Here is a 112,573-nt window from a genome sequence, read left to right as displayed (position 1 = left end):
ATGAGTTCACTTTGGCCCAGACTCGATTCGCCTGTCAATACCCTTTTATCTCGTTTGGATAACGACGCCGAAACGAGGCTGGTTAGCGCAGGGAAGTCCGACTGGCCGCTACCACGCGGGCGGGGCCGTAGACGACCGCACCACGAGCTCGGGGATGAGCGGGCTCGACGAAGCTTCGTTCGCGCCACCGGTGATGTTGGCCAGGAGCAGGGCGATGCAGCGACGTCCGAGCTCGGCGAAGTCCTGGCGCACGGTGGTCAGTGGCGGCCAGAAGTGTGCAGCCTCAGGAATGTCGTCGAATCCAACGATGCTGACGTCGCGCGGAATATCGAGCCCGGCGTCGCGGATGGCGTGCATGAGCCCGAGCGCCATCTGGTCGTTGGACGAGAAAATTGCAGTGAAATCGCGCACCCGGAGCAGCTCGCGCCCGGCATGGTATCCGAAGCCGGCGGTCCAGTCGCCCAGGATTGGCGCGGTAGTTGGGACGTCATTCGCCCCCATTTCCTCGAGGAATCCGCGCATGCGCGCCTCAGCCTCGATCCAGTCCTGCGGTCCAGCGAGGTGATAGATGTTGCGGTGTCCGAGGTCGATGAGATGTCGAGTGGCGAGGCGGGCGCCAGCTATCTGGTCAACAGAGAGGGCGTGCTTGTCTGCAACACCGGTGGACTGCAGCGTCACATACGGCACGGCGATGGACAGCTTTTCGATGGCTTCAATGACCCGTACCTGGGGTGCGATGACGACGATGCCCTCCACCGACTGGTCCATCAGGTGGTCAACGGCAGCCTGGATCGACGAGGGTTCCCCTCGAGAGATATTGGCTGTGTTCACGAAATATCCAGCTTCCCTGGCAGCATCCTGGATCGCCGCAATACTGCTCGCCGGACCGTATTCCGCGCTCATTGCCGACAGCACGCCGATCGTGCGGGACTGCCCCTTGACCAGAGCCCGTGCGGCGCTGTTCGGTCGGTATTGCAGGTCGTCGATGACCTGCTGAACGCGCAGTTTGGTCGATTCCCGGATGCTGGGGTGGGCGTTGAGTACGCGCGACACAGTCTGGTGCGAGACCCCGGCTAGGCGTGCCACGTCGCGAATGCTCGGGGCGCGTCCCGTGGGCGGGTTCTCGGACACCATCACCCCCGTTGGAATGTGCACGGTCACAATTGCGACCCACCCTATTATGCCCCGGCGCACGACAGATGTGACAGTCACATGCTGGCCAGCTGGCGGCCGACGTCTCTATCCGGAAGGTGGCTCGATCCGCCAGCTACTCCACTTTGTGCGCTCCATCCGCTGCCCGAACCACGAACATGACCGGGGCGACGTAGCCCCACGCGGTGAACGCGGCGCCGACCGCGGCTTCGATGACGGGGCGCAGTCCGCTGGGAATGAGCGCGATCGCGGCCCCGCCAAACCCGCCGCCGGTCATTCGGGCGCCGATCGCACCGGCCGCGCGCGCGGTCTCCACGGCGAGGTCGAGTTCGGGAACCGAGATTTCAAAGTCGTCCCGCATCGACAAGTGCGAGGCATCCAGCAACGCACCGATCGCGGTCGGCCCCTGCTCACGGAGCGTCTGCACTGTTTCCAGAACGCGCTGATTCTCGGTCACGATGTGACGCACCCGGCGAAAGGTCTCGTCATCGAGCAACTCGGCCGCCCTGGCGAGGTCACTGACCCCCAAATCACGAAGGGCCGGCACGCCCATCAGTCGCGCGCCCAGCTCGCAGGATGCTCGGCGTGAGGCATAGCCGCCGGTTGAGTGGGCGTGGCTCACCTGGCTGTCGATGATCAGCAGGTCGAGACCGGCCGGGTCACAACCCAACGGAATGACCTCGGCGTGCAGACTCCGACAGTCCAAAAACACGACGGCGTCGACGCGGCCGAGCAGCGACGCAGACTGGTCCATGATGCCCGTGGGTGCGCCAACTACCTGGTTTTCGGCGAGCTGCCCGGCCAGTGCGAGGGTGCGCAGCTCGAGACCGAGCTGCCAGAGGTCATTCAGGGCAACCGCCACGGCACACTCGATCGCGGCGGACGATGACAGGCCGGCACCGACCGGTACGTCGGAGACGATGTACGCGTCGAAGCCGGTCACCGCGCCGAGATCGGCGCCGAATTGCCCGAGCGCCCAGGCGATGCCGAGCGGGTACGCCGACCAGTCGGCCAGATTCTCCGGGATGAGGTCGTCTAGTCCAAGCTCGACGGTCCGTTCAGCGAAGGAACTTGCGACTCGCATCAGCCGGTCGTCGCGCGGAGCGAGAGCAACAATCGTGCGCCGGTCGATCGCAAGAGGCAGCACGAATCCCTCGTTGTAGTCGGTGTGCTCGCCGATCAGGTTGACCCGACCGGGGGCCGACCAGAGTCCATCAGGCGCACGCCCGAACCGGGCTGCAAATCCTGCTCTCGCACTGCTGCACAGGTTAGTCATGGTGGGGCTTCTCCGGGGTCGCTGTGCGGGCGGGCGGAGTAGCGGCAGCGGATGCCGCGGCATCCGCTGCGTCGGCCCGCTCGATCGCCTCGCGAATCGTGGTCGCGGCCTGTTCGGGGGTGACGTCGCCGATCCAGGCCCCCATCGCGGCTTCCGACCCGGCGAGGTACTTGAGCTTGTCCTCGGCTCGACGCGGGCTCGTCACCTGCAGCATCAGTCGAATCTCCGAGCGTCGGACGTGCACGGGTGCCTGGTGCCAGGCCCCGATGTACGGGGTCGGCGTCGAGTAGATGGCGTCGATTCCACGCAGGAGGCGCCGGTAGAGCACCGCCAGTTCGTCGCGCTCTGCGAGGGTGGTGGCGGCGAAGTCAGGCACGTGCCGGTTCGGGAGCATATGCACTTCGATCGGCCAACGAGCCGCGAAGGGAACAAAAGCAGTCCAATACGCCCCCTGCAGAACGACACGGTCACCGGCCTGCTCAAGAGTCAGGATATCCGCGAACAACGTCGGCCCATAGACGTCGAGCGACTCGATCAGCTGCCGCGTGCGCGGGGTCACGTAGGGATATGCATAGATCTGGCCGTGCGGATGCCGTAGCGTCACGCCGATCGCCTCGCCGCGATTCTCGAACGGAAAGACCTGCTCGATGCCGGGCAGGCTCGACAGTGCATACGTGCGCTCAGCCCACGCCTCAATCACCGTGCGAGCACGAGTGGCCGAGAGGCTCGCGAACGATCCCTCGTTTTCCGGGCTGAAGCAGACGACCTCACAGCGTCCAACGGACGTGCGGGTGCGCCCCAGACCGATCGTGGCGAGATCCGCGAGACCGGCCGGGGCGTCGGCATCCGTTAGTAGCGGGCCGAAAGACGGGGTCTTGTTCTCGAAGACTGCCACGTCATAGTTGCTCGGCACCTCGGACGGATTGTCCGGGGTTGACGGTGCCAGCGGATCAAGGTGCGCCGGCGGCAGGAACACCCGGTTTTGCCGGGCGGCAGCGATCGACACCCATTCCGCGCTCAGTGGGTCCTGCCGCATGCTGGCAGTGGCGGGGCGCTGATCAAGTTCGCGCACATCGGCGGCCCGATCCGGCGACAGCGTGGTGTCAGGATCGTCGAAGTAGAAGAGGTCTCGACCGTCGGCCAGGGTGTGCTGCTGTCGAGCGATGCCGGCGTCGGCGATGAAGTCTGCGTGTCTCATAGCAGTTTCTACAGTATCTGATTTTACTTTCCGAAACCAGAGACTTTCGAATTGAAAGAAATGACGAAGTAAGTAAAGATGGAGGCATGGCTTCCCTCGACCCCTTGCAGAGCCCGACGACCGCACTGTCGACGTCACCCGACCGCGACGGGCTACCGGGGCCCGTCAGGCGCGAGCAGATCCACAGGCTCATCGACGAACGCGGTTTCGTGCAGGTTCGCGAATTGCGGGAGACCTTTGGCGTGTCCGGTGTCACGGCCAGAGCGGATCTCGATGCGCTCGAAACTGCAGGAGCGGTCCAACGCGTACACGGCGGGGCAGTGCTCGCCCGAGGCTCTTCCGGGCAGCCAATGATCGAGTCCTCCTTCGAACAGGCGCTCGCTTCGTCCGTCATACCCAAACAACAAATTGGCTCGCTCGCGGCCGGCCTCGTCTCAACCGGGCAGAGCGTCATCCTCGACGTTGGCTCGACCACCCTCGCGATCGCCCGTGCCCTCGTGGCCCGCCAAGAATTGACCGACGTAGTGATTATCACGAACGGGCTGAGCATCGCACTCGAGCTGGAGCCAGCCATCCCCCGCTTCACCGTGATCGTGACCGGCGGTTCCTTGCGCCCGCGTCAGCACTCGCTCGTGGAACCACTCGCCTCCTCCGTGCTCAGCCAGGTACACGCCGACCTAGCCTTCATCGGCTGCAACGGTGTAGATGCCGAGCACGGCGTCACGAACATCAACCTGCCCGAGGCGGGCACCAAGAAGCTCATGCTCGCGGCGACGACCCGCTCCATCATCGTGGCCGACGCGTCCAAGCTCGGCCAGGTACACCTCGGCCAGGTCGGGCCACTTCGTTCCTTTGACACCCTGATCACGGATACCGCGGCGGACAGCGCTGCGCTCGCGCCTTTTCGTGAGGCCGGCCTCGCCGTGTTGCAACCGCAACACACACTTTCCTGACGTGGTTGCGCCCAGCGGGGAGTTTTCTCACGGGGCCGGCTTCTGCTGACGCCCGCCCTTTAAGTAGCCCCTGAAACCTGACTGCCAGGCCGTTGGATTGTTGCGACCGGGCAAGGACACCGATCCGGCGCGGTCCGCAAACAGGTCACACTGGAGTCATGCCAATTCTGAACAAGGACATGACCCTGTGCATCTCGCTGTCGGCCCGGCCGAGCAACCTGGGCACCCGGTTTCACAACTACCTCTATGAGGAGCTGGGCCTGAACTTCATCTACAAGGCCTTCGCTCCGACCAACCTGGCCGATGCCATCGCTGGTGTGCGCGGCCTGGGCATCCGCGGCTGTGCGGTGTCGATGCCCTACAAGGAACAGGTTATTGCGCTGATCGACGACATGGATGCCTCAGCGTTGGCCATCGACTCGGTCAACACGATCGTGAACGACGGCGGCCGCCTGACCGCCTACAACACGGACTATTCCGCGGTGCAGCGGCTGTTGGCGGAGCATGAGGTGCCGAGCACCCTGTCGGTGATCGTGCGCGGTAGCGGCGGCATGGCGAAGGCCGTCGCGGCAGCCTTGCACGATGCCGGCTCCGACCGGGGAACGATTGTGGCGCGCAACGAGGTCACCGGCCGCGCCCTGGCCGCACTGTACAACTATGAGTGGGCACCCGAGGTGGGCACGCTGACCGCCGACCTGATCGTCAATGTCACACCGGTAGGTATGGCCGGCGGCGAGGCATCCGCTGACAGCTCATTTTCGGCGAAAGCAATTGCAGCGGCACGGGTGGTCTTCGACGTCGTGGCGTCGCCGTCCGAGACTCCGCTCATTCTGGCGGCGCGAGCGCTCGGCACGCCGGTCATCACCGGCGCAGAGGTCGTGGCCCTGCAGGCCGAGGAACAGTTCTACCTGTACACCGGTATCCGTCCCACCCCCGACCAGGTGCGCCGCGCCTCCGCCTTCTCCCGCCTCCCCTGACCCTCGTGGACGGGGCCCGGGCCCGGACCACGGGCCCAGTTTATAAACTGGGCCTACGGACGGGGCCCGGGCCCCGTCCCAAGAGCAGGCAGGGTCAGGCGCGGGGCAGGGCGGCCTCGAGGTCGGCTATGAGGTCGGCGACGTCCTCGATGCCGACGGAGAGGCGCACGATGTTGTCGGGCACCTCCAGCTCGGTGCCGCGCACCGAGGCGTGCGTCATTTCCGAGGGATAGTTCACGAGCGACTCGACGCCGCCGAGCGATTCGGCCAGCTGGAACAGGTGCATCGACTCGGCGAACAGGCGCGCGGCGGCCGCGCCACCGACGAATGCGACGGAGATCATGCCGCCGAAGCCGGACATCTGCTTCTTGGCGAGGTCGTGGCCGGGGTGGCCGGGCAGTCCCGGGTAATAGACGGCAGCGATCGCGGGGTGGCCGTCGAGGTATTCGGCGATGGCCTGGGCGTTCTTACAGTGCCGTTCCATGCGCACCGAGAGCGTCTTGATGCCGCGCACGGTGAGCCAGGAGTCGAGCGGTGCTGAGACGGGGCCGGCCGCGAACTGCAGAAACTGGGCTTTCGCGTAGAGCTCGTCGTCGTTGATGATGAGGGCGCCGCCGAGCACGTCGGAGTGACCGCCGAGATATTTCGTGGTCGAGTGCACCACCACGTCAGCGCCGAATTCAAGCGGATGCTGCAGCGCCGGTGACGCAAAGGTGTTATCGACGATCGCGACCACGCCGTGCCGGTGCGCGATCTCGGCGAGCGCCGCAATGTCGCTGATCTTCATGAGCGGGTTGCTCGGCGTCTCCACCCAGAGGATCTTCGTTTCGGGGCGGATGGCCGCCTCGACCGCCGCGAGGTCGCTCATCTCGACCGTGGTGTTGAGCACCCCCCAGGCACCGTGCACCTTGCTGATGAGGCGGTGGGTTCCGCCGTAAACGTCATTGCCGAGCACGACGTGGTCGCCAGGTGCCAGGATGGCGCGCAGGATGGTGTCTTCGGCGGCGAGTCCGCTGGCAAAGGACAGTCCGTGCTTGCCGCCTTCCAGCGCTGCGAGGAGCGATTCGAGCACGGTGCGCGTGGGGTTGCCGCCGCGGCTGTACTCGTAGCCGCCGCGCAGGTTGCCGATGCCGTCCTGCACGTAGGTGGAGGTCTGGTAGATCGGCGGAATGACGGCGCCGGTGGTCGGGTCGAATTCCTGACCGGCGTGGATGGCGATCGTGTCGAAGTTCATGATTGCTCCCTCTGTAGAAATTAGACGCTCAGATAGCTGAGCAGGTCGTGCCGGGTGATGACGCCGAGCGGCTTGCCGCCGTCGGTGACGAGCAGCGCATCGTGCTCGGCGAAGGCAGCGCGCGCGGCGGCGACCGGCTCGTTGACGCCGATCAGCGGCAGCGCGTCGCCGACAATGGAGCCAACCCGATCTGTGAGTTTCGCGTCGCCGGAGAAGACCAGGCCCATCAGGGCGCGTTCGTCGACCGCTCCAAGTACCTCGCCCATCACGACGGGCGGCTTGGCGCTCAGGACGAGCAGCTGCGACACACCCTGGCTGGTCATGGTTTCGATCGCATCGTGCACGGTGTCGCTCGGGTGCACATAGACCAGGTCCGGCAGGCTCCCGGTCTTCGATTCGAGCAAATTGGCGACGGTGTGACCGGCGGGGGCGTTGCTGAAACCGTAGCTGCGCATCCACCCGTCGTTGAAGATTTTGCCGAGGTAGCCGCGACCGCCGTCGGGCAGCAGCACCACGATCGTGTCGCCTTGGCCGAGCTTCTCGGCGGCGCGTAGGGCGGCCACGACGGCCATGCCGCTGGAGCCGCCGACGAGGATTCCCTCTTCGAGGGCGAGCCTGCGGGTCATGGCGAAGGAGTCGGCGTCGGAGACGGCGATCACCTCATGCACGACCGTGGGGTCGTAGGCGCCCGGCCAGAAGTCTTCACCGACACCCTCGACCAGGTAGGGGCGGCCGGTGCCGCCGGAGTAGACCGAGCCCTCAGGGTCGGCGCCGATGATGCGTACGGCGTCATTCGACACCTCACGCAGGTAGCGACCGGTTCCGGTGATGGTGCCGCCGGTGCCGACGCCGGCGACGAAGTGGGTGACCGTGCCGTCGGTGTCACGCCAGATCTCAGGGCCGGTCGTCTCGTAGTGACTGAGCGGGCCGTTCGGGTTGAAGTACTGATTGGGCTTGAACGCGCCCGGAATATCCCGGGCCAGCCGGTCGGAAACGCTGTAGTACGACTCGGGGTCTTCAGGGGCAACGGATGTCGGCGTCACAACGATCTCGGCGCCGTACGCCGTGAGCACGTTGCGTTTGTCCTCGCCGACCTTGTCGGGCAGCACGAACACGCACTTGTAGCCGCGCTGCTGGGCGACCAGGGCCAGGCCCACTCCGGTGTTGCCCGAGGTGGGTTCGACGATCGTGCCGCCGGGTTTCAGAAGGCCCTCGCGCTCGGCGGCGTCGATGATGCGCACGGCGATGCGGTCCTTTGCTGAGCCGCCCGGGTTCAGGTATTCGAGCTTCACGAGCACCGTCGCGGTGAGTCCGTCGGTGACCTTGTGGAGTTTAACCAACGGGGTGTCACCGATGAGGTCAAGGACGGTGTCTGCGATTTTCATGGGGAATTCCTTTGGTCAAGCAGCAGGGTCGAGCCGCGCGCGTTCAAACAGGCGCGGCATCGGGGTTGCACACCGAACGGCGGCCGAACGGGTTCGTGGAGGGTCGGCTAGCGACATCAACAACACGGCGAATGAACGGACACCCACCCAGTCTATCGGGCGCCGAGAGCCGCCGACCAGCCTGAGAAAGAACTGTGAGAGCGGCATCGGGGGAAGCCACAGGGGCGACTGTTACGTTCGAATGGAAGTAGATCCAACAGAGAGGCCCTCGTGACCCCCCAGCCCGGTTCCCCCGTCAACCAAGCGTCGCTCAAGCAGGAACGCGCCGCAAAGCGCACGAAAAAGCTGGAGGAGTATCACCGCCAGCAAAAGCGCGGCAAGCGTAACCGTCTGATTGGCATCGTCGGCGGCGCGGTGGCCGTGGTCGCGATCATCGCACTCATCGTCACTGCCTTCGTGCTCACCCCGAAGGCCGCCAACTATGCGGGCGGCGGCGCGGGGGACGCGTCGACGATCGACGGCGTCGAGACGTTCAGCAACACGGCCAGCCACGTCGAGACCGCCGTCACCTACGAGCAGACGCCGCCGGCCGGCGGCGAGCACAACCGGGCCTGGCTCAACTGCGGTGTCTACGACCAGGCCGTTCCCAACGAGAACGCCGTGCACTCGCTCGAGCACGGCGCCATTTGGGTCACCTACGACCCGTCGATCTCCGATGCCGAGCTCGCCACGCTGAAGGCCGAACTGCCCTCGACCTACGTCGTGCTCTCTCCCTTCGAAGGAATTCCGGCACCGATCGTGCTCAGCGGCTGGAACGCACAGCTTCAGGTGGACAGCGCCGGCGACCCCCGCATCGGCGAGTTCTTCACCGAATTCTGGAAGAGCGTCAACGTGCCCGAAAACACCGCACCGTGCACGGGCGCGATCGACGCCCCCGGCAAAGTCTCCTAGAACGCACGACCCCGTGACCGCTGACAATCCGCCGTCCGCCAGCACAGCGGATGTTCATCCCTCACGCCGGCGTCGCACACTTTTCATGGTCGTCACGGTGGTCGTCACAGCGCTCGTCGTGGGCGCCGCAGCCTTCTCGGCGGGGCGGCTCAGCACAATCGCGGACGCCACGCCGGACACGACGAGCGCCGAGGCGGGCTTCGCCCGGGACATGCAGGTGCATCACGACCAGGGCGTCGAACTCGCCCTGATCATTCGCGATCGCACCGAGGATGCACCGGTGCGGCTGCTGGCCTACGACATCGCCACGACGCAGGCCAAGCAGAGTGGGCAGATGGCCGGGTGGCTCGCTGTCTGGGGCCTGCCGCAGTTCTCCCCCGAACCCTCGATGACCTGGATGACACGGCCGACCCTGGCTGGGGAGTCGCACGACGGATCCCATACTGCTGGATCCGACGCCGCGCACGTGGCGGGAGAACCGATGCCGGGGCTGGCGACGCCGGCGCAGATTGCGGCGCTCACCGCGGCATCCGGTGTGGAAGCGGAGCGACAGTTTCTGGTCATCATGATCGCCCACCACCGTGGTGCCATCGAGATGGCCGACGCGGTGCTCGACCGAAACACCAACGCGACGGTGCGGGCGTTTGCGACCGCCGTGGTCCTGAGCCAGCAGTCCGAGATCGACCTGATGACCGGCATGCTCGCCGACCGTTCGTAGCCTGTCCGCTGGGCATTTTCGCGCCGGGCCCACCTTATGGCCACGGGCCCAGTTTATAAACTGGGCCCGTGGACGGGGCCCGGGCCCCGTCCGGTTAGAGGACGGGGCTCGACGTGATTTGGCGGGCGTAGAGGGAGGCGTAGACCGCGCCTTGGGCCAGGAGTTCGGCGTGGGTGCCGCGCTCCACGATTCGGCCGGCATCGACGACGAAGATCACGTCGGCATCGACGATGGTCGACAGGCGGTGGGCGATCGCGATGGTCGTGCGGCCGTGGCTGGCCGTGTCGAGGGCAGCCTGCACCACGCTCTCGGAGATGGAGTCGAGCGCGCTCGTGGCCTCGTCGAGGATGAGCACGGGCGGGTCCTTCAGCAGCACCCGGGCAATAGCGATGCGCTGTTTCTCACCGCCGGAGAGTCGATAGCCGCGCTCCCCCACCATGGTGTCGTACTTCTCGGGGAACGAGTCGATCGTGTCGTGGATGTTCGCGGCACGCGCGGCCGCGACCAGCTCGGCATCCGTCGCCTCCGGCTTGGCGTAGCGCAGGTTCTCGGCGATCGTCGCGTGGAACAGGTAGGTCTCCTGGCTCACGATGCCGATGTGCGAGACGAGCGATTGCTGCTGCAGGTCGCGCACGTCGAGGCCGGAGAACAGCACCCGGCCGGCCGACACCTCATAGAAGCGCGGAATCAGGTAGGACACCGTGGTCTTGCCGGCGCCGGACGGTCCGACGAAGGCGGCGAACTGCCCCGGCTCGATCGTGAGGGACACGTCGTCGAGGGTCGGGCGGGCGTCACGACCGGCATCCGGATAGTTGAAGCGCACCCGGTCGAACTCGACCCGCCCGCGCTCAGAACCGACAGACGGCACCAGCGCTGCATCCGGCTTGTCGCTGATCGCCGGCTTCAGGTCGAGGTATTCAAAGATGCGCGCGAACAGCGCCGACGAGGTCTGCAGGTCGAGCGCAACGCGCATCAGGCCGAGTAGCGGAAAAATGAGCCGAGCCTGCACTGTGGTGAACGCCACGATCGTGCCCGGTGTGACGTCCGTCGTGCCGTTGAACATGAGGGCACCGGCCACAAGGTACACGATCGCCGGAATCGCCGACAGGAACACGCTCACCGTGGCGAAGAACCACTGGCCGCTCATCTGCTGGCTCACCTGCAGCCGCACCTGGTTGCGGTTCTCTTCGGCATACCGATCGATCTCGTTCTGCTGCCGGGTGAAACTTTTCGACAGTAGAATGCCCGACACGCTCAGGGTCTCCTGCGTGATGGCGGTCATGTCCGACAGCGATTCCTGCGTCTTGCCGGCGATGCGCGCGCGCACCTGGCCGACGCGGCGCTGGGCGAATACCAGAATCGGCATGAGCACGACGGCCACGATGGTCAGCTGCCAGTTGAGCAGCAGCATCGCCACGAAGGCCGCGATAACCGTGACCGTGTTACCCAGGATGCTGGAAATTGTGTTGGTCAGTACCGTCGCGACACCGCCGACGTCGTTCTGCAGCCGAGACTGAATCACGCCGGTCTTGGTCTTCGTGAAGAAGCTCAGCTCCATCGCCTGCAGGTGCGTGAACAGCCGCACGCGCAGGGCGCCCATGACCTTGTTGCCGACGCTCGCGGTGAGCCAGGTCTGCCAGACGCCAAGCAGCGCATTGACCAGAAAAACACCGAGCATGAGGGCCACGAGAACCCCGAGCACCGACAGGTTGGGGGGGCCGGCGGGCGGAAACAGCCCGTCGTCGAAGGCGCGCTGCGTGAGCAACGGCGGCACGACCGACAGCGCGGCACTGACCAGAACCAGCACGACGGTGACGATGAGCGTGCTGCGGTGCGGGGCGAACAGTGCGCCGATTCGAGCGAGCAGGTGCGGGATGCGCGGGGCGAGCGCGTTCTCGGCTCGCTGCGCCGCAGCATCCGCTCCGCTGACCCGTTTGCGCGGGCGTTCGACGCCCGCCTGCTGCCGCGGGCCGTGGCCAGGGGCGCCGTGCATTCCACTCATGCATTCACTCTAAACGTCGCCGCTGACCCGGCAGAACGGATGCTCGTGGCAGGGCCGGCCACGAGCATCCGTTCTCTCGAAAATCCGCCTGCTAACCCTTCGTAGAACCGGCGAGCAGGCCGCGCACGAAGAAGCGTTGCAGCGAGAAGAACACGATCAGCGGCACCAGAATCGACAGGAACGCGCCGGCCGTCAGCAGATGCCAGTCCTGCCCGCGAGCACCGGAGAGCTCGGCCAGCAACTTGGTCATCGGAGCGACCGCGCCGTCGGCGAAGATCAGCGCCACCAGGAGGTCGTTCCAGACCCAGAGAAACTGGAAGATGGCGATCGACGCGATGGCCGGCATGGTCAGCGGCAGCACGATGCGAAAGAAGATCTGCCCGTGGCCGGCGCCGTCCACGCGGGCGGCCTCGATGACCTCGCTCGGAATCTCCGAGACGAAGTTGTGCAGCAGGTAGATGGCCAGGGGAAGAGCGAACATGGTGTGCGCGATCCATACCTGCGAATAGCCACTGCCGGGGTTGAGTGCCGCGACGACCGGGAAGCCAAAAACAGTGCCGCCGGAGAAGAACTGCAGCAGCGGAACCAGCGCCATCTGAATCGGCACGATCTGCAACGCGAACACACCGATGAACATGATGTTCTTGCCGCGGAAGTCGATCCAGGCAAAGGCGTAGGCGGCGAGGCTGGCAATCATCAGCGGAATCAGCGTGGCCGGCAGGGTGATCGCGATCGAGTTGATGAACGCCCCGGCCAGGTTCAGCTGGCTGTTGCCGGCGGCCAGAGCCGTGGTGTAGTTGTCGAAGGTGACCCCGGTGTTGGTGAAAATGGTCCACCAACCGGTGGTGCGCACCTCCTGGGCCGGGCGGAAGGACGACACCAGCAGGCCCAGGGTGGGGATCGACCACAGCACCGCGATGATGAGCGCCCCAATGGTCGCTCCGCGGCTGGTCAGCCGTTTCTTGGTGTTGCGGGCGATGGGCGACTCCATCCGGCGAACGCCGCGTCGGAGTCGCCGTGTGGTCTGGGCGTCCATGGGAAGTCTTACGGGCATGACGGAGCTCATCGGATTTCCCTCTGCTTCTTGATCTGGCGGGCGTTGTACACAACGATCGGGAGGACCAACAGGAACAGCACCAGGGCGAAGGCGGCTGAGCGGCCCTGCTCGAAATTCTTGAACTGGGTGTACATTTCGTTGGCGACGACGCTGGTCTCGTTCGAGCCGGCCGTCGTCGTGCGCACAATATCGAAGACCTTGAGCGACACGATAGAAATCGTGGTCAAGACGACGACCAGAGCGCTGCGGATGCCGGGAACGGTCACGTTCACAAATTGCTGCCAGGCGTTGGTGCCGTCGAGCTCTGCGGCCTCCATCTGCTCGGTCGGCACACCCTTGATGGCGGCTGAGAGCACGACCATGGCGAATCCGGTCTGCACCCAGATGAGGATCACGATCAAAAACAGGGTATTGAACGGGGAGACGGAGAGAAAGTCCACCGGCTGGCCGCCGAACAGAACGACGATCTGGTTGAGCAGGCCGATCTGGTCCTGGTCGGCTGGCCGAGCGGTGTAAACGAACCGCCAGATAATGGATGCTCCCACCAGCGAAATAGCCATCGGCATGAAGACCAGAATCTTGAAGTATTTCTCACCGCGACTCTTGTCGATGAACACCGCGTAGGCCAGGCCGGCGATGGTGGAGATGGTCGGAACGATGAGCACCCAGACGATGGTGTTGAGCACGATGCGTACGTTCTCGGGCTGGGTGAAGATCCAGGCGAAGTTCTCGAAGCCCACGAACCGGTCTCCCCGAGCGCTCATGAAGGCCTGCACCGTGGTTTGAATGGTGGGGATGACCAGGCCGATCGCGAGCAGGAGCACGGCCGGAGCGAGAAAGCCGACCAGCTGGAACAGATAACCAGCGCCCTTGCGGGAGCGGTAATCGAGGTAGAAGAAGCCGAGGCCGAGCACACCGGCGCCGATGATCGCCCAGGTATATGAGTTGGCGATGAGCAGGATCAGCAATGGTGCGAGCACGCAGACGGCGAGACGGATGATCGTGTACAGGCGGCCGGAGCGTGGGGCGATCTCGACGAAGAAGAGGATGGCGCCGACCACGACGCCGAAAGCCAGGATGACGATGGGGACTTGCGCCAGTGCGGGTAACTGCGCCAACCAGGAGAAGAAAGCGGACATCTGAAACCTTTCGAGTACGACAGTGGACCCTGGTGTTCGCCCGAGAGGCGGTGAAAACGTATCGATAACGTACACCGGTAGCGCACGGTGTGCCGCCCGTTTCGTGAATCGGGCGGCACACCGTGGTTATGCCTGGGTACAGACGACTTTCACTAGTTGCTCGGCCAGCCCGCTTCGATGCTCGTGAGCACTTCGTCGGTCGGCGTGCCGTTGATCCAGCTGACCATGCCTTTCCAGAAGGTTCCCGATCCCACGGCACCCGGCATCAGGTCGGAGGCGTCGAAGCGGAAGGTGGTCTTCGGGTCTTGCAGGGTCTTGATGGCTTGCTGCAGGATGGGGCTCGATGCACTTGCGGGGTCGAGGCCCTTGTTGGCGCTGATCACACCACCGAGTTTGACCCGGCTGTTGGCCCAGTCAGCGCTAGAGAGGTATTCGAGCACTTTCTGGGTGTCGGCGTCGTCGGAGAAGGCTCCGACGATTTCGCCACCACCGGTGACCGCCTGGCCGCCGGCCTTGGCGGACGGGGTGATGAAGGCCCACACGTCGGCGTCTGGGCCGACCGTTCCGCCGGCATCCGTAATGAAACCGTCGAAGAAGGAGGCCTGGTGGGTCAGGGCGCAGGTGCCGTCGGAGATCGGCGTGGCGACGTCACCGAACGGGGTGCTGTTGATCGACTTGACGTCACCGAAACCGGCATTCACATAGGCCGGGTTGAGCAGGATCTGTCCGAGGGAGTCGAAAGCGCTCTTGATGGCCGGGTCGGTGAACGGAATCTTGTTGGCCACCCACTTGTCGTAGGTGTCAGCTCCGGCCTGGCGCAGCACGAGGTCTTCGACCCAGTCGGTGCCCGGCCAGCCGGTGGCGTCACCGGAGCCGAAGCCCGCGCACCAGGGCGCCTTGCCGGTCTTCTCCTGGATGGTCTTGGTGACGGCGAGCAGTTCGTCCCAGGTGGTGGGAACGTCAACGCCCCACTCCTTGAACTTGGCCGGCGAATACCAGACGAAGCCCTTGACGCTGGCCATCAGCGGCGCGCCGTACAGGGTGCCGTCCGACGTGCCGTAGGCCTTCCAGTCGGCCGACCAGTTCTTGTCGACGTTGGCGGCGACGGCAGCGGGTGCCGCCTTGAGGAAGTTGCGAGAGGCGAGGTCCTTCATAAGCCCGGGCTGCGGGAAGATCGCAATGTCGGGAGCGTTACCGCCCTGCGCGCGAATGGAGATCTGCGATTCGAATTCCTTCGACGATTCGTACTGAATGTCGATCTTGTTGTCTTTCTCCCACCCGGCCCAGGACTCTTCGAGCAGCTGGGCTTCTTTGTCGGCGATCGTGCCGTAGACGGTGACGACGCCGTCGCCCTTAGCTCCCGACGTGGAGGCTGTAGTACCGGGACCGCCGGAACAACCGGCCAGGGCTAGACCAGCAATCGCCGCCATGGCGATCGGTGCTGTAAATCGACGGTGCAGGGAAGGCCGCATTTTGTTTCTCCTCATTGAGTGGTGCCGGGTCGTGTGGTGCCGGGTCGTGTGGTGCTAAACGGTGGTGAACTCGGTGGATCAGCTACCCGTAACGTTCCCGTAGCCACAGATCGGGAACCGGTTCCAGACCATAAAGTACGTTACCCGTTTGGGGATAGCAAGCCCGCAAATGTAACGGAATGGCAAAGATATCGAAGCCTCCGTCACCGGGTACGAGATTCTAATGACGAATTGACCACAAAATCAAGAGGCTTCATGGAACCGGTTCCATGTTGGTCCAGAGCAGGCTAGTCTGAACACATAGTCCCCAAGGATGGAGGCCCCATGAGTGCAATCGGCGATGTCGCGCGCCTCGCCGGCGTGGCCAAAGCCACGGCCAGCCGAGCGCTCAGCGGCCGGGGTTACGTGTCGACCGAGACCCGCGCCAAGGTCGTTGCGGCCGCGCAGGAGATTGGTTACGTCGCTTCACCCAACGCGGCCAGCCTGGTAACCGGCCGCACTCAAAGCGTCGGCGTGATCATCCCCTTCATCAGCCGGTGGTTCTTCGGCGAGGTGCTCGAAAGCGTGGAGCAGGCTCTGCTCGACCAGGGCTACGACATGACGCTGTACAACCTGCCGCCCGAGTCCCTCGAGCGCGACCGAGTATTCGACTTCTTTCTGGCCCGCAAGCGCTTCGATGGCATCATCTCGGTCGGCGTCGCCCTCAGCGAGCGCGAGGTTGAGCACCTGCACCGGCTCGGCCGGCCGCTGGTCGGCATCGGCGGGCCGATCCGCGGCACCACCACGATCGAGATCGACGACGTTGCGGCTGCCCGTCTGGCCACCGAACACCTGCTCAGCCTGGGCCACCGTGACATCGTGCACGTGGGCGGCAGCCAGGTCGATGAGATGGACTTTCACGTGCACAGCAATCGCCTGCGCGGATTCCAGGCGGCGATGATGGCCGCCGGGCTATCGGTGAGCGGATGCTTCTACTCGGCCGAGTTCACCATGCCGGGGGGCTACGAGCGCGGTCTGGCCATTCTCGGCGATCCGCGCCGTCGCCCCACCGCGATTTTCGCGGCGAGTGACGAGATTGCCTTCGGACTCATTCTGGCGGCCCGCGAGCTGGGCATCCGCGTACCGACCGAGCTCAGCGTCATCGGGATCGACGGCCACCCGTATGCCGAGATGTTCCGCCTGACCACCCTCGCGCAGCATCCGCGCGCCCAGGGTGGACTCGCCGTGCGCACCCTGCTCGCCGAACTCGCCACCAAGGACGGCACGAAACTCCATACCCGCCGAGAGAGCACAGCCCCCGACCAGACTGACACCGACGGTACGAGCGACTCCATCGTTCTGGCGACCAACCTGGTCATTCGGTCCAGCACGAGCGCGCCGCGGGCCAGGGTGACGCACGGGTCCTAGGCCGGGCGGCGGCATCCGCCCGGCGGTGGAGTATTACTTTTGCGAGCCGGCCAGAAGGGCCTGCACGAAGAAGCGCTGGAACGCGAAGAACACGAAGAGCGGCACGATCATCGATAGAAAGGCTCCGGCCGACAGCACGTCGATGTTCGATCCGAACTGGCGCAATTGACTCTGAATCGCCACGGTCAGGGGTTGCGATCCGGAGTCAGTGAAAATGAGGGCTACGAGCATGTCGTTCCAGGTCCAGAGAAACTGGAAGATGGCCAGCGAGGCGATAGCCGGGCCGCCGAGCGGCAGAATGACCTGCACGAAGATTCGCCAGTCACTCGCACCGTCGATGCGAGCGGCTTCGAGCAGTTCGGCCGGAATCTGGGTGAAGAAGTTGCGCAACAGAAAAATGGCGAACGGCAGCCCGAAGGCCACGTGGAACAGGATCACGCCAAAGATAGAACCGAAAATTCCCAGGGTTCCGAACATGCGGGCCAACGGAATCAGCGCGACCTGCAGGGGCACGGCGAGCAGCACGATCACCACGATGAGCAGCCAGTCCCGGCCCGGAAACGTGAGCCAGGCGAAAGCGTAGCCGGCCAGGGCACCGAAGATGACCACGAAGACCGTCGTGGGAACGGCGATCAAAATGGTGTTCCAGAACGACCCGGTGATGGTCGGGTTGGCGAGCAGGTTCGCGTAGTTCTCAATGGTCAGCTGCGCCGGGGTGGTGAATATTGTCCACCAGCCGCTCGACGCGCTGTCGCCGACCGTGCGCAGGCTCGACAGGAACAGGCCGAGGGTCGGCACCAGCCAGAAAATCGCGACGATCACGAGAACAGCGTTGACCACGCCCTTGTCGACGAAGCCGAGGATGGTGCGGGCGAGGGTTTTCTTGCCGCGCACGTGCGTTGCGGCACCGCTCACGATTTTCTCTCCTGACGGAACTTGCGCACGTTGATGATCATCGAGGGCAGCACGAGGATCAGCAGCAGAATGGCCAGAGCGCTGCCGAGGCCTTGATTGCTGCCGCCACCAAACGACACGGTCCACATCTCCACCGCGATCACGTTCGCCGCGGGTTTCGAGGCGCCGGGCGGAATCACGTAGACCAGGTCGAAGATCTTGAGCACGTTGATGATGAGGGTGACGAACACGACGATCAGCACCGGAGACAACAGGGGTGCCGTGATGCGGGAGAACACCTTCCACTCGTTGGCGCCGTCCATCCGGGCGGCTTCCTGCAGGGAGCGGTCGATCGCGCTCAGACCGGAGGCGATCATGACCATGGCGAAGCCGGCCCAGATCCAGATATAGGAGAGGATGATCACGGCGGTGATCAGGCCCGAGCTCAGCCACGACACCCCTTGGTAGCCCTCGTCGAAGTTCGACGCCGGCAGGGCGATGCGGTAGGTCTCGGTGCCGAGGCCGGAGAGAACGTAGCGGCCGGCGGCATCCGTTTCGGTCGTGGCGGCGATCGTGCCGGAGGCGTCGACCGCGTCGACACGGATGCCGGGGAGCCCCGTCTTGCCGTCGTCTATCTGCCCGTTCGTACCACCGCCGCCGATGACCACGTCGAGCCAGACCGTGCCGGTGATCTGGTCGGCAGACGCGGTATCGGCGCTCTCGGCCTGCGCGGCACTGGCCGGAACGTTGTCGGCGCGCACGCCGACGAGGGGGAAGTTCGCCTCGGTACCGGCCGCAACGGCGGCTTCGCTCGCGATGACACCGCCGTCGTTGATCAGACCGACGTCGGTGCGCGGATTCGCTCCCGGGTAGGCCGCGTCACCGCCGCCGAACGCGCTGTTCACAGCCACAACGGCCGCGTTCACAACCCCGAGGTTCGGGCTCTCCTGGAACATGCCGCGAAAGATGACGCCCGCGGCGAGCATCGAGATGGCCATGGGCATGAAGATGATGAGCTTGAACGCCGTTGACCACTTGATTTTTTCGAGCAGCACCGCGAACAACAGGCCGAGCACGGTGCAGGCGACCGGGGCCACGAGTACCCAGATGACGTTGTTGCGAATCGCCGTGAAGGTTGAGTCGTTCGTGAACATGGTGACGTAGTTGTCCCAGCCCACGAACGCCCCGCCGTCGGCGCTGAAGAACGAGCGCACCACCGTGTACAGAATGGGGTAGAGCACCAGCCCGGCCAGCAGCACGAGCGCCGGCGCGAGAAAACCGAGGGCGATCAGGAACATGCGTCGGCGGCTCGCACCCATCCGGGGACGGCGACTCCCGGATGGTGCGTTACGGCGTGCGGGTACGGCCTTGGAACTCATGGTGCTGGTCACGGTGACGGTGGTGATTCGACTTATTGGGGTTAGTCAACGTAGGCCGCGGCGGCGGCGTCCTCGAGGGCCTGCTGGGTACCGGCGACGTCGCTCGGGTCCTGCAGGAATTGGATCATGATCTGCCAGAAGCCCTGGCCGGGAGTGCCGCCGAATGCACTCGGGGTGAGGTCGGACATGTCGAAGCGGAACGTTTCAGCACCGGTGAGGGCTTCGGCGATCTGACGGCTGGTCTCGTCGGGATAGAGCGCGGTGTCGACGTTGTTGTTCGGCGATGTGAGGCCGCCCTCTGGCACCCAAACCTCGGCCGCTTCGGGCGAGGCGAGGAACTGCATGAGAGCGTCGGTGGCGGCGTCATCGGTGAAGGAGACGGCCACGTCGCCGCCGCCGACGACGGCGGGTGCCGAGCCGTTCACGGAGGGGAAGTCGAAGAACAGGGCGTTCTCGCCGACGACCGAGTTGCCGTCATCGGTGATGTTGCCGGCCACGAAGTCACCCTCGTAGATGGTGGCGGCCTGCGGGGCGGCACCGAAGACCTCGGTGACCGACTCCGGGAAGGTGCGCTGCGCGGCTCCGGACTGCACGAGTGCGTCGTTGCCCCACAGGGTCGCGAGGGCGTCCAGCGCCACTGTGACGGAGGGGTCGGTCCAGGGAATTTCGTGGTTGGTGAGCTGGTCGTACATCTCGCCGCCGGCGGTCTGCAGGTAGACGTTCTCGAACCAGTCGGTCAACGGCCAGCCGACATCCGCTCCGATGGAGATTCCGGCATAGCCGGAGTCGGCCACGAGCTGCAGTTGCACCAGAAAGTCGTCCCAGTCTGCGGGAGCGGCCGCTCCGGCGGAGTCATAGAGATCGGCGTTGTACCACATGGTCGATTTGTTCGAGGCCTTGAACCAGACGCCGTACTGGGTGCCGTCGCTCGTGCCGAGGTCGACCCAGCTCTGGGAGTAGTTCTCGGCGACGGCGGCACTGGCCGCCTCGGACAGCGGCTGCAGGTTGCCATCGGCGGCGAGCTGGTCCATCAGGGCGGGCTGCGCGAGCATCGCGACGTTGGGCGGGCTGCCACCCTCGATCTGGGTGCCGAGCGTGGTCGCGGCATTGTCGCCGAAGCTGGTGTAGTTCACCGTGGCACCGGACTGCTCCTCGAAGGCGGCCAGGACGGCCTCGAAGTTGGCCTGCTCGGCGCCGGACCAGGCAGCGGAGACCTCGAGGGTGTCGCCGGTGAATTCGCCGGAACCGGCGGCATCCGTTGTGCCTGACGAGCACCCGGCGAGGGTCAGAGCCAGGATTCCGGCGCCGGCCAGCGGGGTGAACAGTCTGTGGTGTGTGGTGGAGCGCAAGAGAGCCTCTTCGTCGAGTCAGGGGTCGCGCTCCCGAAAAATCGGCCGGTTAAGTGGTCTGGGTCAGCACTTCCTCTTTCAAACCTAGAGTCGCTCTTCGTTCACACCAAATTCACGACAAAGCTTCAGCTTTGCGAAGGCCGCAGTGCTGGGGTTGTACAGGTGCGGGCACGACAGTAGGGGCGCCGTCTCCTTACGGAAACGACGCCCCTTGCGCAGGATGAGTTTGAAAACCGCATCGGCTACGCCTCAATCAGATCCCCTTGCGGGGAGAGATTACTTGAGGGTAACGGTTGCGCCGGCCTCTTCGAGGGAAGCCTTGGCCTTCTCGGCAGCGTCCTTGGCAACGCCCTCGAGGACGGCCTTCGGCGCGCCATCGACAACGGCCTTGGCCTCGCCGAGGCCCAGGCTGGTGAGCTCGCGCACAACCTTGATGACCTGGATCTTCTTGTCGCCGACGGCGTCAAGGATGACGTCGAACGCGGTCTGCTCTTCGACCTCTTCAGCAGCAGCGGCGGGGCCAGCGGCTCCGGCAGCGGCGACGGGAGCGGCTGCGGTGACCTCGAAGGTCTCCTCGAACGCCTTGACGAACTCGGAGAGCTCGATGAGGGTCAGGCCCTTGAACTGCTCAAGCAGGTCTTCAGTGGAAAGCTTTGCCATGATGTACTCCTATAGTTTCTAAAAAATCGTGAACCGTGAATCAGGCAGGTGCCTAGTTCGCGGACTCCTGCTTCTCACGCAGCGCGTCGATGGTGCGAACAGCCTTCGACAGCGGTGCCTGGAAGAGATAAGCGGCTCCGAACAGCGATGCCTTGAAGGCGCCGGCCAGCTTGGCCAGCAGCACCTCGCGGGACTCGAGGTCGGCAAGCTTGCCAACCTCCGCTGCGGTGAGCGGGTTACCGTCAAAGTAACCGCCCTTTACCACCAGGAGAGGGTTTGCCTTGGTAAAGGCACGCAGGGTCTTCGCGACGGCGACGGGGTCTCCGTGCACGAAGGCGATAGCGGACGGACCGACAAGTTCCTCGTCGAACGAGGTGATGCCGGCCTTGTTGGCCGCAATCTTGGTGAGCGTGTTCTTTACCACGGCGTACGTGGCGTCCTCACTGATGGACTTACGCAGGCTCTTGAGCTGCGCAACAGTGAGACCGCGGTACTCGGTGAGCAGAACGGCGGTCGAGCTTTCGAATTTCTCCGTAAGCTCGGCGACCGTTGCTTCCTTGTTCGCCATGGTGCTCCTCATTAATAATCATGTGCCGGGTAGCCCGGGGCGCAGACATGAAAAAAGCTCCAGCGCAGGGCGCCGGAGCTTGGGGAACAATCCAAAAGACTGTAACAAAACTTCGAACACCTGCGCGGGCCGTTCACGTGAATGAACCTTCGTCTGCACTTGTGTCTTTCGACATAGCGCAGCAACCGGCGGTCTGTGGCTGAGATTTACTGTACGGCACGATTCGGGCGCGTGCAAATCGGCGGCGGAGCAACATCCGCTGATCGAAATGGTTGACATCCGTCAACTACTCACCTATCGTTGATAGCTGTCAATCACTTAGGGAGTCGCATGGGCCGCGCCAGCCGCACCGTTTCCGAACCGGTCACCGAGGGTTCAATGAGCCACCGCCAGGTACTCGAAGCGCTGTCGGGACTACTGCTGGGCATGTTCGTGTCGATCCTGGCCAACACCGTGGTGAGCACGTCGCTGCCACTCATTCTCAGCGACCTCAAGGGCTCGCAATCGGCCTACACCTGGGTGGTCACGGCCACACTGCTGGCGACCACGGTGAGTACGCCGATCTGGGGCAAATTCGCCGACCTGTTCAACCGCAAACTGCTCATTCAGCTCGCCCTCGCCGTGTTCGTGATCGGCAGCGCGCTCGCCGGGTTCTCGCAGGACGCGGGAACGCTCATCGCTTTCCGGGTGCTGCAGGGCCTCGGCGCCGGCGGCCTGGTCGCCCTCAGCCAGATCATCATGGCCGACATCATCAGCCCGCGTGAGCGCGGCCGCTACGCCGGCCTGTTCGGCGCGGTCATGGCCCTCGGCACGATCGGCGGCCCGCTGCTCGGCGGTGTCGTGACGGATGCCTTCGGCTGGCGCTGGAATTTCTTCATCGCCCTTCCGGTGGCAATCGTGGCCATCGTGCTGCTGCAGCGCACCCTGCACCTGCCGGCACGGGTGAAGCGGGTCGTGCGCATCGACTACCTCGGGGCCGCGCTGATCACGAGCGGCGTCTCGCTGCTACTGATCTGGGTAACCCTGGCCGGCACCCAGTTCGAGTGGCTGTCACTGACCTCGTGGGCCATGGTGATAGGTGCCGTCGTTTTGCTGGCTCTGGCGATCATCGTGGAATTTCGCGCCGCCGAACCGATCATTCCGCTCAGCCTGTTTCGCAACCGCACCTTCGGCCTCGGGGCGATTGCGAGCCTCGCGGTGGGTGTCTCCCTGTTTGGCACCTCGGTCTTTCTCAGCCAGTACATGCAGCTCGCCCGCGGCGCCACGCCCACCCAGTCGGGCCTGCTGACCATCCCGATGATGGGCGGCCTGCTCATCTCGTCGACCCTGTTCGGAACAGTAATCAGCCGGCGCGGCACGTGGAAGTCCATCATGGTCTCCGGCTCCGTGCTCATGCTCGTCGGCACCACACTGCTCGGTACCCTCGATGTGCACACGAGCCTCGTCTTCGTCGGCGTCTACATGTTCATCCTCGGCGCCGGCGTGGGCATGGTCATGCAGAACCTCGTTCTGGTCGTGCAGAACACCGTTGAGGTGCGGCACCTCGGCGTCGCCACGAGCTCGGTGACCTTCTTCCGCAGCCTCGGCGGCGCGGTCGGGGTCTCGGTGATGGGGTCCATCCTGGGCAGTGTTGTCGCGGCCCAAATCACCACCGGCGTGGGCGGGCTCAGCCCGACCAATCAAGCGGATGCCGGCCGCCTGCTCGGTGACGGCGTCATTCCGCAGGTCAACCAACTGCCCGACGCGCTGCGCATCATCGTCGAAGCCGCCTACGGTTCCGGTGTCGGCACGATCTTTCTGATCAGCGCGCCGCTGGCCCTTGTGACCCTGCTCACGGTGTCGCTGCTGCCGAATCATCCGCTCGGCACGGAGACCGGAATCGACCGGGCCCGCGATACGGCCCTGGTGCCGGCAGCCGTGCCGGCTACCGTTGCGGCAGACTTGGCCTTTCACCGGGAGGGGGACGACGTGCAGGAGATTCTCGTGGAGGTGAGTGCGGCATCCGCTGGCCTGCCGCCGGCCGGGCTGGCCCAAACACCCGCAACCCGCGGACCTCGTGATGAATGAGCTGGTCGAACGACCCAGCGTGGATGGCGACACCCTCGAGCTCGCCCGCGTCGAGGCGCAGATGGCCATGCTGGCCGCCAATATTCGAGCCAGCACACGGTCGACCGCGGCCGTGATCGATCCGACCCTCGAACCGTTCGGACTCGCGCTTCTGCGCGTACTTGCGCGGCGGGGCGAATCCCATGCCAGCGTTGTCGCGGATGTGCTCGCGGTGGACCGCAGCATGATCAGCCGCCAGGCCAAGTTGCTCTGCTCGCTTGGGCTCGTGGAGACCCGGGTTGATCCGCTCGATGGGCGGGCACGATTTCTGGCCCTGACGCCGCTCGCCACGGAGAAACTGGCCGAGGTGCGCCGCAACCGCACGGCCCTGGTGCATCGGCGACTCAGCCGGTGGACTCCCGCCGAACTCGACCAGTTCGCGACCCTCTTGGAACGGCTGAACGAGCCCGACTAGGTCTACCGCTTCTGACCCGGCGCCGAGCCGTGAGCTTCGTCCCCGAGTCATCGTCGAGCCGTGAGTTTCACCCCCGTTTTCACCCTGGAACGAGTCGAGACTCACAGCTCGGCGAACAGAAATCACGGCTCGATGGATGAGGGGGCGCGAGGTCGATCCGGCGCCGCCCTGGCCGATACGTCTAGTCCGTGGCGAGGGGCAGTTCGACCCGAAACTGGGTGCGGCCGGGGACGCTCTCGACCGACACAGCGCCGTGGTGCGCGGCGACGACCGCGGCCACGATCGCCAGCCCCAGGCCGGTGCTGCCGGTTCCGCGAAAGCGTGAGCTGTCGCCGCGGGCGAACCGTTCGAACAGGGTGCTGGTGAGGTCTTCCGGGACGCCCGGACCGTTGTCGGTGACGGTGATGACGGCCCGGTCGCCGACAGCGGCGAGGGCGACGACCACCGTGGTGCCGGCATCCGTGTGCAGTCGCGCGTTGGCGAGCAGGTTGGTGATGACCTGGCGCAGACGCGGTTCGTCGCCGATCGCCTCGATCGGTTCCTCGGGCAGGTCGAGGTCCCAAATATGATCACCGCCGGCCGCGTGGGCGTCACTCACGGCGTCGACGAGCAGCATGGTGAGGTCGACCGGTTCCATTTCGAGTTCGCGGCCCTCGTCGAGACGGGCGAGCAGCAGCAGGTCTTCCACCAGCCCGGTCATGCGCACCGACTCGCTTTCAATGCGGCCAAGCGCGTGGATGGCGTCGGGCGGCAGCTGCTGGCCGCTGCGACGAGTGAGTTCGGAGTAGCCCCGGATGGACGCGAGCGGCGTGCGCAGCTCGTGGCTCGCGTCGGCGACGAACTGGCGCACCTTGCGCTCGCTTTGCTGTCGCGCTTCGAGAGCGAGGTCAACGTGGTCGAGCATGCGGTTGAGCGCCGCACCGACCCGGCCTACCTCGGTGCGCGGGTCGGCATCCCCGGTCGGAACCCGATCGTCGAGGGAGACTTCGCCCTGGTCGAGGGGAAGTTGCGCGACCCGGGTGGCGGTCGCGGTCACGCGTTGCAGCGGGCGCAGGGCGAGGCGAACTACCCAGGCCGCGATAATGGCCACCACAATGAGCCCGGCGAGTGAGACGAACGTGATGATCAGGGCCAGCTGAGCCGCCGTGGCCTCGACGCCCGACAGCGGCAATCCGACCAGATACAGGGTGCCGCTGCCAGACGTTTCGGCTTGCACTCGGTATTCGCCGAGTTCGCCACCGAGGTTTACCGTGACGGCGGCCGACTGGTTGACGTGGTCGGCGAGCTGCTGCACCTGCTGCGCGGAGAGTTCTTCGATGGCGCCGCTCTGGTCGTCGGTGTAGCCGGTGGTGATGCTCGATCCGTCATAGACCAGGGCGAGCAGCCCGGGTGGTTGGGCCGGGCCGCTGAGAATGCTGTTGGCGGTGGGGGTGCCGAAATAGGTGCTGCCGGGGGTATCGCCGAGGCGGTCCCCGTCGTTGTCTCCGCCGCCGCCGAGCACGACGCCGGAGCGGTCGGCGGCGGATGCGAGCTGCACGTCCAGGCGATCGAGCAGCGAGGCGCGCAGGATGACCACGCTCACCACGCCGATCGTGATGCTGACGAGGGCGAGAAGCCCGACCACGGTGAGCACGAGGCGACGCTGCAGGGTCCACGGCGAGCGGGGTTGGCCGCGGCGGCGCGGCATCCGTTCGCGCTTCTTGAGATGCGCCATCAGGCAGTTTTCAGCATGTAGCCGGCGCCGCGCACCGTGTGAATCATAGGCTCCCGGCCAGCGTCGATCTTCTTGCGCAGGTAGGAGATGTAGATCTCGACGACGCTCGACTTGCCGCCGAAGTCGTAGCTCCAGACCCGGTCGAGGATCTGCGCTTTGCTGAGCACGCGGCGCGGGTTGCGCATGAGAAAGCGCAGCAGTTCGAACTCGGTGGCGGTCAGTTCGATGGCCGTTCCGTCGCGGAAGACCTCGTAGCTGTCTTCGTCGAGGGTGAGGTCTCCCACGGTGATGCGCGGGTCGATCGAGTCGGCCACGGCGAGGGTGGAGCGGCGAATGAGGCCGCGGAGGCGCGCGACGACCTCCTCGAGGCTGAACGGCTTGGTGACGTAGTCGTCGCCGCCCGCGGTGAGCCCGGCGATGCGGTCGTCCAGCGAGTCCTTGGCGGTGAGAAAGAGCACGGGTGTCTCGTAGCCGTCGGCGCGCACCCGCTGCAACACCTGCAGGCCGTCGATGTCGGGCAGCATGATGTCGAGCACGATGGCGTCCGGCCGAAATTCGCGGGCGATGGTGAGCGCCTGGCGGCCTTCACCGGCGGTGCGCACCTCCCAGCCCTCGTAGCGCAAGGCCATGGAGAGCAGATCGGTGAGGGTGGGTTCGTCGTCAACGACCAGAACCCTAATGGCGCTGCCGTCGGCCTTGGTCAGGCGCGGGCCATGGCCGGTGTGGGTGCTCTCACGTGTGCTCATTCTGATGAGTATCCGGCAGTTGTCTATGAACGCCCTATGAGTGCGCCCTCGGATGCCTGTGGCCGGCCTTAGCCGATCAGGGCCGCCAGTAGGGCCGGCGCGGGCACGAGCGGGTTGCTGGCCGGAACGAAGAGTCGCTGGCAGCCGTTCAGTTCGACCTGGATCGGGGTGTCGAGCCCGGTGCCAGCCCGCTCGGGCCAAAGCACCGCGAACCGGGTGGGCTCAATCGCGCACGCGGGCGCTTGCAGAGCGGATGCTGCGGAGGGCAGCAGCGCTGCGGCATCCGCTTCAAGGGTGGTCGCGCTGGTGAAGGTGCCCGACCTGAGGGTCAGCATCGAGCCGAGCATGTCGTCGTCGAAACCCTCGATGGATTCGAGTTCGCTGAGGTCGGGTTCGGTGACCGGGTCAACCGTGTAGATACAGACGCTCGCGCCGTCGACGCCGGCGTAGGAGGGGATTTCGGCGGGCGGCACCGGAATCGGTTCAGGGTCCTGCCCGATCTGGGTGGTGTAGGTCTGCAGGCCGGTCGTGCCGAACAGCAGCGACTGTTCGGGGGTTCCGGTGCTCATGGCGCAGCCGGCGTCGAGAGCGGGGCGGGCGATCTGCAGCACGAGCGGCAGTTTCACTGTGTCGGTCAGCTCAAGCTTCTCGAGCGCTTTGCTCGTGGCCGGCTTGGTTTTACCGCAGGAGGTGCGCGGCCAGGCTGCCCGCATGGCTTCGCCTGCGGCGTTTTCGAGCCAGAGTTCGGGCACGATCTCCATGTCGGCGGTGCAGGCCTGGTTGAGCCCGGCTTGGTCGTTGGGCTGGGCGAGCGCAGCGAGCAGGGCGCTGAAGTCGCCCTTGCGGGTCTCGATCGTCACGGCCGACCAGCGGCCCTCGTCGTCGTCGATGCTGCCGGAGAAGGTACAGAGGGAGGCGACGACGGGTTCGAAGCCGTCGGGGACCATGCCAGGCGCCGGGGCGTCCGGGTGGGTTGCGGTCAGATCTGTTTGGGCCGGGACGCCGTCCTGAACAGGGATCCAGTTGTTGAGGTTGGGCGCCTGGCAGTCGACACCGGCGACGAACTGTGCCACCGGCGTGTCGGTGGCGGCCGGGTAGCCGGGTAGGCCGGCGCATCCGCTGAGCAGCAGGGCCAGCGTGGCGGCCCCGGCGAGCGCGAATCGAGCTGGGTACTGCATCATGCGTTCCCCCGATTGGTTGACGTTCCTTCAGGCTAGCGAAGCCAGGTCTCTTCGCGATAACGATTCTCACAGCGAGCGGATGCGCGACCTCGGCCCGGCAGGCGAGTGGCGGCCTCCAATCCCGCGGCTCCCCGTGGCGGTGGCGCGCCGACCGGGCGCGCGGGCACACAATAGAGGAGTGCCGAATTCCACGCTGTCCCTCTTCGATCTGGACCAGCCTTCGGCGCACCCCGCGGCATCCGCTCTGGTACCGCCGCCCGCACCGCACACGCTGCGCATCGTCGCCGACTCGAACGACCGCGTCGCGTGGCTGCGGGCCCGCAACCAGGGCATCACCGCAACGGATGTCGCCAAACTGTCGACCCCCAAGTCGATCCTGAACGCGGCGCACGACAAAATGCACGGCACGAGCTTCTCCGGCAACAGCTACACCGACCATGGACGGGCCCGGGAACCGGTCATTGCCGCGTGGGTGCTGGAGAACTACGGCATCGAACCGAGCACGAACTTGTTTCGGTCGCTCGGGCATCCGCGGCATCTGGCCACGCCCGACGGGGTGGGCGTGATCGGTGCAGATTTGCACCTGGCCGAGATCAAGACCACGAGCAAGCCGTGGCGCAGCGTTCCGCGCAGCTACCTGCGGCAGGTGTGGTGGCAGCAGTACGTGCTCGGCGCCGATCGCACGCTGCTGGTCTGGGAAGAGCACCTCGATTTCGTGCCGGTCGCCGCGGTGCCCGAATGTCGCTGGATCGAACGTGACGAAGACCAGATCGCGATTCTGGTGGGCCTGGCCAATGCCCTGATCGACAATCTCGACCAGCAGGCCCGCCGCTAGCCTGCTCTCGCTTCGTGGACGGGGCCCAGGCCCCGTCCGCAATGCACCGAGGCGGGATGCAGCAGAATGAGGGGCATGGCTCCTGACTTCGAACTTCCGCTGACCATGCGCGCCCTCGTCATCGACCAGACCGGCGACCCCGACGTCTTGCACCTGGCCGAGAGGCCACTACCACGCCAGATTTCCGACGAGGTTCTCGTGAAGGTCGTCGCCGCCGGGCTGAACCCGATCGACGCCAAGACGCGCTCCGGCAAGGGCGTCGCCGCCGCGATCGAAAGCTACCCGGCCATTCTCGGCAACGATTTCAGCGGCATGGTTGTGCGCGCGGCGTTCGAGGCCTCTCCGCTGCAGCCCGGGGATGCTGTCTACGGCATGGGCCGCGTGCCGCGCACCGGCGGCAGCTTCGCCGAGTACGTCTCGGTGTCGAGCATGAGCGTCGCGCACAAGCCGGCCAGGCTCAGCCATGCCGAGGCTGCCGCAGTGCCGGTCGCCGCCCTCACCGCGTGGGGAATGGTCAAGCTCGCCGGGGCGGCCCCCGGGCAGCGGATGCTCGTGCACGCCGCCAGCGGCGGCGTCGGTCACTTCGCGGTACAGTTCGCCCGCGTTCTGGGCGCCCACGTCATCGCCACCGGATCCACCCGCAACCTCGACTTTCTGCGCGAGCTTGGTGCCGACGAGGTCATCGACTACACGACCACGCGCTTCGAAGACGAGGCCCACGACCTCGACTCGGTCATCGACCTCATCGGCAATGTGCACGATGACACCGGCACCCGTTCCCTCGCCGCGCTGCGCCCAGGCGGCCTGCTCGTGAACGCGCCGACCGGCAGCTGGCCCTCCATGGCAGCGGATGCCGCTGCCGCCGGCCGCCGCGCGACCGGTTTCAAGGTATCCCCCGACGCCCGAGCCCTCGACGAGATTTCGAAGCTCCTCGACGCGGGTACCGTGCGCGTGCACGTCGACGCCGTGTTCGAACTCGCCGACGGTGCTGCGGCACACCGAGCGATCGAAGAGGGTCACACTCGCGGCAAGATCGTGCTGCGCGTCTCGTAGCGGGCATCGGCATCCGCTGCCCGCCGGCAGTGCCGGTGGGATCTAGTTCTCGTTCCGTTCGCGGCGACGGCGGAACGTCAACAGCACGCCCAGTCCCAGCAGAAGAACGCCCCCGACGATGGCGGGAACGGGCAGGTCAACCCCGGTGCGGGATAGGGCGGCCGGCCGCGCCGCCGCTGACGAAGCCCCCAGAACTGCGACGAACACACCCGTGTCGGCGCAGGCCGACGACGAAAACGGCCCAGCGACCGCGTCGCGCAGGGACACCACGAGGCCCAGATTCGCCGTCTCGTTCTGCCCGGTCAGCCCGGTCACGTTCCTCATGTCGATCCTGACCTCGGCTCTCAGCGTCGCGCCGGCGGCGAGCGGCTGAACCGGCGCAAGCACCGCACAATCCGCGTCGCCCGCGAACGTCACGGTGGGCGCGGTGGGGTCGGCAGGGGTCGTGACGCCCAGGGTGAGGTACTGATTCAGCCCAGCGGATGCCCCCTCCGCACTACGCAGACTCACCCGCACGACCGCGGGCTGGTCGCTCGGGTTGTGGATCCACAGGGACGCCCGCATCGACCCATTCGGAATCAACGTCCCATACGCGTCGAACAAATCGGTCGGCAGACTGCTCGCGAAGTGCACACCGTCCAAGCTGACCTGCACGTCGCCGAGCCGGGCGTTGCTGGCCTGGGCAGCACTGGACAGAGATTTGGGCGCCGCAGCCGATGCCGGCCCGGCCGCACCGGCAAGTATCGGGAGCGCCAGCAACAGCGCCGAGGCCACGGCACCGAGCAGGCGCCCGCGACGAAGGGCACGTGCGCGGAATTCGCAAATAGGGGGCTGGGTATAACGCGGCTGCATCGATCAGACCACCGGGTGGCTATGGGCGCCGCGAGGACGACGGCGGCCGGCACGGACTCCAGCGACGAGCATCACAGCCGAGTATCCGAGCAGGGCCACGGCCACTGCCGGAATGATCAGCGCTCGGCTCGCCCCGTTGACGAAATTATTGGCATAGCCGATCAGCGGAACGGAATACCACAGTCGCCCCTGAATCTGGGCGGAGAGCACGAGGTCGGGATCGGGAAGACTGTTGTTGTCTCCCTGAAACTGAAAACTCCGGGCACCGTCCGTGGAGGAGCTGATCGCGGTGATGCGGTGGGTGATCACTGCCGGCTCGCCCGAGTGAATCTGATAGGTGGCGATATCCCCGATTACGAGGTCGTCGGTGTTGACCGGGCCGACCACGATCAGGGTGCCGGGCGGCAGGTGTGGCTCCATCGAGCTGGTCAGCACCGTCAGGGGGGTCGCGCCCGTGATCTTGGGCACGATGACCAGCAGAGCGAACAGCATGAGCACCAGCAGGAGCAACGCACCGCTGATGGCCAGGCCCAGGGCGTGCAGCAGTCCAGCCGGCCTGGCCCCCTTCGAACCGTGCCCCATCAGTTCGCCGCCGTCAATGTGAACTGCTGGGCGCTGCCGGCGCTGCAGCTTTGCGTCTGCAGCGCGGTTCCGGCTGTGTAACTCGGCACCGTGATGCATTCCGTTTTGTTCCTGTTCACTTGCATGACGAACTGGTACAAACCGTTTCCCGACAGTGTGCCGCCCCACTGCTGGCTGGAGTCACTCACGTTGCGTGTCGCCATCACCACAGCTGCCGTGGTGGTGCGCTGCCAGGCCAGCCCGGCCGCTGCCTGCGAGGTGATGAGGTAGTTGCTCGGATTGACTAAGTCATAACGCCACAGCTGTGTGGTCAGCGACTCGTTGCATACCTGCACTGTCACGGGTCCGTTCGCGTTGGTGGAACCCGTGACGCACAGGCCCCCACTCTTGACTCGGTACCAGCTGGTCGACGACGGTGACTGGCTGGTGGTCGCAGTGACGGCCGACGACATGGCCGAAGAGTTGCCTGCCGCGTCGAGCGCGTCGACGGTGTAGCTGTAGGTCGTGCCGACATTGAGGCCGGTGTCAGTAAAGGTCGTGCCGGCGACGACAGAACGGACCAGTACGGTGTCGCGATAGACGCGGTACGAGGCGATGCCGACGTTGTCGGTCGCCGCCGTCCACGCGAGTGTGGTGGCGGCATCCGTTGTCGATGACGACGTCAGGCCGGTCGGTGCGGTCGGAGCAGTCGTGTCGGGCACGGTCTGGGCCACGGCAACCGTGACGGGGGCGGCCTTCCAGTTGGTGCCGACCGCGGCGGTCAGGTCGAGCCGGGCGGCAACGTGGCCACCGCCGTAGGCAGCCGGAATGGGTGATGAGATCGAGGTGCGCACGCAGTACACAACGGACGAATCTGCGGCGACCGAACCAGTCAGTGTGGTTCCGCTCGTCCAGGTTCGCACCGTCTCGCTTCCGGGCAAGGTCGTCGACGAGGTGCAGTGGGCGGTGGAGGCGACCGGCCAGGTCGTCACGGTGATCGCTCCGGCGAGGCCCGCCGTCGCCGACGTGCCGGCGAGTGTGAGTGCGTACGTCGACGGCACCGCGCCGTTACTCACGGTGACGGGTTTCGTTGTCACCAGACTGCTCGCCGAGTAGTCGAAGTTGAGCTGATCGAAGCCCGATTGTGCGATGCTGATACTGCCCGAGGTCACGGATCCGGTGGCTGGGGATGCCGCGGTGGTCCAGGCGGCATGGGCGGCGCCGGAGGCCGCGAGCACGAGAAAGAGCACGGTGCCGAGCAGGGCGGCGGTGTGGCGCTGCCGGCGAGGTCGAGCGACAGCCTGGCGGCGTGAACGGGTCATGGTTTAGGCCTGCACTCCGATGAGAACGACGGAAAAGTTGGCAGCAGACGACGACTGGCTCACACTCGGGGCGCCCGCGGGCAGCGCGATCAGCACGCAGACTGTTCGGGACTGGGCCTTAGCGAGCGTCAGGCCCACCGCCGTCGACGGCGCACTGGCAAATGTTCCGCTGGTGCTGGGGATGACCGCGCTCGTGCACGCAGCCGAGCTGTCGACGACGGCGAGACCGATGGTGAGCGAATCGGACAGGGTCGAAGTAACAGCCGGCGCGAGGAGCGAGGAGCGGGTCACGGCCAGTGGCACGTCACCGGTGTTCGTGACGGTGACCGGGGCGGCAATAACCAGTCCCGGGTACAGGGGCACGGCGGGAAGGGCGAGGGCCGAGACCGTCATCGTGGCCGTTCCCGACGCTATCGTGGCCGAGGAGGTGGCGGCACTCGAGTTCAGGAGGGCGTAGGTGCCGCCGGCAGCGGTCGTGGCCAGCACGACTGCCAGAAGAGTGGATGCTGCGGCCAAGACCAGGGCCCGCGCGCGTAGCCGCAGGGTCGGCGCAGCACGGTGGCGACGACGCTCGGCAGGCGAAGCGGTGTGGCGGCCACGGGTTGTTTTCATGTGATCACCGCGCTTTCTGGTCGAACGGAGGAGCTGGAGGGAGAATCGCACCACCCGGGGTGCCCATCGTCGGGTGATGGGCACGCCAGGGACGGTGCAGGAGGTGGTGAAGACTAGGTGGTCTGAGTCAGGGTCACGGCGAGGGCGCCGAGGTTGACCGAGCCGAGCTTGGCGTCGTTCTCAAACCCGGGGGTACCGTTCTTGGGGAACGTCACGCTGACAGTCACCGTCGCGGTGCGGGTCGCACCACCGGTCGCGGTCGGCGTGATCGTGAGAGAAGGGCTGGTACCCGTAATGCCAGATCCGGTGATTGCCAAGGCTGCTGTCTTGGTGATGTAGCTCGCGAGCTTTATATCAGCGGGGGTCGCGGCATTCGTCGGCACGATTGAGGCCGGGTCAACAACGGCGGTTGCGACCAGGTTGTCGCCGGTCGCCGTGATGTCCACCGACTTCGTGTAGGTGATGGTGTCACCCGGTACGATGCGGTAGCTGCTCATCGTGATTACGGTGGAGCCGCTCTTCCAGACGCCGTTCGTCGGCGCGCTGTCCGCAATCAGCAGAGTTCCGGCGGTGATCGTTCCGCCGGCAATCGATGTACTCGAATTCCAGAGCGCGAACGTTCCCGCGCCGCCGAGCAGCAGGGTCAGTCCGGCGGCACCGGCGATAGCGCTAACGAGAAGCTTGTTCATAGTGGAGACCTTTCGGAAGATCGACTCAGGGGCGAGTGATACACACTATGCGGGACAGACAGATTTGTCTGTCCGTCGGTAACCCCCAGAATGGGGTTTAGGATAAAAGTCCATTCGGTACTGAATTAGTTGAAATCAACAGACAAATCAGAGTATTTCGTGATCAATCAGGAGAAAAGCAACGAAAAAGCGACATACGGGCGGGGAGACGAATTCGTTGTCGATCAGACGGGACAGACCCTTCTACCTCCGAATTGGTCTGGCCCGTCGCATGGTCCAGACTGGAGTTTCACGAGGAGACCGCATGACTTCAGATCAGATAGCCGACCACGTCGGGCCCGTCATAGTGTGGTTTCGCGACGATCTGCGGGTTGCCGACCATCCAGCCCTGCACGCGGCGATCAAGCAGGGGCAGCCGATTGTGGCCCTCTACCTGCTCGATGAGCAATCCGACGGAGTCCGCCCGCTCGGCGGCGCGGCCCGTTGGTGGCTGCACCAGAGTCTGCGATCCCTCGCCGGCTCCATCGCCGCCCTCGGTGGCCGGTTGATTCTGCGCCGCGGTGCGGCCGGCCCGATCATCGCCCGTCTGGTGCACGAGACGGATGCCTCCGCCGTGTTCTGGAACCGCCGCTACGGCCTCGCCGAACGCACGATCGACACCGCGATCAAGAGCGATCTGCGTGAGCGCGGAATCGACGCCCATAGTTTCGCAGCTTCGCTTCTGTTCGAACCCTGGACGATTCAGACCGGGCAGGGCGGCTCCTACTCCGTCTTCACCCCGTTCTGGCGGGCCTGCACCGCGGGTGCGCCGCCCCGCGTGCCCTATCCCGCACCCTCCGCTATTCCCGGCTGGGCGGGCGACCCCACCACGGCAGCCCTCGTCTCCGACGACCTCGACGACTGGGGACTCGAACCGTCGAGCCCCGATTGGGCGGGCGGGCTGCGCGCCGCGTGGACGCCGGGCGAAGCATCCGCTCACGCCCTGCTCAACACCTTTCTGGCCGAGTCACTCGCCCTCTACGCCACCGAACGCGACGAACCGGCCCAGAACGCGACATCGCGCCTGTCTCCGCACCTGCGCTGGGGCGAGATCAGCCCGCATCAGGTGTGGGCGGCGACAAACAATGCCCAGCGCGGGCTCAGTGGTAGCGAGTCGGCCAGCGCGACCCGTTTTCTGACCGAGGTCGGCTGGCGGGAGTTCGCGTACCACGTTCTTTATCATGCGCCAGATATCGCGACCGCGAACCTGCGCCCCGCCTTCGACGCTTTTCCGTGGCCGCCACTCGATCGGGATGCCCTGGCGGCCTGGCAGCAGGGTCGCACTGGCTTTGCCCTGGTCGACGCCGGCATGCGTGAACTGTGGCGCACCGGAAGCATGCACAATCGGGTACGCATGGTGACGGCATCATTCCTGATCAAGAATATGTTGGTCGATTGGCGTGAGGGCGAGCGCTGGTTTTGGGACACCCTGGTGGACGCCGACGCGGCGAGCAACCCGTTCGGCTGGCAATGGGTGGCCGGTTCCGGAGCGGATGCGGCACCGTATTTTCGTATTTTCAATCCCGACCTGCAGGCAGCCAAGTTCGACCCGCACCAGCAATACATTCGGCAAAACGTTCCCGAATACGGCACGGATGCCTATCCGGCGCCGCTCGTCGACCTCGGCGAGACGCGTCGCGCCGCCCTGGCCGCCTACGAAAGGGTCAAGGCCCAATCGGCAGGCTAGGCAGCGCGAACGGAGATTCGGGTCTTTCCCGCTGACTCTTTCGTCGACTTCGCACCGGGCCCGGCTGCGGACGACCCGGCGTACCAGATGCTCAGTACGCACATGATGAGGGAGCCTACGGCGAGCGGGTTTTGCAAGTACACAACGAGATAGCCAAGGTTGGGCACGAAGGCGGTCACGCCGCCAATAACATCCGCGCGTGGCACCGTGAACGGATCGCTCGTGTCGTTCGCGTCACCCTTGGTCGTTAGCGTTGCATCGTCGTTGACGGCCATGAGGCGGTGGGTGGTGCGATCGCCGGCACGCCGAAAAGTGATGACTTGCCCGACCTCGTATTGGTCAGTCTCAACGATCACGACGCTCGCCGGCGGGATAGCGGGGAACATCGACCCGGTACGCACGACGTAAGCCCCGTAGGGCAGGACACCCGTCGCCATGATGGCGATCGGGGTGAGCACGGACGCCAGAATGAGTAGCAGAATGACCATGCCTTTGAATCTCTTCACGGTGCGCCTCTCAGCTCGGAAAAAATTGGGGAATGGCTCGGACGTCGCTCACCAGCAGCGACGTCCGAGCCATCTCATCGAGCTCTACAGGCCCGGCGTCTGGCCGACCTGTGTGGCCACAATTTGGTAGGGGAGACCGTTACCAACGATGACCGGGTTCGGGGCCTGAACAGTCTTCACCGGGTAGGAGTTCCAGACTCCGCCGCCAAGCTCCGACTGGCCGGACATCTTTGCCGCATAACCGAAGCTGAACGAAACCGACCCGACAGCTGTCGGCGCCAGGTTCGATGCCAGCTTGATCATCTTCGGAACGGGCCAGCATCCGGTCGGCGCGAGGGTCCCGCAGCTCAGGTGCGCAGTGTCGTCCTGATCATCGCTGAGATTCGCGGAGTCGAAAAGAGCCGTGCCGTTGGCAGCCACATGGAACTCGCCGTAGGTGCCGAGGTCGTTCAAAGCGTGCAGGGCGTCCTTATTGTTGAACACAACCCAGACGTCCTGAGCGTTCAGACCCGTGTTGACGTAGCGGGACGAGACGGTCTGGGTCGTTCCCGGCAGCAGGTTCGAGAAGGCCAGGTTGAGAGAATCGGTGCCGGTTCCGTCAGCGCCAGCGATCTTGATCGAGCCGATCGTTCCGCTCACTGCGCCCTGTGCCGTGTCGCTGAAGTACGCGCCGGTCGGCCCCAAGGCAGCGAGGGCCATCGTCAATGCGACCGCAACGCCTCCGGCCCCGATGATCATTTTCTTGCGGTTTAACATAAGTTTCACGTCAGTCTCATCTCAAATTGTCAGTTCCGAAGTGAGATAATGAAATTCTTTCATTATCTATATTCAAAACAGTAGAGATGACATCCGCTCACGTATGCCCCCCATTGGGCACTGCTGTGCCCCCAATCTGGGGGATGGAACGGCGGCAGACCACGAATAACGAAGAAACGGGCAAACAGTTGCCGCCCCTGTGATGATGCCGGGGCCAGACAACCATTTGCCCGCTTTCGCGAACTCGCAGCGCTAGCTGCGAAAACTAGTTAGAAGAATCGAGCGTAGGCACCAACCGTGAGGAAGGTGGGGAACTCCGGCTCGAGTGCCGAGGTGCGCAGCACTGTGAGGGCGTCATCGAAGCGGTCGGTGGGGGTGCGCTCGAGGCCGTCCACGACCTCGTCCAGCACCTCCTCAACCCAGTCGGAGTCGATCCGGCGGCCCTCGGCCGTGACCGAGTTCTCGTGAATCCACTGCCAGAGCTGCGAGCGGGAGATTTCCGCGGTCGCGGCGTCTTCCATCAGGTTGTCGATCGCCGCTGCTCCCACGCCGCGCAGCCAGGACTCGATGTAGCGGAGCGCTATGAGCACGTTGCCGCGCACGCCGGCCTCGGTGATCTGGCCGCCGACCGAAGCAACGTCGAGAAGCTGGGCGGCCGTCACGTTCACCTCGGGGCGGGTGCGCTCGAGCTGGTTCGGGCGGTCTCCGAGCACCTTGTCGAATTCGGCCTGAGCGGTCGGGATCAGGTCGGGGTGCGCAACCCAGGAACCGTCGAACCCGTCGGTGGCTTCACGCTTCTTGTCCGCGGCGACCTGGGAGAGAGCCTGCTCGGTGACGGCCGGGTCGCGACGGTTCGGAATGAAGGCGCTCATGCCGCCGATGGCGAAGGCTCCACGACGGTGGCAGGTGGCGACGAGCAGTTCGGTGTATGCGCGCATGAACGGCACCGTCATGGTGATCTGCTTGCGGTCGGGAAAGACGAAGCGGCTGCCGCGGGCACGGAACGTCTTGATGATGCTGAAGATGTAGTCCCAGCGTCCGGCGTTGAGGCCGGCGCAGTGGTCGCGCAGTTCGTAGAGGATTTCTTCCATCTCGAAGCCGGCCTGGATGGTCTCGATCAGTACCGTGGCGCGAATGGTGCCGTAGTCGATACCCAGGCGCTCTTCGGCGTAGGTGAAGATGTCGTTCCACAAGCGCGCTTCCTTGTGGCTTTCGAGCTTGGCCAGATAGAAATACGGGCCGGTACCGTTCTCAATGAGCTTCTTCGCGTTGTGAAAGAAGTACAAACCGAAGTCGATGAGGCTGCCAGAGGACTTCATGCGGCGGTTGGCACGGTCGATGAAGGTGATGTGCTTTTCAACGAGGTGCCAGCCGCGCGGACGCATCACGATGGTCGGCGTCGACTCGTTCGTGATCTCGTACTTCTTGCCCTCGGGGCTCGTGAAGCTGAGCTGGCCGCGCACCTGGTCGAACAGGGTCAGCTGGCCCTCGATCACGTTGGTCCAGGTCGGGCTCGTGGCGTCTTCCTGGTCGGCAAGCCAGACCTTGGCGCTGGAGTTGAGCGCGTTGATGGCCATCTTGCGGTCGGTCGGTCCCGTGATCTCCACACGGCGGTCTTCGAGGCCGGGTCCGGCTCCCGCAACGCTCCAGGTGGGATCGAGACGGATGCTCTCGGTAACGCTGAGAAACTTGGGGTCGCGACCGTTGGCGGCATCCACTCGGGTCTGCAGCCGGGCCGCCAGCAGGTCGTGCCGGGTGCCGGCGAAACGCTCGTGCAGTTCGGCGAGAAATTCGAGGGCCTCTGGAGTGAGGATCTCGTCATACCGATCGCCGAGCGGGCCGGTGACCTCGAGGTGCGGGCGAATGGTGGCGAAGCTGCCGGTGGTCGTTTTCACCGTCTCGGAGTTGACCGTCTGATCGAGGGTCGGTTTGGGGGTGTTCATGGTCTGGCTCCTTGCGAAAGTAGGTGATACCGACAGGGGGCGAGCCGCAGCTGCGCGGTTCGCCCGATCTCAGGCGGAGGATGGTGGAGCGGTTCTGCTTCGGTCGAATCGGTGAGCGCGAGGGGTGAGCGGTCGCAATTCGAAAGTCGGTGCTTGCCTGTGCCTCCACTCTGCCGGGTCTAGGCACGGCCAAACCACAATCCATGCACAGAAGAAACCCTGTTTTTCTGATTGTGGAAACTTTTGTGATCTGCGACACTAAGGCCATGGTCCCCGCAGAAGCCCTCGCCGCACTGTCTTCGCTCAGCCTCGATGAGCCGGAGCTTGACGCGCTCACCCTCGGCCGCCGTATCCGGGAACTGCGCACCAACCGCCGCATGACGCTCGACGCCCTCGCCGCCGCGATCGACCGCGCCCCCTCCCAGGTGTCGATGATGGAGAACGGCAAACGCGAGCCACGCCTCTCCATGCTGCGCACGATCGCCCTGGCGCTCGGCACTACCGTCGAAGAGCTGATGCGAACGGATGCCCCCTCGGAGCGTGCCGCCCTGGAAATCTCGGTGGAACGTGCCCAGCGCGGGCCGGTGTTCCAGGCCCTCGGACTCCCCCGCATCCGGGTGAGCAAAGGCCAGAGCGACGACACCCTGCAGACCATCCTCAGCCTGCACAATGAAATCGACCGGCTCAACCGGGAGCGCGCAGCGACTCCGGAGGAGGCCCGTCGGGCCAACTCCGCGCTGCGCCAGATCATGCGGCAGCAGGACAACTATTTTCCCGAGCTGGAGGCGCAGGCCCTCGAGTTGCTCACCGCGGTCGGTCACTCCGGTGGCCCGGTGTCGCAGCAGCTCGTCGCCGACATGGCCACCCACCTGGGGTTTTCGCTGCACTATGTGAATGACCTGCCGCACTCCACCCGGTCGGTCACCGACAAGCGCAACGGGCGTATCTATCTGCCGACCGAGCGTTCGGCCTCGCGGGATTCCCGCTCGCCGATCGTGCAGGCCTTCGCGAGCCATCTATGCGCGCACGAAGAGCCGAAAAATTATGCCGAATTTCTGCGCCAGCGGGTGGAAACCAACTATCTCACCGCGGCGATCCTGCTGCCGGAGCGAGATGCAGTGCGCATGCTGACCGAGGCGAAGACCCTGCGGCGCATCTCGATGGAAGATCTGCGGGACGCCTTCGCGGTCTCCTATGAGACGGCCGCGCACCGATTCACCAACCTCGCTACCGCCCGCCTGGACATTCCGGTGCACTTCATGAAGGTGCACGAGTCCGGCACGATTATCAAAGCCTACGAAAACGACAATGTTCGCTTTCCGAGCGACGCTCTCGGTGCGGTCGAGGGCACCACGGTCTGCCGCAGCTGGACTGCCCGCACCGTGTTCGACGTCGAAGACCGCTTCAGCGCCTGGTACCAGTACACGGATATGCCGGCCGGCAGCTTCTGGTGCACCTCCCGCATTGAAAAGGCCAAGGAAGGCGAGTACTCGGTGAGCGTTGGGGTGCCGTTCGCACACGTGAAGTGGTTCCGCGGCCGCGAGACGGCAAACCGCGCCGTCTCCAAGTGCCCCGATGAGTCCTGCTGCCGCCGGGCTCCCGACAACCTCGCCGGGCGCTGGGCCGGGCAGTCCTGGCCTGCCGCACGAACCCCGACGAGCCTGCTCGCGGCGCTGCCCACCGGAACCTTTCCCGGCGTCGACCAGACCGAGGTGTACGAGTTTCTCGAAGCCCACTCGCCGCGCTAGCGCTGAGGGGCGCGCGCGGGAGAGGGATGGATGCGCATCCGCTCTGAAACAAACAAACCGGTACGTTGTAGGCAATACTTTTAGCTAACATTGTGATGACGTGAAAATGCTGGAGCAAGTGGCTTTTTGCGGTACCACGCACCAGAGATTGTCGGTTGGGCTTGTCCCACGCGTCGCCGCTCGTCTCGACCTACTGAAATGCGAGCCGACGATGTGTGACGCTCGTAGTGTGATACGTCGTCTCAATCGTGCCGTGCGGGCGGGACTTCCCTCGGCGGCACCGCCCATGAACGAGCTGCACGATCAGGTCGCTACTCCGTCACCGGCTGAAACGACCGCGCCCATGCCGTCACACTGGTTTCGCTCCGCGGCACTGCTCGATGTGCGCGGGCTTCAGGTCGCAGCGGCGGCGCACTCCGACGCACCGCGTGTGGTGCAGGGCATCTCGCTCTCCATCACCTGCGGCGAGGTCGTCGGGCTGGTCGGCGATGCGTCTTCCGGTGCTCTCGAGGTCGCCCAGTGCATAGCTGGCGTACTTCCGGCGCCGGCGACCATCCGATCCGGGTCGATTCTGTTCAACGGCGTCGAACTGGTCGGGCTGCCGCCACGATCGTTCTCCCGGCTGCACGACGCCCAGGTGGCCTACCTGCCGCGGAGCCCACTCGACGGCCTCGACCCGAACCTGACCGTGGGAACCCAGCTGGCCACACCGCTGCGTTCCGGCGGCGGCCTGTCGAAACCGGCCGCCTACGAACGGTCACTGGATCTGCTGGGCCAGGCCGGCGTGGAGAATCCGGAACACACCTTCACCGCGTACCCGCGCGACGTGTCGGCGACCTTGGCGCAGCGCGTGCATATCGCCAATGCGTTGGCCGGTAGCCCGAATCTGCTCGTGGCCGACGACCCGACCGACACCCTGAACGCGTCGGACAGTTCCGACATTCTTGAGCTGCTGAGCAGATTGCAGCGCGAACGCAAACTGACCATGATCTTCGTGACGCGCTCGGTACGCGTCGCGGCACTGATCTGCAATCGTGTTGCCGTGGTTCGCACCGGTGCGATCGTCGAATACGCGTCGGTCGCCGACCTGTTGGGTTCCCCTAAGCATCCGTACACCCGCGAGCTGCTCTACGCGGCCGAGAATGAGCCGCTGGGGAGCCGGGGCTTGTAGATTAGGCGCATGGAGGCACACAACCGGCCGGGCGCACGCGAAGCGATTTTCGCTCAGCTCGTCGACGCCGGCCGCACGGAGCAGGTAACCATTCGCCTCACCGACGCCATCATTCTGGGCGTTCTTGCCCCCGATGAACGCCTGCCGAGCGAATCGGATCTGGCGCGCCGCTTCGGCGTGGCCCTAATCACGGTGCGTGAGGGCCTTGCGGTGCTGCGCGATGCCGGCCTGGTCGAGACTCGGCGCGGTCGCGGCGGCGGCAGTTTCGTGATGAAAGCGGATGCCCCGCACAGCACGCTCGTGCAGGCCCGGCTCCACGGTCTGGCGCAGGTCGACCTCTCTGACATGGCCGTCCATTTCGCGACGATTGTCGAGGGGGGCGCCCAACGGGCTGCGCTGCGCGCCTCAGAACCCGACTCCGACCGCCTCGATCTGTGGCTGCGCGGCGCTGACTTCGCAACGGTCGCCGGGGCCCGCACCAACGCCGGCGGGTTCTACCTGGAGTTGGCCGTGCTCAGCCAGTCCGCCCGACTGGTGCGGGAGCTGATCCGGCTGCAGGCCGAATTCGGGCCTCTGCTGCTTCTAGGCATGACGGATGCCCGCGCCCGCCGGTCGCTGCTTGCGAGCAACCAGGCCATTGCCGGCGCCGTGCGCGCCAACGACGCAGCCGCCGCCCGGCAGTTCGCGACCGAGCAGGTGCGGAGCCTGGCCGAATGGCTGTTGAACGCGAAAGCCAGAGTCGAACGAGGCGGAGCCTGGGATGCCTGAGATTTCTCAGCTGCCGGAAGTGACGATCTCCGATTGCGCCGCCGCGGTGACTGCCTCCTTCGCGGACGCCTTCGCCGAGCTAGATGGGTGGCGAAACGAACTCGCTGACGGCGAAACCTCGGTGCGGCCGACAGACCTCGATGCCCACGTGGAGGGGCTCGTGATTCCGGCCCTCACCGGTGCCAGCCCGCTCTTCGTCGGCGCCGGATTCATTGCCGCGCCCGGCTACGTGCACGGCCGGGACATCCACTTTGCCTGGTGGCTGGGCCCGCAGGCCGGCAACCCGCTGCTCGGCAGCAGCAGCGCGGCCACCCGTCTCGACCTCGCCACCCGCGCATACACCGACTACGTGCGCGATTTTCGCACGCTGGAGTGGTACCAGGTGCCGCAGTCCACCAACCAGACGCACGTCACCGGGCCCTACGTCGACCGCCTCTGCACCTGCGAGTACATTTTCACCCTGACCATGCCGGTGCGCATCGGCGAAGGCACCCCGATGCTCGGCGTGGTCGGAGCGGACATCTCCGTGCGCCGTCTCGAGAGCATTGTGCTTCCGCTGTTTCTCGCGGCCGACCGGCCACTCGCCCTCGTCAACGCTGTTGACCGGGTGGTCATCTCCACGGACCCGACCGTACAGGTCGGTCAGCTCGCCTCGCATTCCGGTGACTCTGTGGCCTGCTCCGGCCTGCCGTTTCGAGTTCTCGTTGGTCCGGACCGGCTGCCTCGTTTTTAATCATCCGTTGCTATATCTTTGACAAACCAGAGTTTGCATCGGCGCCGGTTTTTGAGGTGCCCGACCAGTGAAGGATAAAGCCTATGACCAGCTACGCAGTCATCAACCCGGCCACCGGGGAGACAGTCAAGACCTACGACACAATCTCGGATGCCGACCTCACCGCCGCCATCACCGCGGCAGACGACGCCCACACCTGGTCGCGCTCCATCAGCGTCGAAGAGCGCGCGGCCCTCGTGCGCCGCGTGGCCGAACTGCACGTCGAACGCCGCCAGGAGCTTGCCGACATCATCGTGCGCGAAATGGGTAAGCCCGTGGAGCAGGCCCTCGGCGAGGTCGACTTCAGCGCCGACATCTACGCCTACTACGCCGACAACGCGGTGGAGCTTCTGAAGGACGAAACCATCAGCCTGCTCGCCGGCGAGGGCTCGGCGCTCATCCGCCGCAGCTCGCTTGGTGTGCTTCTCGGCATCATGCCGTGGAACTTCCCGTATTACCAGGTTGCCCGTTTCGCCGGACCAAACCTAATCATCGGCAACACCATCCTGCTCAAGCACGCCGAGCAGTGCCCCGAATCGGCCGCCGCGATCGCGCAGATCATGCTCGACGCCGGTTTTCCGGTGGGGGCCTACACGAACCTCTACGCTTCCCATGATCAGATATCCACGGTCATCGCCGACAAGCGCGTGCAGGGTGTCTCGCTCACCGGCTCGGAGCGCGCCGGAGCGGCGATTGCGGAGATCGCCGGACGCAACTTGAAGAAGGTCGTGCTCGAGCTCGGCGGCTCAGACCCGTTCATCCTGCTATCCACCGACGACCTCGATGAGACCGTCGGCGCCGCCGTGGCTGCTCGCCTCGACAACAACGGCCAGGCCTGCAACGCGGCCAAGCGCTTCATCGTCATCGAGGAGCTGTACCAGCCTTTCTTGGATAAGTTCACGGCGGCAATCAATGCCGTCGAGCTGGGCGACCCGACCAAGGACGGCACCGGACTCGGGCCACTTTCCTCGAAAAAGGCCACCGAAACTCTCACCGAGCAGGTTGCGCGCGCTGTGGCTCAGGGTGCCACCCTCGTCACGGGCGGAACCTCTGAGGGCAACTTCTACGCCGGAACCGTGCTCACCGACGTATCGCCCGGCTCCGATGCCTTCCACGAAGAGTTCTTCGGCCCGGTTGCACAGATCTTCAGCGTTCCCGACGAGGCCGCCGCAGTCGCACTGGCCAACAACACCCCGTTCGGCCTGGGTTCCTACGTCTTCACCACCAACCCGGAGCAGGCACTGCGCGTGGCCGACGGCATTGAGGCTGGCATGGTGTTCATCAATTTGGTCGGTGCCGACGGTGCCGAGCTGCCCTTCGGTGGCGTCAAGAGAAGCGGCTCGGGGCGCGAACTGGGCCGTTTCGGCGCTGACGAGTTCGTCAACAAGAAGATGATCCGCATCGGCTGACATGAAAGCTCCCGACACAAGCGGTGGCGGCGGGTTGCTTGCGGGGTGACGAGTTCAAGGTTTGAGCTGAGGAGCAAGTGACCCGCTGCCACTGCGACGCACAAACTGGTCATTCGGAAAATCAATCATCCGGTTCTATAGCTTTGGGGGCAGGCATCCGTTATGTTAAGGCTCACACATTGACGTGTACCGCCGGGTGGGAGGCGTTTCGGCTGGATTGAAAGGGCATCATGTCCGTAGAGGCTTCCTCCAAGAAGGGCATCGGCGACGGCGACCACCTGAAGGTGCTCGGGTACGACGATTCGTTCCACCGGTCCATGTCGTTGTGGGCGAATTTTGCGCTCGGATTCACCTACCTGTCACCGCTCGTGGGTGTCTACTCGCTGTTCGCGCTGGCCATGAGCACGGGTGGCCCGCCTTCGCTGTTCTGGCTCTTCATCGTGGGCACCGGGCAGTTGCTCGTGGCGCTGGTGTTCGGCGAGGTCGTCTCGCAGTATCCGATCGCGGGCGGTATCTACCCCTGGACGCGACGCCTCTGGGGCAAGCGCTACGCCTGGATGGCGGCCTGGGTCTACATCTGGGCGATGCTCGTGACCATCACGGCCGTCGCCGAATTCGGCACCGGGTTTCTGGCCAGCCTGATCAATGCCCCGGCGACCAAGGAAGTCACCCTCGGCCTCTCGATCGCTTTCCTGGTCGTGGCATTCGGCCTGAACTTTTCCGGCACGAAGACACTGGCCCGCGTGGCCCGGATCGGGCTCGCTGCTGAACTCATCGGCGTCGTCGCCGTGGGGCTGTATCTGCTCATCTTTCAGCGCCACCAGGAATTCAGCGTGTTCTTCGACTCCATGGGCGTGCAGGGCAACGGCAGTTACGCCACGGCATTTCTCGGCGCGGCACTGACCGGACTATTCCTCTTCTACGGTTTTGAGGCGTGCGGCGATGTCGCCGAAGAAGTCGAGAACCCGGCCCGCGGCATCCCCCGCGCCATGATTCTGACGATCTTCGTCGGCGGGATATCGGCCCTGCTCTCCTTCAGCGGGTATGTGATGGCCGCACCAAATTTGCAGGACGTTGTCGACGGTGTCGATCAAGACCCGATTCCGGCGATTCTGGATGCCGCGCTCGGCCCGATCGGCGCCAAGATCTTTCTCGTCGTCGCCCTCACCGCTTTTCTGTCGTGCGTGCTGAGCTTGCAGGCCGCGGCAAGCCGACTGCTGTTCTCGTTCGCTCGCGACGGAATGGTTCCGGGGCACAAATGGCTGGCCACAGTGTCGCCGCGCACCGCGGTGCCGACCAATGCGTTGATTGTGGCGTGCTCGATTCCGGTGGTGCTGTGCCTGATCATCTACGTTGGCAGCGACCAGGTCCTGACCCAGATCACCTCGTTCGCCGTAATCGGCATCTACGTGGCATTCCAATCCGTGGTGCTCGCTGCGTTGCGCCAGCGCATCAAGGGCTGGAAGCCGGCCGGTCCGTTCAGCCTGGGCCGGGCCGGTTTCGTGGTCAACGTGCTCGCCCTCGCCTACGGCATCTTTGCCATGGTGCTGCTCGCGGTGCCGGGCTCGAGCGGTGAGTTCTTCAGCGACTACATCGTGCTCATCGGTCTGTTTGTCGTCATGGGGAGCGGCCTCATCTACCTGCTGGCGGCTCGGCCCGACCGCAAATCGCTGGCACCAGAGGGAGACGCCATTGAAGTCGCAACGCTCCTGCGGGCGCACCCCGACCACTAGACCCCGCCCGAGCTGGTGATCACCCAGCGGATGCGTGCGCCCTATGCACCCATCCACCGGGACTCGGCGCAGGCGCGGGCATCCGCTTAATGCAAGCAGGGCCCGTCCGAGGACGGGCCCTGCTTGGTGAAGCTGTTGCTTAGATGCTGTTGACGTCGAGCTGGATGCCAGGACCGAACGTGGTCGAGACGACACCCTTCGTGATGTAGCGGCCCTTGGACGAGCTCGGCTTGAGGCGGTTGATCTCCTCGAGCGCAGCGGAGATGTTCTCGTTCAGCTGATCGGCCGAGAAGGAGGCCTTGCCGACGACGAAGTGCACGTTGGAGTGCTTGTCGACGCGGAATTCGATCTTTCCGCCCTTGATGTCGGACACGGCCTTAGCGACGTCGGGCGTCACGGTTCCGGTCTTCGGGTTGGGCATGAGGCCACGCGGGCCGAGCACCTTACCGAGACGGCCGACCTTACCCATGAGCTCGGGGGTCGAGACGGCGGAGTCGAACGAGGTGTAACCAGCGGCTACCTTCTCGATGAGCTCGTCGCCACCGACCTCGTCGGCGCCGGCTGCGATAGCGGCTTCGGCGGCGGGGCCGGTTGCGAAGACGATGACGCGGGCGGTGCGGCCGGTGCCGTGCGGGAGGATGACGGTTCCACGAACCATCTGGTCGGCCTTGCGGGGGTCGACTCCGAGGCGGAGGGCGACCTCAACCGTGGAGTTGAACTTTGCGGAGCCGGTCTCCTTGGCGAGGGCTACGGCCTCGGCCGGGGTGAAGACGTTGTCTTCGCCGATTTTGGCGGCGGAGGCGCGGTACGCCTTTGACTTGGTTGCCATGTTGAATCTCCTGTATGTACTTCAGAGTGTGGTGCGAACCTGGCAGGCTCTTCCACTAAATGCTGAGGGTGCTTCCGGCGCCGTGTGGCGCCGATGCGGGGGTGTGCTTAGGCGCTGACCGTGATGCCCATAGAGCGGGCGGTTCCGGCGATGATCTTCGCGGCGGCGTCGATGTCGTTGGCGTTGAGGTCAACCATCTTCGTTTCGGCGATCTCGCGGACCTGGGCCTGGGTGAGGTTGGCAACCTTGACGGTATGCGGGGTTCCGCTGCCCTTGGCGACGCCGGCGGCCTTCTTGATGAGCTCCGCTGCGGGCGGGGTCTTCAGGATGAACGTGAACGAACGGTCGTCGTAGACGGTGATCTCAACGGGGATGACGTTGCCGCGCTGGGCTTCGGTCGCTGCGTTGTAGGCCTTGCAGAATTCCATAATGTTAACGCCGTGCTGACCCAGTGCCGGCCCGATGGGCGGTGCGGGGTTGGCTGCGCCGGCCTTGATCTGAAGTTTGATCAGACCTGTAACCTTCTTCTTCGGTGCCATTGTGTTGTCCTTCGTATTGATGTGCGAGCAGCCCGGGGGCTGCTCTCCCGGTGGCCCGGATGGGCCCCGGTGGTTTGGGGGAACCAGCGTGGATTGCCCTGGTCGGGCATCCGCTGTGCTGGTTAGAGCTTGGTGACCTGATCGAAGCTGAGCTCAACCGGAGTCTCACGCTCGAAGAGCGAGACGAGCACGATGAGCTTGCCGCTCTCCGGCTTGATCTCGCTGATCGAACCGGGCAGGCCCGCGAACGAACCTTCCTTGATCGTGATGGTCTCGCCGATCTCGTAGTCGACCTCGGCAGCGATGACGCGCTGCGCCGACTTTCCGGGAGCACCGCCAGCCTTGGTCGGGGCTTCGACGATCTCGACGAGTCCCTTGAGCATGCCGAAGGCTTCTTCGAAACGCAGCGGGGTGGGGTTGTGGGCGTTGCCAACGAAGCCGGTGACTCCCGGGGTGTGGCGAACAACCGACCAGCTGTCCTCGTCGAGGTCCATACGAACGAGCACGTATCCGGGGATGCGCACGCGGGTGACCATCTTGCGCTGGCCGTTTTTGATCTCGACGACATCTTCCATCGGAACTTCGCACTGGTAGATGAAGTCTTCCATCGCCATGGACTGCTTGCGGTTCTCAATGTTCGACTTCACGCGACGCTCGAAACCGGCGTAGGAGTGAATGACGTACCACTTGCCTGGCAGAAAGCGCAGTTCCTTGCGGAACGCCTCGTACGGGTCGACCTCTTCATCGGAAGGCTCGGTCTCGCCTGCAGTTTCGGCGGTGACGGCCTCGTCTTCGTCTTCGACGGCTTCAACGGACGCGTCGGCTTCTTGCGCCGAATCGATGTCGAGTGCGTCGTCGACGATGGCGTCGGCTTCGGGATCGGATGACTCGGCGAGGGCGTCGAGTGCAGCGTCGAGGTTGACCTCCACGTCGTCGTTCTCGTCGATGACGTGCAGGGCGACCTGCTCGGCCGCCTCTGCGGAAGTCTCGTCGGCGGCGAGGGTGTTGCCTTCCTGCGCCTCGTCTTCCTCGGAGGACTGCTCGGCGGCAGTGGCCCAGTCGACATCGTCGTGCTTCGTCTCAGTCACTAAATCTCAATCCCTAATTTTTGTACGTGTGCAAGTTGTCTGGGCACGTTGCGTGCCGGTGGTGTGGGCGTTCCGCCGGAGCGGATGCCTTCGCTGCGGATTAGCCCGGCGTGCCGAACACATAGAGAACCGCGAGGCCGAAGACCCAGTCCATGGCCGAGACGATGCCCATCATGATGATCACGAAGACCAGCACGACGCCGGTGTAGCTCAGCAGCTCTTTACGAGTCGGCGTGACGACCTTGCGCAGTTCCGCGAAAACCTGCTTGATGAACAGGGACAGCCGAGCGAAAGGACCGCGATTGGACTCGCGGGCAATTCGTGCGTTCGCGACGACTTCCTCACTAGGTTCGTCGACAACTTTTCGGGCCACCTGTTACACCTCTCATGGTCGGCAGACTTCTACCGATGTGCAGGGCGGACAGGACTCGAACCTGCAACCTGCGGTTTTGGAGACCGCTGCTCTACCAATTGAGCCACCACCCTATGGAAGCAAACCCGCCATGCAGAAGCCACTTTCGACCGAGCGTGAACACTCGGAAAAAGGCGCAAAAAAGCATGGCAGAATTCAACTACCTGAACAAGTCTAGATCACGGACCGGCCACTGTAAAGCTGAGACGAGTTCGCGCAAAAGCGCGATCCCTGTTCCAGTGCCAGCTTGCCACACTATCGCGGCAGACGGGATTGCGACCGTCGACTGGTCAGCGACCGTCCAGTCGCCCGATCAGCTTCTGCATCGCGGTCATGGCTCCTCCGAGCACGGCCGGGATCCCGCCGCCGGGGTGTACCGACGCGCCCACCCGCCACAGCCACGGACGCGCCAGGCTGGTGTAGCCCGGCCGGTGGAACGGGCCGCTCTGCCAGAGTGGGTTGGTCGCGCCGTACAGCGCACCTCCCGCGGAGCCCCAGCCTGCGAAGTAGTGCGGGTCGAGCACGACATGATCGCGGAACAGCTCGGTGATGGGCCGGCTCAATCCCACGGCCGCGCTGACCCGGTCGATCTCGTGGGCGACCCAGGGAGTGTCGAGATCGTAGTGTCGGCCATCGGCAGGCGCCGTGAGGAGAACGGCCACCGTCGCTCGATCGTTGGGATAGATTTCGTGTGGCCGGTAGTAGTTCAGGAATGCCATGGTCTGGTCCGGCGCAACGACCGTGTCCAGACTGCGGTGGAGGGCGGCCGGGTCGTCGGGCAGTACCACCGAGTGTGTAGCCGTTCCACGGGGCAACGGCGTATCCAGGGACGCGTAGATGGCCACTCCGGAGCAGGACAGTGGCCGCTGCCGTGCGCGCGGTGCGCCCAGGAGCTCGTCGAGAACGCCGCTGTCGAGACCGCTCACGATCACATCAGCTTGGTAGGTCGCCGACGTGGTGGTCACACTCCCCTGTTTGACCGATTTGACGGGCTCACCCAGGTGCAGATTCGCGCCGGCGTGCACGGCGAGCCGGTAGAGCGCCATCGGCACCTCGTTCACACCTCCCTCGGGCACCCATACGCCGTCCGTGGCCATAATTGCCGGCATGCTCGCATACAGCGCGAGGGTCCGTCGGGGCGAGACACCCGCGTTGAGGGTGTGTATGGCGATGATTTCCCGCAGGCCGTCGGGCATCCAGGTCAAGCCATCGAGAAAGCCACGCGTGGTCAGCCGTCTGCCGTAGAGACGGAAGACCCGGCGCACGGCCGGCAGCGAAGCTGGGCTGGCTGGGTCGGTTGTGAGCATGCTCGTGACTTCGGGGCCCAGCCCACCGTGTTCACGTTCGAATCGGGTCCAGGCCGCATGCCACGGATGCCCCTGCGGAACCGGCAGGGTGACGCTGTCCCCCGCAAAGAAATACCGACCGACTTCGGGCAGTCTCTTCAGGGTCAGCGCGGCGACCGCCGCAGCCTCGGCGGGAGCGGACCGGCGGGCGCCGAGGGCGTCGTAACGAGCGAGTAATTCTTCCCAGACCGGCGGGAAAGTGACTAGCGCGGGCCCGGTATCCACCCGCTGCCCGTCGATCTCGAGGCGCCTGCTCTTGCCCCCGATCCAGTCGGATCCCTCCAGCACGGTCACCGCATGCCCGGCGCGGGCCAGCAGCGCGGCGGCGGTCAGCCCGCCGATGCCGGCGCCGAGCACGACGATGCGCAGGGGAGTCGTTGCCGTGCCGGATCGCTTCATGGGTATGTTCCTAACAGAATGGCGGCCACGACCTGGGCGCCGGCGACGGAACCGGCGACGTAAGGGAACACGATCGAGTACCGATATAGCCGGCGGGCCGTCGCGGGTATCGGGTCGCGCCCCAACGACATCACGAGCCAGCCGGCGATGAGCAGGTTGACCAGCGCTACCGGCCAGCTGATAAGGGCGAAACCTACGGTGGACAGGGCCCACCAGATGGCGCTCCACACCGTTGCGCCGCGCGCGCCGAGATGGACCGCGGTGGTGCGAATACGCGCCGCGCGATCCTCATCGATATCCTGGACCGCGTCATAGGTGTGTTTGGCGACACTCCAGGCCATCAGCCCGATCGCCGCCGACCAGATCGGCCGCTCACCGACCGCAAGCGGCACGAACACCAGCGGGAAGGCATAGGCAGCGTTACTGAGCGAATCCACGTACCGCCGGGCCTTGAAGCGCAACGGCGGCGCGGAGTAGAAGACGAAGATGAGGGCATAGGCCATGATCCAGGCAAGCGCGGCTGGCGGCAGCGTGAGCAGGAAGTAAGCCACGAAGGGCACGTTGGTCAGCAGTACCCCGATAACGATGGGGCGCACTTCGGAGCCAAGGATGCGTGCCCCCTCAAGGCCACCCTTTCGGGTGTTCTGGGCATCCGTTGCCTGGTCGAAGATGTCGTTCACACCGTAGATCAGCAGGTTGAAGGGCAGGGTCACCCAGAGGAGCAGAGGAAACACATCCCAGCGCCACAGGTCTCCCATCAGCCACATGGCGATGACGGTGGTGCCGATTGTGTTCACCCAGAGCACCGGACGGGAGATATGAATCAGGCGGGTGAGCATTTTCTCACTCTAGCTAGCCTGGCGAGAGATCTCGCCGCTTGAGATCTCGCGCCGGGCGATCAGCAGCCTGGCTATCTCCGCAATTGCGCCCCGAAGACCCTCTAAACCGGCCCGCGCGCCGGCCCGACGAGTGCAGCGCTGGTTCACTCGCGGGTGCACTGGCTAAGCTCAAGCTGTGGCTCATGAACTCAAGCGAATTTCTACTCGGATCGGCTCTATCGCGGAGTCGGCGACCCTCAAGGTCGACGGAAAAGCCAAGGCCCTGCAGGCGGCCGGGCGGCCGGTGATCAGCTTCGCCGCCGGGGAACCCGACTTCCAGACACCAGAACATATCGTGGAAGCGGCCTTGGCCGCCGTGCGCGATCCGAAGAACTACCGCTATACCCCGGCAGCGGGTCTTCCCGAGCTGCGCGAGGCGATTGCCGCCAAGACACTGCGCGACAGTGGACTCGTGGTTTCGCCCAGCCAGGTCGTCGTCACGAACGGCGGCAAGCAGGCGGTCTACCAGGCGTTCGCGACCCTGCTCGATCCGGGCGACGAGGTCATTGTGCCGACCCCGTACTGGACCACCTACCCCGAGGCGATCCGGCTGGCCGGTGGCGTGCAGGTCGATGTCTTCGCCGGCAGCGACCAGGGCTACCTCGTGACGGTCGAGCAGCTCGAAGCCGCGCGCACCCCGCGCAGCAAGGTGCTGCTCTTCGTCTCACCCTCGAACCCCACCGGGGCGGTCTACTCGCCTGAGCAGACGCGGGCCATCGGCCAGTGGGCCGAAGACAACGGCCTCTGGGTCATCTCCGACGAGATCTACCAGAACCTCACCTACGACGGCGTGCGAGCAGTCTCCATCGTCGAGGCCGTTCCAGCGCTGGCCGACCGCACGATCCTGGTGAACGGTGTCGCCAAGACCTACGCCATGACCGGCTGGCGCCTCGGCTGGATGGTCGGCCCCGCCGACGCCATCAAGGCGGCGGCGAACCTGCAGTCGCACCTTTCCTCGAACGTGTCAAACATCTCGCAGCGCGCCGGAATCGCCGCGCTCAACGGCCCGCAGGACGCCGCTGAGGCCATGCGGGTGGCCTTCGATCGCCGCCGCAAGCTCATCGTCGCCGAGTTGAACAAGATCCCCGGCGTCGTGACCCCCATCCCGCAGGGAGCCTTCTACGTCTACCCCGATGTGACCGGGCTGCTGGGTCGTTCGTGGGGCGGCGTCACCCCGACGACCTCACTCGAACTGGCCGACCTCATTCTCGACCAGGCCGAGGTGGCCGCCGTTCCCGGCGAGGCCTTTGGTCCTAGCGGATTCCTGCGCATGTCCTACGCGCTCGGCGACGATGCCCTCCTCGAGGGAATCCAGCGCCTGCAGAGGCTGTTCGCCTAGTACGGCATCCGTCGACTGATGGATGAAGGAGGCAACCATCAGAGGAGGTACGGGGGGCGCGGAAGTGAGATCATGAATCCATGACAGCCACACCCCCGGTCGTGCAGGTGCGCGACCTGCAGAAATCGTACGGCAGTGTCGAGGCCGTGCGCGGCGTGAGCTTCTCGATCGAGGCCGGGGAGACCTTCGCCCTGCTCGGCCCGAACGGTGCCGGCAAGAGCACGACCATCGAGATTCTCGAGGGCTACCGCGACCGCACCGGCGGCGAGGTGAGAGTGCTGGGCGTTGATCCGCACCGCGGCGGCCTGGATTGGAAGGCCCGCATCGGCATTGTGCTGCAGACCAGCAACGAGAGCGGCAATGCGACCGTGACCGAGCAGCTGCGCCACTTCGCCGGGTTCTATCCCCATCCCCGCGACGTCGACGAGGTCATCGACGCGGCGGGTCTGCGCGAGAAGGCGAAAACCCGCATCAGCAAGCTTTCCGGCGGGCAGCGCCGCCGAGTGGATGTCGCCCTCGGCATTATCGGACGCCCCGAGCTGCTGTTTCTCGACGAACCGACCACAGGCTTCGACCCCGAGGCCCGGCATCAGTTTTGGAACCTGATTCGAGGACTCAAGGCGGAAGGCACCACCATCCTGCTGACGACCCACTACCTCGACGAGGCCGCGCAACTCGGCGACCGTGCCGGAATCATCGTCGGTGGCCGGCTCATCGACATCGGCCCGCTCGACACAATCGGCGGAGCGGATGCTCGCGTTCCGGTCGTGCGCTGGCGTGACGGCAACGGATTGGTGCGCGAGGAGCGCACGAGCCGCCCGGCGCAGGTCGTGGCGGACCTGGTCGCCAGCGGCAAGGGCGCCGAACTCGAAGGTCTTGAGGTGATCCGACCAAGCCTCGAAGACGTGTACCTGTCCCTCGTGCGCGGTCACGAAGCGACGGCCGCCGGGAACGAAGCTGCCATGTCCGCCCCTGAGGCTCGGCCCGATCCAAGCCGGCTCACCGACAAGGACGTGCGAGCATGAGCGCCACGATGATGGACACCCGCCCGCAGCACACAGCTCCGAGCACGCTCGCGCTCGGCCTGTCCCGCATAGGCTATGAAACACGCCTGTACTTTCGCTCCCCCGACACCCTGTTGTTCACGTTCTTTTTCCCCTTCATCATGCTTGGCATTTTCACCGCCGCGTTCAGCTCCTCCGGAAATATCGGTGCCAATCCCGACGGTACCGGCGGCGTCAACGTGGGCGCCTACTACCTGCCCGGAATGCTCGCCGCCGGCATGCTTCTCTCCGGTGTGCAGAACCTCGCCGTCGATATCGCCGGCGAGAAAAGCGACGGCACCCTCAAACGCCTGGGCGGCACCCCGCTGTCCCCGCTGAGCTATTTCCTCGGCAAGATTGGACAGGTGTTCGTCACCGCAATTCTTCAGGCCGGCCTCCTGCTTCTCGTGGCGCGACTGGTGCTCGATATCGCGCTGCCGAGCGAACCGGAGAAGTGGGCAACCTTCGCCTGGGTGTTTGTGTTCGGCGTGATCACGAGCGCGTTTCTCGGCATCGCGCTGTCGGCGGCGCCTCGGTCGGGGCGCAGCGCCACGGCTGTTGTGGCTCCCGTGGTGCTCGTGCTGCAGTTCATCTCGGGCGTCTACCTGCAGTTCACGACGCTGCCCGAGTGGATGCAGAACCTAGCGAGCATTTTTCCGCTCAAATGGATGGCGCAGGGCATGCGTTCTGTCTTTCTTCCGGAAAGCTTCGCTGCTGCCGAGCAGAGCGGCACCTGGGATTTGCCCTGGGTGGCCGGCGCCCTCGGCGTCTGGCTGGTGCTGGGGCTCGTGCTGAGCCGGGTGACGTTTCGTTGGATTCGACGCGACGCGTGAGCCTGGCCTGAGGCCCGGGCGCTAGAGCAGCTTGCGCTCGAGCGCCCAGGCGGTCAGCTCGTGCCGACTCGACAGCTGAAGTTTACGCAGCACGGCCGAGACGTGCGTTTCGACGGTCTTGGCGGCGATGAACAGGGTACTGGCGACCTCTTTGTAGCTGTAGCCGCGGGCGATAAGGCGCATCACCTCGGTCTCGCGGGCGGAAAGCCGGTCGAGTTCCTCCGTGGTTTCGGCGGTCTCGCCGGCGACGGCGCCGAAGGCGTCGAGCACGAACCCGGCCAGACGCGGCGAGAACACGGCATCCCCCTCGGCGACGCGGCGGGCAGCCTCGGAGACTTCAGCCCCGGAGGCGCTCTTGGTGATGTAGCCGCGGGCGCCGGCCCGAATGACGCTCACGACGTCGTCGGCGGCGTCGGAGACGCTGAGCGCCAGGAACAGTGTGTTCGGTGCGCGCGGCGCCGCCTCCCGAATGACCTCGGCGCCGCCCCCACCGTGCCCGCCGGGCAGGTGCACATCGAGCAGCACGACCCGCGGCTGCAGGTCGATCACACGCGCGATCGCCTCGTCAACTGTCGCCGCCTCGCCCAGCACTGTGATGTCGGCGTCGAGTTCGGCGCGCAGCCCCGACCGAAAGATGGAGTGGTCGTCGACGATGAGAACCCGCAGTCCAGCGGATGCCGCGCTCGGTTCGACGGCCGCCCGGTCGCTCGGATTCTGGTCGGTCATCGCACGCTCGTTTCGGTGTGGTGTTCATCGGTGGCGGGCGCGGTCGCCGCCGGCAGGGTCAGCAGGATCTCGGTTCCGGCGCCGCCCGGACCTGGCCGCACGGCGGCGGTTCCGCCCGCCCGACGCATGCGCCCGAGAATGGATTCGCGCACGCCGAGGCGGTCTTCGGGGATCTGGTCGAGCCGAAAGCCCGAGCCCCGGTCGGTGACGCTCAGTTCGATGCCGCGAGCCCCCGTCTCGAGGTAGACCGACACCGCGCCGCCGGCATGCCGAGCCGCGTTGAGCATGGCCTCGCGGGCGGCGGCGACGAGTGATTCCGGGGCATCCGTGCTGCTGGAATCGGTGCTGGCGGCCGAGCGCACGCCGACACCCGCCCCGACCGTCACCACCTCGAAGTGCACCGCAAAGTCTGCTTCGATCTCCCCGGCGATGCGACGCAGCGCGGCGGCCAGATCGGTCGCCGGTTCGGCGCCCGCGGCGCGACTCCCGGTGAAGAGCCACTCGCGCAGTTCGCGCTCCTGCGCGCGGGCCAGCCGCGCGGCGTCGCTGTGCGGCCCGGCCTTCTGCTGAATGAGTGCGAGGGTCTGCAACACCGAATCGTGCAGGTGCGCGGCGATGTCGGCCCGTTCTGCTTCGCGGGCGCGCGCGGCGCGCTCGTCGGCGAGGTCACTCCACAGGCGCAGCAGCCACGGCGCGGTCACCACGGCGACACCGAGCAGAACGGATGCTGCCGCCAGAATAACCGTCCACGCGTTCGGATTCGTGCCGGTCACGAAAAACAACAGAATCCCGACCGCGACCAACACCAGCGCCCCCAGAATGCGCACGAGCAAGGCTGAGGATTGCTGGGCCGCACCGCTGCGAATGTCGGCGAACTGGCGCCAGGCGAGCGCGGTTCCGGCGAGTACGACAATGGCGGGCACCACCACGGCGAGTGGAATGTCGGCGCCAAGGCGGCTCGCCACGAGGGCGCTACCGGCAGCCAGCAGGGCCAGGCCGAGCAGAATCTCGGTGACGGGCGCGGCCCGGGCGGAGTCGCCATCCGCTCGGGCGAACCCGCTCCGGCCGTTTGTGGCGTCGGAACCCGGTAGTGCCGCAGCGGCCTGAACCGGCTCAGCGGAAGCGGGGGGAGCGACCGGCGACCGGGCGAGGCTCGACTTGGGCAGCGGGTCGACTGCGGCCGCTCCAGAAGGAACTGTCGCCCACAGCCAGGCATAGAGCAAGGCGCCGAAGCCTCCGCAGAAGCTGAGCAGCACCGTGACCAGGCGCACCGTGGAGAGGGGGACCCCGGTGTGCTCGGCGAAACCCGCACACACTCCGCCGACGAGGCGGAGCCGGGGCCGGGTCATCCGTTCGGTTCTCACCTGTTCATCCAAGCACGCCCCAACTCCATTGGAGGTGTCCCCGCAATCAATCAGGGTTCAATCAGGGTCATCCCCCATGGCAGCGGTCTCAGCGCGCTGTCAGACTCGGATCATGACCGACACACCGAGGGCCCAAACACCTCGTCCTGACCAAATCACCCGCTTCTTCGAGTGGATTCGCGGAAGCGGACTACACCGTGACGGCGACCGCTGGATCGCCGGAGTCTGCGGCGGCGTTGCCGCCCGCACCGGGCTCGACCCCCTGATTGTGCGCGGCATTGCCGTTGTGATCGCCATCCTCGGCGGCCCCGTCGTCTTCGCCTACGCCGCCGGCTGGGCGCTGATGCCCCGCGGCGCCGGCCGCATCTACGCCGAAGACGCCATTCGCGGGCGGTTCCAACCGGCCATGATCGCCATCGGAGCGCTGCTCCTGTTCACCGTCGTGCCCCTGTTCCGCGGTTTCTGGTGGAACGGCCCGGCCGGTTTCTGGGCCCTCCCCGACTGGCTTTCCGGCATCTTCTCGTTCGGGTGGGGGCTGGCAATCACGGCCGGTATCGTCTGGCTGATCGTGTATCTGGTGCGCCGCAGCAAGAGGTCTCCCGATTCGAGGCCCGGTTTCGGACCATTCGCTCCCCCGGCCGGCCCCACTGGACCAACGGGCCCGTTCGGTGCGGGCAGCGTCTACGACCCGCGACCGGATTCCGCCCCGACGAGCACGTCAGCGGCGACCGCCACCGACACAGCCGCCCCGAGCCTGGCTTTCGCGGCCACGAGCACGGCCACGGCCACCCCCTATGCCCCGACCAATCCGTACGCGACCGATTCGGCCAGGAGCATCCGCTCGGAACAGAATCGAGCATGGCAGGAACAGAACCGCGCCCGCCAGCAAGCCCACCGCGCCCGGGTGCGCGCCCGCCGTCCCGGTGCCGGCTACAGCGCCATTGTGCTCGGTCTGGCTTTGGCCACCGGCGCCGTAGCAGCCTGGGTGAATTCGAGCGGCGTCTGGTCGCCGGACGCAGTGATTCTCGGCCTCGCCTTTGCACTCGGAGTGTTGGCACTCGGCATCGTGGTCGCCGGCATTCGCGGTCGCACCGACGGCGCCATGGGCGGTTTCGCCTTTCTGGCGGCGGCGACCCTGGTCGTGCTCGGCGTGTTTCCGCAGGGCACGCAGTTCTCCGCCGTCGGCAACACCGTCTGGGTGCTCAGCGCCAATTCGGCCATAGCGAACCCCGACACCAGCTACGCCATGATCGTGGGGCAGTCCACCCTCGACCTGAGCGATTTCGACAACCCCGTTCTCGACGAGGACGCCGTCATCGACGTCTGGCTGCTCGCCGGCGCCACCGACATCCAACTGCCAGTGGATGCACCGGTGCGCGTCGAATCGCACGCCCTGGTCGGCGGCGTGGAGTATTCCGGCCGCGCTGTGGCCGCTGAAAACGGCGAGCACACCGGCGTGTTCGCCGTCGATGCGCGCACCTTCAATGCGAACAGCCGCAGTGACGGGCCGCTCGTGCGCATCTGGACCCTCGCCGGCGTCGTCACGCTCGATTCCTCCAACAACTAGGACCCCATCATGACTACTCCGCTGTCCTCCAAAAACCCCGACGCCGATCAAAGCGGCGCCAACGCCCCCACCGAGGATTTCTCCGTGAACCCGGCCGGCGACGCATCGACAACCGCGAAGCTGTCGGACAATCCAACCGTTCCCTACCCGGAATCGAGCCGTGCCCCGCGGGAGAACGACTTCTTCGCCCCAAACACCGACCTGCCGACCGCTGCCACAGCCACACCCCGGCTGCGCCCCCGCTTCGGCACGATTCTCTGGGGCATCCTGCTCCTGGCATTCGCCACCTACATGGTGGTCTTCACGCTGCTTCCGGCACCGCCGGATCCCACGCTCTGGCTGCTCGGCGGTGTGATCGCGGTCGGGCTCGGCCTGGTCGTGGCCGGCATCGCCGCCGCCGCTCGCCGCGCAGACTGACCAACACGCCGCCTGTCGATTAGAGCGTCAGCCCCACGAGCACCGGTTCGGGCTGCAGGTTCACGCCAAACTCGGCCTGCACCCGGCCGAGCACGTACCGGGCCAGTTCGGCAACTTCCTCGGCGGTGGCCCCGCCGGTATTCGTCAAGGCGAGGGTGTGCTTGCTCGACACCGCTGCCTTCGATCCCGGCAGACGAAACCCCCGGCCGACCCCGGAATGCTCGATCAGCCAGGCCGCACTGAGCTTGACCAGGCGCACGGGTTCCTCGCCGGGAATGGGTCCGACGCCCATATATTCCTCGAGGGGAATAACTCGGTCGGCCGGCTCCGCCTTGAGCTGCCAGCGCGGCGCATCCATTGGCAGGGAGCGCGCAAAGGTCTCGGTGACGATCGGGTTGGTGAAGAAAGACCCCGCGCTGTAGGTGTCAGGATCGTTCGGGTCGAGCACCATGCCCTTGCCGGCCCGCAGACCGAGAACGGTCGCTCGCACCATCTGAAGCGGCACCCGGTCACCGAGCTGCACGCCGAGCGCCCCGGCCAGTTGGGCATACTTCAGCGGCTGACCGAGGGTGCTCCCCAAAACGGATGCCTCGGCTGCGGTATCGTGCAGCTCCAGTTCGATTGCGAGCACCACGCCGCGCAGGCCCTGCTTGAGCGCCGAGGTGCGGTAGCCCAGCGCCAGGTCTGCGCGTTCGAGCCGATCGACCTCACCGGTCTCGTAAGAGAGAAAGTCGATCGCGATCAGGCTGTCGGAGAGCTCCTGACCGTAGGCGCCAATGTTCTGCACCGGGGCGGCGCCGCACGATCCGGGAATGCCCGAGAGCGCCTCGATGCCGGCCCAGCCGTGATCGACGGCGTAAGCCACGAGGTCGTCCCAGGGTTCGCCGGCCTGTACGCGCAGCCGTACCCGGGCGCCGACGTCGGCGCCGGCTTCAGAGACGGCCGCATCCGCGGCATCCGCTTCGCTGCTCTCAGGTGCAGCGGCGAGTACCTCGATGCCGCGGGTCACCACGTTAATCACGATGCCGTCGAAGCCCTCATCAGCGACGACGGTGTTGGAGCCGCCACCCAGCAGGAGCCAGTTTTCGTCCATGCCCCAAACGACGAGGGTCTCGTTTATGAGGTCCTGCTCGGTGACCGGGGCCACCCTGGCGGCTGGCGGGCCGCCGACCCGAAACGTGGTGAGCGTGCTCAGTGCAACTGGTTCAATCATGATCAGCCAAGGTTGACGCGCGCCTGCGCCTTGCCGAGAACGGTCGCGCCGTTGAAGGTCACCGTGAGGTCGATGCGCGCCAGCCCTTCTTCGAGATCGAGCGCGCCGACCTTGGCGACCACGGTGACGGTTGCGCCATCCGTTGCGTCAACGAAGACCGGGCGGGTGAATCGCACCTGGTAATCGATGACCCGGGCGGGGTCGCCGGCCCAGTCGACGACGGGTTGCACGGCCAGGCCCATGGTGAGCATGCCGTGGGCGAGCACGCCGGACAGCCCCACCGACTGCGCGATATCGTCGCGATAGTGAATGGGATTGAAATCACCGGATGCTCCGGCGTAGTGCACGAGGGAATCGCGCGTCAAGGCGAAACTCGCCTCGGCGACGACGTCGCCGACCGTGAGATCGGTCACTGATCTGATAGGTGCGGCGGGGGTCATTCGTCTCCCCTGACGACGAGGGTGGAGACCGCGGTCACGACGTGTGCGCCGCTCGCATCAACGATGGTGGACTCGGCGGTGACCATGGAGTGGCCGCCGAGGCTCTTGATGCTCGTCACCGCGAGGGTCGCCGTGAGTTCGTCACCGGCGACAATCGGGCGGGTATAGCTGAAGCGCTGGTCGCCGTGCACGACGCGGGTGAAGTCGATTCCGCCATCGGGTTCGGCCAGAAGTTGGGCCAGGGTGGCCTCCTGCACGACCACGGCGAACGTGGGCGGAGCGACGACGTCGGTGTGGCCGGCCGCGCGGGCCGCCTCGGGATCGTGGTTGATCGGGCTGGTCGCGAACACGGCGCGGGAAAATTCGCGCACCTTTTCACGGCCGACAAGATACGGTGCGACCGGCGGAAAGACCCGCCCCTGCAACTCTGGGTTCACTGACACCCGTCGAGTCTACTAAGCGCGGTCACGAGCACCCGGCAACAGGGCGCACACTATTAACCGTGAATTGTGTATCCGTGCGCCTCGGTGACCCCGAGGTAGCCCCTCTTCTGCTTGACCTGCACCGCGAATACGAAACGCGCTACGGCGACGGCGATTCCGTGCACGACGTCGACGGGGCCGAGTTCGATCCGCCCAGCGGCGGCTTTCTCGTGCTCGTCGACGGCGACGTGACCGTGGCCGGCGGTGGCCTGCGCCAGTTCAACGCCACGACCGCCGAGGTCAAGCGCATGTGGACCAACCCGAACTACCGCCGCCAGGGTCACGCGAAAACGATTCTGCGCGAGCTCGCATCCCTCGCCCGAACCCTCGGCTACGAGCGGATGCGCCTGGAAACCGGCTACGCCCAGCCCGAAGCGCTCGCCCTGTACCGCAGCCTCGGTTTCACCGACATCGGCAACTACGGCATCTACGAGCGCGCCTCCGGCTTCGAACTCGACCTCAGCTGACAGGTGCAGTGGGCGCCCGGCCTGGTCGAGACGCGGTACCCATTCACCGTAACGGCTCCAGTCTTCTGGCGACCGCGAGCCTCCGCAAATCACGGCCACGTCTATTGCACACTGTTACCCCGTTTCGCGGGTGGGAAAGGGCGCCGGGGAGGTAGCGTTAGAGGGCTATGCAAAACAAATTGACTCCGCACCCCGACCTTCCGATCGACCTTCCGACCGAGGAACGCATCCGCGCCGCCGTCGCGCACTACGGCGAGTCCGTCGTCATCGACAATTCCGTGGCACTGTTGCGCGCCAAGAATGCCGGAAAGGACTTTCTGCTCTACGCCGGCGGGCGCCACGCCCTCGGCATCCTCGAGGGCGCCCCAGCCCTGTACTGGCCCGAGCTGTGGGGCGCTCGCGCGCTGCTGCACGTGTGGGGAGAGTCGGCTGCACCGTACATCGTCGTCGGGCTGAACAACCAGGCTTGGCGGGTGCGCGAAATGTGCGCCAAGGTCGTGCTGCTGCGCGGCCTGCAGGTCGTCCCCAAGCTCGTGCGCCTCACCACCGATGAGCACCCCCGGGTGCGCGCGGCGGCCCTGCACGCCCTCGCCGACCAGGGATCCACCGCCAACATCGCCACGATCGAGGTGCGCCTGCGCGACCCCGACAAGGAGGTGCGCCGAGCCGCCCAGCAGGCGCGCGATGCAATTCGCACTCGGCTCAAGTTCACCGACGCGGTTCCCGAGACCATCGCGTCTGAAACAACAGCGCCCGAAACGAACGCGCGTGCAACGGACGCCGAGGCCTAAGCGAGCCGACCGATCTGCCTACGGCCGCCGGAGCAGCGCTCCCTCGTGCCGACAGGTCGCCGCTGCGGTCAGCATGGCGTCGGCCAGCAGCGACTGCCAGCTCGCGGCATCCTGCGGTACGCCGTCGTGAACGATCGTGCAAACGGATGCTGCCAGCGTCGCATCCCCGGCACCCATCGTGTCGATGACCGGGCCAGCGAGCATGGCGATGGGCACGCTGATCTGGCCTTTATCGGCGAAGGACACCGAGGCGCCGAGGCGCCCGGCTGTTGCCAGCACCGTGTGTGCGCCGCTCGCAACGAGTCGCTCTCGCAGCTGCTCGAGCGTGCTGTCGTAGAGAAGGTCAGCGTCTTCGTCGCCGACCTTCACGAGCAGGCTGCGCGCGGCGAGTGCCTCGAAGTTGCGCACGAATCGGGGGCCGTCGTGCAGCATGCCGGCCCGCGGATTGGGGTCGATGACGAGGCGTCGTTCCGGGTCACTCACGCAGGCCGCGAATGCCTCGGTCTGCGCGGTGTCGTCGAACGGAAAGCAGCTCACGACGACCAGCTCGGCGCTCTCGAGGGCCGCGCGCTCCGCCGCACCGAACTCGATGCGGCGTGCCTTCGCTGCCGGGTTGAAGAAATAGCGCGGCTCGCCGTCGGTGCGGTCGGACACTGCCCGCGACGACCCGAGCGGGCCGGTGGTTGCGATCAGCTGCACGCCGTATTTCTCGAGAAATTCGCGAATCACCGCGCCGTCAGCATCGTCGCCGACCATCGCGATCAGGGTCGTCGGCAGGCCGAGCACCGCCAGTCCGACCGCGACGTTGAGGGCGGCTCCGCCGGCGAATTCCCGGCTCGCCTCCGAATCACGCAGCACGTCGATCAGAGCATCGCCGACGACAACGACGCGGGTTGGAGCGTTCTGTTCAGGCATGGGGTCCAATCTCTGCGAAAGGCGCGAACGATGAGCTCGGTCGGTGCACTCTAGGCTAGGCCCAGCTCACGGCACGCGCGGCCCCGACCAAGCGGTGCCCGCACAGCAGGTATGGGCACAGCAACGGCCGGCAGCAGGAGTCCAGTCTCCTACTGCCGGCCGTCAGCGGTTATGCCGGGTTAGACGCTCTTGCGCCCCGACATCGATCGCATGAGGAACATGATGACGGCAATGACGGCGAGCACAATACCGACCCAGAGTAGAAACTGAAGCGACTCCACCAGGCCGCCAGTAATGAGCAGCACGACCGCAATAATGGCCACAATGATGAGCAGCGGATTCATGGTCCAACCTTTCATTCACGCGCGGGAAAATCCCGATTGCCCAGATACTACCCCCTCACGGGGGCCGCAAGCAGATCCCGCGGGCGGCATCCGCTTCGTGTCGCGTGGTCCCACCACGACCAAAAGCAGCCACCCGATTACTCTCGTCGTTACCATTGAGCAATCCGCACGCTCGGGGCTGGATGCTTTCGCTCCCGGCTGCCGCCCTGTCTGGAGCCCGATGCGACACTTCACCCTCACCCAGTTGCGGTACTTCGCCGTCGTGGCCGAGCTGCAGAGCATGACCCAGGCCGCCGCCCGATTACTGGTGAGCCAGTCCGCCGTCTCCACGGCGATGGCGCAGCTGGAGCGCACCCTCGGCGCCCAACTGTTCCTGCGCAACCCGTCGACGGGGCTCAGGCTCACCCCGACCGGGCGCAAGTTCGCGCTCGACCTGAAGGGGTTCCTCGACCACGCCGATTCCCTGTTTGAATCGGCCTACGGAGCGGCCGAAACGCTCATCGGCGAGCTGACCGTCGGGGTGTTCTCGCCGCTGGCTTCGTTTCGGCTGCCGGCCATTCTCAAGGCGTTCGAGGCCACCCATCCCGGCGTCGACGTGACCTTTCTGGAGGCCGACCTCGCCTCGCTGCAGACGGCGCTCCGCGAGGGGCGATGCGACCTCGCATTGATGTACGGGCACGGACTCGGCGCCGGGTTTTCCAGCCAGGTGCTCGAACGTGTTCCTCCGCACGTTATTGTTCCCGCGGGCCACTGGGCCGCGAATATCCCCGGCCAGGAGGTTGCCCTGCGCGACCTTGCCGGAGAGCCGCTCATACTGCTCGACCTGCCGCACAGCCGGGAGTACTACGAGAGTCTGTTCGCCCTGGCCGGGGTGGCACCCAACGTGCGCCACCGGTTCGCCGGCTATGAAACTGTGCGGTCGTTCGTGGCCCAGGGCCACGGCTATGCCCTGCTCAACCAGCGGGTCTACAACGACGTGCCGTATTCTGGCGGTCGGGTCGTCCCCCTGCGCCTGGTTGACGAATTTCCGCCGAGCGAGGTCATGCTCGTGCGGCTGAGCACCGCGCTACCGACCCGCCGAGCGCTGGCCTTCGAAGATATCTGCCGACGCTTGTATGGGGCGGCGCGTCCCTGACCCATCACCAAAATCGATGCGCTCGGCCATGAGAATCAATTGGACACGGGTGTTTCGCAGCGCGCAAGCTTGACCACAATCGGCCGCGCACTCCCGGCAGCGCTCGTCTTTGACCGGGATCCCGGCTGCAGTGATCAAGGAGGATCAGTGTTCGAGCAGATAATTCACGTGTCGTCCCGGTTACAGACCAGCGGATGCGCGGCAATATGACCGACACACGGCTCGCCAAGAGTTCACCGGCCAGAAACGCAGCGGCGAGCGCCGGAATCATCGCGATCGTACGGTGGGTGTCATGACCACGACCGCAGCCATCGCCCCGATCAGTCCGCCAGCCGAGACCACTCCCCCGAAGAAGTTGACCGGCCTGCAGAAACGCGTCCTACTCGGCGGCAGCATCGGCCAATTCATCGAGTTCTACGACTTCACCCTGTACGGATTGACGGCCGTGATCTTCTCCCAGCTGTTCTTTCCCAGCACGGACCCGATCCTCGCCCTGCTGGCCACCTTCGCCACCTTCGGTGTCGCGTTTGTCGTGCGCCCGCTCGGCGGCTTGTTCTTCGGCTCCCTCGGCGACAAGATCGGGCGGCGCAAGGTGCTCGCCATCACCCTGCTCGCCATCGGCACCGCGACCGCCTGCATGGGGTTGCTCCCCACTTTTCACCAGATCGGCTTCTGGGCCCCCGCGCTCCTGCTGCTCCTGCGCCTCGTGCAGGGCTTCTCGGCCGGCGGCGAATCGGTCGGTGCTCCCTCCTTCGTGTTCGAACACGCCCCGATCGGCCGCCGCGGTCTCTGGCTGAACATCACCATCGCGGCGACCGCGCTGCCGTCGGTGTTCGCCGGCACGATGATCCTCATCCTCAGCCAGAGTATGTCCGACGACTCGTTCACCGCCTGGGGTTGGCGCCTGCCGTTCCTGATCGCCCTGCCCCTGGCCCTGTTCGGCGTCTGGATTCGCAGCAAGACCAGCGAGAGCAAGTCGTTCACCGACGCCCAGGCAACAAAGACCAAGGAGTTCAGCCCGGTCAAGGAGACCTTCCGAGAGAACAAGCTGCGCATGGTGCAGGTCATCTTCGTAATGGGCCTGACCGCGATGGGTTTCTACTTTCTCTCGGCCTACTTCGTGGCATACGTCCAGACCACCGGAAACCTCAGCCGCGAACAGTCCCTGCTGGCCAACGCGGCCGCCCTCGCCCTGTACGCCGTGCTGCTGCCAATCGGCGGGCACATTGGCGACAAGGTCGGGCGTAAGCCGATGCTCATCGCCGGGTCGGCCGCGATCGCGGTGCTGGCCATCCCGAGCTTCATGCTCGTCACGAGCGGCAGCCTGCCGCTCGCTCTGCTCGGCCAGATGCTGTTCGTGATCCCCCTGTGCATCTACGGCGGCGGCTGCTACACCTTCTTCGTCGAGATCTTCACGACCAGAACCCGCTTCACGAGCGCTGCCGTGAGCTACAACCTCGGCTACGCCATCTTCGGCGGCACCGCGCCGCTCGTCGGCACCGCCCTCGTCGCCAGCTCGGGCGTTTCGTTCGCCCCGGGCTTCTACATGGCCGGCGCGGCCGCGATCGTGCTCCTGCTTGTGACCCTCACCAAGGTGCCCGAGACGCGGGGGCGTCTGGGCTGAGCGTTTGCAGCATCCGTTCACGCATTACTCGCCTAATAGAAGGAGTCCATATGTCATCTGCTGACTTTCTGACCGACTTTCACCACGTTGCCACCATCGGGGCCACGCCCCGCAACGGCGTCGACCGTCAGGCGGCCACCGCCGAAGACGCACAGAGCCGCGCCTGGTTTTCGAATTGGATCACCGACGCCGGCTACACCCTGCACGTTGACGGCATCGGCAACATGTTCGGGCTGATCGAGTGGACGCCAGGCGCCCCCTACGTGCTCGTCGGTTCACACCTCGACAGCCAGCCGCTCGGCGGGCGCTTCGATGGCGCTTACGGCGTGCTCGCCGCATTGCACGCGGCCCGCAACGTCGACGAGCTGGTGCAGGCGAGCGGTACCGTGCCGCCGTTCAACCTCGCCGTCGTGAACTGGTTCAACGAAGAGGGCGGCCGTTTCGCTCCGAGCGTCATGGGCAGCAGCGTCTTTGTCGGCCTGTTCGACCAGGAGCAGATGCTCGACGTGACCGACCTGGCCGGCGTGACCGCCCGCGCCGCCCTGGCCGAAATCGGCTATCTCGGCACCGACCCGCGCCCGGTCACGGTGAGCTACGCCGAGATCCACATCGAGCAGGGTCGCATCCTGGAACGCGAGCAGATCGCGATCGGCGTCGTCGACCGCAGCTGGTACACCCAGAAACTCGACATCGAGGTGCTCGGAGAGCAGTCCCACACCGGGGCGACCGCCATGGCCGACCGGCACGACGCCCTCGTCGCCGCCGCGAAGATCATTCTCATGGTGCGCGAGGTCACCAGCGACTTCGCCGACGAGGCCATCGTGTCGTCCGTCGGGCAGCTAACCCTCGAACCCAACTCCCCCATCGTGGTCGCCCGCCGGGTACGCCTGGTCGCCGACCTGCGGAGCGGCGACCCACAGATCGTGCAGGCGGCCCGCGCCACCCTGCTCGAGAAGATCGCGGCGCTCGCGATCGAGCACGAGATCAAGATCAACGTGACCGACTTCGATGTTCGTCCGATCAGGTATTTTCCTGAAGGAGGCCTCCAGCTGGCCGAAGCGGCCGCCGCGCGCGCCGGGCTGTCCACCCGCCGAATCCAGACCATGGCCGGCCACGACTCGGTCGCGATGAACACCATTGTGCCCTCGATCATGCTGTTCATTCCGAGCGTCGACGGTGTCTCGCACTGCGAACGTGAATTCACCACGGATGCCGACATGGTCGCCGGGCTCGCGCTGCTCACCGAGGTGACCACGGCTCTGGTCAGCGGGGCACTGGTCGACGGGGCTTTGGTCGATCCGGCCGAGGCTCCCGCACTGGCCTCTACGGCCCGGGCGTAGTCGGGCCGGGCGTGATCAGCCGCACCGAACCCGCTCCCACCCAGTCGAGCGCCACCACCACCAGCATGACCGACCTGGCCTATCTGGGCGCAACCGAGGCGCTCGGCCTGTTCCGGTCGCGCGACCTGTCACCGGTGGAGCTGCTCGAGGCCGTGCTGCAGCGTATCGACGCGGTCAACCCGCGCGTCAACGCGCTCACCGAACAGCTGACCGATGAGGCCCGAATCGCGGCCCGCGACGCCGAGCGGCAGTACCGGTCCGGCGGTCAGCTCGCCCCGCTGCTCGGGCTGCCGGTCGCGGCGAAGGAGAAGCATTCCCTCGCCGGGCACGTGCTGAGCAACGGGCTCGTCGCCCAGCGTGACGTGGTTGCGAGCGCGAATCATCCGGTGATCAGCCGCATACGCTCGGCCGGCGGCATCGTGCATGCGCGCACCACGACGCCTGAATTCTGCTGCGCCACGGTGACACACTCCCCGCTCTGGGGGGTCACGCGCAATCCGTTCAACCGCGATCTCTCTCCCGGCGGCTCCTCGGGCGGATCCGGCGTCGCCCTCGCGGCAGGGTTTGCGCCGCTCGCCACCGCCTCGGACATCGCCGGATCGACCCGGCTGCCAGCGGCCTTCACCGGCACCGTCGGGTTCAAAGCACCCTTCGGTCGCATCCCGGGCGTCGCGCCGCTGTCGGCTGACCACTATCGCGGCGACGGGCCGATGGCCCGCACGGTAGCGGATGCCGCCCTGCTCGCCAACGTGATGGCCGGCCAGCACCCCGGTGACCATGTCTCGCTCGCCGCCGCTGCGCCGCTGCCGGGGATGTGGCCCGCGGTCGCGGGCCTGCGCATCGCCCTGTGCATTCGTCTCGGCGACTACCTGGTCGATCCCGACGTGGAGGCCAACACCCGCGCCGTGGCTGCGGCCTTGCAGAGCGCCGGCGCGATCGTCGACGAGGTCGAACTGCCCTGGACCACGGCCGAAATTCACCGAGTATCATTCACCCACTTCGGGCATATTCTGGGCCCAGCGATGGAGGACGAGACCCGTGGCGCCGATAGAGCTCTCGCCGCCTACACGGTGCAGTTCATGACGGATGCCCGGGCTGCGGCCGCCGATACCCGCTTTCTTGACGGTCTCTCCGCTGAAACCCGCATGCAGGGCGAACTCGCCGCGGCGATGACCGGGTTCGACGCCCTGATCTGCCCGACCTCGGCCGTCGCCGCGCTCACGGCCGAGGGTCATTATCTTGACGGCATCACGGCCGGCGGCGAGCGCCTTGAACACTACTGGCAGGGCCACATGACGGTGCCGTTCAATATCGCGAACCGGTGCCCGGTGCTCGCGGTGCCGAGCGGCCTGGCCGACTGCGGCATCCCCACCGGGGTGCAGATCGTCGGGCATCCGTTTGATGACGGCACGGTCTTTCGCGTCGGCGCCGCCGTCGAACAGGTGCGCCCGTGGGCGCATCGCTACGCACTGATCGGCGACTGACGCTCGTGGCACGTATTTGAGAAGACGGCCCCGGTTCAAACCAGTGCCACGTTCTCAAACACGTGCCGCGAGGCCCGGCTCGCTCAGTAGGTCGGCAGCGCGGGCTCGATCTGCTTCACCCAGGCCAGAATGCCACCCTCGACCTGGCGCACATTCTCATAGCCGCGGCGCTGTAGCTCAGCCAGGACAGCAGCAGAACGCGGCCCGGCCTTGCAGTGCACGATGATGTCACGGTCGCGGGCGAGAACGACCTCCCCCGAGAGGATGCCGCCTTGCGGCACGAGCAGCGCGCCATCGATGTGCACGGTGTCGTACTCTTCCGGTTCCCGAACATCGATGAGGTCGAAGTCGAGCTCGCTGCGCGCCCGGGCAGCGAGCAGGGTGGCTAGTTGCTGCACCGAAATCGCATCCGTGGTGGATGTTCCGCAGAACAGGTCATAGTCGATCAGCTCGGTGACCGCTGCGGTGGCCGGGTCGCGTGCGATGCTGATTTCGCGCCAGGTCGCGTCGAGGGCGTTGAAGAGCACGACCCGGCCGAGCAGCGTGCGACCCACCCCGGTGATCAGTTTCACCGCTTCGGCGACCATCGTGGCGCCGATGGTTCCGCACAGCATTCCGAATACGCCGCCCTCGCTGCAGCTCGGCACCGAGCCGGCCGGCGGGGCTTCCGGATACAGGTCGCGGTAGGTCGGGCCGTGCGTGTTCCAGAACACGCTGACCTGCCCGTCGAAGCGCAGAATGGACCCCCAGACACACGGTTTGTCGAGCAGCGCGGCGGCATCACTCACCAGGTAGCGGGTGGCGAAGGTGTCGGCGCCGTCAATGATCAGGTCGTACTGGGCGAACAGGTCGAGGGCGTTCGCCGACGACAGCCAGACATCGTGTTGGTGCACGGTGACGAGCGGATTCAGCTCGGCGACGGCCGCCGCGGCGGACGCCAGTTTCGAGCGGCCGAGGCCCGAGGTGCCGTGGATGATCTGGCGTTGCAGGTTGCTGAGATCCACCGTGTCGTGGTCGACGATGCCGAGCGTGCCGACCCCGGCGGCCGCGAGGTAGAGCAGCACCGGCGAGCCGAGACCGCCGGCGCCGATCACGAGTACGCGCGCATTTTTCAGCCGCCGCTGGTTGAGCGGGCCGATCTCGGGCAGCAGAATGTGGCGCGAGTACCGCTCGCGCTCGGCCGCCGTGAGGGCCGCGCCGGGTTCGACGAGTGGCGCGAGAACGAGCGTCACAGGTCGGGCCGCCCGGCCATCGGTGACGACGCCAGGGCCAGCTCACGCCGCGGGATGCGGCCGGCCAAGGAGGCACGACGGCCAGCGATCACAGCGTGCCGGAAGGCGTCAGCCATGAGAACTGGGTTCTGTGCGCGCGTGACCGCGGTGGCCAGCAGCACGGCATCGCAGCCCAGCTCCATCGCGAGGGCCGCGTCAGAGGCGGTGCCGATTCCGGCGTCCAGCACCACCGGAACGCCGGCGCGGGCCACGATCAGCTCGATATTGTGCGGGTTGAGAATGCCGAGGCCTGTGCCGATCGGCGCCCCGAGCGGCATCACGGCCGCAGCGCCCAGGTGTTCGAGCCGCAACGCGAGCACGGGGTCGTCATTCGTGTAGGCGAACACCGTGAAGCCCCGCGCGACGAGCTGTTCGGTGGCCTCGACCAGCTCGACCGCATCCGGCAGCAGGGTCTGCTCGTCGGCGATGACCTCGAGCTTGATCCAGTCGGTCGCAAGCGCCTCCCGCGCCAGCTCGGCGGTGAGCACGGCCTCGCGAGCGGTGAAACAGCCGGCCGTGTTGGGCAGCACGCGGATGGAATTCTCCACCAGCAGCTCGAACAACGAACCGGTGGCGGCCACACTGTGGCGCCGCATTGCGACGGTGGTCAGTTCGGTTCCGGAGGAACGCAGTGCAGCCCCGAGACCATCGACGCTCGGGGCTCCCCCGGTGCCCATGATCAAGCGTGAGGTCAGCTCAACGCCGTCAATGACGAGGCTGTCCGGGGTCGTCGGCACGGTCATCCTCCCTGCACCGCGGTCACGATTTCGATCTCATCGCCCGCTGTCACCGCGGTCGACCACCAGAGGCTGCGCGAAACGACCGCGGCGTTGCGGGCCACGGCCACCCCGACGCGGCTTCCGTCGACTGCATGGCCGTCGGTCGCGATGGCCCGGCCGGTGATCTCGGCCACGAGGTCGGTCACGGTGCTGCCCGGTTGAACAGATCGTTGCTGGCCGTTCACGGCGATGGTTACGGTCACGAGTGGCCTCCTTTCAGTGAAACGGATGCGGGAGCGCGGCTCGAAAATCGGTCCGGTCGAAAGGCCCGCCACCGATCGTCGGCGATTCCCTCGATGAGCTGGAGACAGTGCTCGGCGGCGACCGGGGTGAGCAGTACGCCGTGGCGGAAGAATCCGGTGGCGACAATGAGGCCGGAAATGTCACCGTCAGCGCCCCCGACGCGACCGAGGAACGGCGCGTTGTCGGGGGTTCCGGGCCTGGCGCGGGCGGTCGTTTCGATCAGTTCGAGTTCACTGACCGCGGGCAGCAGCACCTGGGCGTCTCGCAGCAGCTGATAGACGCCGCCGGCCGACACCACGCCCGAGCCGTCTTCGCGCTGGGTGGCTCCGATCACGAGCGTTCCATCGGTGCGCGGAACCAGATATACCGGCACACCGTGCACCAGTCCGCGAACGGTGCAGGTGAGCAGGGGTTGCAGGTGCTCGGGCACCCGCAGCCGAAGGATGTCCCCGTAGACCGGGCGAAGCGGCAGGTTGAGGTGTTCGGGCAGCCCGCCCAGTGCTGCCGCTCCGAGCCCGTTGGCCACGACCACCTCGGTGGCTGTGACCGTTGAGCCGTCGAAAAGGGCGACGCCGGTGACGCGGGAGGAGGCATCCGCTGAATTCTCGTGCAGCAACCCGCTGGCCTGCACGCGTATGACGGCGTCCTGGCCGTGGCGCGCGAGCTCCAACTGGATGCACTCGGTGAGCCGGCGCGGGTCGACCTGATGGTCTTGCTCCACCACAAAGGCGCCAGAAATCTGGGGGCTGAGCAACGGTTCGAGCACCCGCGCTGCGCGAACGGTGATGGCCTCGACGCCCAGTCCGTTGACTACCTGCACGCCGTGCAGGTCGGCGAGCGCCTGCCGGTCGGCCGCGTCTGCGCCCACATTCAGGGTTCTCGTACGCTGGTAACCGGTCAGGTAGCTGTCGGGCGCGAGCGAGTCGATGAAGCCGGGATACAGGTTCGAGGAGGCGAGCATGAGCTCGAGCAACGCCTCCTCCTGGTAGTGCAGTTCGCTGACCGCGGCGAGCATTCCGGCCGCAGCAAAAGTGGCACCACCGGCCGGATCCGGGTCGATGACGGCCACCGTGCGGCCGGACTGCGCTACAGCCCAGGCGATGCCGAGCCCGATCACGCCGCCGCCGATGACGGCTACGTCGACCGTACGCTGTGCGCGCCGCTCACTCATCGTGTGCACCGAGGCCGGGCCGAAGCCCTTTAGGGTTGGTCGCATGGACCCGATCACCGCCCGGCTGTATCTCTGCACCGATGCCCGTACGGAGCGCGGCGATTTCGCCGACTTCGTGACGGCCGCGTTCGCCGGCGGGGTCGACATCATCCAACTGCGGGACAAGACCATCGATGCCGCCGAGGAGCTCGACTATCTCGAGATTCTGCGTTCGGTCGCCGACCGACACGCCCGGCTCTGGGCGGTCAACGACCGCGCGGATATCGCCGTTCTCGCTGGAGCGCCGGTTTTTCATGTCGGCCAGACGGACCTGCCGCTGCCCGCCGCCCGCACGCTGCTCGGCGACGCGGCCCGCATCGGCTTGTCGACCCATACCACCGGACAAGTGGATGCCGCTCTCGTAACTGACCGTCTGGATTATTTTTGCGTCGGCCCGGTCTGGGCCACGCCCACCAAACCCGGTCGGGCAGCGGTCGGAACCGGTCTGTTGCGCTATGCGGCCGAGCAGAGCGCATCCGCTGGCAGCCTTCGCCCGTGGTTTGCGATCGGCGGGATCGACCTCGGCACCATCGACCAGGTGGTCGAAGCCGGCGCCACCCGGGTGGTCGTGGTGCGCGCGATCACCGACGCCGATGACCCGACGGATGCCGCCGAGCGGCTTCTCGCCAGCCTCCCGCCGCTCGGCTAGTCGCGCCCACGTCGTCGCCCCGTTCATCTCATGCCCGCAATCAGGGCAGAATTCGCACGGTCGAAAAGTCGATGAAAGTGGTGGATCGGCCCGTTTCCCTGCCCGACCTCGAGCTCGTCGGCGTGGGCCAGGGCGTCGTGGAGCCAGTCTTTCACTTCGGCCAGGGACTTCGCCCAGTTACCGGTTCTGGCCTGCACCGTGGCCATCGCCGAGGAGAGTGAGCATCCGGTGCCGTGGGTGTTTGTGGTGCGGATGCGCGGCAGGGCGACCTCGACCACGCACTGGGCAAGCAGCCCGTGGGTGTTGACCAGGGCATCTGGGCAGCTCGTTTCGTTGAGATGGCCGCCCTTGACCAGTACGGTAGCACCCGTGCTGTCCGACAATCGTTTGCCCTGCGCGAGGGCCTCCGCCCAGTTGGCGGCCGGCGGCTCAGCGAGCAGAACGGCCAGCTCGGGAACGTTGGGCGTGACCAGGTCAACGTGGCAAATCAGGTCGCGCAGCGCCTGCTCGGCTGCCGGGTCGAGCAGGCGGTCGCCGCTCGTTGCCACCATCACCGGGTCGAGTACGACCAGCGGCGGACGGCACCGGAAGAGCCAGTCGCGCACCTCGGTGATCACATCGAGCTGCGCAAGCATGCCGATCTTCACGGCGTCGATGGTCACATCGTCACTGACAGCGTTCAATTGCTCGCGCAGAAAATCGATCGGCGGGATGTGAACCGAACGCACCCCGCGCGTATTCTGCGCCACCAGTGCACTCACCACAGCCATGCCGTAGCCGCCGTTGGCCGCGATGCTCTTGAGGTCGGCCTGGATGCCGGCACCGCCGGTCGGATCGGTACCCGCGATACTGAGGACTCGGGGAATCTGCCGCAGGGCAGGCTGGGTTCGATCGATCATCCGTGACATTCCTTCGCTAGTACTAACTAGACAGGTTCAACGGGTATTGATCTCAGCACGCACAGTCTGTGCGGCACCCCGTGTCAAGACTCCAGCCTATACGCGCGCCGGCCGTCAGCACACAAGGGGTCGGGCGGCCGCAACCGCCCGCCCTGGTGACACGGATCTAGTGCACCGACTTGCGCTCGTAGAGCGCCCGTGACCAGACGTAACTAACGGCCACGATCACGACGCACCACCCGATGGCGAACACGGGGTTCCAGCCGAGTGGGGTGCCGAGCAGCAGCCCGCGAGTTGTCTCGATGAACGGAGTGAAGGGCTGGTACTGTGCGAACCACTGCAGCCACACCGGCATCGAGTCGGTCGGCACGAAGCCGCTGCCGAAGAGCGGCAGCACGGTGAGAACGAGGGGCATATTGCTCGCCGTTCAGGAGTTTGTCGACCGCCGAAAACTGGCCGGTGCGGCCGATGACGGCGCGCACGCCGTCCTGGTCGCGCACGTCGAATGTTGATATTTCCCCATTGGGTACGGGCCCACACCGTAACGGCCTGCTCCGATGCCTCCGGAGCGCTCTCGCCGACGAGCTCATTGCGCACGTGGCCATCTTTCGACGACAGGTCGAGCCAGGCCGGCACGCCCGGCTTGACGCCGATGGTGACCTGGCCGAATCCGCTCTCGACCTGCACGGAACCGCATGAAACCTCCCGCAGCGGGATGCTCCCGTATGCGGTCTTTGCCGAAACGGATGCCTGCACTCGCGTGATTTCCAGGTCGCCGTAGGACAGTTTCGCGTCGAGGTCACCGCCGACTTCATCGATCTGCGCGCTGCCGTGGGACGCTTTGAGTACGGCGTCGCCGGAGACCGTTCCGACCCGGATCTGGCCGTGGTCGGCGGTGATGTCGGCCGCACCCTGAATTGTGCGCACCGTTGCGTTGCCGTGTCCGGCGCGCAGGGACAGGTCGCCGGTGGTACCGAGATCGACCGGACCCATCGAGGCTTTGAGGCGGGTGGCCCCGAGTCGGCCGACCGTTCGGACCCCGCCCACCGAGACCTCGGCGGTGAGCCGCGACCCGCTCGGCAGCAAGTCGCTCGGCCGCAGCGCGCGTATCTGCGCTGCCGTTGTCGGCGGCATCCGCTAGCTGGTGCTGCAGGTCGTTGACGTACTGTCCGAGTTCCATATCACCATGGTGATACCACGGCGGTTAGTCATAATAATGTCATGCTGGTCGGGGCTTCGGCCGACAGCTCGCGGAGCGCCGCCAGATGGCCGTCGATGGCCGCGCGGCCGCGCCGGGTGAGGGCCACGCTGGTGGTGCGGCGGGCATCCGCTCGTGCTGGCGAGGCTTGTTTCACGGTCACGACGTAGTCGAGCTCGATCAGGTTGCGGATGGTCTTCGAGAGCGTCGCCTCGGTCAGTTCCAATGTGGCGGCGATAGTGGTGAATTCCGCGGCGCCGGTCGCCCGAAGCAGCGCGCACAACCGCAGACGGGTTGGCGCGTGGATTGCGTCGTCGAATCGGGAGTCAGCAGCCACGGAGCAGTTCCCGGGCGTTCGCGAGGTCATAGAGTGCTGAGCTGACGAGGGCCATGACGAAGACGACCGCAGTGGTCAGGACAATCCAGGCGCGCTGGTCAGTGACCTCGAACACGATCGAGAGCACGAATGCTCCGAGCATGACGACGCTCAGCACAATGAGAATCATCAGGCTCAGCGGGCCGGCCGGGCCGGGAATCCGTGGGTGCGCTTTCAGATTCCATGCCGGTAAGTCAATCACTTGCCGTGTCGTTAAGCAAAAATCGGACTGCGGGCTGGCCCGACCAGGGTTCGCGCGGTCGTCTCGTTCAGGTCAAGGGTGGTCGCGCCGCTGGCGTACGCGCCGCCGTCAGGGTGCGCTCGCGCATCGCGAGGAACAGCGGAAAGGTGAAGGCGAAGGCCGTTAGACCCGAGAGAACGACGTAGAGCCAGCCCCGCTTCATGCCGAGGCGTCGCGCCTCAACGATGATCAGGATACTGCCAGCCACCGCGGCGATGAGCAGGTCGACGGTGAGTGACGACACCGCCGGCCCGCTGTTCACCCAGTCGCCAACGAAGTCGCGCAGCTGAATGATCGCGACCACGTTGTAGGTCCAGGTGCCGGCGAGCCCGGCTAGGCCGAGCGCCAGGTAGACGAAAGCGAGCGGGGTCCAGTGTTTGGTCATGCCGACATTATGCTCGCCAATCATTGGCGTCGAAGTCGCCGGCCCACGCAGAATCGGACTAGCGCCGGGTTTGGCTTATCGCTGGGCGAGCCAGGCGGCAACGCGGCCGTTGAACCAGTCGGGGCGTTGCAGCGGGATTCCGTGGCCGCAACCATCGATAATCTCCAAATCGCTACGCCTCTGGCGCCACGGGCTGGCCGTCTCGAAGAGTGGCCAGGAGAGCTGCCGGCGTTTCGGGATCGTCAAGACTGATCGCGAACTGCTTTTCGTTCCTGGTCGTCACAATCAGCCCTGGTCCCTTCCTCAGAATGACAGCGGATCGTCCGGGCATGATTCGGTAGCCCCACCCGCCCCACTCGGCTGGTCGAAGTTCGGCGGCCTCGACAACGTCAATGGCGTCTAAGCGGATGCGTTTCAGCGGAATCCGAAATAGCGCCGAGACCACCCGCAGGCCGCGCCAATCGGCGGTCACGCGCAGACGAACGAACGAGGCAACCAGCACAATGGCTGCAGCCATGACTGCTATGCCGACGATCTGGTCGGAGGCGCGCCCGTCGATGACCGCTGGTGCATAGATCACGGAGCCGAGAACGATCAGTCCAATCGCCACCCAAAGGAACATGTTTCCCGTGATCGTTTGGGACCAGGCGCCCGTCTCACTGGGCGCGAATTCGAATCGCTTCTCGACGTCCGTCGCCTCGATACGCGGCTTGGGCGAGATTGCAAATGGGATGAGCCCATATGCTGCCGCGACGATGGATACGATGACCCACGGCCCGAGTACAACCTCATACGGGTCGCCGACCTGCATAGTCAATCCAGCGGAGAGCAACCACGCGGCGGCGCCCATCCCGCCAAACACTCCTAAAAAGAAGTAGGAACCGCGCCTGGCCCGCCTGCTGATTCCGGGCCAAAAACTTACCGCGAATCCGGCAACGGCTGGCACGCCCGTCATTGCGAGGTTCAGGGCGAGCAAGGCCCCAATGGCCATCGCGTCGTCAGCCGGTCCCGAACCCGACCAATGCGAGGCGAGCTCGGCCGGAAGGGCGTCCCGCCACGCCAGCCACGAGATGATCACCACCAGCACCGGCACGCACAGGGATGCCCCGGCCAGGCTTCTCCGGGTCATCTCACCACTCAAATTCTTGTCACTCATGTCGTTCCACCCCTCTGGATCAATCGCAAAATCTCTGGCTGCGTCAGCCCCAACTTGCGCGCCTCGCGCATCAATTCGGAGGCCAACTCGGTCACCCGAATAAGTCCAGCGCCAGCGTCCTGGCGCACGAACGCCCCGCACCCCTGACGCATCTCAATCACATCGTCGTCCCGCAGTTGCGCGTAGGCGCGCAATACCGTGTGCATGTTCACTCGCAGAGACTTTGCCAGATCACGTGCAGGCGGCAGCCGGTCGCCGGGTCTTAGCGCACCGTTCACGACCCCGGAACGCACCTGCACGGCGATCTGCGCGGCCAGCGACACCGTCAAAGCCGCATCCACCACGAACAACATGTTTGCAAGGCTACTAGAACAATCGACTCGCGCAGAATTCGATCGGCAGGTCGAGCTCTAGGCGAACTGTGGTTGTCTCAGAGGCCTCGGTAGACCTCGCGCCGGTGGCCGACCTTCACAATCAGCACAGTGAGTTCGTAGTCACGGACGGCATAGTGCAGCCGCCAGTCACCCGTGCGGATCCGGAAGGTGGCAGCTGCTCCGGTCGTCCCCACGAGTTGCTTCGCGGCCGGCGGATGCGGGTTATTGCTGAGCAACTGGGCCGCCTTCACGATGCGCTCCCGTGTCGGCTTGTCGAGCTTTCGCAGGCTGCGGCGCGCGCCGCCCGCGTGAGTGGCGGGCATCCGCTTGGCCGAATCCAGCGTTCAGTCCATTCCCCCGGGTCGGCGGGGGCGATCGGCGGAAGGCAAAGAAAATCGCCCCGGACTTCCGCAGAAGTCCGGGGCGAATTTAGTGAATACCGTGTAGCGGGAGCGGGAATTGAACCCGCGACACCACGATTATCGTGAACCAGCCTCAACGGGGTCACGGACGCCTCAAACAGTCATTCATCCCCGTAAAACACTCGGTAGGTGATCACACTCGCAAGCCCCTGCGGATTTCAATCTGCGGGGTTAATGCGGGGTTTCTGCGGGGTTAATGCGGAAATCAAGAAGCGCGGCCGCATTCTCGACTGTGGTGCCCGCACGGTAGCGGTTGAGCACACGGGACCTGGCGCCGCCTTCGTCTTTCACCGATGGCTCCGACTCTCGGAACGGATAGGGGTATCCCGTGAGTCGGTAGCAGCCAACGGCCTGGAGGAGCCGGCCGCAGCAACGTTGCGAACCCGGGTCCCGTGGTTGCGAACGTGGGTCCCGTGTGATTTCTCTGTCTGGAACGGGTGCCGAGGATTGATTCTCCGGCCGCGTCTACAGTGGTCCTTGTGCATGTGCCCGAGCTGCCGGTCGCCCCCCCGTGGTCAACCGATTTTCGGTGCGAGTTTGAGCCGTGGATAAAGCACGACGAAGGCCTCGTCGAGGCCGTCGGTGAGAGCCGGAAGGACGTGCCCGCCGTTAGGTGATTCCCAGTAGGTGACCGTCATGCCGGCGGCCGTCGCTGCTGCAGCCATCCGCTTCTGTCCGGGGATGAATCCGGTGTCGTTGGATCCGACGGTGAAAACAGCAACCGTGTCGGTGAATTTTCTCGCGGCAAGCAGGTTGAGGGGTTTGATCGCGTCGTAGGCGGCTTGGTCGCCGTGGAAGACGTCGGCGAGGGTCGCCGCCTGAATCTCGGAGCCGGCGAATTCCTCACCGGAGATGTCGACGACGTTGGAGAACAGGTCTGGGTGTTTGGCGGCGAGGGAGATGGCGCACTGTCCGCCGTTGGAATATCCTGCGATGGTCCAGTACCTCGGGTCGTTGATGATGTTCAGGTTTGCCCGCGCCCAATTCACGACGTCCTGGGTGATGAAGGTTTCAGCATTGCCGTAGTTCGGTGTATCCAGGCACAGCGGGTCGCTGGCCGGGTCGCCAAGCTGGTCGGCGACGATGACGATCGGTGCGAGACCAGCGTGGGCGGCTGCATCCCGGTCCAGGGTCGCCGCGATGAACGACGGATCGGGGTTGCCCGGTTGCCCCATGAGCAAAATGACCAGCGGCAAGGCCGGCGCGTTGGCGACAAGCGCTGCCGGCGGCAGGTAGATCCCGGCGGGTCGTGAGGTGAATCCCGAAATCGTGTTGGGGATGACCTGGCTGCCGGTCGTGCCCTGCGCCGGGAGATCCGTCGGAGCCACCCAGTTCTGGTAGAGCGGGCCTGGCTTCGTGGCCGTGCTGGTGGTCGGTAGCGCGATCGCCGCTTCCGTCGTCACACCGAACAACGAGCCCAGCGTGCGGTTGATACCGAAACTCGCGTTGATCGCCAACGACCCCGAAAGCAGAAAGACCACAACGGATGCAGCGGCCACGATTTTGCGACGACGACGCGACCTCCACAGATTTGCCAGCGCCAGAGCAACGGCCGAGCACGTGGCGGCAAACCAGAGAAAAGCCACCAGCCCAGGCGACATACCGAACGCATCGACGACTGTCACGACCACGAACCAGATGACGCCGGCGGCCCCGGCAAGGACGACGGTCAGAATCCAGGCCCTGGTCGGCGCGCGAAACAGCAGGTACAGCACCTGAACCCCAGCAAGACCGAACACGACATACAGAAGCGGTCCAGTAACGATGTTGATGCGAAGCAGGGATGTACTGAGGTCGTTGATGAGTGTCCCGTCCACGCGTTCGTGTATCAGCTCGGCTCTGCGGCTGTCGTTCGGTGGCGAGAGCTCGCCGGAACTCTACCCCCGTGGGCTGCTCGTGCGCGATCGATGGACGACTCTGAGAGGAAGCCGCCCGTTTACTCACAGGAAGTTGGTCGGCAGATTCCGCACGTTCAAGGACAGGTCACCGTGCCGTCTGCTGTCGGCACGGTGGGCAGTGAATCGTCGGTGGCCGGTCCGCGCGTGCGCCCCGGCCGTGCTGCGGCGAGAAGGGTTAGTCCTTTGTGCCGTCTTCGACGGCGACACCGTTGATATCGTCGCTCGTGTACTCGGTGCCTGCGCGACTGCGTGGCCATACTTCCAAGCTAGGCAGCGGCACGTGCGATGAGCGTGAGAGCCCGTGCGGCTCTGCCCGATTAGTGCTGGCCCTTCGTTGGTCCGCGCTCGACCTCGTCGCCGGAACTGTAGCTATCAACGCCAACGTGATCCGTGCGCGCGGTCAAGGTGTTCTCCTGCAGGATCACACCAAGACGAAGGCCGGCGTCCGGACGATCGCGATTCCGAAGAATCTCGTCGACCTTCTCCGCCAGCGGCAGTCGAACTTCAAAATTCAAAACGATGATGACTTGGCCTTCCCGACCCTGCGTGGCAATATTCGAGATCCTCGCAATACCTCCCGCGACTGGCGGATGGCGCGAGAGCGGACCGGATATCCGACGGTCACGACTCACAGCTTCCGCAAGACGGTGGCCACCGCTTTGGACCAGTCCGGACTCAGCGCTCGGGAAATTGCGGAATACCTCGGCCACGCGAACCCGTCTCTGACCCAGGACGTCTCCATGGCCAAGAACACGGGCGGCATCCGTGCCGCTGAAACGATGAATTCCTTGCTGCCGACACAGTGAATCTGCGGGGTTAATGCGGGGTTTCTGCGGGGTTTCAGAAATGAACACTCTGTCGGCGATCTCTGTCGGTATTTAACGCAACCGCGGCGTCGCGGCTCGATCACGCATCGACCACCGAATTCCGCAGTGAGTGGCGCGATTACGCGATGGCAGTTATGAGCCAAGGCGTCGGCCGGCATCCTCGCCGTTCTCGGCAGTGAAGGCCTTCCTCTCGTGGCGGTACCGAATCAACGTGACGGCCCCAAATACAACCCAGCCAGCCCCGATTACCAAGTTCAAAACGCACCCGAGATCACCACCTGCATGAGCGCGACCAGGACCCAGATGCCGCCGAGCGACAGCCAGAAGACTGCGGCGGTGCGAATGCGCTCAATCGCCAGTCGTCGCTGGATGAGTGAGGGCATGGCGAGACTGTACACCGGCCCGCACTCCGTGCAGGATCAGCCGTCGTCGTGTTCGGTCCGCCAGCGCTCCAACGCTGCCCATCCTTCCGGCACTCCCATTGACTCAGCCGTCAGAAAATCAGATTTGGGAAAGGCGTTGATGAGGTCAACAACGCGAGGCGTCCATCCACTATCTGGATCGATGGTCCGGAGCAGATATGCCATTACCGCCAGGGCGTTGCAGACGCCGAATACCTGCTTCGACGTGACCTCGTCTTTGAGGTGGCCGAGGAGGGGAACTTGCCCTGTGCTGGGGCGCGCTGGCGCACTGACGAGTTTTCGATTGAAGAGCCGAGCGTGATGCGCGGAAACATTCCGCACATAGTTCAGGCTGGAGATCCAGCTGCCCATCACTTTCTTTGACGGAGCCCCGTACGCGGCGGCGATCTGCGTTGCGAGTGCGTTGTTCAATCCGGAGTAGAGCCGGCCCAAGTGCCCAAATTCCAAGATTTCCGTCAGTGCCCAGATCGGCATCCTATCGTCGTACTTGTTGCGGAAGTGAGCGACGAAGGCTTCGTCTGACTCCGCCTTCCGCGCTTCCACGCGTGCAAGCCATTGCTCGTGTTTGCTCGGCAACGTTTCACCTGTCAGCTCGTCGAAGGACGCCGTAGTGAACGAAGCTACAAAGTTGGCAGGGTCGCTGTGGGCGAAAGCCGACTGCCGGCCCAGGACATATCCGACCTGCATGCGGAAGGAGACTTCGATTCTTTCAATGCCCTCAAGCACGAGCATTCGCAGGCGGCGATCAAAATCAAGAAGCGCGGCCGCATTGTCGGCTGTGGTGCCCGCACGTTAGCGATTAAGGACACGGGACTTGGTGCCGCCTTCGTCATTGGCCGATGGCTCCGAGTCTCGAAACGGATAGAGGTATCCCGTGAGTCGGTAGTAGCCAACGGCCTGGAGGAGTCGGCCGCAGCTCTCCGGGTCTTGAACCTCGACACCGCGTGACTGAAGTTTCTCCGTCTGCTCACCAACGGACAACCACTTCTTGGTGTACTCGGCCACGAGTCTCCTAGTTAAAGAAAATCAGCCCGAGCCGTGAGGCGAGCGGGCTGATCGTGATGGATCAAGGTTACCACACTCCTTCCTCGTAGGTCTGAAGCAGCTTCATCGCTGTCATCAGCGCGCCTAAAAATGAAGACCGGCCCTGGACCTACAAGTAGGCGGAACCGGTCGTGATGACCCGACCATAGCAAATATCTCTGACATTCGTGGCGCGATTTCTTAAGGACCTCCTGCGTGCCGCGGCCGCCGCCCCCGAGAAGGACATGACCCACCCGCCAGTCGTGCTTGGCGTCCAAGGAGCCGACTGGATCGGCAACTCCGACGCCGTCCCGTAGGACCAACGCTGACCGGGACGCCGATCCGCCCCAAACGAATCATGATCCGTCCCCGTCGATGAACCTTTTCAGTTCGCGCGCGGCGACGTGGGGACGGAGGACGCGTTCGGATCGAGATTCGGGTCCCACGGCTGGGGCATGCCGATCGGGTTCGGAAATGGAAAGACCGTTTGGCACGCTCTTGCGATGGGCGCAAGCGTTCGGGCGACATCCGCGATCTCGTCGTCGGTCACTCCGCTCCACGGACGGACGGCCAATCGGTTGGTCACCTGCTCGGCGCGATCGAGTGCCGCTGTGCCCTTCTCGGTGATCTGGCCCTGGCCGGCCAGTAGCCCGCGGGCCGAGAGCTCGTCGACTTCGGTTGCCCACTGTTCCTCCGTCCAGCCACGCGCCTTTCGCACGCTCGTCGCGTCGATGTCCACCGCGCTGCGCAACACGATGGTGCTGATGCCCGCGATCCCTCCCTCGACCAGTGCGATCACATGACCGTCTCCGCGATGCTCGCGAAGAGTGGCCGCGGCTTGCCAGAGACGGCGATACGGATCCGACTCCACCGGCAGAGCGCTGTTCGCCGCCGCGAGTGGTCGGCCTATGGTGTCGACACGAGCCGCAGCCTGGGTAAGTACATCAGCCGCTTCGGTGACAGATCGCTCGTCGGGCACGAAGTTTCGCAACGTCTCCGCTGCACCCCGAGACCGCGCGTCAAGGACCCGGTCCACCGTCACCATCGACCACACAGCCGGCAGCACCCGTTCGACCAAGAACGGAGCGAACCCACTGAAGATCGCCACCACCGGCTCGGCGGTCACGGCCCCGAGCGGGGCGGCGCGACCGGCGAAGTATCCGTCCCAGTAACGGGTGAGTCCGATATGTGCGAACGCCTCCCTCGCCTCCGGCGAGAAATACGTCACCGCGTGGATCGGCTCGAACAACGTCCACAGCGCCCGAACCCGATGCTCCAGCTCGTTCATTCGTCTCCTTCGTCGCAGCGTCTTCCCGATTCTATTGCGCGGGGCAACACCGACCTCAAAGCCTCGGCCCACCGATGGCATGTTGCGGACCTAGGCGTCGAGAACAGGATTTCGTGCTGACGTCGATGTTTCAGAGCGGGACCGGCCAGCGCGGCACATTTGGGCCCAGTACAACCAACAACCGAGCACGCCGATTCTGTGTCAGTCGGGAACCCGGAACGGGACAGCGACCTCATCCGGACACACAACGGACATCCACCTCGTGGCAACGATCTCTCGTCTCGGCGGATTGGTAATGACTCAACTCTTCGCCGTTATCGCGCGTCGGCTGTTCCGAATCCGGTTCGTTGTGCCCGGTCGTGCACCTTCTCCAGCTCCTCGAACACGGTTATCTGAAGCCCGGCGGGAGCACCGAGTCGGGAATTGAGCGATCGCCACGGCGTCTCGCGTGGTTCACCAATAATGGTCGCCCCGGCCGCAGCCAGTCTTTTGGTGACGCCGCGGCCGTCGGTTACCTCGAATGCGAGTCGAATGCCGGATCCTTGGCATTTCCCGGTCTCGACCTGGTCAATCATCCGCTTCTGCGCTGGGTTCGAGATTTCCAGGGTCGCCCGACCGGCATCCAGAATTGAGACGCGCGCATCACCCTCTCCCTCGAACGCGATTTCTTCGGGCAGTCCCAGAGCGTCGCGGTAGAAGGCGATGGCAGCGTCGAAGTCCTCCGCTTCCACAATGACGCGAAGCTGGAGGACGTGGTCAGAACCATTCGTGTGTGTAGTCATGATCGCTAGACTAAAACCTGACATCAATGTGAGGGGCAAGCGGCTAGTGAGAATTGGTGAATTGGCCCGAGTAACCGGCGCAAGCCCGCGATCACTCCGATACTACGAAGAGCAGCACCTACTTTCGTCGAACCGCTCGACCAGTGGTCAACGGCTCTATACAGATGCGGCGCGAGAGCGCGTTCTTCTCATTCAACGTCTCTATCAAGCCGGCCTGTGTAGCTCCACAATCGCAGAACTTCTTCCCTGCATCACGGACCCTGCGGCACGAACACCGCTACTGCGCGATCGACTCATTAGCGAACGGGCACGAATCTCGGCACAAGTCGATTCCCTGGGCGAGACGCTGGTCTCTCTGGACGCCGTCGTGGGCGCACTGGGAACTGGCGACTCTTCCGACTAATTCTCTCACCTTGCCTGTAAGGGGAACCGTGAGCGGTACCTATATGCGTATCGCGTGCGAAGTCCGCACAGGAGAAGAGGCAAAGGTCTGCTCGGCTCAGGCAACGGTGACTGGCAACATGTCCGGTACCGCGATATCCGAGCGTGTCATTGCCGTCAGATCGATGGCATAGGTGCCGATGAGTGCGATGGCCGCGGGGTCGATGGCGCCACCGACTGGCGCGGTATTTACATTGTTCATGCTCCCAGTCAAACGCGCTGGTCTGGCGCTGTCGTCAGCCGCCGGGTTAAATCCACTCATCCTTTGGGAGGAATTTGCACTAATTTGCCACTCATGCAACATAGCGGGTTCTAGCGTGGGGATATGCACCCTACTTCTGGTAATCATCGCTGGCTCGTCGAGCCTCTAGTTAGCATCGCGCTCGTGTTGATCTGGTTTGTCGGGTTCAGCACACGCCTGGTAAGCTTCGTACCTATACGCGGAGAAATGATCGCATATACAACCCCTTATGCGTTCGTGATCGTGGTCGGCTTCGCGGCTACCATCGCGCTCTCCCGGGTTGCAACCGGCGCTTCGCTTGTCCTGGTCGGTGTGCTTCTTGCGGCTCAGCTGCTCCTCTGGCCTGCTCGGTTCAATGCGCTCAGTTGGTCTGCATACCTTATGTTGTTGGTGTTCGCCACCCTCGTCGGGTTCCATGCAGCCAGGAGGATGCGCACGGTCGCGCCGTTCGTTTTGGTCCTCTACGCGGCGGGGGTGTCAGCACTGCTGGTCCTTCCCCGCTTTAGTGCAACTAGCATCGATGGGTTGATCAACGGAAAGCATCTGTCGTCGGTTGCACTGATTCCGGATCTCCTCGTTTGTGGCAGCGTGGCCGCGCTGATCACCTTCGGCTTCTGGTACCTCGGGGTTCAGCTCCGCCTGGAAAGCCCCGCGCTGCGGACGGTCTGGGAAGACACCGCATCGCCGATTGTGAGCAGCGCCCAACGGATGCTGCTCCCGCTACGCCCTGCGCTGGAGCCCGCCACCGCCGTCGCCTTCTACGTGCTGTGGATCATCGCGGAATCCGGTCGTTCCGGCAGTTCGCCATGGCCGTCGTTTCCCTTCACACTTGGCCTTTTCGCTGCGTCGATCGCCGTCGCCCGGAACTATCCCCGCGTCGCGATCGCGCTGCCTGGCGTCGTGCTCGCGATTCAACTCTTCGGAATTCCAACCCGGTTCAGTTCGACGAGCTGGCCCGTGTACTTCGCCGTTCTCCTCACCTGCTTGATCGTGAGCGCAACGGCAGAAGGGCGCATCCGCTGGCTGTCCCTGCCGATCGCGTCCGTGTATGTCGCCGTGATTACGACACTTATGACCGTTCCCACGCTGTCCAATGGGTACGGCTGGACGTCCTGGGTCGGCGGTGGAAATTCCTCCGACGACATCATCAAAAGCTTCGCCGGTGTCTTCGTCGTCGGTCTACTCCTCACAGCAGCGGCCTGGTTCATCGGTTTCGGCCTTCGCGCATCGCAGCTGAAGCGAGCCGCCGACACGAAGCTCGGCGCAACCGTCGACGAACTCCGCTCGGCCGAGATCGACCTGATCGTCGCGAGCGAGCGCGACCGCATCGCCCAGGACGTCCACGACATCATGGCGCACTCACTGGCCGTAATCATCGCTCAAGCCGACGGCGCCCGTTTCATCGGCCCGCAACGGCCCGATGCGATCAGTGAATCTCTGGGACGAATCGCTGCATCCGCCCGCACGTCGCTGGCCGAGGTACGAATGCTGATCGAATCACTCGTCGAAGACCCTGACGGCCACTCGAATCCCACCCTCGACAACATAGACGAACTCGTACAGCGGATGCGCGGCGCCGGCCTCACCATCACCACCAACCGCTTCGGCGACCCCACTCTGCTTACTTCGGGACAGCAACTGGCGGTGTACCGCATCGTACAGGAGAGCCTGACGAACGCACTCAAACACGCAGGAGCCCAGCCGACTGCTCGGCTTACGCTCGACTGGCGCGGACCGGGACTTGCCTTGACGGTCGCCTCCACCGGGGCGCCCCGACAACACCCAGCCTCAAACGTGCGCGAGCACGGGCACTGCCGCGGGCTCTATGGGATGCGCGAACGCGCCCGGCTGGCAGGCGGCTGGCTGACCGCGGACGTGGACGATGAAGCACCGGGCGGCTATCTGGTCACCGCATTCGTGCCGACGGCGTGCGTTGTTGAGCAGGAAACCGAGGCGCCAGCGGAAGCCGCCTTGGTGGCAGCAGAAGCCGGCTCGCGGTGAGAGCCATCCGAGTTGCGATTGCCGATGACCAGCAACTGTTCTGTTCTGGGATCCAGATGCTGATCGAGTCACAGCCCGACCTACAGTTCGTCGGTGCCGCCTACGACGGAGAAGCTGCTATCGCTCTCGCTCACCACGCACGCCCAGACGTCATGTTGATGGACATCCGGATGCCGCTGCTCGACGGCATTGAGGCGACTGCGCGCATTTTGGACGCCACCGACAAACCCGACAGGGACAGCAGGGAACAAAGCCCCGACGGCTGTGCCAAAATTTTCGGCACGCAGCCCAAGGTAATCATGCTCACGACGTTCCAGCGCGATGAAGCTGTAATTCGCGCAATCCATGCGGGCGCGGACGGATTCATAATGAAGGACACCACACCCGAGTTCGTCCTCGCCTCGATCCGCACGGTCTACGCGGGGCACTCCGTGATCGCGCCCAGCGACACAGCCGACATCATCCGAGCGCAAACTTCCAAGCAACACAGGGAGCCAGCCGCCGAATCAATTTCAGCGCTCTCTGCACGCGAGAAGGAGGTCTTCCTGCTCGCAGCCCGCGGCCTCAGCAACGCGGACATCGCCCAGACGGCTTATATCAGCGAGGCAACGGTCAAGAGCCACATACGCAGCATCCTGGCCAAACTATCAATCACCTCCCGCGTGCAGATCGTCGCGCACGCCTACGAGAACGGGCTACTGCGCTGAGTCGCGGCTAGTCGAGGGACGGCGCATCATCGCCTAAGCCCATGGTGGTTGTTCGCTTCGTGGCGGCGTTCTGTGATCGCTTTGTGACGGCGCCGGTGACTCAGAAGGGGAACCCCTTACGGGCGCGGAACCCGTCGGAAAAGGTACCGCCAATGGACGAGATTAATTCGCCCTCCGAATCGAACTTGTGACTTGCCCATCAGATGCTTCGAACGTCCACGCATTGCCACCCCCGACGATCCTGATGCTGGCAGGGTCGTGGAGCGTTGTGACAACCGCCGTGTTCTCGTCAATGGCAACGACCCGATCAGCGAGACCATTGACGACTACGGAGAGTGCCCGACCGAGGGTTCCGGCCTGGGCTGCGTGAACGTCGACCGTGAATGGGACCACGCCAAGGCCAGCCTTCAGCGTTATCTCCGCGAGCCCTTCCGCCCATTCTTCGGTGCAGACTTCTGTTCCATTCATCGTGTACCCCCCAATCAAGGCCACCTTCGGTGCGATCATCGCGCCCGCCGAAAACCCGATGTAGGACGCTCCTTGTACGATCGCCCTCGCGATCGCGTCGATCGATGTCTGGAGAGCATTCAAATAGGCGGGTGTCGGGCCGCCTGCGACAAGGAAGATACTCATGGCTGCCAACTTATCGGTGGCGACAGATGCTGCGACGCAAACGAGGAACGCGCGACGGCTAGCTCGTCGTAGGTGAGGAATTCGACCGGAGTCAGCGACCTGAATCGGCTTGGTCACTGCCCGTAAGCCGAACCTCTTACGGGACGGGTCATGCAGTTCCAGGGACAGATGTCGCCTGCCGACCGGATGTGATGGCCGTTAAATCGGGCATGCTCACGCCGTGGTGGCGCCGAGCGCAGATTTCAATTGAAGGCGTTGTATGGGTTCGGGTCTTGCTGGGCGTTTCAAACCGAGGGCCGGCGCTTCGAGATGATGCCAGGAGAGAGTCGCGACCGCCAGAGTGAAGACGATCGTCAATGCCACCGAGAACGTGACCGGAAGATCTGGATTCACTTGGATGACCAGCTGCTGGATTGGATATCCCCACAAGTAGACGCCGTAGGACAAGTCGACGCCAGAGCTCGATTCTCGAGAGCGCAGTGCAATGGCAAGGACGGTCGCGGGTACGACAAGCCACGCAGCGGTCGTTGCGACCGGTGCGTTGAATTCGCCGAGCAGAACCCACCCGATGGCGAGGCCCACGATGAGCACGGTCGGGAAATGCCGACGATCCATGCGGAGGTGGCAGGCGAGGGCGCCGATCGCGAAGTAGGAGCACACCGCTCCGGCCGGACGCAGCGATTCCAGTGAGCTTCCAGCGGGTTGCAGCGCGAGAGCGATGGCTACCGAGCCGAGGACGAGGGTTCCGATCCAGGCGAATCTCCGCAGCGCGAGGCCGAGAAGCGCCGTCGCGAGGTAGCAGCAGGCTTCGATGCCCAGCGTCCACAGGGACCCGTTCACGGCCGGCGAGACGTGGGAGTCGAAGACACCGGGGAGTTCGTACTGGGGGACGAGGAGCACACCGGAGAGGTAGAGCCAGGTCTGCGAGGTACTCAGGTACTCGCGCAGGGTGAGGTCGGTTGCGAGCGGCCCGATGACGACGACTGTGAGGAGCACGACCGCCGCGAGGGCGGGCAGGATGCGTAATGCTCGATTGCGCACGAAGGACGGAAGGTTGGGCCAGCGGTTCCAACTCGACGTGATCAGGTACCCGCTGATCGTGAAAAAGATATACAGCCCGAGGGTGTGGAGAGGGATCCCGCCCACGCGGGGTGCCGGCGTTATACCGTTGAGGACGTACCCGTGCCCGACGACCACGGCAACACCCGCGAGAAGTCTTAGCTGCCGCATGAGGCGAGCCAGTTGTTCACTGTGGTGTGCGCTTCTGTGATGTTGTGGACGCCGATGAGGTCTTGAACCTCGGCGGGCGTATAGGCGATGGCGGTGAGACGCAGCTCGACGGAGTGCTCCATGCGCGGGAGCGCGGCTTCCGGTTCCGCACCCAGGAGGAGGGCGATGGCGTATTGCACACCCTGCTCGCGCCCAAACGCGGGGCCGTCAACGGCACCTGGCACTACGCAGCTTTCAGAGGTGTACACCGCTTGTCCGTAGCTGGCGAGGATCGCAGCGTCCGAGTCGCCTAAACGCATGGAGACCGCATTGATCGGGGACCCATGTTCCTGCCCATCGCTCAGGCCGCCGACATACGGGGTGACGGCCGCTCGCATTGGGAGGCCGGCAGCGACTCCACGGTGAAACGCCTCGGTCACGACGGGACGGATTGCACGTCCGAACTCTGCATCTTGCTCAGGCCAGAGACATACTTGCGGGGATGTGCCCTCGCATTGCAATTCGGTGAGGTCCCGTGCGACCTGACTGGCTTGACCCAGCGCAGGAACGGACGGTGAGACCGCCACGAGTATCGCCACGATTGTCACGGCCACGCCAGCGAACGACACCGACCTTCGCGCGCCGGGGCGTACGGCGACCAGCAGCAGGGTGATTGCGGCGAGTGCTGCGCCACTGGCGATGGCGATGAGCTGAGCCTGCGGATGCGGGACGACATCGACCCAGAGGCAGCACTGGGTCAGGCCGGCGCCGGTCACATTGCGCCACGCCAGCACAACACCATCGAGAGGCGCCGAGTACCACGCGTAAAGCAGCCCGCCCGCGACAGGAACCGCCAGAACCGGGAGCAACACGGCACCGAGAGCGAAACCTACGGCCACCGCACCAAGTGCAAGACCGACAAACGACAACGGAACGATCAGTGCGCTCGGCGATCCCGTCGCGGGGAGACCAGAAACGAGAAGGCTCACAAGAACAACCACCAGGTAACCGAGCAGCAGACTGGCCAGCACCGGCGTCATTGCCCATGCCGCCCTTGCTACGCGCCTCCGCGGCCCAACGCCTGAGGCGGCTCGCCGGCCGTGCTGGTGCCCTGTCATGGCGGCGATCGCCGCCGCCAGCGGGAGGGCAAACGGTGCCGACGATCCCCCCGCCGTCAGGACCGCAGGCCAATAGCGCTCCACCAAGAACGCGTTTGGCCCCTGCCATGATGCCCACAGCATCACGATCAGCAGGACCAGGCCACCCCAGAAACTGGGCGACGTTCGAGCTCGCAGCCAGAGACCCCGGCTAGCGAGATGAAAATCCTCCAGCAGGTCCCCGTGCCGTCGCTGGCGCACCTCGACGAGCGTGTCAACGACTTCAGTTCCGTACTGCTCCCGCCACCACTGGGGGAAAAGCCGGATCGCCAACCGGGTCGTCGGGGCGAGTGGCTCCACCGTCACGGGGTAACTCATGCCCAGGCTCCGCCACCCCAGCCGAAGGCGAAACCAAGGCGGTGCCGGAGGCGGATAGTCGCCCGAGCAGCAAGCTGCTCCATCCGAGCGATCTCCTGAGTGAGGGTCGCAGCGCCGTCATCGGTCAGTTCGTAATATCGACGTAGCCGGCCATCGATGACTTCCTCCCCCGCAGGGGCGATAAGACCCTCCTTCCGCAATCGATCCAGTGCCGTGTACAAAGTAGCGACACGCAGGGTCACTCGACCGTCCGACAACGTCTCCGCCTCAGCGATCAGGCCGTAACCATGTTTCCGGCCCTCCGCTAGAGCCGCAAGAATCAGAAATGTGGGCTCATGAAGGGCGGCGGAAGACATGACATCAACATACATCAGTGACCGATACATATCAATGTGCGAGCGTTCATGTGTTGATCTTCACGACACCGCTCACAAGATCGTCGCTAACCAGCAGCAGGTGCGGAGGCACTACAAGGCGACCCTCGGCTCGCTTTTCGTAAGGGGAAGGGCCACCGACACGGTTTTCAACGTGAGACGCGAAGTCGAATCAAGTTGCATAACTAGTAGGCAAGTGATTCACTTGATCGCATGAACAGTGGCCACTTCGACCAGCCTGACTCCGCGTTCGCTCTCGAGGCGCTTGGGAGGATCGACGGCGATCGCCGCCGGCTGGCAGCTCGTTTCACTGCTGAGACGTGGTGGGCCGCTCCGGCACAGGCTCTCGCGGTTGCCGCAGTAGTCGCCTCGCCGGCTGCGGGCGTGGCCGGCCCGATGAGCGTCGTAGCCACGCTTGCCACCATCGCCCTCGTCGGCATCGATCTCGCCTTTAGCAAGCGGACCGGAATCTCGATCAACCGCCCGGCGGGTCCGGTAAGTCTGGCAGTGCTGATCGCGCTCTGCGCCCTGATCGTCGCAGCCTTCGTCACCTCCCTCGCCCTCGCAATGATTGGCGAACGCTCCTGGATCATCGCTTCCACGTCCGCCGGGTTCATACTCATGCTCGTTGGCGTCGCGATCTACGACCAGGCATACGCTCGGGACCTGAGACGTGCCCGCTGACCCACGCTTCGACGAGGCGATCCATGCACTCACACGACTGCGGCTCTGTGCGCTGCTCCGTCCGCTGGATGCCGCCAGTTTCAGCACCCTCGTCGATACGCTCGATCTGAGCGAAGCGAACCTCTCCAAAACGATTCGCAACCTGACCGAACTCGGCTACGTGCACACCTCGAAACAGACATCGCCCGAACGAGCGGACTCACGTCGCACCACGTCCGTTTCACTCACACCTCGAGGGCGCACGGCATTCGACGGGCACATTGCAGCGCTGCGGGAGCTGGCTAGTACGGAAGCGCTCTAGTGTGCCCGTAAGCGACCGCTCTGAGGCCAAACCACCTGGCGGCCGAGTGCGCCGACGTTGTGTCACAGGGGAACGTCTTGCGGGACGGACTTATCGAGAGGGCTGTGCGAGGGTCCGGAACTGGTTCGAGAAGCGATTTTCCTGAAGGACGTGCATCGCATAGCCAGGCGGAACGTCGTCGGCAGTCAAGAGGGAGCCGGGCCCGCGTATTTCTTGCGACAGGACGCCTGCCGACCGGATTCCGGGGGCGATCACCAGCGGCTTGCCCGCGAACGTCGTAGCGAGCGCCGCATGGGTGTGCCCACACAGCACGGCAACGATTTGCTCATGCCGGGCGATGGCCTCGAGCGCCTCGCTATTGCGCAGGAACAGGCCATCGACGGCCGCGTGATAGAGCGGCGTGGGTGGTTGATGCATGACGAGCACGGCCCGCTCGTCTCCACTTGAGGCATCAAGTTGGCGCGCCAACCACGCAAGGATCGAATCCGTCACCTGGCCATACCCGTGGCCGGGCACGGTGACATCCAGCAAGATAAAGACGAGCTGGCCAAGCCGATGGACTTGGTGCACCGGCCCCGGAATCGACGGAGAAAGTCCAAAACGGGACGCAAATGCCACACGGTCGTCCGTGTTCCCCGGGCAGCAAAACACCGGAACGTTCATTGACAGCGCCGCCAGTAGGGACTCAAGGTTTTGAGCGGCCAACACCGTCTGATCGGCAGCAGGAAGGCTGCCCGCACTCTGAGTCAGGTCGCCGCTCACGATGACGACGTCGGGCCGAATAGCGAGCCCTCTTAGATGATCGGCAACCTGTATCAATCGGCTGAGGGCCTCGGGGCTTCCATCGAGGTGCGGGTCCGACAAGTGCGCGATGACCACCAATTGTCCACTCCAATTCACTCTCGACGGTCTCGGTTGCCCCATCGGCTTTCTGAGCCTACCGAGCCTCTACCGAACAGTTATGGGAAGTGACGTAGCCGAGCACTGACGCGATCACTCTGAACACCAGCAGTTCGATCAACCGCAGCCGGGTGTTCGACACGGCATCCAGCGAGGACACCCCACCACTGGGACGTTGAGCCTAGGACAGTTGGTCACGGATTCATCCGCATTCCAGAGGCAGTTTCGCCAGAGGAACCCTCCTTGAGACGCTTAGCGTCGGGATTTCCGCTCCGCTCTTCGCAGCGCGAGTCCGCAGATCCGTTCGCAGAGGGTGGAGTAATCGATTCCCGCGGCCGCAGCTGATTGAGGCAGGAGGCTGGTGGCTGTCAGCCCCGGCAAGGTATTCACCTCGATGAGCCAGAGCTGGCCAGACTCATCGAGTCGGAAATCAGAGCGGCTATAGTCATCCAATTTGAGACAAGAATGCGCTAGCAAGGCCAGCCGCTTCGCTTCATCGCGAACGGATGAGGGAATGTCCGCGGGAAACACTTCTTGGACGGCACCTACTTGGTACTTCTGCTCATACGAGAACGTCGCATCCGGGTCAAGCAGGATCTCACCCACGGCCAACGACTCTCCGGCGAGGACTCCAACCGTCAGCTCGCGGCCGCGAATGAACTGCTCGAAAAGTATCTCACCGTAGGGCGACGCGACGCTCATCGCAGCGTCTAGTCCTTCAGACGAACGGACCAACGAGAGCCCGATTGTCGATCCCTGAGCATTCGGCTTCACGATTAGGGGATAGCCGAGCCGAGAAGCCGACTCGCCGCCCGAGACAGCACCGACTGTCCAGTCGGGAGTGGGGATTCCAGCGGCCCGGAAAAGCCGCTTGGACACGTCCTTGTCCATCGCCAGCCCACTCCCGAACGAGCCTGAACCAGTGAATACCACCCCGGCCAACTCCAGGAGCGCCTGGAACTGACCGTTCTCGCCGGAACCACCATGTAGCGCAAGGAAGACGACATCGGCACTCTCCACAGCGGTCGCTATCGCCACCGGCGGACTGGAGTCTCGCACGCGCTGCAAGCTTGCCTGGGATGGGGGTACCTCCGGAACATTCGCCGTGAGCGCCAGCGATTCCTGTGCTCCTTCAACTGATCCGCGCGCCGTGTCGACGAGGATCACTTCATGCCCGCGTGACCGGAGGGCAGCAACGACCTCCGTCGCACTCGCGATTGACACATCGCGTTCCTCGCTGTCTCCTCCGAATAACACCCCAATACGCATGTCAACAGGCTAACGCGACACTAGTTCGACGGCTCGGCACCGGCGGGCCGCCGAGACTGGGATGACCAATGGACGCCGTTGCCGAACTCAATCGGAACACTGGTTGCATCGCCCCGCTCGTAAGCCGGACGTCGAGCGCGACAAAACTGGGGCTAAACCACCCGGCGGCCGAGTTCGCCGACGCTGTGTCGCAGGGGAACGTCGGGCGGGTCGTGTTCAGCCGGGAAGTCACGGGAGTCGAGCGCCAGCCATTATCGCTAGCGCGACGAAGATACATACGCTCGACATCACAACCGCGGCAATTGCAAAGCCGCGGCCGCCACGGCGCTGAACTAGACAGACAACGGCCAGCGAACCGGATACAACAGCAAGAACGACGCTGAACCAAGTCATCAGCAAGAAGTAGCCGACGATCCCCAACCCAAACGACCACATCGCCATCCCGAGGCCTTCGCGTCGGAACGAAGGCCGCCTGCGCGGCTCGGCGTTGAACCATTCGTTGTTGAGTGGCTTGACTGGTTCGAAGTGCCTGACAATCGGTGATATTGGTGCCTTAACTCGTTTTTCAGGCCTGGAAACAGGTGAGATTGGCGATCCCACCTGTGCGCGCGAACTGCTGTTGACGTGCGAATCACGGACGACCGCAAGCGCGCCTGGTACATCGGTGATTTTTCCAATGACCTGTCGCGATCGCATCATAAGATCGCTGCTCGCGACTTCTAGATACGAAATACTGAACGCTTTTGAACACGCGGCGACGGCCTCCGCAAGTGCAAGTGCACGGTCGGGGTTGTGGTCCATCTGTGCCACCGAGTCCGTCACAAGGCAACGGAGTACTCGTTCAACGAATTGGTTGGCGTTTGATAGATCGTCCCCCAACCGACGAGTCGCGAGCACTCGATCGTCCCTTTCGTCACCATGGCGGACAACCCATTCGCCCTTGACATGTGCGATCTCACAGAAGTAGAGACTGTCGAACGGCGGCAAAACAATCACGACAGTTCCGTCTACGCTCCGCGACGTTCGCCGCCACGGGGCGACAAACCCTGCGTCCACCACCCACCGAAGCAACTCCTCCACGCTCTTTGGAGGGTGCGAGCTACCGGTGGTCTGCGGCGACATGCGACTGATGGTACATCAACGCGGAGTGGGGCGGTAGGTCGGCCTCGGCGGTATCGGCAGCCTGCGGTCGTTCGAATCGCTGGGCGAAACTCTATGAGGAGTTGAGGGAGTGCAGGGACTCCGCAATCAATTGCGGGACTGCTGCCAACGCAATATCGAGGGTGTCTTCCACCATCGCCGCGATCTTGCTCGAGCGAATGTCGAGTACGTCGCTCCAATCGCTTGGCGAATACCTTGAAAGCATCGACAGTGAGAATAGAACCAACCACCAGGACGCCAGCGGATGGAGTACGTCTTGAGAGGCCCCGAGAGCGGGAAGAATCACGCGGTGATTGCGGTAAATCCCTGCCGCTCGAAGTTGGGCCGTCGTCGGGCCGGTAACATTCTCGAGTGCCTCAGCTGGCACAGAGAGAAAGATTCTCCCCTCGTTGTGCGACTGAAGTGGCGCGCCCGTTGGATCGAGAACAATCTCCGTCTTGCGGAGCGCAGGGTATCGCTTGATGTAAGCGCACACTTCTTCCCGCGTCCAGGTCTGATCCCGGCCTGGCAAGGCAATTTCCATCTGATGCTTTGAACCTGGCTCAAACGGACCGGTCGTATGAACGCCACCTGTGCTCAAATTCGCTGGCCATCTCAGGTATTGCGGATACCGATTGTGCAGTTCGAGTATCTGACTCATCACTGCGCCCAACTGAACATCACCTAAGTCAGTTGGAGAGTCAAGAGCACGAGCGAGCCGCGAGAATGAGTCGTGGGTCGTCGGCTTCACCGTCACTGTGTGATCTAGCATGCCACCGGAACCCAGCGCCCCAGTGAAGTTCAATCCGTGGCCCGAGGGCGACCAAGTACTACTCTCTGGCGTGCCAGGTTTGTTCCCTAGACGGATGCTCGCCGCCGAAATGGCGCGACCCGCCTGGGAAAGTCCGTAAAAAAGATTCAGGGGGCGACTTTCATGTCCGATCACGTTTGCGGAGGCAAATTGCTGCTGCGACTGCTCAAGCGCCATGTGAAATACCTTTGCCCGTTCTCCTTTGAGGCGCTTCCTTATGGCATCGGGAGGGTCTGCTCGAATTGCTCTGATATTTCGCCAAGACGTCTCAGCGTTATCGACCGATAGATCGAACCAAGTTGCCATCTCGCTGCTCCTATCGCCCTACCCAAAGCAGACGTCGGCTAAAGCGCAAGTAGTTGCCCTGGGGTTTGTCACCAGCATCGACGTTTTCCATCTCCTTGTCGACCTTACTGTTCGCGCCCGCAAGAGGGACGCCCACCGGAACACCGGCTCGAGCGATGAGATTCAGTCTCAGTGCCCTAGTTCTGAGGGACCAGAATCCCGTATGACCCGCCTGAGAAAATGCCCGGTCAAGGGGCGACAAACGGAACATCAAAATCAAGCGTCGGCCATACTCAACCAGACTGGACATTGAGCAATTCGTCTCCGACCGGTGATCGGCGGGCGACCAGCGCGGTGGATCAATCGCCGCGTCTCAGCGAGGTAAGCCCGCGTCCGGGCTCTCGTGCAACCTCGTCAGACACGCCGAGCGTGTAACAGTCTGGTGCCCGCCGGACATTATTAGGTATGACCGCCTTTGACGCACACGACAGTGACGCAGACCTCTGGTCGCAGGTGCGTTCGGGCAACGGTCAATCATTCGGGGCGCTCTTCGACAGGCACCGCGACCGCGTCTTCCGCTACAGCCTCAGACTGGTCCGGTCCCACGCCGAAGCCGAAGACGTCACCGCGATGGTCTTCCTCGAAGCCTGGCGACGACAGGCACGTGTTCGTCTCGTCAACGGCTCCATCATCGCCTGGCTGCTGGCCACAGCTACCAACGTCGCTCGGAACCGACTTCGCTCCGCCATGCGCTACCAGCGGACGCTCAACAAGATTCCCCGACCGGACCCAACCCCCGACCACAGCACCCACGTTCTTGACGAACTCGCCGCGGCTCCAGTTCGCCGCACCGTCCAGGATGCCTTCCACGGATTAAATCACCGCGATCAAGAGATCCTCTCGCTCTGTGTGCTCGAAGAGCTCTCAGCGCCCGACGTCGGCGAGATTCTCGGCATCGCACCCGGCGCCGTCCGGGCACGTCTGATGCGCGCCAAACAGCGCCTCAGCCACACCCTCGCAATCGATTCCTTGACCGTGCCCTCAGGAGAGACGCAATGAATATGAACGATGAAAACCTCCCTGTTTTCGATGAAGCACGCAGCGCCTCCCTGCGCGCGATGCTCGTCGACGTCGCAGAGATCGGCACCACTCAGAATCGTCGATTCCGTGCGGCTCAACGCGCCTGGACCATCGTCCCGGCCGCCCTCCTCGTGGTCGGCCTCTCAGCAGGCACGTTTTTCGCCACTCAATCAGTGACCGATGATTACTCAGTCGCCTGCTTTGCCCGGGCTGAGTTGGACTGGCGCGGAGCCTTCCCCGGCACGACCGGCGCGTCCTTGATCGGCACAACCGATGGCAGAGATGGAGGATCGGCTCCCATCACGGACGCCGTCGCGTTCTGTTCCGACCTGTGGGCCCAGCACGCACTCGATGCCAGTTCCCCTAACGGAACACCCCCCGGCCCCGGATACGAAGATCGCACCTTCTCCCACCCCGTCCCCAGCCCTTTAACCGAGTGCGTCATGAAAAACGGCGCAGCGGCCGTCATCCCCGGCGGCCCCGACGTGTGCAGCCGACTAGGCCTCGCCTCAAAATCCGAATAAATCGCACCATCGGCACTAGGCACGAAACGCGGCCGGCCTACTCAATTACCGAGCCCGGAGCTCCTCCGATACAGAGTGGCGCGACATGCTCAGATCTGGCGCGACCTGGGTTGCGGATTCGCCGGCTTTGACCAAGCGCCGTGCATTCAGGATTTGGCTTTTGGTGAGACGTCGGCGTCGCCCACCGCAATCCATCCCGGCAGCGCGGCGCTTACCCACACTTTCCACGATGCGTTCGCGTTTAGTGGCCAATTCCATCTCGGCCAACGCGGCCATCATCGTAAAGCCCAGGCTTCTCGCCCCAGGTTCAACACGCGAAGGTCTGCCCCGCGCGTGGGTAGCGATCCAGCGAGACCGAGCAGGATGGCCGTCGATCTTCCTAAACCATGAATTCTTTGCTGCCGACAGGTTGATTCTGCGGGGTTTATGCGGGGTCGTCGAATGAACATCGACCACCGTGTCGAGAGCGAATTTTCCCTCTAAAACGGAGGTCTGGCGGGTAGACAAATAAGCCGGAATTGGGTCGTTGAAACGATCAAATCGAATGTACCCGCTAATTCAATGTGCGGGGTTGATGGTGGCAAAACCGCAATTCAGCGAAAAAATACCCCGGACTTCCGCAGAAGTCCGGGGCGAATTTAGTGAATACCGTGTAGCGGGAGCGGGAATTGAACCCGCGACACCACGATTATGAGCCGTGTGCTCTAACCAACTGAGCTACCCCGCCGCGACTTGTCGGCTGTTCGCTTCCAAGCCTGAGCCCCCTGTGGGAATCGGACCCACTACCTCTTCCTTACCAAGGAAGTGCTCTACCAATGAGCTAAGGGGGCAGAGCAACCAAAAGACAGTAGCACTGCCGCGTTTTTGGCAACCTAGAAACTTTATCACCCCGACGGCGAGGTCCAGACCACTTCCACCACGCTACAGGCATCCAGCAGCGATGCCGTAGCATTTTAGGATGACTGGCACCGAACTGACCCATGGCACCGAATGGTGGCGCACAGCCGTTATCTATCAGATCTACCCGCGATCGTTCGCCGACGCGAACGGTGACGGAATGGGTGACCTCGCCGGCATTAGCGCACGACTGCCGCAACTGAAAGACCTCGGCATTGATGCCATCTGGCTTTCTCCTTTCTATACCTCTCCGCAACGCGACGCCGGCTACGACGTCTCTGACTATTGCGACGTCGACCCTCTGTTCGGCACCCTCGACGACTTCGAGGTATTGCAACGCACCGCGCACAATCTCGGCATCCGCGTCATCGTCGACATCGTGCCCAACCACTCATCCAGCGCTCACGGTTGGTTCCAGGCCGCCCTCGCCGCTGGCCCCGGCAGCGACGAACGCGCCCGCTACACCTTCCGTGACGGAAAGGGCCAGAACGGGGAGCTACCCCCGAACAACTGGGAGTCCGTCTTCGGCGGCCTGGCCTGGACCCGAACGACCGATTCAGATGGCACCCCCGGCCAGTGGTACCTGCACCTGTTCGACAGCAGCCAGCCCGACTTCGACTGGGACAGCGAGTGGGTGCGCGAACAGTTCCGCGCCGTGCTGCGCTTCTGGCTCGACCGCGGCGTCGACGGCTTTCGAGTGGATGTTGCGCACGGCATGATCAAGGCTCCCGGCCTCCCCGATTACACGCCTCCCGCCGAGGGCGGCAGCATGGGCGGAGCGCCGGCATCCGCTCTTGAGCCGGGCATCACCGCCGAGACGCCGCTGACCGCACCGTACTGGGCGCAGGATGGCGTGCATGAGATCTATCGCGACTGGCACAAAGTGCTCGCTGCCTACCCGGGCGACCGGGTTCTCGCTGCCGAAGCCTGGGTCGACCCGCTCAGCCAGATGGCTAAATGGGTGCGCCCGGACGAGATGCACCAGGCCTTCAACTTTGCCTATCTTGAAACGCCGTGGAACGCCGCGCGTCTCAAGGCCGTCATCGACGAGTCCCTCGAAGCCTTCGGCAATGTGGGAGCGCCGAGCACCTGGGTGCTCTCCAACCACGACGTCGTGCGCCACGCCTCCCGGCTCGCCCTCACCGGCGAAAACCTGCAGGGACACGGCATCGGCCCGAAAACGGTGGGCCTGCCCGACACGGCGCTGGGCCTCCGACGCGCTAAGGCGGCATCCGCTTTAATGTTGTCGCTGCCGGGCTCGAGTTACCTGTATCAGGGCGAGGAACTCGGCCTGCCTGAGGCCGTCGACCTGCCCGACCACGCCCGCGAAGACCCCACCTGGTTTCGCACCAACGGCGAGCGTTACGGACGAGACGGATGCCGCGTGCCTATTCCGTGGGAAGCCGCCAGCGAATCGTTCGGCTTCAGCACCGGCGCGAAGAGCTGGCTGCCGCAGCCAGCCGAGTGGGCTGGCCTGGCTCGCGACCAGCAAGACGGCGTCGCCGGATCCACCCTCGAGCTGTACAAGCACGCGCTGACCCTGCGCCGGGAGCACTCCCTCGCCTCCGGAACCGTGGAGTGGATCGACGGCTTCGGGCCGGAGGTCGCGGCGTACCGCAACGGCGACGTGACGGTCGTAGCCAACACCGGCGCGGCATCCGTTCAGCTTCCCGCCGGTGACGTGCTGCTTTCGAGTGAAGAGCTGGTCGGCCGAACCCTGCCGGGCGATGCGACGGCCTGGTTGCGCTCAGTAGAGGCATGACCGACGCCGTTGACCGTTCGAGCGATGCCGGCAGCAACGCGCTGGCGTCGATCGCGGCCATGCAGGAGCTGAAGCTCGAGCTGACCCGGTTCATGATGTCGTATAAGTTCGCGAGCGACGAGATGCTTACGAAGATCAACATTCTGAAGGAGGAGTTCAGCTCGATCCACGACTACAGTCCGATCGAGCATGTCAGTTCAAGGCTGAAGTCGCCGGAGGGCATTCTCAAGAAGGCGATCCGCAAGGGGTACCCGCTCGAGCTCGACGGTATTCGCGACAACATTCAGGACATCGCGGGCATTCGCATCACCTGCAGCTTCATCTCTGACACCTATCGCATCCGCGACCTTCTGGCCGGGCAGCGGGACGTGACTGTGCTGCTGGAAAAGGACTACATTCAGGAGCCGAAGGCCAACGGCTACCAGAGCCTGCACCTCATCGTGGCGATTCCGGTGTTCATGTCAGATCGCGTGCAGCCGGTCACCGTGGAGATTCAGATTCGCACGATTGCCATGGACTTTTGGGCGAGCCTCGAGCACAAGATCTTCTACAAGTACAACGGTACCGTGCCCGATACCCTCGTCGAAGATCTCCGGCAGGCAGCGGATGCAGCCAATCGCCTCGATGTGAAGATGGAGCTGCTGCACGACCAGGTTGTGGCGCTCGAGTCCGTCGATGCCGGCGACGCAGACCTGTTCAGCTTCGACGGCCTGCCGCCGTTTCCGCTGCCGAAGGGCCTGCTCGACTCATTCATGCGCGGCCGCACGCAGCCCGAATAGTCCCACTACGCCACGGTTCGGCCGGGTGCGGCCTGCCGTGTGGGCATGACTCCTGCAAATCGCGGGCGAACAGAGAAACTCCCGCGTCTTTTCGGGCCTTCAGCTCTCGGGCACAACAAATTGCAGGAGTTATGCTGGCCCGGAGTTCGGAACCGCGGGGCGGAGCTGCCGCGGTTGGGCTAGTTCGTGTTGGCGTAGAGCCAGGCGAGGGGGTCGACCTTGGTGCCGGTGATTCCGCCCTGGCGAATCTCGAAGTGCAGGTGCGGGCCGGTCGACATTCCGGTGCTGCCGGTCTTGCCGATGACCTGGCCGACCTTGACCACATCGCCCTCCTTGAAGAGCATCGAGCCGTGAATCATGTGCGCGTACACGCTCGTCACGAGCTCGCCGTTGATCATGTGGTCGATCATCATGTGCACGCCGAGGCTGGCTTCGCCGTCTTCGGCGTAGCTCACCACACCGTCGGCAATGGCCTGGATCGGGGCGCCGAGGCCGGGGTTGAAGTCCTGTCCGCCGTGGTTCACTGAGCAGCCGGCGCAGTTGCGATAGCCGATCTGGTCACCGATGTGCACGCCCACGGCGAAGGGCCACTGGATGGTGCCATTTGGATTATTGGTGAAGGTGTCTTCCATGCGAATACCGCTGGCCGCAGCAACTTCGGCGATGGTGCTCGACTCGTAGCCATCGCGCTCGACGGTGACGGTGTCGCCACCGGCCATGTCCATGCTCTGCCCCTCATCAGCCGGCAGAACGCGCTGGGCTTCCAAAACGGATGCCTGTACGTCCTGCGACGAGAGCAACGCCTCAGCCGGAATCGAGGTGGCCACGGCCATCAACGCCACGAAAGACATGGCAAGAATGGATGCGCTCTTGGCCGCACGCTTGCGCATGGTGCTGCCCAGCGGTCGTGCGCGCAGGGCGCGGCGCGGCAGCGCGCCAGCGGGAACGAAGTCGCGCGCGGGAGCAAACGTCTCGCCGGGCTTCTGCTCGATACGCTGGCGGCGGCGCGGCAGGTCGCCGGCGGCGGGAATCACCGTCGGAATCGACTGGGTGACGCCGGGAGCCAGCAGCTTCTCATAGTCGGTGGGTTCCGCGTCGGCGACCGGCACGGCCGCGACGATGCGGTCGGTCTCGGTCACGACGGCCGGTTCAAGATCTAGTTCACCGAGGTCGGCGGCGACGATCAGGTCGGCGGCGGGGCTGAGCCGAACGACGTCTTCGACACCTTCGTCGACCGGTGCAGCAGTCGATTCCGCGACTTGAGAGAATGCCACTCGCTCGCGCTCACGCAGTTCGCGACGTGTCAGAGCCGCCGGTTCTGCCGGGGGAAAAACGGTGCCGTCACTCTCGCCGGACACGGAGGTGTCCATGGATGGAGTGTGACGTGACAAAGTGCAGCTTTCGGCGTAGCGGACGGGATCTCGTGCTCGTTCTGGATAACGCCACATGACGCCATGCAAATATAACGAATTGATTAAGGGTAACGCGCAACCCTGAGAATACCAGAGGAAATTGACCAATCACACCCAAACGGGGGTAAGTGGGCGTAATGTCACTGGGCTTTTGCGCCAAACGGGAAGCGTTCGAAGAGTCCGGCGAGCACGGGTTCGAACTGATCGTAGAGGTCAGGGTCGGCTGCGATGAGCAGGTCGTGACCCTCGGCATCCGCTTGCAGAGCGCCAACTTTGGCCCCCGCCTCGCGGGCGATCAGGGCGCCGGCGGCGTGATCCCACGGGTTGAGTCCGCGTTCAAAATAGAGGTCGAGCCGCCCGCAGGCGACGGAACACAGGTCGAGTGCGGCCGAACCAATACGACGGATGTCCCGCACCTGGCCGATCAGACCGCCCACGACCTTCGCCTGCCAGACCCGCCGGCTGGCGTCGTAGCCGAATCCGGTGCCGGCCAGCGCGAGCGACAGTGGTACGTCATGGTTGACGTGCAGGCGCGCATCCCCCAGCCAGGCGCCGGAGCCGGCGGACGCTGTGAACACCTCGCCGAGCGCGGGGTTGACGACCGCGCCGGCGAGGGCGTTCCAACTGGCCGGGTCGGGCTCGCCCTGCACGACGGCGATGCTGACGGCGTAGAACGGAACACCGTAAAGGTAGTTGACGGTGCCGTCGATGGGATCGACGACCCAGGTGAGTCCGCTGGTGCCGCCGGTCGCGTCGGATTCCTCACCGTAGAACCCGTCGTTCGGGCGGGCGTCGGCGAGTAGGCCTTGAATGAGCAGCTCGACCTCACGGTCGGCCGCGGTGACAATGTCTTCGGGCGACGACTTCGAGGCGGCGATCTCGACGCCCTGGACGCGGCGACGATGGGCCAGCGCGCCGGCGGTGAGCGCGATGGTGCGCGCGAGGTCGAGCAGCTCGGTCGGGGCAGGATGCGTCATGCCCTCACGCTACAAGCCGCGCCTCAACCAAAACAGGCAGACCCGAAGGCCTGCCTGTTTGCAGTGGTGAACTGCTCTGGTGCTGGTGGCGAGTGCGAGGTTCGAACTCACGAAGGCTACGCCGTCTGATTTACAGTCAGATCCCTTTGGCCGCTTGGGTAACTCGCCAGGCGCTCCCGACCAGGTGTAATCACTTGACCGGAGACGCGGGGTTAACAATACAAGACGAAACGCCTCACCGAGAAATCAGCGAGTGCCGACTTCCGTAGTGAGGCGCATCCGCTACCCCGCCGGCGGGCCACCCACGCCGATGGGCGGGGTGCGCGTCACAGTCGACGTGTCGTCGCCTGGGCCGCTGAGCCCGCTGTCGGTTTGGGTATCGGGGCTGGCAATTGCCGCGTTTAAATCCGCCAGAATCACCTCGTCTCCGGCTTTCACACGAGAAAGCGCACGCGTTGGCGAGGACGGGCGCCCGTTTGAGCACTCCAATCGGGCACTTTTTGCGTCCTCGCGGGTCGGATACCATGGGGGAATGGCAGATTCAACGTTCGACATCGTCAGCAAGGTCGACCCGATGGAGGTCGACAACGCCCTCAACCAGGCGCATAAGGAAGTCGCGCAGCGCTACGACTTCAAGAACGTGGGGGCCTCAATCGCGATGAGCGGCGAGAAGGTGCTCATGAAGGCGAACACCGAGGAGCGCGTCAAGGCGATCCTCGAGGTGTTCGAGGCCAAGCTGATCAAGCGCGGCATCTCGCTGCGCAGCCTCGATGCCGGCGAGCCGTTCGCCTCCGGCAAGGAGTACCGCATCGAGACGACAATGAAGGCTGGCATTGACCAGGAGAATGCGAAGAAGATCAGCAAGATCATTCGCGATGAGGGACCCAAGGGCGTCAAGAGCCAGATTCAGGGTGACGAACTGCGGGTCAGCTCCAAGAGCCGCGACGACCTGCAGGCCGTGATGGCCCTGCTCAAGGGCAAGGACCTCGACGTGGCCCTGCAGTTCACGAACTTCCGCTAGCCGGCGCTCCGCAGACCACCGGGCCCACCTTCGGGAACCGGGACCACGATAGAACATGGGCCCAGTTTCCGCGCCCGGGCCCGGAAAGGTAGACGCGCGGGCCCGGAAGGGTAGACGCGCGGGCCTCCGGGCCCACCTTATGGCCGTGGGCCCAGGCCCCGTCCGACGAGGGCGGACTACTCGGCTCGAGAGACGGCCACCATCTCGTCGCGGTCGACGACCTTGATGCGGATGCGGCCCACGGCCTCACCGAGGGCGAGCTCGTGCTGGTCCAGGTTGTGCCAGCCGTCGAGGCCCGTGTAGCGAACGCCTCGCGCATCGAGCAGCTCAACGATGCTCTCCTCCGACGGCGACTCGGGCCGCCACCAGTTGCCGAGGTCGTTGATCAGGTGCTTGATGGTTTCCATGGCGTCACTCTTGGTGTGGCCGATCAGTCCCACCGGCCCGCGCTTGATCCACCCGGTCGCGTAGACGCCGTACATCTGCTGGTTGAACAATCCGCCGGTGCCGGCTGACGGGTCGCGGCGCAGCACCTGGCCTTCACGGTTGGGAATGACGCCGCGCTTCTTGTCGAACGGCACGTCGGGCAGTTCGGATCCGAAGTAGCCGACCGCCCGGTAGACGGCCTGAACCGGGATCTCTCGAATTTCACCCGTGCCGACGACGCCGCCGGCGGCATCCGTTGTGGTGCGTTCCCACCGAAAAGCCGCGACCCGGCCGGTGCCGTCATCGACGATCTCCACGGGCTTGGCGAAGAAGTGCAGGTGCAGGCGGCGGCTGGCCGTGCCGGACTCGCGGGCCCGCCAGACGTTCAGCGTCTTGTCGATCACGAAGACCTGCTTGTTGCTCGCAACGGCGGCTTTCGCGGCCTCGTCGTAGTCGAAGTCTTCGTCGTAGACGATCATGTCGACGTCCCGAAGCTCGCCGACTTCCCGCAGTTCCAGGGGCGTGAATTTAACGGATGTCGGCCCGCGGCGCCCAAAAATGTGCACGTCGGTCACCGGTGACGCCTTGAGTCCGTCATAGACGTTCGCAGGAATCTCGGTCGGCAACAGGTCGTCGGCGTGCTTGATGAGCATGCGGGACACGTCGAGCGCCACGTTGCCATTGCCGATCACGGCGATTTCGCGCGCCTCGAGCGGCCAGGTCCGCGGCACGTCGGGGTGACCGTCGAACCAGCTGACGAAGTCGGCGGCGCCAAAGGAGCCGTCATGTGCGGCGCCCGGAATGTTCAGGTCGGCGTCTTGTACAGCGCCGGTCGCGAAGATGACCGCGTTGTAGTGCTTCTTGAGGTCGTCGAGGGTCACGTCGACCCCGAACCGCACGTTGCCGAACACTCGAATATCGCCGCTGTCCAGCACCCCGCGCAGCGCGGTGATGATGCCCTTGATGCGCGGGTGATCCGGACTGACGCCGTAGCGCACGAGCCCGTACGGTGCCGGCAAGTGATCGAACAGGTCGATCGAGACCTCAAAATTGCGTTCGGCCTTGAGCAGAATATCGGCGGCGTAGATGCCCGCCGGTCCTGCGCCGACGATGGCCAGTCTCAATTTGGTCACGGAAGATTCCTTACTGCTCGAGCATTCGGGGCACGCCCCAACACGCTCTAGCTGGAGCGCTCGACGATGGACTCGGCGAATCGGGTGAGTGCTTTCTTGACCGAACCGTTCGGCAACGGCGTCAGGGCGGCGACCGCGTCGCGGGCCCAGCCGTGTGCTTCGGCGAGGGTCTCAGCGGTGACGGCGTGCTCCCGCAGCGCGGTGATGGCCGTATCGGCGGCCTCCGTCTGCGCCGAACCGTCGACCATGACGTCGCGTTCCAGCCGGTGCAGCAGATCAGCGGATGCCCCATCACTCACGGCGCGCTCCCGCAACCGAAGCAGGGGAAGCGTGACGACGCCAGCCCGGAGGTCCGTTCCCGGCACCTTGCCGGTCTCCTGCGGCTGCGGCGACAGGTCGAGCACGTCGTCGATGAGTTGAAAGGCCACGCCGATCTTCTCGCCGAAGTCCACGACCGGCTGCTCGTACTCGGCCGGGGCGTTGGAGAACACCACACCGCCCTGGGCGGCCGCGGCGATGAGCGAACCGGTCTTACCGGCCAGCACCTGAATGTAGTGCTCGACCGGGTCTTCACCCGGGCGCGGACCGACCGTCTCCTGAAACTGGCCGAGCACGAGGCGCTCAAAGGTGGTCGCCTGCAGTTTGATGGCCCGTTCGCCGAGGCGGGCCATCAGCTGGCTGGCGCGGGCGAACAGCAGGTCGCCGGTGAGGATGGCGACGGAGTTGCCCCACACGGTTTGGGCGCTCGGCACACCGCGGCGTTTGTCGGCGTCGTCCATCACGTCATCGTGATAGAGCGAGGCGAGGTGGGTCAGTTCGATGGCCGCCGCCGCCGTGATCACATCGGGCACAACGCCATCGCCCAAGTGCGCGGTGAGCAGCGCGAGCATTGGACGCACCCGTTTGCCCCCCGCGTTCAGCAGGTAGCGACTGGTGACGGTGGCAATTTCGTTGGCGTAGACCAGCTCGTCGATGAGCGCGGCTTCGACCTTTTCGATACCGGCATCAATGTTCGCGGCCAGGCCGCGGTCGGCGGGGGAAGAGAAAATGCGATCGCCGAGGCCCGCCTGGCTGGTCACCGACGCGCTGCGTCGAATCACGGGGGCTCTGGATTTCACGTAAGTCAGCCTATCGAGTTGATCCGGGGTCAGGATGCCGCGGGCTTGGTTCCGCGGTGCAGCGCCACGATGCCGAGTGTGAGGTTGCGGTAGGCGACGGCGGAGTATCCGGCCGAGCGTAGCCATCCGCTGAGCACCGGCTGGGTCGGCCAGGCCGCGATCGACTCGCCGAGGTAGTCGTAGGCTTCGGCGTTCGACGAGGCGAGGCGCACAACCCGCGGCATGACGTGATTGAGATACGCGAAGTAGCTCTGGCGCACGAGTGAAAGCGGCGGAGTGGAGAACTCGCAGATGACAACGCGACCGCCGGGCTTGGTCACCCGGTAGAACTCGGCGAGCGCCTTCTTCGGTTCGACCACGTTGCGCAGGCCAAATGAGATGGTGACGGCGTCGAACTCGTTGTCTTTAAAGGGAAGGGCGGTGGCGTCGGCCTGCACGAACTCGATGTTCGGGTTGTGCGCGTGGCGATTCTGGCCGACCTCGATCATGCCGGCCGAGAAATCGGCGGCGACGACGTGGGCTCCGCTGTGGGCGAGGGCCGCGCTGGAGGTTCCGGTGCCGGCGGCGATGTCGAGAATGCGCTCGCCAGCCTGCGGGCTGACCGCCTTGGTCGTCGCGAGGCGCCAGAGCGACGCGTTGCCGACCGACAGCAGCGCGTTCGTGCGGTCATAGTGGGCGGCGACCTCGTCGAACATGGCAGCCACCTGCGCGGGCCGTTTGTTCAGGTCTGCTCTATTCACCCCATCATTCTAGGATGCGAACGACCAGCGAAACTGCATGGTTGCCGGGGCACGGATTCGCATAGCTGCAGTGGCGCGGGCGTAGGCTACAGAAGTGAATGTGCAGGCCTTGACGGTCGAAACCTCCCCGATAGCCGATATCCGCCAACTGATCCTGCTGCTCGATGGCCGCTCGCCCCTGCTCTGGATGCGTCGCAACCAGGGTCTGGCCGGCATCGGCTGCGCCCTGAGGCTTGAATTCTCCGGCCCCACCCGCATGACGGATGCCGCCGCCGCCTGGAAACAGGTCGCCCGGTTGGCCACCGTGACCGACCCGCTCACGCGCACCGGAACCGGGCTGCTCGCGTTCGGCGCTTTCGCGTTCGATGAGTCGTCTGCGCAAACCAGCGTGCTGATCGTGCCCGAGATCATCGTTGGCCGCGAAGATGGCCAGTGCTGGGTAACGCGCATCTGGGCGACCGGGCAGAGCGCACCGGAGAACCCGCTCGCGCTGCATCCGCTCGGCGACGAGTATCGCATCGCCTTGCTGCCCGGAGCGCTGCCCCCCGACGGTTTTCGCGCAGCGGTCAGCTCGGGCATTGAGCACATTCGGGCCCAGCAGGTCAATAAGGTTGTGCTCGCCCGCGACTTGGTCGGGCGGGTACCAGCCGAATCCGATCTGCGCCGCGCCATCACCAAACTCGCCCTCGGGTACCCGGACTGCTGGACCTACGCCGTCGACGGCCTCATCGGGTCGAGCCCGGAGACCCTCATTCGCGCCGACCACGGTTCGGTCAACGCCCGCGTGCTGGCCGGCACGATCTCCCGCGGAGCGGATGCCGAGGACGACCGTGAGGCGGCCCTGGCCCTGGCCACCTCCTCGAAAGACGGCGACGAGCACGAGTTCGCCGTGCAGAGCGTGCTCAAGTCGCTGCGCCCGCACACCTCGGTGCTCGCGACGAGCGAGATTCCGTTCACCGTGAAGCTGCCGAACCTGTGGCACCTCGCGACGGATCTCGAGGGTACCCTGAGCGACGGGTCGACGTCGCTCGACCTGATCGCGGCGTTGCACCCGACCGCTGCGGTCGCCGGAACCCCCACCGACCAGGCACTGAATCTCATTCGCGAGCTCGAACCGTTCGACCGCGGCCGCTACGCCGGGCCGGTCGGCTGGGTCGGCGCCGACGGCGACGGCGAGTGGGCGATCGCCCTGCGCTGCGCCCAGGTTGCTCCCGAAGGCGGCATCACCGCCTACGCCGGCTGCGGAATCGTGCTGGACTCCGATCCGGAACGCGAGCTCGCCGAAACGAAGATGAAGTTTCGCCCCATCGTGGAGGCCTTCGGCTGATTCCGGCCGCGAGCTACTTCCAGCGCCAGGAATCGATGGCGGCGGCGATGATCTCCTCCCCGTTGTCTTCGGGAATGACGAAGGAGATCAGGAAGAACTTCACCGGCTCCCCGGCTGACTGGTATATGTCCGGGGCGAAGACGGTGAGGAACGCCTTGGTGCGGGTGTTCTCAGCTGTGCTGATCATGCGGGTGAGGTTGGCGTCGACGCCGTCGAGGGTGACGGCTTCTTTCAGGCTCGTTACCTCGCCGGCCTGGGGAAAGTAGCTCTGATTCAGAAACTCGACCATGTCGTCGAGGCTGCCGCCGGGCACCCAGTCGTCGGTGCTGGCCACCGCCACCGGCTCCACCAGTACGCTCCCGAGGATGCTGCCCACGCCGGTCTTGTTGATGACGCCGTCGGCATCGCGTTCACCCCAGAGTTCCAGGGTGGTGATACAGGCATCCGTCTTCTCAGCGGATTGGTTGCTGAGGTAGTCGCCCGGCCCGTTGAAGGAATAGCAGGGCGTGATGACGGGCTGGGCATCGGTGAGCACAGCCGTGCCGATACCCGAATTCACCAGCGCGACCACGACCACAATGGTCACGAGCACGTTGGCCAGCACGGCCAGGGAAGATCCGATCAGGCCCGCGAGCCCGAACGATCTGCCGCCCGGCCTGCGCATTGCCAGGATTCCGAGGATGATGCCAGCGACACCCAGCAACAGTCCTAGAATCGGAATCCAGCCGATGACGAAGGCGCTGATGCCCACGATGAGCGCCGCAAGAGCGAGGCCGCCACGACGTGTCGGTGGGTGTGGTGGTTGTCCGGGTGCCTGCCCGGGTGCGTACTCAGGGAGGCCGCCGGTCTGCGGAGGCCCCTGGGGCGAATCGGTCATCTGGGCCTCCCGGCATCCGTGTGTCTTAAACGGTACCAAGCGGCCGCCTGAGCATCCGCTCGCCACAAATCTGTGGATAACTCGCCCCAACCTCGCGAGTGTGGAGATAGCGGCGCCGCTAGCGAAGGAGAGGCACCTCGAGGATCGTGGGACGGGTGGGGGCACCGGTGAGGGCGCGCTCCAGGTCGGCTCTAGTCGCGGCGAACTCGTAGTCCCAGCCGTAGGCAGCGGCGAGCGACTTCAGGTCCACCTTCCGCGGGGTATATAAGACCCGCTCCATCGCCTCAGCGGGAGCCGTCGCGGCTACCTCGAGGCCGTCGAAGATGCTGCCGCCACCATCGACGCCGACGATGACCTGCAGCCGGGGCTCGGCTTCGCCCGGGGCCAGCAGCAGCGATCCGACGTCGTGCAGAAAAGTGAGGTCGCCCAGCAGAGCCCGGGTCACGCCCGCCGAGCGCGGTTCCGGTTCGGCCTGGCTGGCCAGCGCCACGCCGAGCGCGGTGGCAATGGTGCCATCGATGCCAGCCAGACCCCGGTTGGCGCGCACGGTGATCTTCTTGCCTGGCACGCGCTTGTCGGCCTCGCGAATAAGCCGGGACGCCCCGAGCACGAGCCGGTCATGCGGCCAGGATGCCCGCCACACCGCGTCGACGAGCAGCGCCCGGGTGAGCGGCGCACGCAAGACGGCCAGTTCGGCGCGGGTGATGCCGCGCTTGTCGATCGGCACCCGGCCTTCGCCAGCCGCCGCCTCGGCGAGGGCACGGCTGGTCCTGAGCCACCGGCCGAGCCATTCGCGGCCGGCCGGTGTGCGTGCGACCGCAGTGCAGGCGGCATCCGCTCCGACCGAGCGGGTGAAGGCGCGTGCAGCGTGGCCCGGGTTGTACCATTCGAGGCCGGTCGGGGCGACGACGATGGTCTCGACGCCGTCGCGGGCGATCAGGGCCGGAATCTCCCGGCTGAGGGTAGGGTGCCCGAAGACGATCACCCGTTCCACCTCGCCGCCGAGGTCGACAGCGGCGAGCAGCTCGCGGTAGTGCACGATCAGGTTCGGCCCGAATCGGGCGCCGCTCGAGACTTCGGCCAGCAGCGGCCAGCCGCCGGCGTGCGCCAGCTCTTCGGCCGCGGGCCCGGCGCCGTCGCCGGCCACGACCACGGTGCGCGGCCCCGGGGCGAGCAGCATGG

Annotated in this window: 111 protein-coding genes, 4 tRNA genes, 4 pseudogenes and 1 riboswitch; of the genes and pseudogenes, 43 read left to right on the top strand and 76 right to left on the bottom strand. The window is 64.9% G+C overall.

Translation table 11 applies throughout. The features are described 5' to 3' along the window. Positions 1-108 precede the first annotated feature (108 nt). The 3 genes from E3T29_RS08780 to galT all read right to left on the bottom strand — a co-directional run bounded on the left by E3T29_RS08780 (position 109) and on the right by galT (position 3,626). The gene (locus E3T29_RS08780; protein ID WP_092340395.1) at positions 109-1,134 is read right to left on the bottom strand and encodes a LacI family DNA-binding transcriptional regulator; all 1,026 of its coding nucleotides are present in this window, start codon (positions 1,132-1,134) and stop codon (positions 109-111) included. A 133-nt stretch (positions 1,135-1,267) separates the two neighbouring features. Further along, on the bottom strand, positions 1,268-2,428 hold the full coding sequence (gene galK, locus E3T29_RS08775; RefSeq protein WP_134345103.1) for a galactokinase: 1,161 nt from the start codon (positions 2,426-2,428) through the stop codon (positions 1,268-1,270). After that, complete coding sequence (gene galT / locus E3T29_RS08770) at positions 2,421-3,626, bottom strand: galactose-1-phosphate uridylyltransferase (RefSeq protein ID WP_134345102.1); 1,206 nt, start codon at positions 3,624-3,626, stop codon at positions 2,421-2,423. The genes galK and galT overlap by 8 nt, the downstream gene beginning before the upstream one ends. 86 nt (positions 3,627-3,712) lie before the next feature. Between galT and E3T29_RS08765 the strand changes: the two genes are divergently transcribed. Continuing rightward, positions 3,713-4,579, top strand: a complete 867-nt coding sequence (locus E3T29_RS08765) for a DeoR/GlpR family DNA-binding transcription regulator (protein ID WP_134345101.1) — start codon at positions 3,713-3,715, stop codon at positions 4,577-4,579. Positions 4,580-4,737: 158 nt separating this feature from the next. Beyond that, entirely contained in the window at positions 4,738-5,556 is an 819-nt protein-coding gene (locus E3T29_RS08760; protein WP_134345100.1) for a shikimate 5-dehydrogenase, read from the top strand. Between the two features lie 94 nt (positions 5,557-5,650). On the opposite strand, the gene E3T29_RS08755 is transcribed toward E3T29_RS08760, so the two are convergent. Both E3T29_RS08755 and E3T29_RS08750 read right to left on the bottom strand, forming a co-directional pair. Further along, positions 5,651-6,790 (bottom strand): cystathionine gamma-synthase, encoded by a 1,140-nt coding sequence (locus E3T29_RS08755; RefSeq protein ID WP_134345099.1) that lies wholly within the window; start codon positions 6,788-6,790, stop codon positions 5,651-5,653. 20 nt (positions 6,791-6,810) lie between these two features. Further along, entirely contained in the window at positions 6,811-8,175 is a 1,365-nt protein-coding gene (locus E3T29_RS08750) for a cystathionine beta-synthase (protein WP_134345098.1), read from the bottom strand. Between the two features lie 270 nt (positions 8,176-8,445). Between E3T29_RS08750 and E3T29_RS08745 the strand changes: the two genes are divergently transcribed. Continuing rightward, positions 8,446-9,126, top strand: a complete 681-nt coding sequence (locus E3T29_RS08745; RefSeq protein ID WP_134345097.1) for a DUF3105 domain-containing protein — start codon at positions 8,446-8,448, stop codon at positions 9,124-9,126. A 13-nt stretch (positions 9,127-9,139) separates the two neighbouring features. Then, entirely contained in the window at positions 9,140-9,844 is a 705-nt protein-coding gene (locus tag E3T29_RS08740) for a DUF305 domain-containing protein (RefSeq protein WP_241987720.1), read from the top strand. 94 nt (positions 9,845-9,938) lie between these two features. Here the strand turns inward: E3T29_RS08740 and E3T29_RS08735 are convergent, their stop codons facing one another. The 4 genes from E3T29_RS08735 to E3T29_RS08720 form a co-directional block, all read right to left on the bottom strand. Further along, entirely contained in the window at positions 9,939-11,846 is a 1,908-nt protein-coding gene (locus E3T29_RS08735) for an ABC transporter ATP-binding protein (protein ID WP_370449137.1), read from the bottom strand. Between the two features lie 91 nt (positions 11,847-11,937). Beyond that, positions 11,938-12,912, bottom strand: a complete 975-nt coding sequence (locus E3T29_RS08730) for a carbohydrate ABC transporter permease (RefSeq protein WP_134345096.1) — start codon at positions 12,910-12,912, stop codon at positions 11,938-11,940. Further along, on the bottom strand, positions 12,909-14,042 hold the full coding sequence (locus E3T29_RS08725; protein WP_134345095.1) for a carbohydrate ABC transporter permease: 1,134 nt from the start codon (positions 14,040-14,042) through the stop codon (positions 12,909-12,911). Before E3T29_RS08725 ends, E3T29_RS08730 begins: the two co-directional genes overlap by 4 nt. A gap of 152 nt (positions 14,043-14,194) precedes the next feature. Next, positions 14,195-15,514 carry an ABC transporter substrate-binding protein gene (locus E3T29_RS08720; RefSeq protein WP_134345094.1) on the bottom strand — a complete coding sequence of 440 codons (1,320 nt, stop codon included), beginning with the start codon at positions 15,512-15,514 and terminating at the stop codon, positions 14,195-14,197. A 324-nt stretch (positions 15,515-15,838) separates the two neighbouring features. Between E3T29_RS08720 and E3T29_RS08715 the strand changes: the two genes are divergently transcribed. Further along, positions 15,839-16,921: a LacI family DNA-binding transcriptional regulator gene (locus E3T29_RS08715; RefSeq protein ID WP_092340407.1), complete on the top strand. Its 1,083-nt coding sequence runs from the start codon at positions 15,839-15,841 to the stop codon at positions 16,919-16,921. 33 nt (positions 16,922-16,954) lie between these two features. Here the strand turns inward: E3T29_RS08715 and E3T29_RS08710 are convergent, their stop codons facing one another. The 5 genes from E3T29_RS08710 to rplJ all read right to left on the bottom strand — a co-directional run bounded on the left by E3T29_RS08710 (position 16,955) and on the right by rplJ (position 21,771). Continuing rightward, entirely contained in the window at positions 16,955-17,815 is an 861-nt protein-coding gene (locus E3T29_RS08710; RefSeq protein ID WP_304997023.1) for a carbohydrate ABC transporter permease, read from the bottom strand. 17 nt (positions 17,816-17,832) lie between these two features. Then, positions 17,833-19,206 carry an ABC transporter permease subunit gene (locus E3T29_RS08705; RefSeq protein WP_166792365.1) on the bottom strand — a complete coding sequence of 458 codons (1,374 nt, stop codon included), beginning with the start codon at positions 19,204-19,206 and terminating at the stop codon, positions 17,833-17,835. 29 nt (positions 19,207-19,235) lie between these two features. Next, positions 19,236-20,543, bottom strand: a complete 1,308-nt coding sequence (locus tag E3T29_RS08700; RefSeq protein WP_134345093.1) for an ABC transporter substrate-binding protein — start codon at positions 20,541-20,543, stop codon at positions 19,236-19,238. 276 nt (positions 20,544-20,819) lie between these two features. Beyond that, positions 20,820-21,203: a 50S ribosomal protein L7/L12 gene (gene rplL / locus E3T29_RS08695; protein WP_092340409.1), complete on the bottom strand. Its 384-nt coding sequence runs from the start codon at positions 21,201-21,203 to the stop codon at positions 20,820-20,822. Positions 21,204-21,255: 52 nt separating this feature from the next. Beyond that, complete coding sequence (rplJ, locus tag E3T29_RS08690; protein WP_092340410.1) at positions 21,256-21,771, bottom strand: 50S ribosomal protein L10; 516 nt, start codon at positions 21,769-21,771, stop codon at positions 21,256-21,258. Positions 21,772-22,101: 330 nt separating this feature from the next. Between rplJ and E3T29_RS08685 the strand changes: the two genes are divergently transcribed. Together E3T29_RS08685 and E3T29_RS08680 are read left to right on the top strand one after the other, a co-directional pair. Then, positions 22,102-23,838, top strand: coding sequence for an MDR family MFS transporter (locus E3T29_RS08685; RefSeq protein WP_241987718.1), 1,737 nt, complete (start codon positions 22,102-22,104; stop codon positions 23,836-23,838). Beyond that, on the top strand, positions 23,831-24,292 hold the full coding sequence (locus E3T29_RS08680; protein ID WP_104088964.1) for a MarR family winged helix-turn-helix transcriptional regulator: 462 nt from the start codon (positions 23,831-23,833) through the stop codon (positions 24,290-24,292). Before E3T29_RS08685 ends, E3T29_RS08680 begins: the two co-directional genes overlap by 8 nt. Positions 24,293-24,473: 181 nt before the next feature. Here E3T29_RS08680 and E3T29_RS08675 read toward each other — a convergent pair whose 3' ends face one another. The 3 genes from E3T29_RS08675 to E3T29_RS08665 form a co-directional block, all read right to left on the bottom strand. Further along, positions 24,474-26,006, bottom strand: a complete 1,533-nt coding sequence (locus tag E3T29_RS08675; RefSeq protein ID WP_241987717.1) for a HAMP domain-containing sensor histidine kinase — start codon at positions 26,004-26,006, stop codon at positions 24,474-24,476. After that, the gene (locus E3T29_RS08670) at positions 26,006-26,752 is read right to left on the bottom strand and encodes a response regulator transcription factor (RefSeq protein ID WP_134345092.1); all 747 of its coding nucleotides are present in this window, start codon (positions 26,750-26,752) and stop codon (positions 26,006-26,008) included. The genes E3T29_RS08675 and E3T29_RS08670 overlap by 1 nt, the downstream gene beginning before the upstream one ends. A gap of 68 nt (positions 26,753-26,820) precedes the next feature. After that, positions 26,821-27,933 carry a hypothetical protein gene (locus E3T29_RS08665; RefSeq protein ID WP_134345091.1) on the bottom strand — a complete coding sequence of 371 codons (1,113 nt, stop codon included), beginning with the start codon at positions 27,931-27,933 and terminating at the stop codon, positions 26,821-26,823. Positions 27,934-28,111: 178 nt separating this feature from the next. On the opposite strand from E3T29_RS08665, the gene E3T29_RS08660 reads away from it, so the two are divergent. After that, positions 28,112-28,768 carry a YqaJ viral recombinase family protein gene (locus E3T29_RS08660; RefSeq protein ID WP_369831310.1) on the top strand — a complete coding sequence of 219 codons (657 nt, stop codon included), beginning with the start codon at positions 28,112-28,114 and terminating at the stop codon, positions 28,766-28,768. 75 nt (positions 28,769-28,843) lie between these two features. Next, positions 28,844-29,821 (top strand): NADP-dependent oxidoreductase, encoded by a 978-nt coding sequence (locus tag E3T29_RS08655; RefSeq protein ID WP_233197470.1) that lies wholly within the window; start codon positions 28,844-28,846, stop codon positions 29,819-29,821. 42 nt (positions 29,822-29,863) lie between these two features. On the opposite strand, the gene E3T29_RS08650 is transcribed toward E3T29_RS08655, so the two are convergent. The 5 genes from E3T29_RS08650 to E3T29_RS08630 all read right to left on the bottom strand — a co-directional run bounded on the left by E3T29_RS08650 (position 29,864) and on the right by E3T29_RS08630 (position 33,857). Then, complete coding sequence (locus E3T29_RS08650; RefSeq protein WP_166792364.1) at positions 29,864-30,595, bottom strand: LPXTG cell wall anchor domain-containing protein; 732 nt, start codon at positions 30,593-30,595, stop codon at positions 29,864-29,866. A gap of 81 nt (positions 30,596-30,676) precedes the next feature. Beyond that, a complete protein-coding gene (locus tag E3T29_RS08645) occupies positions 30,677-31,255 on the bottom strand; it encodes a signal peptidase I (RefSeq protein ID WP_134345089.1) in 579 nt (192 codons plus the stop codon). Next, on the bottom strand, positions 31,255-32,556 hold the full coding sequence (locus E3T29_RS08640) for an RICIN domain-containing protein (RefSeq protein ID WP_134345088.1): 1,302 nt from the start codon (positions 32,554-32,556) through the stop codon (positions 31,255-31,257). The genes E3T29_RS08645 and E3T29_RS08640 overlap by 1 nt, the downstream gene beginning before the upstream one ends. 3 nt (positions 32,557-32,559) lie before the next feature. Further along, positions 32,560-33,168 (bottom strand): hypothetical protein, encoded by a 609-nt coding sequence (locus E3T29_RS08635; protein WP_134345087.1) that lies wholly within the window; start codon positions 33,166-33,168, stop codon positions 32,560-32,562. A 113-nt stretch (positions 33,169-33,281) separates the two neighbouring features. Next, positions 33,282-33,857 carry an alternate-type signal peptide domain-containing protein gene (locus E3T29_RS08630; RefSeq protein ID WP_134345086.1) on the bottom strand — a complete coding sequence of 192 codons (576 nt, stop codon included), beginning with the start codon at positions 33,855-33,857 and terminating at the stop codon, positions 33,282-33,284. 304 nt (positions 33,858-34,161) lie between these two features. Between E3T29_RS08630 and E3T29_RS08625 the strand changes: the two genes are divergently transcribed. After that, complete coding sequence (locus E3T29_RS08625; protein WP_134345085.1) at positions 34,162-35,583, top strand: deoxyribodipyrimidine photo-lyase; 1,422 nt, start codon at positions 34,162-34,164, stop codon at positions 35,581-35,583. Here E3T29_RS08625 and E3T29_RS08620 read toward each other — a convergent pair. The 3 genes from E3T29_RS08620 to aceB all read right to left on the bottom strand — a co-directional run bounded on the left by E3T29_RS08620 (position 35,580) and on the right by aceB (position 38,788). Continuing rightward, on the bottom strand, positions 35,580-36,089 hold the full coding sequence (locus E3T29_RS08620; protein WP_134345084.1) for a signal peptidase I: 510 nt from the start codon (positions 36,087-36,089) through the stop codon (positions 35,580-35,582). The genes E3T29_RS08625 and E3T29_RS08620 overlap by 4 nt on opposite strands. Before the next feature lie 84 nt (positions 36,090-36,173). Continuing rightward, positions 36,174-36,854, bottom strand: a complete 681-nt coding sequence (locus tag E3T29_RS08615) for a hypothetical protein (RefSeq protein ID WP_134345083.1) — start codon at positions 36,852-36,854, stop codon at positions 36,174-36,176. 260 nt (positions 36,855-37,114) lie between these two features. Further along, positions 37,115-38,788 carry a malate synthase A gene (gene aceB / locus E3T29_RS08610; RefSeq protein WP_134345082.1) on the bottom strand — a complete coding sequence of 558 codons (1,674 nt, stop codon included), beginning with the start codon at positions 38,786-38,788 and terminating at the stop codon, positions 37,115-37,117. 266 nt (positions 38,789-39,054) lie between these two features. On the opposite strand from aceB, the gene E3T29_RS08605 reads away from it, so the two are divergent. The 6 genes from E3T29_RS08605 (at position 39,055) to E3T29_RS08580 (ending at position 46,389) form a co-directional block, all read left to right on the top strand. Beyond that, positions 39,055-40,536 (top strand): helix-turn-helix transcriptional regulator, encoded by a 1,482-nt coding sequence (locus E3T29_RS08605; RefSeq protein ID WP_092340424.1) that lies wholly within the window; start codon positions 39,055-39,057, stop codon positions 40,534-40,536. Positions 40,537-40,822: 286 nt separating this feature from the next. After that, the gene (locus E3T29_RS08600) at positions 40,823-41,707 is read left to right on the top strand and encodes an ATP-binding cassette domain-containing protein (RefSeq protein WP_166789829.1); all 885 of its coding nucleotides are present in this window, start codon (positions 40,823-40,825) and stop codon (positions 41,705-41,707) included. Between the two features lie 9 nt (positions 41,708-41,716). Beyond that, the gene (locus E3T29_RS08595) at positions 41,717-42,475 is read left to right on the top strand and encodes a FadR/GntR family transcriptional regulator (RefSeq protein ID WP_134345080.1); all 759 of its coding nucleotides are present in this window, start codon (positions 41,717-41,719) and stop codon (positions 42,473-42,475) included. Then, a complete protein-coding gene (locus E3T29_RS08590) occupies positions 42,468-43,208 on the top strand; it encodes a cache domain-containing protein (RefSeq protein WP_134345079.1) in 741 nt (246 codons plus the stop codon). The genes E3T29_RS08595 and E3T29_RS08590 overlap by 8 nt, the downstream gene beginning before the upstream one ends. A gap of 83 nt (positions 43,209-43,291) precedes the next feature. Further along, positions 43,292-44,656: an NAD-dependent succinate-semialdehyde dehydrogenase gene (locus E3T29_RS08585; RefSeq protein ID WP_134345078.1), complete on the top strand. Its 1,365-nt coding sequence runs from the start codon at positions 43,292-43,294 to the stop codon at positions 44,654-44,656. A 230-nt stretch (positions 44,657-44,886) separates the two neighbouring features. Further along, a complete protein-coding gene (locus E3T29_RS08580) occupies positions 44,887-46,389 on the top strand; it encodes an APC family permease (protein ID WP_134345077.1) in 1,503 nt (500 codons plus the stop codon). Positions 46,390-46,528: 139 nt separating this feature from the next. Here the strand turns inward: E3T29_RS08580 and rplA are convergent, their stop codons facing one another. From rplA to E3T29_RS08545, 7 genes are all read right to left on the bottom strand, one after another. Then, complete coding sequence (rplA, locus tag E3T29_RS08575) at positions 46,529-47,218, bottom strand: 50S ribosomal protein L1 (protein WP_092106323.1); 690 nt, start codon at positions 47,216-47,218, stop codon at positions 46,529-46,531. A 107-nt stretch (positions 47,219-47,325) separates the two neighbouring features. Then, positions 47,326-47,757 carry a 50S ribosomal protein L11 gene (rplK, locus tag E3T29_RS08570; protein ID WP_134345076.1) on the bottom strand — a complete coding sequence of 144 codons (432 nt, stop codon included), beginning with the start codon at positions 47,755-47,757 and terminating at the stop codon, positions 47,326-47,328. A gap of 122 nt (positions 47,758-47,879) precedes the next feature. Next, complete coding sequence (gene nusG, locus E3T29_RS08565) at positions 47,880-48,845, bottom strand: transcription termination/antitermination protein NusG (protein ID WP_134345075.1); 966 nt, start codon at positions 48,843-48,845, stop codon at positions 47,880-47,882. Between the two features lie 100 nt (positions 48,846-48,945). Continuing rightward, positions 48,946-49,218 (bottom strand): preprotein translocase subunit SecE, encoded by a 273-nt coding sequence (secE, locus tag E3T29_RS08560; protein ID WP_092340430.1) that lies wholly within the window; start codon positions 49,216-49,218, stop codon positions 48,946-48,948. 40 nt (positions 49,219-49,258) lie between these two features. After that, positions 49,259-49,331, bottom strand: a tRNA-Trp gene (locus tag E3T29_RS08555). A 216-nt stretch (positions 49,332-49,547) separates the two neighbouring features. Then, positions 49,548-51,002, bottom strand: a complete 1,455-nt coding sequence (locus E3T29_RS08550; RefSeq protein WP_134345074.1) for an NAD(P)/FAD-dependent oxidoreductase — start codon at positions 51,000-51,002, stop codon at positions 49,548-49,550. Then, positions 50,999-51,841 (bottom strand): UbiA family prenyltransferase, encoded by an 843-nt coding sequence (locus tag E3T29_RS08545; RefSeq protein ID WP_104088940.1) that lies wholly within the window; start codon positions 51,839-51,841, stop codon positions 50,999-51,001. Before E3T29_RS08545 ends, E3T29_RS08550 begins: the two co-directional genes overlap by 4 nt. 175 nt (positions 51,842-52,016) lie before the next feature. Here E3T29_RS08545 and E3T29_RS08540 point away from each other — a divergent pair, with 175 nt between their 5' ends. From E3T29_RS08540 to E3T29_RS08530, 3 genes are all read left to right on the top strand, one after another. Next, positions 52,017-53,219, top strand: a complete 1,203-nt coding sequence (locus E3T29_RS08540; RefSeq protein ID WP_134345073.1) for a pyridoxal phosphate-dependent aminotransferase — start codon at positions 52,017-52,019, stop codon at positions 53,217-53,219. Positions 53,220-53,299: 80 nt separating this feature from the next. Continuing rightward, positions 53,300-54,244, top strand: coding sequence for an ABC transporter ATP-binding protein (locus E3T29_RS08535; protein ID WP_092340434.1), 945 nt, complete (start codon positions 53,300-53,302; stop codon positions 54,242-54,244). Next, positions 54,241-55,095, top strand: coding sequence for an ABC transporter permease (locus E3T29_RS08530; RefSeq protein WP_134345072.1), 855 nt, complete (start codon positions 54,241-54,243; stop codon positions 55,093-55,095). The genes E3T29_RS08535 and E3T29_RS08530 overlap by 4 nt, the downstream gene beginning before the upstream one ends. Positions 55,096-55,116: 21 nt before the next feature. Here E3T29_RS08530 and E3T29_RS08525 read toward each other — a convergent pair whose 3' ends face one another. Next, positions 55,117-55,821 carry a response regulator transcription factor gene (locus E3T29_RS08525; protein WP_134345071.1) on the bottom strand — a complete coding sequence of 235 codons (705 nt, stop codon included), beginning with the start codon at positions 55,819-55,821 and terminating at the stop codon, positions 55,117-55,119. Continuing rightward, positions 55,818-57,185 carry an ATP-binding protein gene (locus E3T29_RS08520; protein ID WP_241987716.1) on the bottom strand — a complete coding sequence of 456 codons (1,368 nt, stop codon included), beginning with the start codon at positions 57,183-57,185 and terminating at the stop codon, positions 55,818-55,820. The genes E3T29_RS08525 and E3T29_RS08520 overlap by 4 nt, the downstream gene beginning before the upstream one ends. 112 nt (positions 57,186-57,297) lie before the next feature. Between E3T29_RS08520 and E3T29_RS08515 the strand changes: the two genes are divergently transcribed. Together E3T29_RS08515 and E3T29_RS08510 are read left to right on the top strand one after the other, a co-directional pair. Further along, positions 57,298-58,752: a PspC domain-containing protein gene (locus E3T29_RS08515; protein ID WP_166792363.1), complete on the top strand. Its 1,455-nt coding sequence runs from the start codon at positions 57,298-57,300 to the stop codon at positions 58,750-58,752. A 9-nt stretch (positions 58,753-58,761) separates the two neighbouring features. Further along, entirely contained in the window at positions 58,762-59,169 is a 408-nt protein-coding gene (locus tag E3T29_RS08510; protein WP_134345069.1) for a hypothetical protein, read from the top strand. 19 nt (positions 59,170-59,188) lie between these two features. Here E3T29_RS08510 and E3T29_RS08505 read toward each other — a convergent pair whose 3' ends face one another. From E3T29_RS08505 to E3T29_RS08495, 3 genes are read right to left on the bottom strand one after another with little or no spacing between them, the layout of a single operon-like run. Beyond that, positions 59,189-60,382 carry a UDP-N-acetylmuramate dehydrogenase gene (locus tag E3T29_RS08505; protein WP_134345068.1) on the bottom strand — a complete coding sequence of 398 codons (1,194 nt, stop codon included), beginning with the start codon at positions 60,380-60,382 and terminating at the stop codon, positions 59,189-59,191. Positions 60,383-60,384: 2 nt separating this feature from the next. Beyond that, positions 60,385-60,822 (bottom strand): MaoC family dehydratase, encoded by a 438-nt coding sequence (locus E3T29_RS08500; protein ID WP_134345067.1) that lies wholly within the window; start codon positions 60,820-60,822, stop codon positions 60,385-60,387. Next, positions 60,819-61,265, bottom strand: a complete 447-nt coding sequence (locus tag E3T29_RS08495) for a MaoC family dehydratase N-terminal domain-containing protein (protein WP_092340442.1) — start codon at positions 61,263-61,265, stop codon at positions 60,819-60,821. The genes E3T29_RS08500 and E3T29_RS08495 overlap by 4 nt, the downstream gene beginning before the upstream one ends. Before the next feature lie 59 nt (positions 61,266-61,324). Between E3T29_RS08495 and E3T29_RS08490 the strand changes: the two genes are divergently transcribed. Together E3T29_RS08490 and E3T29_RS08485 are read left to right on the top strand one after the other, a co-directional pair. Continuing rightward, complete coding sequence (locus tag E3T29_RS08490) at positions 61,325-61,771, top strand: GNAT family N-acetyltransferase (protein WP_166792362.1); 447 nt, start codon at positions 61,325-61,327, stop codon at positions 61,769-61,771. 167 nt (positions 61,772-61,938) lie between these two features. Continuing rightward, a complete protein-coding gene (locus tag E3T29_RS08485; RefSeq protein ID WP_092340443.1) occupies positions 61,939-62,562 on the top strand; it encodes a HEAT repeat domain-containing protein in 624 nt (207 codons plus the stop codon). 18 nt (positions 62,563-62,580) lie between these two features. Here the strand turns inward: E3T29_RS08485 and E3T29_RS08480 are convergent, their stop codons facing one another. Both E3T29_RS08480 and E3T29_RS19630 read right to left on the bottom strand, forming a co-directional pair. After that, positions 62,581-63,477, bottom strand: a complete 897-nt coding sequence (locus tag E3T29_RS08480; protein WP_134345065.1) for a carbohydrate kinase family protein — start codon at positions 63,475-63,477, stop codon at positions 62,581-62,583. Between the two features lie 179 nt (positions 63,478-63,656). Continuing rightward, positions 63,657-63,821, bottom strand: a complete 165-nt coding sequence (locus tag E3T29_RS19630; protein ID WP_139165815.1) for a DUF2207 domain-containing protein — start codon at positions 63,819-63,821, stop codon at positions 63,657-63,659. A 220-nt stretch (positions 63,822-64,041) separates the two neighbouring features. On the opposite strand from E3T29_RS19630, the gene E3T29_RS08475 reads away from it, so the two are divergent. The 4 genes from E3T29_RS08475 to E3T29_RS08460 all read left to right on the top strand — a co-directional run bounded on the left by E3T29_RS08475 (position 64,042) and on the right by E3T29_RS08460 (position 69,404). Then, entirely contained in the window at positions 64,042-64,956 is a 915-nt protein-coding gene (locus E3T29_RS08475) for a LysR family transcriptional regulator (RefSeq protein ID WP_134345064.1), read from the top strand. A gap of 292 nt (positions 64,957-65,248) precedes the next feature. Continuing rightward, on the top strand, positions 65,249-66,580 hold the full coding sequence (locus E3T29_RS08470; protein ID WP_134345063.1) for an MFS transporter: 1,332 nt from the start codon (positions 65,249-65,251) through the stop codon (positions 66,578-66,580). A 50-nt stretch (positions 66,581-66,630) separates the two neighbouring features. After that, a complete protein-coding gene (locus E3T29_RS08465) occupies positions 66,631-67,920 on the top strand; it encodes a M20 family metallo-hydrolase (protein ID WP_134345062.1) in 1,290 nt (429 codons plus the stop codon). Between the two features lie 11 nt (positions 67,921-67,931). After that, complete coding sequence (locus E3T29_RS08460) at positions 67,932-69,404, top strand: amidase (RefSeq protein WP_370449136.1); 1,473 nt, start codon at positions 67,932-67,934, stop codon at positions 69,402-69,404. 83 nt (positions 69,405-69,487) lie between these two features. Here E3T29_RS08460 and moeB read toward each other — a convergent pair whose 3' ends face one another. From moeB to thiO, 4 genes are read right to left on the bottom strand one after another with little or no spacing between them, the layout of a single operon-like run. After that, positions 69,488-70,636 carry a molybdopterin-synthase adenylyltransferase MoeB gene (gene moeB / locus E3T29_RS08455; RefSeq protein ID WP_134345061.1) on the bottom strand — a complete coding sequence of 383 codons (1,149 nt, stop codon included), beginning with the start codon at positions 70,634-70,636 and terminating at the stop codon, positions 69,488-69,490. Further along, positions 70,633-71,418: a thiazole synthase gene (locus tag E3T29_RS08450; RefSeq protein WP_134345060.1), complete on the bottom strand. Its 786-nt coding sequence runs from the start codon at positions 71,416-71,418 to the stop codon at positions 70,633-70,635. Before E3T29_RS08450 ends, moeB begins: the two co-directional genes overlap by 4 nt. Continuing rightward, positions 71,415-71,657, bottom strand: coding sequence for a sulfur carrier protein ThiS (thiS, locus tag E3T29_RS08445; protein ID WP_092340449.1), 243 nt, complete (start codon positions 71,655-71,657; stop codon positions 71,415-71,417). The genes E3T29_RS08450 and thiS overlap by 4 nt, the downstream gene beginning before the upstream one ends. Beyond that, entirely contained in the window at positions 71,654-72,868 is a 1,215-nt protein-coding gene (gene thiO, locus E3T29_RS08440; protein ID WP_134345059.1) for a glycine oxidase ThiO, read from the bottom strand. The genes thiS and thiO overlap by 4 nt, the downstream gene beginning before the upstream one ends. Positions 72,869-72,911: 43 nt before the next feature. On the opposite strand from thiO, the gene thiE reads away from it, so the two are divergent. Next, the gene (gene thiE / locus E3T29_RS08435) at positions 72,912-73,556 is read left to right on the top strand and encodes a thiamine phosphate synthase (protein WP_194088291.1); all 645 of its coding nucleotides are present in this window, start codon (positions 72,912-72,914) and stop codon (positions 73,554-73,556) included. 65 nt (positions 73,557-73,621) lie between these two features. On the opposite strand, the pseudogene thiD reads toward thiE, so the two are convergent. Beyond that, positions 73,622-74,464, bottom strand: a pseudogene (gene thiD, locus E3T29_RS08430) (bifunctional hydroxymethylpyrimidine kinase/phosphomethylpyrimidine kinase); the annotation flags it as partial. Next, a riboswitch (TPP riboswitch) is annotated at positions 74,447-74,546 on the bottom strand. (Overlaps the previous pseudogene by 18 nt.) A 75-nt stretch (positions 74,547-74,621) precedes the next feature. Continuing rightward, a complete protein-coding gene (locus tag E3T29_RS20205) occupies positions 74,622-74,870 on the bottom strand; it encodes an ABC transporter permease (RefSeq protein WP_134345056.1) in 249 nt (82 codons plus the stop codon). Between the two features lie 20 nt (positions 74,871-74,890). On the opposite strand from E3T29_RS20205, the gene E3T29_RS20200 reads away from it, so the two are divergent. Next, positions 74,891-75,154, top strand: a complete 264-nt coding sequence (locus E3T29_RS20200; RefSeq protein ID WP_241987735.1) for a hypothetical protein — start codon at positions 74,891-74,893, stop codon at positions 75,152-75,154. Positions 75,155-75,160: 6 nt separating this feature from the next. Here E3T29_RS20200 and E3T29_RS20195 read toward each other — a convergent pair. Then, a pseudogene (locus E3T29_RS20195) lies at positions 75,161-75,448 on the bottom strand (DUF4097 family beta strand repeat-containing protein); the annotation flags it as partial. A 16-nt stretch (positions 75,449-75,464) separates the two neighbouring features. On the opposite strand from E3T29_RS20195, the gene E3T29_RS20470 reads away from it, so the two are divergent. After that, entirely contained in the window at positions 75,465-75,596 is a 132-nt protein-coding gene (locus E3T29_RS20470) for a hypothetical protein (protein ID WP_255575170.1), read from the top strand. Between the two features lie 67 nt (positions 75,597-75,663). Here the strand turns inward: E3T29_RS20470 and E3T29_RS08410 are convergent, their stop codons facing one another. From E3T29_RS08410 to E3T29_RS08380, 7 genes are all read right to left on the bottom strand, one after another. Beyond that, positions 75,664-75,990, bottom strand: coding sequence for a transcriptional regulator (locus E3T29_RS08410; RefSeq protein ID WP_166789825.1), 327 nt, complete (start codon positions 75,988-75,990; stop codon positions 75,664-75,666). Then, positions 75,980-76,231 carry a hypothetical protein gene (locus E3T29_RS08405; protein ID WP_134345054.1) on the bottom strand — a complete coding sequence of 84 codons (252 nt, stop codon included), beginning with the start codon at positions 76,229-76,231 and terminating at the stop codon, positions 75,980-75,982. The genes E3T29_RS08410 and E3T29_RS08405 overlap by 11 nt, the downstream gene beginning before the upstream one ends. Before the next feature lie 67 nt (positions 76,232-76,298). Continuing rightward, positions 76,299-76,655, bottom strand: a complete 357-nt coding sequence (locus tag E3T29_RS08400) for a DUF2834 domain-containing protein (RefSeq protein ID WP_134345053.1) — start codon at positions 76,653-76,655, stop codon at positions 76,299-76,301. Between the two features lie 172 nt (positions 76,656-76,827). Beyond that, the gene (locus tag E3T29_RS08395) at positions 76,828-77,811 is read right to left on the bottom strand and encodes a hypothetical protein (protein WP_134345052.1); all 984 of its coding nucleotides are present in this window, start codon (positions 77,809-77,811) and stop codon (positions 76,828-76,830) included. Beyond that, the gene (locus E3T29_RS08390; protein ID WP_134345051.1) at positions 77,808-78,164 is read right to left on the bottom strand and encodes a GntR family transcriptional regulator; all 357 of its coding nucleotides are present in this window, start codon (positions 78,162-78,164) and stop codon (positions 77,808-77,810) included. The genes E3T29_RS08395 and E3T29_RS08390 overlap by 4 nt, the downstream gene beginning before the upstream one ends. 77 nt (positions 78,165-78,241) lie before the next feature. Beyond that, on the bottom strand, positions 78,242-78,508 hold the full coding sequence (locus tag E3T29_RS08385) for a type II toxin-antitoxin system RelE/ParE family toxin (RefSeq protein WP_134345050.1): 267 nt from the start codon (positions 78,506-78,508) through the stop codon (positions 78,242-78,244). A 614-nt stretch (positions 78,509-79,122) separates the two neighbouring features. Continuing rightward, entirely contained in the window at positions 79,123-80,424 is a 1,302-nt protein-coding gene (locus E3T29_RS08380; protein ID WP_241987715.1) for an esterase family protein, read from the bottom strand. A gap of 401 nt (positions 80,425-80,825) precedes the next feature. On the opposite strand from E3T29_RS08380, the gene E3T29_RS08375 reads away from it, so the two are divergent. Beyond that, complete coding sequence (locus E3T29_RS08375; protein WP_166789824.1) at positions 80,826-81,311, top strand: site-specific integrase; 486 nt, start codon at positions 80,826-80,828, stop codon at positions 81,309-81,311. A gap of 275 nt (positions 81,312-81,586) precedes the next feature. Here E3T29_RS08375 and E3T29_RS20465 read toward each other — a convergent pair whose 3' ends face one another. Then, positions 81,587-81,715, bottom strand: coding sequence for a hypothetical protein (locus E3T29_RS20465; RefSeq protein WP_255575151.1), 129 nt, complete (start codon positions 81,713-81,715; stop codon positions 81,587-81,589). Positions 81,716-81,751: 36 nt separating this feature from the next. Further along, positions 81,752-82,528: pseudogene (locus E3T29_RS08370) on the bottom strand (Abi family protein); the annotation flags it as partial. Between the two features lie 437 nt (positions 82,529-82,965). Between E3T29_RS08370 and E3T29_RS20460 the strand changes: the two are divergent. After that, entirely contained in the window at positions 82,966-83,094 is a 129-nt protein-coding gene (locus tag E3T29_RS20460; RefSeq protein WP_255575149.1) for a hypothetical protein, read from the top strand. Positions 83,095-83,162: 68 nt separating this feature from the next. Here E3T29_RS20460 and E3T29_RS08365 read toward each other — a convergent pair whose 3' ends face one another. Further along, on the bottom strand, positions 83,163-84,065 hold the full coding sequence (locus tag E3T29_RS08365) for a hypothetical protein (protein WP_134345048.1): 903 nt from the start codon (positions 84,063-84,065) through the stop codon (positions 83,163-83,165). Positions 84,066-84,379: 314 nt separating this feature from the next. Next, entirely contained in the window at positions 84,380-84,847 is a 468-nt protein-coding gene (locus E3T29_RS08360; RefSeq protein ID WP_134345047.1) for a glyoxalase/bleomycin resistance/extradiol dioxygenase family protein, read from the bottom strand. Here E3T29_RS08360 and E3T29_RS08355 point away from each other — a divergent pair. Beyond that, entirely contained in the window at positions 84,768-85,250 is a 483-nt protein-coding gene (locus E3T29_RS08355) for a MerR family transcriptional regulator (RefSeq protein WP_370449135.1), read from the top strand. The two genes, E3T29_RS08360 and E3T29_RS08355, sit on opposite strands and share 80 nt — an antisense overlap. Positions 85,251-85,346: 96 nt before the next feature. On the opposite strand, the gene E3T29_RS19625 is transcribed toward E3T29_RS08355, so the two are convergent. Further along, complete coding sequence (locus tag E3T29_RS19625; protein ID WP_166789823.1) at positions 85,347-85,490, bottom strand: hypothetical protein; 144 nt, start codon at positions 85,488-85,490, stop codon at positions 85,347-85,349. A 246-nt stretch (positions 85,491-85,736) separates the two neighbouring features. On the opposite strand from E3T29_RS19625, the gene E3T29_RS08350 reads away from it, so the two are divergent. Continuing rightward, entirely contained in the window at positions 85,737-87,530 is a 1,794-nt protein-coding gene (locus E3T29_RS08350) for a histidine kinase (RefSeq protein ID WP_166792360.1), read from the top strand. Between the two features lie 56 nt (positions 87,531-87,586). After that, positions 87,587-88,237 carry a response regulator transcription factor gene (locus E3T29_RS08345; RefSeq protein WP_241987712.1) on the top strand — a complete coding sequence of 217 codons (651 nt, stop codon included), beginning with the start codon at positions 87,587-87,589 and terminating at the stop codon, positions 88,235-88,237. Between the two features lie 162 nt (positions 88,238-88,399). Here the strand turns inward: E3T29_RS08345 and E3T29_RS08340 are convergent, their stop codons facing one another. From E3T29_RS08340 to E3T29_RS08325, 4 genes are all read right to left on the bottom strand, one after another. After that, positions 88,400-88,987: a Type 1 glutamine amidotransferase-like domain-containing protein gene (locus tag E3T29_RS08340; protein WP_255575146.1), complete on the bottom strand. Its 588-nt coding sequence runs from the start codon at positions 88,985-88,987 to the stop codon at positions 88,400-88,402. A gap of 96 nt (positions 88,988-89,083) precedes the next feature. Next, positions 89,084-90,100, bottom strand: coding sequence for an acyltransferase (locus tag E3T29_RS08335; protein WP_134345043.1), 1,017 nt, complete (start codon positions 90,098-90,100; stop codon positions 89,084-89,086). Continuing rightward, on the bottom strand, positions 90,088-91,536 hold the full coding sequence (locus E3T29_RS08330; RefSeq protein WP_134345042.1) for a hypothetical protein: 1,449 nt from the start codon (positions 91,534-91,536) through the stop codon (positions 90,088-90,090). Before E3T29_RS08330 ends, E3T29_RS08335 begins: the two co-directional genes overlap by 13 nt. Positions 91,537-91,550: 14 nt before the next feature. Next, entirely contained in the window at positions 91,551-91,910 is a 360-nt protein-coding gene (locus E3T29_RS08325) for a PadR family transcriptional regulator (protein ID WP_134345041.1), read from the bottom strand. A gap of 231 nt (positions 91,911-92,141) precedes the next feature. Here E3T29_RS08325 and E3T29_RS08320 point away from each other — a divergent pair, with 231 nt between their 5' ends. After that, positions 92,142-92,612, top strand: coding sequence for a hypothetical protein (locus E3T29_RS08320; RefSeq protein ID WP_134345040.1), 471 nt, complete (start codon positions 92,142-92,144; stop codon positions 92,610-92,612). Beyond that, positions 92,602-92,913: a transcriptional regulator gene (locus tag E3T29_RS08315; protein WP_134345039.1), complete on the top strand. Its 312-nt coding sequence runs from the start codon at positions 92,602-92,604 to the stop codon at positions 92,911-92,913. The genes E3T29_RS08320 and E3T29_RS08315 overlap by 11 nt, the downstream gene beginning before the upstream one ends. A 90-nt stretch (positions 92,914-93,003) precedes the next feature. Here E3T29_RS08315 and E3T29_RS08310 read toward each other — a convergent pair whose 3' ends face one another. The 4 genes from E3T29_RS08310 to E3T29_RS08295 all read right to left on the bottom strand — a co-directional run bounded on the left by E3T29_RS08310 (position 93,004) and on the right by E3T29_RS08295 (position 97,339). Next, positions 93,004-93,792 (bottom strand): metallophosphoesterase, encoded by a 789-nt coding sequence (locus E3T29_RS08310; protein WP_241987732.1) that lies wholly within the window; start codon positions 93,790-93,792, stop codon positions 93,004-93,006. A 273-nt stretch (positions 93,793-94,065) separates the two neighbouring features. Beyond that, complete coding sequence (locus E3T29_RS08305; protein ID WP_134345037.1) at positions 94,066-95,082, bottom strand: D-alanine--D-alanine ligase; 1,017 nt, start codon at positions 95,080-95,082, stop codon at positions 94,066-94,068. 228 nt (positions 95,083-95,310) lie between these two features. After that, positions 95,311-96,078: a hypothetical protein gene (locus tag E3T29_RS08300; protein WP_134345036.1), complete on the bottom strand. Its 768-nt coding sequence runs from the start codon at positions 96,076-96,078 to the stop codon at positions 95,311-95,313. A gap of 217 nt (positions 96,079-96,295) precedes the next feature. After that, entirely contained in the window at positions 96,296-97,339 is a 1,044-nt protein-coding gene (locus tag E3T29_RS08295) for a YaaC family protein (protein WP_134345035.1), read from the bottom strand. Between the two features lie 444 nt (positions 97,340-97,783). Between E3T29_RS08295 and E3T29_RS08290 the strand changes: the two genes are divergently transcribed. Together E3T29_RS08290 and E3T29_RS08285 are read left to right on the top strand one after the other, a co-directional pair. Further along, positions 97,784-98,377, top strand: coding sequence for an RNA polymerase sigma factor (locus tag E3T29_RS08290; RefSeq protein ID WP_134345034.1), 594 nt, complete (start codon positions 97,784-97,786; stop codon positions 98,375-98,377). Then, on the top strand, positions 98,374-98,922 hold the full coding sequence (locus tag E3T29_RS08285; protein ID WP_134345033.1) for a hypothetical protein: 549 nt from the start codon (positions 98,374-98,376) through the stop codon (positions 98,920-98,922). Before E3T29_RS08290 ends, E3T29_RS08285 begins: the two co-directional genes overlap by 4 nt. A gap of 653 nt (positions 98,923-99,575) precedes the next feature. Here the strand turns inward: E3T29_RS08285 and E3T29_RS08275 are convergent. Together E3T29_RS08275 and E3T29_RS08270 are read right to left on the bottom strand one after the other, a co-directional pair. After that, positions 99,576-99,649, bottom strand: a tRNA-Met gene (locus tag E3T29_RS08275). Positions 99,650-99,680: 31 nt separating this feature from the next. Next, a tRNA-Thr gene (locus E3T29_RS08270) sits at positions 99,681-99,752 on the bottom strand. 128 nt (positions 99,753-99,880) lie between these two features. On the opposite strand from E3T29_RS08270, the gene E3T29_RS08265 reads away from it, so the two are divergent. Both E3T29_RS08265 and E3T29_RS08260 read left to right on the top strand, forming a co-directional pair. Next, positions 99,881-101,581: a glycoside hydrolase family 13 protein gene (locus E3T29_RS08265; protein ID WP_134345032.1), complete on the top strand. Its 1,701-nt coding sequence runs from the start codon at positions 99,881-99,883 to the stop codon at positions 101,579-101,581. Then, complete coding sequence (locus E3T29_RS08260; RefSeq protein ID WP_174776411.1) at positions 101,578-102,360, top strand: GTP pyrophosphokinase family protein; 783 nt, start codon at positions 101,578-101,580, stop codon at positions 102,358-102,360. The genes E3T29_RS08265 and E3T29_RS08260 overlap by 4 nt, the downstream gene beginning before the upstream one ends. Positions 102,361-102,539: 179 nt before the next feature. On the opposite strand, the gene E3T29_RS20545 is transcribed toward E3T29_RS08260, so the two are convergent. The 3 genes from E3T29_RS20545 to E3T29_RS08245 form a co-directional block, all read right to left on the bottom strand. Continuing rightward, positions 102,540-103,730, bottom strand: a complete 1,191-nt coding sequence (locus E3T29_RS20545) for a M23 family metallopeptidase (RefSeq protein WP_166792358.1) — start codon at positions 103,728-103,730, stop codon at positions 102,540-102,542. Between the two features lie 182 nt (positions 103,731-103,912). Then, positions 103,913-104,749, bottom strand: a complete 837-nt coding sequence (locus tag E3T29_RS08250; protein WP_134345030.1) for an inositol monophosphatase family protein — start codon at positions 104,747-104,749, stop codon at positions 103,913-103,915. Between the two features lie 83 nt (positions 104,750-104,832). Further along, a tRNA-Tyr gene (locus E3T29_RS08245) sits at positions 104,833-104,917 on the bottom strand. Positions 104,918-105,281: 364 nt separating this feature from the next. On the opposite strand from E3T29_RS08245, the gene E3T29_RS08240 reads away from it, so the two are divergent. After that, positions 105,282-105,770, top strand: coding sequence for a YajQ family cyclic di-GMP-binding protein (locus E3T29_RS08240; protein ID WP_092340465.1), 489 nt, complete (start codon positions 105,282-105,284; stop codon positions 105,768-105,770). A gap of 176 nt (positions 105,771-105,946) precedes the next feature. On the opposite strand, the gene E3T29_RS08235 is transcribed toward E3T29_RS08240, so the two are convergent. The 3 genes from E3T29_RS08235 to ubiE are packed head-to-tail and all read right to left on the bottom strand — an operon-like array spanning position 105,947 to position 109,187. Next, positions 105,947-107,329 carry an FAD-dependent oxidoreductase gene (locus E3T29_RS08235; protein WP_134345029.1) on the bottom strand — a complete coding sequence of 461 codons (1,383 nt, stop codon included), beginning with the start codon at positions 107,327-107,329 and terminating at the stop codon, positions 105,947-105,949. A 47-nt stretch (positions 107,330-107,376) separates the two neighbouring features. Continuing rightward, complete coding sequence (locus E3T29_RS08230; RefSeq protein WP_241987711.1) at positions 107,377-108,447, bottom strand: polyprenyl synthetase family protein; 1,071 nt, start codon at positions 108,445-108,447, stop codon at positions 107,377-107,379. Between the two features lie 29 nt (positions 108,448-108,476). Then, entirely contained in the window at positions 108,477-109,187 is a 711-nt protein-coding gene (ubiE, locus tag E3T29_RS08225) for a bifunctional demethylmenaquinone methyltransferase/2-methoxy-6-polyprenyl-1,4-benzoquinol methylase UbiE (protein WP_092340468.1), read from the bottom strand. A 94-nt stretch (positions 109,188-109,281) separates the two neighbouring features. Between ubiE and E3T29_RS08220 the strand changes: the two genes are divergently transcribed. After that, positions 109,282-110,514, top strand: a complete 1,233-nt coding sequence (locus E3T29_RS08220; RefSeq protein ID WP_241987710.1) for an isochorismate synthase MenF — start codon at positions 109,282-109,284, stop codon at positions 110,512-110,514. 13 nt (positions 110,515-110,527) lie between these two features. Here the strand turns inward: E3T29_RS08220 and E3T29_RS08215 are convergent, their stop codons facing one another. Together E3T29_RS08215 and E3T29_RS19620 are read right to left on the bottom strand one after the other, a co-directional pair. After that, complete coding sequence (locus E3T29_RS08215) at positions 110,528-111,391, bottom strand: DUF4190 domain-containing protein (protein ID WP_134345027.1); 864 nt, start codon at positions 111,389-111,391, stop codon at positions 110,528-110,530. A 118-nt stretch (positions 111,392-111,509) separates the two neighbouring features. Then, positions 111,510-112,573: pseudogene (locus tag E3T29_RS19620) on the bottom strand (2-succinyl-5-enolpyruvyl-6-hydroxy-3-cyclohexene-1-carboxylate synthase); the annotation flags it as partial.

Origin of the sequence: Cryobacterium sp. TMT1-66-1 (assembly GCF_004403435.1) — a bacterium.
Classification (GTDB): Bacteria; Actinomycetota; Actinomycetes; order Actinomycetales; family Microbacteriaceae; genus Cryobacterium; species Cryobacterium flavum.
Note: the sequence above shows the minus strand (reverse complement) of the source record. Positions and strands in the feature narration are given on the sequence as shown.

Bases quoted from the DNA above. Each gene is read 5' to 3' on its own strand.
- E3T29_RS08780 (WP_092340395.1), bottom strand. From the start codon at position 1,134: ATGGTGTCCGAGAACCCGCCCACGGGACGCGCCCCGAGCATTCGCGAC.
- galK (WP_134345103.1), bottom strand. From the start codon at position 2,428: ATGACTAACCTGTGCAGCAGTGCGAGAGCAGGATTTGCAGCCCGGTTC.
- galT (WP_134345102.1), bottom strand. From the start codon at position 3,626: ATGAGACACGCAGACTTCATCGCCGACGCCGGCATCGCTCGACAGCAG.
- E3T29_RS08765 (WP_134345101.1), top strand. From the start codon at position 3,713: ATGGCTTCCCTCGACCCCTTGCAGAGCCCGACGACCGCACTGTCGACG.
- E3T29_RS08760 (WP_134345100.1), top strand. From the start codon at position 4,738: ATGCCAATTCTGAACAAGGACATGACCCTGTGCATCTCGCTGTCGGCC.
- E3T29_RS08755 (WP_134345099.1), bottom strand. From the start codon at position 6,790: ATGAACTTCGACACGATCGCCATCCACGCCGGTCAGGAATTCGACCCG.
- E3T29_RS08750 (WP_134345098.1), bottom strand. From the start codon at position 8,175: ATGAAAATCGCAGACACCGTCCTTGACCTCATCGGTGACACCCCGTTG.
- E3T29_RS08735 (WP_370449137.1), bottom strand. From the start codon at position 11,846: ATGAGTGGAATGCACGGCGCCCCTGGCCACGGCCCGCGGCAGCAGGCG.
- E3T29_RS08730 (WP_134345096.1), bottom strand. From the start codon at position 12,912: ATGAGCTCCGTCATGCCCGTAAGACTTCCCATGGACGCCCAGACCACA.
- E3T29_RS08725 (WP_134345095.1), bottom strand. From the start codon at position 14,042: ATGTCCGCTTTCTTCTCCTGGTTGGCGCAGTTACCCGCACTGGCGCAA.
- E3T29_RS08720 (WP_134345094.1), bottom strand. From the start codon at position 15,514: ATGCGGCCTTCCCTGCACCGTCGATTTACAGCACCGATCGCCATGGCG.
- E3T29_RS08715 (WP_092340407.1), top strand. From the start codon at position 15,839: ATGAGTGCAATCGGCGATGTCGCGCGCCTCGCCGGCGTGGCCAAAGCC.
- rplL (WP_092340409.1), bottom strand. From the start codon at position 21,203: ATGGCAAAGCTTTCCACTGAAGACCTGCTTGAGCAGTTCAAGGGCCTG.
- rplJ (WP_092340410.1), bottom strand. From the start codon at position 21,771: ATGGCGAACAAGGAAGCAACGGTCGCCGAGCTTACGGAGAAATTCGAA.
- E3T29_RS08685 (WP_241987718.1), top strand. From the start codon at position 22,102: ATGGGCCGCGCCAGCCGCACCGTTTCCGAACCGGTCACCGAGGGTTCA.
- E3T29_RS08680 (WP_104088964.1), top strand. From the start codon at position 23,831: ATGAATGAGCTGGTCGAACGACCCAGCGTGGATGGCGACACCCTCGAG.
- E3T29_RS08675 (WP_241987717.1), bottom strand. From the start codon at position 26,006: ATGGCGCATCTCAAGAAGCGCGAACGGATGCCGCGCCGCCGCGGCCAA.
- E3T29_RS08670 (WP_134345092.1), bottom strand. From the start codon at position 26,752: ATGAGCACACGTGAGAGCACCCACACCGGCCATGGCCCGCGCCTGACC.
- E3T29_RS08665 (WP_134345091.1), bottom strand. From the start codon at position 27,933: ATGATGCAGTACCCAGCTCGATTCGCGCTCGCCGGGGCCGCCACGCTG.
- E3T29_RS08655 (WP_233197470.1), top strand. From the start codon at position 28,844: ATGGCTCCTGACTTCGAACTTCCGCTGACCATGCGCGCCCTCGTCATC.
- E3T29_RS08645 (WP_134345089.1), bottom strand. From the start codon at position 31,255: ATGGGGCACGGTTCGAAGGGGGCCAGGCCGGCTGGACTGCTGCACGCC.
- E3T29_RS08640 (WP_134345088.1), bottom strand. From the start codon at position 32,556: ATGACCCGTTCACGCCGCCAGGCTGTCGCTCGACCTCGCCGGCAGCGC.
- E3T29_RS08635 (WP_134345087.1), bottom strand. From the start codon at position 33,168: ATGAAAACAACCCGTGGCCGCCACACCGCTTCGCCTGCCGAGCGTCGT.
- E3T29_RS08630 (WP_134345086.1), bottom strand. From the start codon at position 33,857: ATGAACAAGCTTCTCGTTAGCGCTATCGCCGGTGCCGCCGGACTGACC.
- E3T29_RS08625 (WP_134345085.1), top strand. From the start codon at position 34,162: ATGACTTCAGATCAGATAGCCGACCACGTCGGGCCCGTCATAGTGTGG.
- aceB (WP_134345082.1), bottom strand. From the start codon at position 38,788: ATGAACACCCCCAAACCGACCCTCGATCAGACGGTCAACTCCGAGACG.
- E3T29_RS08605 (WP_092340424.1), top strand. From the start codon at position 39,055: ATGGTCCCCGCAGAAGCCCTCGCCGCACTGTCTTCGCTCAGCCTCGAT.
- E3T29_RS08600 (WP_166789829.1), top strand. From the start codon at position 40,823: ATGAACGAGCTGCACGATCAGGTCGCTACTCCGTCACCGGCTGAAACG.
- E3T29_RS08595 (WP_134345080.1), top strand. From the start codon at position 41,717: ATGGAGGCACACAACCGGCCGGGCGCACGCGAAGCGATTTTCGCTCAG.
- E3T29_RS08590 (WP_134345079.1), top strand. From the start codon at position 42,468: ATGCCTGAGATTTCTCAGCTGCCGGAAGTGACGATCTCCGATTGCGCC.
- E3T29_RS08585 (WP_134345078.1), top strand. From the start codon at position 43,292: ATGACCAGCTACGCAGTCATCAACCCGGCCACCGGGGAGACAGTCAAG.
- E3T29_RS08580 (WP_134345077.1), top strand. From the start codon at position 44,887: ATGTCCGTAGAGGCTTCCTCCAAGAAGGGCATCGGCGACGGCGACCAC.
- rplA (WP_092106323.1), bottom strand. From the start codon at position 47,218: ATGGCAACCAAGTCAAAGGCGTACCGCGCCTCCGCCGCCAAAATCGGC.
- rplK (WP_134345076.1), bottom strand. From the start codon at position 47,757: ATGGCACCGAAGAAGAAGGTTACAGGTCTGATCAAACTTCAGATCAAG.
- E3T29_RS08550 (WP_134345074.1), bottom strand. From the start codon at position 51,002: ATGAAGCGATCCGGCACGGCAACGACTCCCCTGCGCATCGTCGTGCTC.
- E3T29_RS08545 (WP_104088940.1), bottom strand. From the start codon at position 51,841: ATGCTCACCCGCCTGATTCATATCTCCCGTCCGGTGCTCTGGGTGAAC.
- E3T29_RS08535 (WP_092340434.1), top strand. From the start codon at position 53,300: ATGACAGCCACACCCCCGGTCGTGCAGGTGCGCGACCTGCAGAAATCG.
- E3T29_RS08530 (WP_134345072.1), top strand. From the start codon at position 54,241: ATGAGCGCCACGATGATGGACACCCGCCCGCAGCACACAGCTCCGAGC.
- E3T29_RS08525 (WP_134345071.1), bottom strand. From the start codon at position 55,821: ATGACCGACCAGAATCCGAGCGACCGGGCGGCCGTCGAACCGAGCGCG.
- E3T29_RS08515 (WP_166792363.1), top strand. From the start codon at position 57,298: ATGACCGACACACCGAGGGCCCAAACACCTCGTCCTGACCAAATCACC.
- E3T29_RS08510 (WP_134345069.1), top strand. From the start codon at position 58,762: ATGACTACTCCGCTGTCCTCCAAAAACCCCGACGCCGATCAAAGCGGC.
- E3T29_RS08505 (WP_134345068.1), bottom strand. From the start codon at position 60,382: ATGATTGAACCAGTTGCACTGAGCACGCTCACCACGTTTCGGGTCGGC.
- E3T29_RS08500 (WP_134345067.1), bottom strand. From the start codon at position 60,822: ATGACCCCCGCCGCACCTATCAGATCAGTGACCGATCTCACGGTCGGC.
- E3T29_RS08485 (WP_092340443.1), top strand. From the start codon at position 61,939: ATGCAAAACAAATTGACTCCGCACCCCGACCTTCCGATCGACCTTCCG.
- E3T29_RS08480 (WP_134345065.1), bottom strand. From the start codon at position 63,477: ATGCCTGAACAGAACGCTCCAACCCGCGTCGTTGTCGTCGGCGATGCT.
- E3T29_RS19630 (WP_139165815.1), bottom strand. From the start codon at position 63,821: ATGAATCCGCTGCTCATCATTGTGGCCATTATTGCGGTCGTGCTGCTC.
- E3T29_RS08475 (WP_134345064.1), top strand. From the start codon at position 64,042: ATGCGACACTTCACCCTCACCCAGTTGCGGTACTTCGCCGTCGTGGCC.
- E3T29_RS08470 (WP_134345063.1), top strand. From the start codon at position 65,249: ATGACCACGACCGCAGCCATCGCCCCGATCAGTCCGCCAGCCGAGACC.
- E3T29_RS08465 (WP_134345062.1), top strand. From the start codon at position 66,631: ATGTCATCTGCTGACTTTCTGACCGACTTTCACCACGTTGCCACCATC.
- E3T29_RS08450 (WP_134345060.1), bottom strand. From the start codon at position 71,418: ATGACCGTGCCGACGACCCCGGACAGCCTCGTCATTGACGGCGTTGAG.
- thiO (WP_134345059.1), bottom strand. From the start codon at position 72,868: ATGAGTGAGCGGCGCGCACAGCGTACGGTCGACGTAGCCGTCATCGGC.
- thiE (WP_194088291.1), top strand. From the start codon at position 72,912: ATGGACCCGATCACCGCCCGGCTGTATCTCTGCACCGATGCCCGTACG.
- E3T29_RS20205 (WP_134345056.1), bottom strand. From the start codon at position 74,870: ATGCCCCTCGTTCTCACCGTGCTGCCGCTCTTCGGCAGCGGCTTCGTG.
- E3T29_RS08400 (WP_134345053.1), bottom strand. From the start codon at position 76,655: ATGACCAAACACTGGACCCCGCTCGCTTTCGTCTACCTGGCGCTCGGC.
- E3T29_RS08395 (WP_134345052.1), bottom strand. From the start codon at position 77,811: ATGAGTGACAAGAATTTGAGTGGTGAGATGACCCGGAGAAGCCTGGCC.
- E3T29_RS08390 (WP_134345051.1), bottom strand. From the start codon at position 78,164: ATGTTGTTCGTGGTGGATGCGGCTTTGACGGTGTCGCTGGCCGCGCAG.
- E3T29_RS08385 (WP_134345050.1), bottom strand. From the start codon at position 78,508: ATGCCCGCCACTCACGCGGGCGGCGCGCGCCGCAGCCTGCGAAAGCTC.
- E3T29_RS20465 (WP_255575151.1), bottom strand. From the start codon at position 81,715: ATGCCCTCACTCATCCAGCGACGACTGGCGATTGAGCGCATTCGCACC.
- E3T29_RS08365 (WP_134345048.1), bottom strand. From the start codon at position 84,065: ATGAACGAGCTGGAGCATCGGGTTCGGGCGCTGTGGACGTTGTTCGAG.
- E3T29_RS08355 (WP_370449135.1), top strand. From the start codon at position 84,768: ATGGCAGCGTCGAAGTCCTCCGCTTCCACAATGACGCGAAGCTGGAGG.
- E3T29_RS08360 (WP_134345047.1), bottom strand. From the start codon at position 84,847: ATGACTACACACACGAATGGTTCTGACCACGTCCTCCAGCTTCGCGTC.
- E3T29_RS19625 (WP_166789823.1), bottom strand. From the start codon at position 85,490: ATGAACAATGTAAATACCGCGCCAGTCGGTGGCGCCATCGACCCCGCG.
- E3T29_RS08350 (WP_166792360.1), top strand. From the start codon at position 85,737: ATGATCGCATATACAACCCCTTATGCGTTCGTGATCGTGGTCGGCTTC.
- E3T29_RS08345 (WP_241987712.1), top strand. From the start codon at position 87,587: ATGCTGATCGAGTCACAGCCCGACCTACAGTTCGTCGGTGCCGCCTAC.
- E3T29_RS08335 (WP_134345043.1), bottom strand. From the start codon at position 90,100: ATGCGGCAGCTAAGACTTCTCGCGGGTGTTGCCGTGGTCGTCGGGCAC.
- E3T29_RS08325 (WP_134345041.1), bottom strand. From the start codon at position 91,910: ATGTCTTCCGCCGCCCTTCATGAGCCCACATTTCTGATTCTTGCGGCT.
- E3T29_RS08320 (WP_134345040.1), top strand. From the start codon at position 92,142: ATGAACAGTGGCCACTTCGACCAGCCTGACTCCGCGTTCGCTCTCGAG.
- E3T29_RS08305 (WP_134345037.1), bottom strand. From the start codon at position 95,082: ATGCGTATTGGGGTGTTATTCGGAGGAGACAGCGAGGAACGCGATGTG.
- E3T29_RS08295 (WP_134345035.1), bottom strand. From the start codon at position 97,339: ATGGCAACTTGGTTCGATCTATCGGTCGATAACGCTGAGACGTCTTGG.
- E3T29_RS08290 (WP_134345034.1), top strand. From the start codon at position 97,784: ATGACCGCCTTTGACGCACACGACAGTGACGCAGACCTCTGGTCGCAG.
- E3T29_RS08285 (WP_134345033.1), top strand. From the start codon at position 98,374: ATGAATATGAACGATGAAAACCTCCCTGTTTTCGATGAAGCACGCAGC.
- E3T29_RS08265 (WP_134345032.1), top strand. From the start codon at position 99,881: ATGACTGGCACCGAACTGACCCATGGCACCGAATGGTGGCGCACAGCC.
- E3T29_RS08260 (WP_174776411.1), top strand. From the start codon at position 101,578: ATGACCGACGCCGTTGACCGTTCGAGCGATGCCGGCAGCAACGCGCTG.
- E3T29_RS20545 (WP_166792358.1), bottom strand. From the start codon at position 103,730: ATGGACACCTCCGTGTCCGGCGAGAGTGACGGCACCGTTTTTCCCCCG.
- E3T29_RS08250 (WP_134345030.1), bottom strand. From the start codon at position 104,749: ATGACGCATCCTGCCCCGACCGAGCTGCTCGACCTCGCGCGCACCATC.
- E3T29_RS08240 (WP_092340465.1), top strand. From the start codon at position 105,282: ATGGCAGATTCAACGTTCGACATCGTCAGCAAGGTCGACCCGATGGAG.
- E3T29_RS08215 (WP_134345027.1), bottom strand. From the start codon at position 111,391: ATGACCGATTCGCCCCAGGGGCCTCCGCAGACCGGCGGCCTCCCTGAG.